General features: G+C 64.0%; 105 protein-coding genes and 1 pseudogene (2 of these 106 only partly in view). 46 read left to right on the top strand and 60 right to left on the bottom strand.

What is annotated here, in order from left to right; genetic code table 11:
* Both ACVIHF_RS08150 and ACVIHF_RS08145 read right to left on the bottom strand, forming a co-directional pair.
* A protein-coding gene (locus ACVIHF_RS08150; RefSeq protein WP_016841664.1) for a ParA family protein crosses the window boundary here: on the bottom strand, nt 1-161 show its 5' end (the start). Its footprint begins 502 nt before the window's first position; only the first 161 of its 663 coding nucleotides appear in the window; the start codon lies at nt 159-161; the stop codon falls past the left edge of the window.
* 15 nt (nt 162-176) lie between these two features.
* Nucleotides 177-1412 (bottom strand): glycosyltransferase family 4 protein, encoded by a 1236-nt coding sequence (locus ACVIHF_RS08145; RefSeq protein ID WP_057020241.1) that lies wholly within the window; start codon nt 1410-1412, stop codon nt 177-179.
* Nucleotides 1413-1605: 193 nt separating this feature from the next.
* Between ACVIHF_RS08145 and ACVIHF_RS08140 the strand changes: the two genes are divergently transcribed.
* Nucleotides 1606-2532 (top strand): hypothetical protein, encoded by a 927-nt coding sequence (locus ACVIHF_RS08140; RefSeq protein ID WP_225641897.1) that lies wholly within the window; start codon nt 1606-1608, stop codon nt 2530-2532.
* A 298-nt stretch (nt 2533-2830) separates the two neighbouring features.
* On the top strand, nt 2831-5113 hold the full coding sequence (locus ACVIHF_RS08135; RefSeq protein ID WP_309145200.1) for a glycosyltransferase family 2 protein: 2283 nt from the start codon (nt 2831-2833) through the stop codon (nt 5111-5113).
* On the opposite strand, the gene ACVIHF_RS08130 is transcribed toward ACVIHF_RS08135, so the two are convergent.
* Nucleotides 5054-7396: a glycosyltransferase family 2 protein gene (locus ACVIHF_RS08130; protein ID WP_253609492.1), complete on the bottom strand. Its 2343-nt coding sequence runs from the start codon at nt 7394-7396 to the stop codon at nt 5054-5056. The genes ACVIHF_RS08135 and ACVIHF_RS08130 overlap by 60 nt on opposite strands.
* A 232-nt stretch (nt 7397-7628) precedes the next feature.
* Here ACVIHF_RS08130 and ACVIHF_RS08125 point away from each other — a divergent pair, with 232 nt between their 5' ends.
* Nucleotides 7629-8936: a UDP-glucose dehydrogenase family protein gene (locus tag ACVIHF_RS08125; protein ID WP_057020237.1), complete on the top strand. Its 1308-nt coding sequence runs from the start codon at nt 7629-7631 to the stop codon at nt 8934-8936.
* A gap of 135 nt (nt 8937-9071) precedes the next feature.
* On the opposite strand, the gene rfbD is transcribed toward ACVIHF_RS08125, so the two are convergent.
* Together rfbD and rfbC are read right to left on the bottom strand one after the other, a co-directional pair.
* Nucleotides 9072-9983 carry a dTDP-4-dehydrorhamnose reductase gene (rfbD, locus tag ACVIHF_RS08120; protein ID WP_253609493.1) on the bottom strand — a complete coding sequence of 304 codons (912 nt, stop codon included), beginning with the start codon at nt 9981-9983 and terminating at the stop codon, nt 9072-9074.
* Complete coding sequence (rfbC, locus tag ACVIHF_RS08115) at nt 9983-10537, bottom strand: dTDP-4-dehydrorhamnose 3,5-epimerase (protein ID WP_225641889.1); 555 nt, start codon at nt 10535-10537, stop codon at nt 9983-9985. The genes rfbD and rfbC overlap by 1 nt, the downstream gene beginning before the upstream one ends.
* A gap of 109 nt (nt 10538-10646) precedes the next feature.
* Between rfbC and rfbA the strand changes: the two genes are divergently transcribed.
* The 3 genes from rfbA to ACVIHF_RS08100 all read left to right on the top strand — a co-directional run bounded on the left by rfbA (nt 10647) and on the right by ACVIHF_RS08100 (nt 13347).
* Nucleotides 10647-11558, top strand: a complete 912-nt coding sequence (gene rfbA / locus ACVIHF_RS08110; RefSeq protein WP_018270712.1) for a glucose-1-phosphate thymidylyltransferase RfbA — start codon at nt 10647-10649, stop codon at nt 11556-11558.
* Nucleotides 11548-12615 (top strand): dTDP-glucose 4,6-dehydratase, encoded by a 1068-nt coding sequence (gene rfbB / locus ACVIHF_RS08105; protein ID WP_057020236.1) that lies wholly within the window; start codon nt 11548-11550, stop codon nt 12613-12615. The genes rfbA and rfbB overlap by 11 nt, the downstream gene beginning before the upstream one ends.
* Nucleotides 12616-12780: 165 nt before the next feature.
* Nucleotides 12781-13347, top strand: a complete 567-nt coding sequence (locus ACVIHF_RS08100; protein ID WP_225161215.1) for a hypothetical protein — start codon at nt 12781-12783, stop codon at nt 13345-13347.
* Nucleotides 13348-13463: 116 nt separating this feature from the next.
* Here the strand turns inward: ACVIHF_RS08100 and ACVIHF_RS08095 are convergent, their stop codons facing one another.
* From ACVIHF_RS08095 to ACVIHF_RS08040, 12 genes are all read right to left on the bottom strand, one after another.
* On the bottom strand, nt 13464-14708 hold the full coding sequence (locus tag ACVIHF_RS08095) for a glycosyltransferase family 92 protein (protein WP_253610061.1): 1245 nt from the start codon (nt 14706-14708) through the stop codon (nt 13464-13466).
* Between the two features lie 503 nt (nt 14709-15211).
* Nucleotides 15212-16135: a glycosyltransferase family 2 protein gene (locus ACVIHF_RS08090; protein ID WP_168856486.1), complete on the bottom strand. Its 924-nt coding sequence runs from the start codon at nt 16133-16135 to the stop codon at nt 15212-15214.
* An 11-nt stretch (nt 16136-16146) separates the two neighbouring features.
* On the bottom strand, nt 16147-18351 hold the full coding sequence (locus tag ACVIHF_RS08085; protein WP_168856485.1) for a glycosyltransferase WbsX family protein: 2205 nt from the start codon (nt 18349-18351) through the stop codon (nt 16147-16149).
* Nucleotides 18352-18679: 328 nt separating this feature from the next.
* Nucleotides 18680-20716, bottom strand: coding sequence for a tetratricopeptide repeat protein (locus ACVIHF_RS08080; RefSeq protein ID WP_253609494.1), 2037 nt, complete (start codon nt 20714-20716; stop codon nt 18680-18682).
* A complete protein-coding gene (locus ACVIHF_RS08075) occupies nt 20713-22059 on the bottom strand; it encodes an HlyD family type I secretion periplasmic adaptor subunit (RefSeq protein ID WP_076833256.1) in 1347 nt (448 codons plus the stop codon). The genes ACVIHF_RS08080 and ACVIHF_RS08075 overlap by 4 nt, the downstream gene beginning before the upstream one ends.
* On the bottom strand, nt 22049-24283 hold the full coding sequence (locus tag ACVIHF_RS08070; protein ID WP_057020230.1) for a peptidase domain-containing ABC transporter: 2235 nt from the start codon (nt 24281-24283) through the stop codon (nt 22049-22051). The genes ACVIHF_RS08075 and ACVIHF_RS08070 overlap by 11 nt, the downstream gene beginning before the upstream one ends.
* A gap of 195 nt (nt 24284-24478) precedes the next feature.
* Nucleotides 24479-25093 (bottom strand): class I SAM-dependent methyltransferase, encoded by a 615-nt coding sequence (locus ACVIHF_RS08065; RefSeq protein ID WP_141340804.1) that lies wholly within the window; start codon nt 25091-25093, stop codon nt 24479-24481.
* 459 nt (nt 25094-25552) lie between these two features.
* Entirely contained in the window at nt 25553-26824 is a 1272-nt protein-coding gene (locus ACVIHF_RS08060; protein WP_253609495.1) for a calcium-binding protein, read from the bottom strand.
* Nucleotides 26825-27492: 668 nt separating this feature from the next.
* Nucleotides 27493-28647 (bottom strand): glycosyltransferase, encoded by a 1155-nt coding sequence (locus ACVIHF_RS08055; RefSeq protein ID WP_253609496.1) that lies wholly within the window; start codon nt 28645-28647, stop codon nt 27493-27495.
* Entirely contained in the window at nt 28644-30632 is a 1989-nt protein-coding gene (locus ACVIHF_RS08050) for a heparinase II/III family protein (protein WP_253609497.1), read from the bottom strand. The genes ACVIHF_RS08055 and ACVIHF_RS08050 overlap by 4 nt, the downstream gene beginning before the upstream one ends.
* A gap of 1 nt (nt 30633) precedes the next feature.
* Complete coding sequence (locus ACVIHF_RS08045) at nt 30634-32814, bottom strand: bi-domain-containing oxidoreductase (protein WP_253609498.1); 2181 nt, start codon at nt 32812-32814, stop codon at nt 30634-30636.
* 111 nt (nt 32815-32925) lie between these two features.
* Nucleotides 32926-34164, bottom strand: coding sequence for a glycosyl hydrolase (locus tag ACVIHF_RS08040; protein WP_456791890.1), 1239 nt, complete (start codon nt 34162-34164; stop codon nt 32926-32928).
* Between the two features lie 117 nt (nt 34165-34281).
* Between ACVIHF_RS08040 and ACVIHF_RS08035 the strand changes: the two genes are divergently transcribed.
* The 3 genes from ACVIHF_RS08035 (at nt 34282) to ACVIHF_RS08025 (ending at nt 37703) form a co-directional block, all read left to right on the top strand.
* On the top strand, nt 34282-35586 hold the full coding sequence (locus tag ACVIHF_RS08035; protein WP_225641875.1) for a glycosyltransferase family 4 protein: 1305 nt from the start codon (nt 34282-34284) through the stop codon (nt 35584-35586).
* 78 nt (nt 35587-35664) lie between these two features.
* Nucleotides 35665-36975 carry a nucleotide sugar dehydrogenase gene (locus ACVIHF_RS08030; RefSeq protein WP_253609500.1) on the top strand — a complete coding sequence of 437 codons (1311 nt, stop codon included), beginning with the start codon at nt 35665-35667 and terminating at the stop codon, nt 36973-36975.
* An 8-nt stretch (nt 36976-36983) separates the two neighbouring features.
* The gene (locus ACVIHF_RS08025) at nt 36984-37703 is read left to right on the top strand and encodes a class I SAM-dependent methyltransferase (protein ID WP_253609501.1); all 720 of its coding nucleotides are present in this window, start codon (nt 36984-36986) and stop codon (nt 37701-37703) included.
* Nucleotides 37704-37724: 21 nt separating this feature from the next.
* On the opposite strand, the gene ACVIHF_RS08020 is transcribed toward ACVIHF_RS08025, so the two are convergent.
* The 11 genes from ACVIHF_RS08020 to ACVIHF_RS07970 all read right to left on the bottom strand — a co-directional run bounded on the left by ACVIHF_RS08020 (nt 37725) and on the right by ACVIHF_RS07970 (nt 50263).
* Nucleotides 37725-38396 (bottom strand): class I SAM-dependent methyltransferase, encoded by a 672-nt coding sequence (locus tag ACVIHF_RS08020; protein WP_253609502.1) that lies wholly within the window; start codon nt 38394-38396, stop codon nt 37725-37727.
* An 80-nt stretch (nt 38397-38476) separates the two neighbouring features.
* Nucleotides 38477-39103, bottom strand: a complete 627-nt coding sequence (locus ACVIHF_RS08015) for a class I SAM-dependent methyltransferase (protein ID WP_253609503.1) — start codon at nt 39101-39103, stop codon at nt 38477-38479.
* Nucleotides 39100-40419, bottom strand: a complete 1320-nt coding sequence (locus ACVIHF_RS08010; protein WP_456791889.1) for a polysaccharide transporter — start codon at nt 40417-40419, stop codon at nt 39100-39102. The genes ACVIHF_RS08015 and ACVIHF_RS08010 overlap by 4 nt, the downstream gene beginning before the upstream one ends.
* Nucleotides 40416-41708, bottom strand: a complete 1293-nt coding sequence (locus ACVIHF_RS08005) for an O-antigen ligase family protein (RefSeq protein ID WP_253609505.1) — start codon at nt 41706-41708, stop codon at nt 40416-40418. The genes ACVIHF_RS08010 and ACVIHF_RS08005 overlap by 4 nt, the downstream gene beginning before the upstream one ends.
* Nucleotides 41705-42820, bottom strand: a complete 1116-nt coding sequence (locus ACVIHF_RS08000) for a glycosyltransferase family 4 protein (protein ID WP_253609506.1) — start codon at nt 42818-42820, stop codon at nt 41705-41707. Before ACVIHF_RS08000 ends, ACVIHF_RS08005 begins: the two co-directional genes overlap by 4 nt.
* A gap of 3 nt (nt 42821-42823) precedes the next feature.
* The gene (locus ACVIHF_RS07995; protein WP_253609507.1) at nt 42824-43582 is read right to left on the bottom strand and encodes a class I SAM-dependent methyltransferase; all 759 of its coding nucleotides are present in this window, start codon (nt 43580-43582) and stop codon (nt 42824-42826) included.
* A complete protein-coding gene (locus ACVIHF_RS07990; protein ID WP_253609508.1) occupies nt 43579-44391 on the bottom strand; it encodes a hypothetical protein in 813 nt (270 codons plus the stop codon). Before ACVIHF_RS07990 ends, ACVIHF_RS07995 begins: the two co-directional genes overlap by 4 nt.
* 13 nt (nt 44392-44404) lie before the next feature.
* A complete protein-coding gene (locus tag ACVIHF_RS07985) occupies nt 44405-46474 on the bottom strand; it encodes a polysaccharide biosynthesis tyrosine autokinase (RefSeq protein WP_456791888.1) in 2070 nt (689 codons plus the stop codon).
* A gap of 334 nt (nt 46475-46808) precedes the next feature.
* Nucleotides 46809-47474 (bottom strand): hypothetical protein, encoded by a 666-nt coding sequence (locus ACVIHF_RS07980; RefSeq protein WP_253609510.1) that lies wholly within the window; start codon nt 47472-47474, stop codon nt 46809-46811.
* 58 nt (nt 47475-47532) lie between these two features.
* Nucleotides 47533-49047, bottom strand: a complete 1515-nt coding sequence (locus ACVIHF_RS07975) for an O-antigen ligase family protein (RefSeq protein WP_456791887.1) — start codon at nt 49045-49047, stop codon at nt 47533-47535.
* Nucleotides 49048-49078: 31 nt separating this feature from the next.
* Nucleotides 49079-50263, bottom strand: coding sequence for a polysaccharide biosynthesis/export family protein (locus tag ACVIHF_RS07970; protein WP_253609512.1), 1185 nt, complete (start codon nt 50261-50263; stop codon nt 49079-49081).
* A gap of 225 nt (nt 50264-50488) precedes the next feature.
* Between ACVIHF_RS07970 and ACVIHF_RS07965 the strand changes: the two genes are divergently transcribed.
* The 5 genes from ACVIHF_RS07965 (at nt 50489) to ACVIHF_RS07945 (ending at nt 53968) form a co-directional block, all read left to right on the top strand.
* Nucleotides 50489-50794, top strand: coding sequence for a hypothetical protein (locus ACVIHF_RS07965; RefSeq protein WP_253609513.1), 306 nt, complete (start codon nt 50489-50491; stop codon nt 50792-50794).
* A gap of 104 nt (nt 50795-50898) precedes the next feature.
* A complete protein-coding gene (locus ACVIHF_RS07960; RefSeq protein ID WP_225161239.1) occupies nt 50899-51183 on the top strand; it encodes a hypothetical protein in 285 nt (94 codons plus the stop codon).
* A 116-nt stretch (nt 51184-51299) separates the two neighbouring features.
* Entirely contained in the window at nt 51300-52583 is a 1284-nt protein-coding gene (locus ACVIHF_RS07955; protein WP_253609514.1) for a hypothetical protein, read from the top strand.
* Nucleotides 52584-52590: 7 nt separating this feature from the next.
* Nucleotides 52591-53367 (top strand): metallophosphoesterase family protein, encoded by a 777-nt coding sequence (locus ACVIHF_RS07950; RefSeq protein WP_082654012.1) that lies wholly within the window; start codon nt 52591-52593, stop codon nt 53365-53367.
* Nucleotides 53368-53383: 16 nt separating this feature from the next.
* Entirely contained in the window at nt 53384-53968 is a 585-nt protein-coding gene (locus ACVIHF_RS07945) for a hypothetical protein (RefSeq protein WP_253609515.1), read from the top strand.
* Between the two features lie 29 nt (nt 53969-53997).
* Here the strand turns inward: ACVIHF_RS07945 and ACVIHF_RS07940 are convergent, their stop codons facing one another.
* Complete coding sequence (locus tag ACVIHF_RS07940; protein ID WP_253609516.1) at nt 53998-55416, bottom strand: undecaprenyl-phosphate glucose phosphotransferase; 1419 nt, start codon at nt 55414-55416, stop codon at nt 53998-54000.
* Between the two features lie 119 nt (nt 55417-55535).
* On the opposite strand from ACVIHF_RS07940, the gene ACVIHF_RS07935 reads away from it, so the two are divergent.
* The gene (locus ACVIHF_RS07935; protein WP_092079551.1) at nt 55536-55841 is read left to right on the top strand and encodes a hypothetical protein; all 306 of its coding nucleotides are present in this window, start codon (nt 55536-55538) and stop codon (nt 55839-55841) included.
* Between the two features lie 13 nt (nt 55842-55854).
* Here ACVIHF_RS07935 and ACVIHF_RS07930 read toward each other — a convergent pair whose 3' ends face one another.
* Nucleotides 55855-56229, bottom strand: a complete 375-nt coding sequence (locus ACVIHF_RS07930) for a helix-turn-helix domain-containing protein (RefSeq protein WP_018270679.1) — start codon at nt 56227-56229, stop codon at nt 55855-55857.
* Nucleotides 56230-56896: 667 nt separating this feature from the next.
* Here ACVIHF_RS07930 and ACVIHF_RS07925 point away from each other — a divergent pair.
* Nucleotides 56897-57085, top strand: a complete 189-nt coding sequence (locus ACVIHF_RS07925) for a hypothetical protein (protein WP_028331611.1) — start codon at nt 56897-56899, stop codon at nt 57083-57085.
* 195 nt (nt 57086-57280) lie between these two features.
* On the opposite strand, the gene ACVIHF_RS07920 is transcribed toward ACVIHF_RS07925, so the two are convergent.
* The 8 genes from ACVIHF_RS07920 to ACVIHF_RS07885 all read right to left on the bottom strand — a co-directional run bounded on the left by ACVIHF_RS07920 (nt 57281) and on the right by ACVIHF_RS07885 (nt 61826).
* A complete protein-coding gene (locus tag ACVIHF_RS07920; protein ID WP_016841790.1) occupies nt 57281-57490 on the bottom strand; it encodes a hypothetical protein in 210 nt (69 codons plus the stop codon).
* Nucleotides 57491-58259: 769 nt separating this feature from the next.
* The gene (locus tag ACVIHF_RS07915) at nt 58260-58475 is read right to left on the bottom strand and encodes a hypothetical protein (protein ID WP_038374314.1); all 216 of its coding nucleotides are present in this window, start codon (nt 58473-58475) and stop codon (nt 58260-58262) included.
* A gap of 223 nt (nt 58476-58698) precedes the next feature.
* Entirely contained in the window at nt 58699-59727 is a 1029-nt protein-coding gene (locus ACVIHF_RS07910) for an NAD-dependent epimerase (RefSeq protein WP_375166971.1), read from the bottom strand.
* A gap of 93 nt (nt 59728-59820) precedes the next feature.
* Nucleotides 59821-60237 (bottom strand): hypothetical protein, encoded by a 417-nt coding sequence (locus ACVIHF_RS07905; RefSeq protein WP_253609517.1) that lies wholly within the window; start codon nt 60235-60237, stop codon nt 59821-59823.
* 55 nt (nt 60238-60292) lie between these two features.
* Nucleotides 60293-60571, bottom strand: coding sequence for a hypothetical protein (locus ACVIHF_RS07900; protein WP_057020207.1), 279 nt, complete (start codon nt 60569-60571; stop codon nt 60293-60295).
* A gap of 169 nt (nt 60572-60740) precedes the next feature.
* The gene (locus tag ACVIHF_RS07895) at nt 60741-61055 is read right to left on the bottom strand and encodes a hypothetical protein (protein ID WP_456791886.1); all 315 of its coding nucleotides are present in this window, start codon (nt 61053-61055) and stop codon (nt 60741-60743) included.
* Between the two features lie 44 nt (nt 61056-61099).
* On the bottom strand, nt 61100-61258 hold the full coding sequence (locus tag ACVIHF_RS07890) for a hypothetical protein (RefSeq protein WP_168856472.1): 159 nt from the start codon (nt 61256-61258) through the stop codon (nt 61100-61102).
* A 415-nt stretch (nt 61259-61673) separates the two neighbouring features.
* The gene (locus ACVIHF_RS07885) at nt 61674-61826 is read right to left on the bottom strand and encodes a hypothetical protein (RefSeq protein WP_016841798.1); all 153 of its coding nucleotides are present in this window, start codon (nt 61824-61826) and stop codon (nt 61674-61676) included.
* A gap of 264 nt (nt 61827-62090) precedes the next feature.
* On the opposite strand from ACVIHF_RS07885, the gene ku reads away from it, so the two are divergent.
* Nucleotides 62091-63068, top strand: a complete 978-nt coding sequence (gene ku, locus ACVIHF_RS07880; RefSeq protein WP_253609518.1) for a non-homologous end joining protein Ku — start codon at nt 62091-62093, stop codon at nt 63066-63068.
* A 54-nt stretch (nt 63069-63122) separates the two neighbouring features.
* Nucleotides 63123-63350, top strand: coding sequence for a hypothetical protein (locus ACVIHF_RS07875; RefSeq protein WP_253609519.1), 228 nt, complete (start codon nt 63123-63125; stop codon nt 63348-63350).
* A 30-nt stretch (nt 63351-63380) separates the two neighbouring features.
* Here the strand turns inward: ACVIHF_RS07875 and ACVIHF_RS07870 are convergent, their stop codons facing one another.
* A complete protein-coding gene (locus ACVIHF_RS07870; RefSeq protein WP_016841801.1) occupies nt 63381-63545 on the bottom strand; it encodes a Flp family type IVb pilin in 165 nt (54 codons plus the stop codon).
* Nucleotides 63546-63969: 424 nt separating this feature from the next.
* Between ACVIHF_RS07870 and ACVIHF_RS07865 the strand changes: the two genes are divergently transcribed.
* Together ACVIHF_RS07865 and ACVIHF_RS07860 are read left to right on the top strand one after the other, a co-directional pair.
* Nucleotides 63970-65604: a thiamine pyrophosphate-requiring protein gene (locus ACVIHF_RS07865; protein ID WP_456791885.1), complete on the top strand. Its 1635-nt coding sequence runs from the start codon at nt 63970-63972 to the stop codon at nt 65602-65604.
* Nucleotides 65605-65687: 83 nt separating this feature from the next.
* On the top strand, nt 65688-66902 hold the full coding sequence (locus ACVIHF_RS07860) for an NAD(P)/FAD-dependent oxidoreductase (RefSeq protein WP_253609521.1): 1215 nt from the start codon (nt 65688-65690) through the stop codon (nt 66900-66902).
* Nucleotides 66903-67057: 155 nt separating this feature from the next.
* Here ACVIHF_RS07860 and ACVIHF_RS07855 read toward each other — a convergent pair whose 3' ends face one another.
* The 5 genes from ACVIHF_RS07855 to ACVIHF_RS07835 all read right to left on the bottom strand — a co-directional run bounded on the left by ACVIHF_RS07855 (nt 67058) and on the right by ACVIHF_RS07835 (nt 72944).
* Complete coding sequence (locus tag ACVIHF_RS07855; RefSeq protein ID WP_253609522.1) at nt 67058-68302, bottom strand: ABC transporter substrate-binding protein; 1245 nt, start codon at nt 68300-68302, stop codon at nt 67058-67060.
* A gap of 41 nt (nt 68303-68343) precedes the next feature.
* Nucleotides 68344-69822 carry an ATP-binding cassette domain-containing protein gene (locus ACVIHF_RS07850; protein ID WP_225164487.1) on the bottom strand — a complete coding sequence of 493 codons (1479 nt, stop codon included), beginning with the start codon at nt 69820-69822 and terminating at the stop codon, nt 68344-68346.
* Entirely contained in the window at nt 69823-70749 is a 927-nt protein-coding gene (locus tag ACVIHF_RS07845; protein WP_253609523.1) for a branched-chain amino acid ABC transporter permease, read from the bottom strand.
* Between the two features lies 1 nt (nt 70750).
* Nucleotides 70751-71626 carry a branched-chain amino acid ABC transporter permease gene (locus tag ACVIHF_RS07840; protein WP_050424320.1) on the bottom strand — a complete coding sequence of 292 codons (876 nt, stop codon included), beginning with the start codon at nt 71624-71626 and terminating at the stop codon, nt 70751-70753.
* A gap of 94 nt (nt 71627-71720) precedes the next feature.
* A complete protein-coding gene (locus tag ACVIHF_RS07835; protein WP_253609524.1) occupies nt 71721-72944 on the bottom strand; it encodes an ABC transporter substrate-binding protein in 1224 nt (407 codons plus the stop codon).
* A gap of 593 nt (nt 72945-73537) precedes the next feature.
* Here ACVIHF_RS07835 and ACVIHF_RS07830 point away from each other — a divergent pair.
* On the top strand, nt 73538-74023 hold the full coding sequence (locus ACVIHF_RS07830) for a hypothetical protein (protein ID WP_456791884.1): 486 nt from the start codon (nt 73538-73540) through the stop codon (nt 74021-74023).
* 25 nt (nt 74024-74048) lie between these two features.
* Nucleotides 74049-74792, top strand: coding sequence for an IS4 family transposase (locus tag ACVIHF_RS07825; RefSeq protein ID WP_456791883.1), 744 nt, complete (start codon nt 74049-74051; stop codon nt 74790-74792).
* 122 nt (nt 74793-74914) lie between these two features.
* On the opposite strand, the gene ACVIHF_RS07820 is transcribed toward ACVIHF_RS07825, so the two are convergent.
* The gene (locus tag ACVIHF_RS07820) at nt 74915-76510 is read right to left on the bottom strand and encodes an MDR family MFS transporter (RefSeq protein WP_253609525.1); all 1596 of its coding nucleotides are present in this window, start codon (nt 76508-76510) and stop codon (nt 74915-74917) included.
* A gap of 159 nt (nt 76511-76669) precedes the next feature.
* Nucleotides 76670-77206, bottom strand: coding sequence for a YcgN family cysteine cluster protein (locus tag ACVIHF_RS07815; RefSeq protein ID WP_092079527.1), 537 nt, complete (start codon nt 77204-77206; stop codon nt 76670-76672).
* A gap of 288 nt (nt 77207-77494) precedes the next feature.
* Here ACVIHF_RS07815 and ACVIHF_RS07810 point away from each other — a divergent pair, with 288 nt between their 5' ends.
* The 3 genes from ACVIHF_RS07810 to ACVIHF_RS07800 are packed head-to-tail and all read left to right on the top strand — an operon-like array spanning nt 77495 to nt 80965.
* Nucleotides 77495-79768: a transglycosylase domain-containing protein gene (locus tag ACVIHF_RS07810; protein ID WP_253609526.1), complete on the top strand. Its 2274-nt coding sequence runs from the start codon at nt 77495-77497 to the stop codon at nt 79766-79768.
* Nucleotide 79769: 1 nt separating this feature from the next.
* Nucleotides 79770-80348, top strand: coding sequence for a DUF1214 domain-containing protein (locus ACVIHF_RS07805; protein WP_016841830.1), 579 nt, complete (start codon nt 79770-79772; stop codon nt 80346-80348).
* Complete coding sequence (locus ACVIHF_RS07800; protein ID WP_057020197.1) at nt 80345-80965, top strand: DUF1254 domain-containing protein; 621 nt, start codon at nt 80345-80347, stop codon at nt 80963-80965. Before ACVIHF_RS07805 ends, ACVIHF_RS07800 begins: the two co-directional genes overlap by 4 nt.
* On the opposite strand, the gene ACVIHF_RS07795 is transcribed toward ACVIHF_RS07800, so the two are convergent.
* The gene (locus ACVIHF_RS07795; protein ID WP_456791882.1) at nt 80962-81804 is read right to left on the bottom strand and encodes an MBL fold metallo-hydrolase; all 843 of its coding nucleotides are present in this window, start codon (nt 81802-81804) and stop codon (nt 80962-80964) included. The genes ACVIHF_RS07800 and ACVIHF_RS07795 overlap by 4 nt on opposite strands.
* A 91-nt stretch (nt 81805-81895) precedes the next feature.
* Here ACVIHF_RS07795 and ACVIHF_RS07790 point away from each other — a divergent pair, with 91 nt between their 5' ends.
* Complete coding sequence (locus tag ACVIHF_RS07790) at nt 81896-82756, top strand: LysR family transcriptional regulator (RefSeq protein ID WP_225641820.1); 861 nt, start codon at nt 81896-81898, stop codon at nt 82754-82756.
* Nucleotide 82757: 1 nt separating this feature from the next.
* On the opposite strand, the gene ACVIHF_RS07785 is transcribed toward ACVIHF_RS07790, so the two are convergent.
* Complete coding sequence (locus ACVIHF_RS07785) at nt 82758-83525, bottom strand: hypothetical protein (RefSeq protein ID WP_038379546.1); 768 nt, start codon at nt 83523-83525, stop codon at nt 82758-82760.
* 16 nt (nt 83526-83541) lie between these two features.
* Nucleotides 83542-83736: a hypothetical protein gene (locus ACVIHF_RS07780; protein ID WP_024579523.1), complete on the bottom strand. Its 195-nt coding sequence runs from the start codon at nt 83734-83736 to the stop codon at nt 83542-83544.
* 295 nt (nt 83737-84031) lie between these two features.
* Between ACVIHF_RS07780 and ACVIHF_RS07775 the strand changes: the two genes are divergently transcribed.
* Nucleotides 84032-84964, top strand: a complete 933-nt coding sequence (locus ACVIHF_RS07775; protein ID WP_156436513.1) for a DUF2336 domain-containing protein — start codon at nt 84032-84034, stop codon at nt 84962-84964.
* Here ACVIHF_RS07775 and ACVIHF_RS07770 read toward each other — a convergent pair.
* Nucleotides 84961-85305: a DUF1491 family protein gene (locus ACVIHF_RS07770; RefSeq protein WP_456791881.1), complete on the bottom strand. Its 345-nt coding sequence runs from the start codon at nt 85303-85305 to the stop codon at nt 84961-84963. The genes ACVIHF_RS07775 and ACVIHF_RS07770 overlap by 4 nt on opposite strands.
* Before the next feature lie 225 nt (nt 85306-85530).
* Here ACVIHF_RS07770 and ACVIHF_RS07765 point away from each other — a divergent pair, with 225 nt between their 5' ends.
* Nucleotides 85531-87174 (top strand): ankyrin repeat domain-containing protein, encoded by a 1644-nt coding sequence (locus ACVIHF_RS07765; protein WP_253609528.1) that lies wholly within the window; start codon nt 85531-85533, stop codon nt 87172-87174.
* 123 nt (nt 87175-87297) lie between these two features.
* Here the strand turns inward: ACVIHF_RS07765 and ACVIHF_RS07760 are convergent, their stop codons facing one another.
* Nucleotides 87298-88062 carry a peptidoglycan-binding domain-containing protein gene (locus ACVIHF_RS07760; protein WP_253609529.1) on the bottom strand — a complete coding sequence of 255 codons (765 nt, stop codon included), beginning with the start codon at nt 88060-88062 and terminating at the stop codon, nt 87298-87300.
* Nucleotides 88055-89866: a PAS domain-containing sensor histidine kinase gene (locus ACVIHF_RS07755; RefSeq protein ID WP_253609530.1), complete on the bottom strand. Its 1812-nt coding sequence runs from the start codon at nt 89864-89866 to the stop codon at nt 88055-88057. Before ACVIHF_RS07755 ends, ACVIHF_RS07760 begins: the two co-directional genes overlap by 8 nt.
* A gap of 433 nt (nt 89867-90299) precedes the next feature.
* Between ACVIHF_RS07755 and ACVIHF_RS07750 the strand changes: the two genes are divergently transcribed.
* Nucleotides 90300-90680: a DUF5330 domain-containing protein gene (locus ACVIHF_RS07750; RefSeq protein ID WP_253609531.1), complete on the top strand. Its 381-nt coding sequence runs from the start codon at nt 90300-90302 to the stop codon at nt 90678-90680.
* 144 nt (nt 90681-90824) lie between these two features.
* Nucleotides 90825-91256, top strand: coding sequence for a SufE family protein (locus ACVIHF_RS07745; protein ID WP_141343262.1), 432 nt, complete (start codon nt 90825-90827; stop codon nt 91254-91256).
* A 4-nt stretch (nt 91257-91260) separates the two neighbouring features.
* Here ACVIHF_RS07745 and ACVIHF_RS07740 read toward each other — a convergent pair whose 3' ends face one another.
* Entirely contained in the window at nt 91261-91674 is a 414-nt protein-coding gene (locus ACVIHF_RS07740) for a MucR family transcriptional regulator (RefSeq protein ID WP_057015640.1), read from the bottom strand.
* Between the two features lie 177 nt (nt 91675-91851).
* Nucleotides 91852-92745 (bottom strand): DUF308 domain-containing protein, encoded by an 894-nt coding sequence (locus ACVIHF_RS07735; protein WP_253609532.1) that lies wholly within the window; start codon nt 92743-92745, stop codon nt 91852-91854.
* Nucleotides 92746-93084: 339 nt separating this feature from the next.
* Between ACVIHF_RS07735 and ACVIHF_RS07730 the strand changes: the two genes are divergently transcribed.
* On the top strand, nt 93085-94734 hold the full coding sequence (locus tag ACVIHF_RS07730) for a glycosyltransferase family 39 protein (protein WP_253609533.1): 1650 nt from the start codon (nt 93085-93087) through the stop codon (nt 94732-94734).
* 146 nt (nt 94735-94880) lie between these two features.
* Nucleotides 94881-95660 carry a class II aldolase/adducin family protein gene (locus ACVIHF_RS07725; protein WP_028331642.1) on the top strand — a complete coding sequence of 260 codons (780 nt, stop codon included), beginning with the start codon at nt 94881-94883 and terminating at the stop codon, nt 95658-95660.
* A gap of 153 nt (nt 95661-95813) precedes the next feature.
* Here the strand turns inward: ACVIHF_RS07725 and ACVIHF_RS07720 are convergent, their stop codons facing one another.
* The 3 genes from ACVIHF_RS07720 to ACVIHF_RS07710 all read right to left on the bottom strand — a co-directional run bounded on the left by ACVIHF_RS07720 (nt 95814) and on the right by ACVIHF_RS07710 (nt 99584).
* Complete coding sequence (locus tag ACVIHF_RS07720; RefSeq protein ID WP_253609534.1) at nt 95814-96350, bottom strand: REP-associated tyrosine transposase; 537 nt, start codon at nt 96348-96350, stop codon at nt 95814-95816.
* A 112-nt stretch (nt 96351-96462) separates the two neighbouring features.
* Entirely contained in the window at nt 96463-97863 is a 1401-nt protein-coding gene (locus tag ACVIHF_RS07715; RefSeq protein ID WP_456791880.1) for a M20/M25/M40 family metallo-hydrolase, read from the bottom strand.
* Between the two features lie 95 nt (nt 97864-97958).
* Nucleotides 97959-99584 carry a helicase HerA-like domain-containing protein gene (locus ACVIHF_RS07710; RefSeq protein WP_253609536.1) on the bottom strand — a complete coding sequence of 542 codons (1626 nt, stop codon included), beginning with the start codon at nt 99582-99584 and terminating at the stop codon, nt 97959-97961.
* A gap of 339 nt (nt 99585-99923) precedes the next feature.
* Here ACVIHF_RS07710 and ACVIHF_RS07705 point away from each other — a divergent pair, with 339 nt between their 5' ends.
* From ACVIHF_RS07705 to ACVIHF_RS07645, 13 genes and pseudogenes are all read left to right on the top strand, one after another.
* Entirely contained in the window at nt 99924-100289 is a 366-nt protein-coding gene (locus tag ACVIHF_RS07705) for a hypothetical protein (protein WP_016841849.1), read from the top strand.
* A 57-nt stretch (nt 100290-100346) separates the two neighbouring features.
* Nucleotides 100347-100754, top strand: a complete 408-nt coding sequence (locus ACVIHF_RS07700; protein ID WP_253609537.1) for a DUF4332 domain-containing protein — start codon at nt 100347-100349, stop codon at nt 100752-100754.
* Between the two features lie 87 nt (nt 100755-100841).
* On the top strand, nt 100842-101699 hold the full coding sequence (folP, locus tag ACVIHF_RS07695; protein WP_456791879.1) for a dihydropteroate synthase: 858 nt from the start codon (nt 100842-100844) through the stop codon (nt 101697-101699).
* Nucleotides 101696-102076, top strand: coding sequence for a dihydroneopterin aldolase (folB, locus tag ACVIHF_RS07690; protein ID WP_016842351.1), 381 nt, complete (start codon nt 101696-101698; stop codon nt 102074-102076). Before folP ends, folB begins: the two co-directional genes overlap by 4 nt.
* A gap of 6 nt (nt 102077-102082) precedes the next feature.
* The gene (folK, locus tag ACVIHF_RS07685; protein WP_253609539.1) at nt 102083-102574 is read left to right on the top strand and encodes a 2-amino-4-hydroxy-6-hydroxymethyldihydropteridine diphosphokinase; all 492 of its coding nucleotides are present in this window, start codon (nt 102083-102085) and stop codon (nt 102572-102574) included.
* Between the two features lie 105 nt (nt 102575-102679).
* The gene (locus ACVIHF_RS07680; RefSeq protein WP_253609540.1) at nt 102680-104554 is read left to right on the top strand and encodes a methylmalonyl-CoA mutase subunit beta; all 1875 of its coding nucleotides are present in this window, start codon (nt 102680-102682) and stop codon (nt 104552-104554) included.
* On the top strand, nt 104551-105021 hold the full coding sequence (locus ACVIHF_RS07675; RefSeq protein ID WP_253609541.1) for a GFA family protein: 471 nt from the start codon (nt 104551-104553) through the stop codon (nt 105019-105021). Before ACVIHF_RS07680 ends, ACVIHF_RS07675 begins: the two co-directional genes overlap by 4 nt.
* A gap of 55 nt (nt 105022-105076) precedes the next feature.
* Nucleotides 105077-107234: pseudogene (gene scpA, locus ACVIHF_RS07670) on the top strand (methylmalonyl-CoA mutase).
* A 34-nt stretch (nt 107235-107268) separates the two neighbouring features.
* Entirely contained in the window at nt 107269-107565 is a 297-nt protein-coding gene (locus ACVIHF_RS07665; protein WP_092079466.1) for a nucleotidyltransferase family protein, read from the top strand.
* A 1-nt stretch (nt 107566) separates the two neighbouring features.
* Nucleotides 107567-107911 (top strand): HepT-like ribonuclease domain-containing protein, encoded by a 345-nt coding sequence (locus tag ACVIHF_RS07660; RefSeq protein ID WP_092079463.1) that lies wholly within the window; start codon nt 107567-107569, stop codon nt 107909-107911.
* Complete coding sequence (locus ACVIHF_RS07655; RefSeq protein WP_256558766.1) at nt 107908-108693, top strand: RsiV family protein; 786 nt, start codon at nt 107908-107910, stop codon at nt 108691-108693. Before ACVIHF_RS07660 ends, ACVIHF_RS07655 begins: the two co-directional genes overlap by 4 nt.
* 304 nt (nt 108694-108997) lie before the next feature.
* Complete coding sequence (gene meaB / locus ACVIHF_RS07650) at nt 108998-109990, top strand: methylmalonyl Co-A mutase-associated GTPase MeaB (RefSeq protein ID WP_253609543.1); 993 nt, start codon at nt 108998-109000, stop codon at nt 109988-109990.
* Nucleotides 109987-110634 carry a pyroglutamyl-peptidase I gene (locus ACVIHF_RS07645; protein WP_253609544.1) on the top strand — a complete coding sequence of 216 codons (648 nt, stop codon included), beginning with the start codon at nt 109987-109989 and terminating at the stop codon, nt 110632-110634. The genes meaB and ACVIHF_RS07645 overlap by 4 nt, the downstream gene beginning before the upstream one ends.
* Nucleotides 110635-110666: 32 nt before the next feature.
* Here the strand turns inward: ACVIHF_RS07645 and ACVIHF_RS07640 are convergent, their stop codons facing one another.
* Entirely contained in the window at nt 110667-110957 is a 291-nt protein-coding gene (locus ACVIHF_RS07640; RefSeq protein ID WP_057015652.1) for a hypothetical protein, read from the bottom strand.
* Nucleotides 110958-111419: 462 nt separating this feature from the next.
* Between ACVIHF_RS07640 and ACVIHF_RS07635 the strand changes: the two genes are divergently transcribed.
* On the top strand, nt 111420-112793 hold the full coding sequence (locus tag ACVIHF_RS07635; RefSeq protein ID WP_253609546.1) for a TIGR03808 family TAT-translocated repetitive protein: 1374 nt from the start codon (nt 111420-111422) through the stop codon (nt 112791-112793).
* A 77-nt stretch (nt 112794-112870) separates the two neighbouring features.
* Here ACVIHF_RS07635 and ACVIHF_RS07630 read toward each other — a convergent pair whose 3' ends face one another.
* Together ACVIHF_RS07630 and ACVIHF_RS07625 are read right to left on the bottom strand one after the other, a co-directional pair.
* Nucleotides 112871-113362, bottom strand: coding sequence for a TIGR03809 family protein (locus ACVIHF_RS07630; RefSeq protein ID WP_253609547.1), 492 nt, complete (start codon nt 113360-113362; stop codon nt 112871-112873).
* Between the two features lie 551 nt (nt 113363-113913).
* Nucleotides 113914-115343 carry the 3' portion of a S8 family serine peptidase gene (locus ACVIHF_RS07625; protein WP_253609548.1) on the bottom strand. The gene runs 256 nt beyond the window's last position, so only the last 1430 of its 1686 coding nucleotides appear in the window; its start codon lies off the right edge, out of view — the gene reads right to left on this strand; the stop codon is at nt 113914-113916.

The following is a 115343-nucleotide window of genomic DNA, read 5'->3' as shown; positions in this document are numbered from 1 at the left end:
AGATTGCCGGGCTCGGCCCAGTGACACGCGGACGCCTGCGAGTCGGCGTCGACCAGTCCCACCACGCCCGTGCGCCGATCCAGTTCTGCGGCGAGCAAGACCGCAAGGGTCGTCTTTCCGACTCCGCCCTTGCGCTGGGCAACCGAGATGACAAGCGGCATCGCAAACTCCTGGCGTTATCCCCCGTACGTGCGCGGGAGGACACCTTCATCAACGAGCGTCAGCATCCGGGGCAGACAGACCCGCTTTGCGTCGTAATTGTCCCGCACGAAGCTGCGCGCCTTCATCCGCATCTTCTTGAAGGCCTTGGGCCGTGACAGCACCGACAGTACCTGATCCGACAGCGCATCAATATCAAAAAACGGCACCAGCAGGCCGTTGCCGTCCGAGATGATATCGCGAAGCGGGGCGGTGTCGGATGCCACCACCGCACATCCCGCGCTCATCGCCTCCAGCAGCGACCAGGACAGCACGAAGGGATAGGTCAGATAGACGTGCACCGAGGAAATCTGCAGCAGCTCGAGATACGGTTCCCGAGGAATCCGGCCGAGGAAATGCACCCGGCGCAGGTCGATATCCGACTTGATCTCGTCCAGGAACATCGACTTCCAGCTCGAACCCTTGGGCGGGTTCGCCCCGTAGGATGTCCCGCTGCCGCCGACGATCACAACCTGCGCATTCGGCCGCGCGGCGAGGATCCTCGGCAGGGACCGCATGAAGATATGGAATCCGCGCACCGGCTCGAGGTTGCGCGAGACGTAGGTGATCACTTCGTCGTCCGCCGACAGCGTCGCACCGTTCGGAAGCTGAAACCGCGCGACGGGATTGGGCTTCACCTCGTCGGTGTCGACGCCCTCGTGGATCACCTCGATCTTGCTCTGAAACTCGGCGGGAAAGGTCGACCTCTGCCATGGCGTCGGCGAGACGCCCGTATCGCATTCCGTGAGCGCCAGCAGCGTGGTCGCATTCTTCAGATGGAGTGCGACATTGCCATCGAGGCCCGTCATGGGAAACTCGGGATCGAAGCCGACGTCCCTGCCCTCGGCACCGTAGTAGAATTCGCAATAGAGGATGATCCGCGCGCGCGGAAACATCGTGCGCAGCGGCAGCGTCTCGCCCCAACCGGGATGCGCGAAGATCAGGTCGGGCACGAAGCCCTGCCCCGACAGCGATGACAGCGCGTACAGAACCTCTTCGGCACGCCGCGATTCGACATCGAAGCGCCGGGCAAACGGATGGACGACCGCGGAATCCGTCTTGGTCGTCGAATATTTGAGCAGCCGGATATCCGGCGTCGTGCTGGCGGTCGACGAACCGACGGCAACGACCCTGTTGCCGGGCTGCTCTGCGAGCGCGCGCGCAATGTGGCGGTACTGGGCCGGAAAGTTATTGTGGACGAACAGGACGTTCATTGGCGGGCGAGCGCGCCCCCCGGCCGCGCGGTCTTCGATTGGGGTCAGGGTCTGCATCATCACCGGCGGTATGTCATCGATTGGCGAGTAAAACTATCTTACCGGATTAACATTAAGCCCCCTTCTATCACACAGATTTTTGGGGCACACTGCGGGAGACTTATCAATCATTCCGTTAGGCTCGCAGGCGACAATGAACGAACAGATTCAGCAGAAAACCATTGATCTGGCACGGGGTCTCTTCCTGGTTCGGTACAATGGCGCAGATGATAAGGTGTCACCTCCGGTGGTGCGCGTATACGCGGATCGCGCCAGCCTTAACAATTGTAATATCATTACCGGACCGGACGTGGTCAATGGAACCCTGTTCGCGCCCGAGACCGCGCTGGTCGTGTCGGTCGCCCGGCCGAGCCGCCTGATCGTCGAGGTCACGGCAGGGCGCGTCGGCGGATCGACCGCCGCCAATATCAAGATCGAGCCGCTGACCCAGGGACAGGCGGCTGAGCAGCAGCCGGCCAGCCAGCCATTCGACATGTTCGAGCCGGAGGCCGGCCCCGGCGAGTTGAGCGACCTCAAGCTGCTCGCGCATGTCGCGGGCCTGGGCGACGTGACCGTCGGCTCGAATGTCTGGATTGCCGGACCGTCCGCGCCGGCCCGGATCGAGGGAATTTCCCTCGAATGGCCCAACAAGCCGCGGGATCTCCAGCTGCAATATGCCGTCAAGTTCGCCAGGCCGCAGCGCGGCGACAACCAGTTCGTTCCTCTCGGAACTTTTGCCGGAACCCGGGGACGCGCATTGGCCATCACGGGGTTCTCGCTGGAAGCCTCGGGTCCCGGCGCGGATCGCTACGCCATCGCGGCTGAAACCATCTTCCTGGGGGCTCCGACCCTGCGGGTCACCGGGAACCGGATTGTGGTGTCGGGTCCTTCCGGACGGGAACCGCTGGTGGGCCTCAAGCTCAATCTCGAGGAGCGCCGGGTGCAGGCAGCCCCGCTCGCGCCCCAGCAGCCGCGGCGCGTCGAACCCGCCACTCCAATGCCGCACCAGGACGGACCCCGCCTCGAGGGACGGGTGCGCGTGTTCCGGAGCCGGCAGGGCGCCGTCAAGACGGCAGGCTGACCATGCGGGCAGATAAGGGCGCCACTTGACCGCCGACGCGCGCAGGATCGCCTTTACGTCCAAAACGCTCCACCACGTCGATCTCGAGCGGGCCGCTGTCGGGGCGCTCGAGGCGCGTGATTTCCGCCTGGCGTTCGCGCTCGCCGACCGCCGCTGCCGGATCCTGCCGCATCCGGGCGCCCGCGCCCATCTGCTGCGCGCGGAAGCGCTGTTTCATCTCGATCTCAGGGATGCGGCCATCGCCGGCGTGGCGAGGGCGCTCGAGCTCGAGCCGGACGATCTGGTCGCTGCCCGGCGAATGATGGCTTGGGGCGACGACCTTCAGCAGATCGAGGCGGCGCGAAGCGTCACGCGGCGTGATGACGATCCGGATTCGGTCAGGAGCGCCCTCCTTCTGCTCGAACAGAGCGGCCAGGACAGCTGCGCCCGCATCGACTTTCTCGATGAAGAGGTGAAGGGATGGGTGACGTGGCGCGGGCCGGACGACCCGCACCTTTCGCTGGCGCAGGCGGATCAATCCAGCACGATCCAGCTTCCCGCCGATCCACGCCACAGATTCGCGCGTGACGGGCGACAGGCTGCGAGCTTCCGTCTGATCCGGCCCGCATCCGCGACCTCGCAGCGCCTGCAGATCACGCAGGCGGACCGGGTGATCGCAAGTGTTCAACTCCCGGCCAACCGCGTTCCGGATCATCGGACCGTACCACGCCGGCCGGCTCGCCTTCGAAACGGCGAACCTCCTCCGCTCACCATCATCATCCCGGTATACCGGGATCTGGCCGCAACGCGAGCCTGCATCGACAGCGCGTTGAATGCGCTCGCCTGCACGCCGGGCTCGACCATCATCGTCGTGGATGATGCGTCGCCCGAGCCCGACATCAAGCGCCTGCTCAATGAGCTCGCCGCCGAATTCCGCATCAGGCTCCTGACCAACGAGCACAATCTTGGCTTTGTCGGCGCGGTCAACCGGGCGCTCGGCGAGACCGGCGCCGGCGACGTCGTGCTGCTGAACTCGGACACGATCGTGCCGAAATACGCGCTGCAACGCCTGCGCAGCGCCGTGCAATCGACGCCGAGGGTGGGCACGGCGACCCCGCTGTCGAACAACGGCGAATACACCAGCTTTCCAATCCCGAACCGGTCAAATCCCCTGCCCGCGGTCGGCGAAATCGAATTGCTGGATGAACTTGCAGGCAGGGCAAATTCCGGGATTGCGATCGACATCCCCAACGGCATCGGGTTCTGCCTCTACATTACCCGCGAATGCCTCGACGCCGTGTGCGAGCTCTCCGACGACTTCTATCGCGGCTATCTCGAAGACGTCGACTTCTGCCTGCGCGCAGCGGAGGCCGGCTTCCGCAACGTGTGCATTCCTTCGGTTTTCGTCGGGCACGAGGGCTCGCGCTCGTTTCTGGGCGAGAAGCGTTCGCTCGTGATGCGAAATCTTCGCGTTCTCGAACACCGTTACCGGCGCTATGCGACGGACTGCGCCGCATTCCTGCTTGCCGATCCACTCCGCGATTGCCGCGCCGCGCTTGAGCTCAAGCTGCTCACGAACCAGCAGGTCGCCGCCGGCCCATCCGTCATCCTCTGCGGCTCGTTCGCCGGCCGCGCAATTGCCATCAGGCGCTGCCGGCAGTTGGCGGCAGAGGATCAGCACGGTGTGATCGTGCAGATCCGCTCCGAGGGACAACGCCAGCTGGCTGCGATGTTCGATCCGGATGGCGGAGCGCCGCAGTCGATCGTACTCGACGTTGCGACGCCTGAGGGCCGCGAAGCTCTTCTGAAGTCTCTCGCCGATCTCGGAATCCGATCGCTCGAGATCGCAGAGCCGAACCGCATTCCCGGCGCATGTCTGGCGCAGCTCACGCAACACTTTGCCTACGACCTCCTGATCACCGACACCGCGCTTGCAACGCGCGCGGCGGTTGGATCAGGCGTTCATCCGGACTGGGCAAGCCTGGTCGCCGGGGCGCGGCGCGTGACTGCGATCGATGACCACGGCGCGGCCTTTTCGGAAGGGGTTCTCGGCCTGCAAGCCGTGAGGCTGAGCGACCCGCCCGCGCCGCCGGCGCTGTATCCCGCCGTGAGCGGCCCCGCGCGTCTCGGCCTGCTGGTCCTGCACGCCAACGCCGCGGAATTTCGCTTCATACGAGCGTTGAGCGATCAACTGGCCGACGCCGACGAAGACGTCGAGATCATCGTGCTGGGAAGTACCCTCGACGATCTCAAGCTGATGCAGCGCACGAATGTCATCGTCACCGGCGATATTGTCGTCGACGACGTCGCCACGCTCATCGAAGGTCACGGCATCACGAAATTGGTTCTCGACATCGGCGAACCATCGTTTGGCCATCCGTTGGTGGACGCGCTGCTGGCAACCGGCCTGCCGATCGCCGCGACGGAATGGAGCTCGACGCCTCCGGGGCGCGGCCGAAGCACGGACCTGCAGCTGCAGCCAGGCTTTGATGCCGATGCAACGATTGCTGCCGTACGCGACTGGGCGGTCGATGACGTCCTGCTACAACCCGATCGGAGGAGCGGTCGACACCGGCGGCAGGTTGGCACGCGGCTTCCATGATCGCGGCGGCCATGCAAGCGAGGAGAACGGCGTCGAATCCAGCCCCAGCAGTGGGCTGTAATAGGGATCGTCGAGCAGCACCTCGCCCCATTTCGCGCGCAGGATCGACAGCTCGCGCCTGAAGCGTGCCCTGCGATCCGGCGCGGAATCGCGACCGCGGCTTGCCGACTCCAGATGAACGAGTTTCGCGTCCGGCGTGAACACGATCCGCTTTCCGAGCTGGCGCAGCTTCAGGCACAAATCGATATCGTTGAAGCTGATCGGAAAGCGGATCTCGTCCATGCCGCCGACGGCCACGAAATCGCGCTTGCGCATCAGGAGGCACGCCCCCGTCACCGCCGAACATTCGTGCGCCACCTGAAGCAAATCGCCATAGCCGGGATCACCATCCATCCGGTCGTTGAAGGCGTGCGCGGCCGAGAAATTGGCTCCCAGCACCACTCCGCCGTGCTGCACGACGCTGCTCGGCCAGAGCAGCTTTGCACCGACGGCTCCGACGTCGGGAGCCGCGAGCCGCCACAGCATCTCCGCCAACCAACTGTCGTCGAGCGCCTCGACGTCATTGTTGAGAAAGCAGATGTTCTCCGTATCGACGCAAGCGACGGCGGCGTTGTTGATGAATGCGAAGTTGAAGGGCCCCTCGACCGAGATCACGTCGATTTCCTGCGCGGACAGACTGTCCAGATAGTCCAGCGTTTCCGGCTCGGTCGAGCTGTTGTCGACGACAAGGATCCGGGCGTTCGTCTCATTTGCCGCCGGCATGACCGTCTCGATGCATCGCTTGAGCAGCTCGGCGCGATTTCTGGTCGGGATGATGATGGTGGTGCGCTCGCTCCAATCGACGGCGCGCTTGACCTGAACGGCCGGAAGAAGACCCGCTTTCCGAGGCTCGACATTGGCCTCGATGCCGGCTCTGGCAAAATACGCCTTGCTCGCGGCGACCAGTTCGGAGGTAGCGGCCGATGCATCAATCCGCGGCAATGCCGCAACCGATCCCGGAAGATGATAGGTTCGATCCGGCTCCGCGCAGCAAAGGAAGATGTCGTAGAGCGACGTCGCCGATAGCAGCGCTTCCACGGCAGGCTCCCGACGCACCGCAAAACAATACGCCCCATAGCCCTGCTCGAGCGCGCGTTCGAGATCGAATGCGGAGAACGCCAGCGGCCAGACAGCGCCGGCGCCTGCAGCAACTTCGACGTCGCCATAGACCATATCGCAGCCGGGTTCGGACGCGAAGAGATCGGCGAAGCGCTGCAAGGCGTCTTCCGCGAGGATCGTTCCGCTCAGACAAAACACAAAGAACGCACTGCCGGCGGCATCGCCGTCGACAAACTCGCGCGCTGCCATGGGATCGAATTGACTGAACGCTCGCGCCGGCAGGGACACCGCCGACCAGGCGGAGTGCCGTTGGGCTTCGAGGCTTTCGATGCTCTCGTCCACCCTGACATCGCCGATCAGGACGACTGCCGCCTCGGATGCAACGTCAGACTGTTCAGATTGTGTCGTCGGCGAGAAGCGCTCTTTCCAGCCGCGATAGGCGTGAAACGGCATCGAGGCCGGCAACACCCGGTCGAACAGCTCTCCACGAAGCCGCTCGCTATCCCAGCGCCCGAGATCCGCGAGCGTTTGCTCCAATCCGCGATCGAAAGCGACAAAGGAAATCGGCTCCGAGATCAGACTCCGTCCCGAAATCGTCCGCGCGGATAGTCCGCGCATGCGACCGTCCGCAAAATGCTCGGGCAGATGAAAATCGATCCGGCGGCCGACGCCGAACTCGCCGCCCCGCGCAACGTTGGTCCACCCGGTCGGCTTCACGGTCATCACCGGGCGTTGCGCGATCAGGATTTCGATGTCCTCGTCGATGTCCTGAGCAAGCCAGCCTTCGAAGCGCAGACCTCCGACCCACTCGATATCGCCGATCCGGTGCCATCGCGCTTCCGGCGCAGCGACATCGCAGCGAATCGGAGCACCGACGGGAGTGCCGATATTTGCCAACCTTGCCTCAATGATCCCAGCGTTCGCGCTGACCTGATCCTGCACGTTGAACGTAAAGCCAAATCGAGCGTCGCCGATCCCGGCGTCGGCAAGCTCTGTTACGAACTCGTCACACAATGATGACATGTATGGCTCGCCGTCGACGAGCAGGTCGACAGTGTAACGCCGGCCGAGATCGGCGCGATCATAGACAAACCCGGAAAACGTCGTGCGATCGGATCTGGAGAACCGCGTTTGCAACGACGCGTATTCAGCTCCTGAGGGCTTCTGCTTGCTAATCGTCTTCATGCTCATGTCCACCCTCAAACGGCAGCTCGAATGTCGGTCGATTTCAAGTTGAGAATGTGTCCATGGTGCGCCCGAGGTGACTAGCGGGCGCTCAGCTGCACTGGGGCGATCACCGTTTGCACAAAAAGCCGCCGACCTCCAACACAAACTATGCGTTATAAAACTTGGCGTTGTCGGCGCCAATTGTGCTAGTGCTAACTCCTCCTCTCCACACTGATCGACGAGCGGATTCATGAAGATTGCAATGGTTGGAACGGGATATGTAGGTCTCGTGTCCGGAGCGTGTTTTGCCGATTTCGGCCATCAGGTCGTTTGCGTCGACAAGGACGCCGGCAAGATCGAAGCCCTGAAGCGCGGCAAGATCCCGATCTACGAAACTGACCTCGATAAGCTCGTCGACACCAACGCCGCGGCCGGACGGCTGACCTTCACGACGGAGCTCGCGGGCGCCGTCGCGGACGCCGATGCCGTGTTCATCGCTGTCGGAACGCCCTCGCGGCGCGGCGACGGCCATGCGGACCTGAGCTACGTCTATGCTGCTGCCAAGGAGATCGGCGCGGCGCTCAAGAAGTTCACCGTGGTGGTGACCAAGTCGACCGTGCCCGTGGGCACCGGCGACGAGGTTGAACGCCTGATCCGCGAAACCAATCCCGACGCCGATTTCGCCGTTGCGTCGAACCCCGAATTCCTCCGCGAAGGCGCCGCAATCCAGGATTTCCGCCATCCCGACCGCATCGTCGTCGGCACCGAGGACGACCGGGCCAAGAGGGTGATGGGCGAAGTCTATCGTCCGCTCTATCTGAACCAGGCGCCGATCCTCTATACCGCGCGACGCACGGCGGAATTGATCAAATACGCCGCGAATGCCTTCCTTGCCACCAAGATCACCTTCATCAACGAGATCGCCGATCTCTCCGAGAGGGTCGGGGCGAACGTGCAGGAGGTCGCGCGCGGCATCGGGCTCGACAACCGGATTGGAACCAAGTTCCTGCATGCCGGCGCCGGCTATGGCGGCTCCTGCTTCCCGAAGGACACCCGTGCGCTGTTCAAGACCGCGCTCGACCACGACGTCCAGCTGAAAATCGTCGAGGCCACGCTGACCGCGAACGACAACCGCAAGCGCGCGATGGCGCGCAAGGTCGCCAACGTGCTCGGCGGCGAGCTGCGCGGCAAGACCATCGGCGTGCTCGGCCTGACCTTCAAGCCCGACACGGACGACATGCGCGAGGCGCCCTCGATCCCGCTGATCAACGGCCTGATCGACTTCGGCGCCAAGGTTCGTGCCTACGATCCCATTGGCATGGAGCAGGCGCGCAAGGAATTGCCTGAGATCGAGTACTGCAAGGATGCCTATGAATGCGCGCGCCAGGCCGATGCGCTGGTGATCGTGACCGAGTGGCGCCAGTTCCGCGCGCTCGATCTCAAGCGCATCAAGCAGGAGATGAAGCATCCGGTCGTCGTCGACCTGCGCAACATCTACCGTCCGGACGAGATGGCCGCGCACGGCTTCACCTACGACAGCATCGGTCGGCCGCGCTGAGCGCTCGCGCCCGGCGACGATAGCCGCCGGCCGGTTCAATCCTTGAGCCTTGGTTCTGATCAAATCAGAACCAAGGCTCTTTTCTTGTCTGACGCGTTTTCTTCACGCGCACCGGCATCCGCTTCCGAAGCGGCCCTAAGCGTGGGCGGGCGCGCCGAGCTGGACAAACGCATCCAGTTCGCGCGCCAGCGCTTCCTGCCAGGTCGGCATCGCCACGCCGAACTGCGCCTTCAGCCGCGACAGATCCAGCCGCGAATTGCCCGGACGCATCGCCTTGGTCGGGAATTCGGCCGCTGCGATCGGAGCGATGTTCTCGACCGCCAGCGTGACCCCGCGGGACCTCAGCCCGCCGACAATGGCGGTTGCGAAGCCATGCCAGCTGGTTTCGCCGGCGCAAACGAGATTGACGACACCTCCCCGGCGCACGAGCTGATCGTGCAACGTGGTGAGGTTCGGCAGGACGATGCCGGCGACCGCACCGGCGATCGCTGATGCCGTGGTCGGCGCACCGATCTGATCGGCCACGATCCGCAGCTCCTTACGCTCGCCGGCGAGCCGCGCGATGGTGCGCAGGAAATTCGTGCCCTTTGCGGCATAAACCCATGAGGTGCGCGCGATCAGATGCGCCCCGCCCGCCGCCTGGATCGCGACATCACCGGCAAGCTTGCTGGCGCCGTAGACCGACAGCGGTTCGGTCGGGCTGTCCTCGCGCCACGGCCTGTCGCCAGAACCATTGAAGACGTAGTCCGTGGAGAAATGCACCAGCGGCACGCCGTTCGTTGCAGCCCATTTGGCGATCGCTTCAGGTCCCTTCGCGTTGACCAGGAACGCCAGCTCACGCTCGTCCTCGGCGCGATCGACGGCGGTATAGGCCGCCGGATTGATGATGAGATCGGGCTTCAGACTCTCAAGCTGGCTCGTCAGCATCTCCGGCTTCGACAGATCGAACTCCGCGGTGGGCGGCGCGATGATCGTGCCGTGGCTCTCCAGCAAAGGCTTGAGCGCACTGCCAACCTGGCCGCGTGTTCCCGTCAACAAGATCCGCATCAGATTTGTCCATAGGTCGGAAGGTTGCTGGCGTCGGCGAGGAGCGGCGCGTCCGCATCCTTGGCCGACAGCTGTGGCTTGTCGACGCCCCACTTGATCCCGATCGCGGGATCATTCCACCGGATCGAGAGCTCGTCCTTGGGACTGTAGAAGTCATCGCATTTGTAGAAGAAGTCGGCGGTCTCCGAGAGCACCACGAAGCCGTGGGCGAAGCCGCGCGGCACCCATAATTGCCGGCGGTTCTCCTCGCTCAATTCGACCGCGACATGCTTGCCGAAATTCGGACTGCCGACGCGCACGTCGACGGCAACGTCCAGCACCTTGCCGCGCAGCACAGAGACGAGTTTGCCCTGGGTGACCGGGTTTTGCAGATGCAGCCCGCGCAGCACGCCATAGGCCGACCGGGACATGTTGTCCTGCACGAACGGACGCGTGATGCCGTGCTCGACATAACGCGGAGCCTGGTAGGTCTCGAGGAAGAAGCCGCGCTGGTCGCCGAACAGCTTCGGCTCGACGATCAGAACTTCAGGAAGCTCGGTCTTGATGACGTTCATCTAACATTTGTTCCAGTTTGACGCGCTTGAAATGTTAATTTCCTTCTCATAACAAACTTGTGCAGCGCACGCTATATGTTATGTTCTGATAGTCAAATTGTGAGGGACCATGAAAGGCATTATCCTTGCCGGTGGCACCGGCTCGCGCCTCTATCCGGTGACGACAGTCGTCTCCAAGCAACTGCTGCCCGTGTTCGACAAGCCGATGATCTACTATCCGCTGTCGACGCTGATGCTGGGCGGAATCCGCGATATCCTGATCATTTCCACGCCGCAGGACAAGCCGCTGTTCCAGCGCTTGCTTGGCGATGGCAGCGAGATGGGTGTCCGGTTCGCCTATGCCACGCAGGAGACCCCGCGGGGTCTTGCCGACGCCTTCATCGTCGGACGCGACTTCATCGGTGATGACTCCGTTGCCCTTGTGTTAGGGGATAACATTTTCTATGGCCACGGCCTGCCGAGCATGCTGTCGTCCGCCTCGATCCGCAAGAAAGGCGCCACCGTGTTCGGCTATGTCGTGAACGCGCCTGAACAGTACGGCGTGATCGAGCTGGACGGCACCGGCCGGGCGCTCTCGATCGAGGAGAAGCCGAAGCGGCCGAAATCCAACGTCGCGGTCACCGGCCTCTACTTCTACGACAATGATGTGGTCGACATCGCGGCCGGCATCAGGCCATCCCCGCGCGGCGAGATCGAGATCACCGACGTCAACAAGGCCTATCTCGAACGCGGCGACCTCTATGTCGAGGTGCTCGGCCGCGGCTTTGCCTGGCTCGACACCGGCACCCATTCCTCGCTGGTCGAGGCCAGCCATTTCGTCCAGATCCTGGAGCAGCGCCAGGGCCTGCGCATCGCCTGCCCCGAGGAGATCGCGCTGCGCCAGGGCTACATCTCGCTCGAGGCGTTCGCGAGGGTCGCACAGAAGACCGCCAAGAGCAGCTACGGCGAGTACCTGCTGTCGGTCTACCGCTCATTCCACGGCGAGCCGCGCGCGGCGGAGGTATTCAAACATGCGGTTTAAGGGATCGACGATCTTCGTCACCGGCGGCGCCGGCTTCATCGGCTCCGCCGTGGTCCGCCACCTGCTGCGCGACACCCACGCCCGCGTCGTCAACATCGACAAGCTGACCTATGCGGCAAACCTGGCCTCGCTGCCCCGTGCCGCCGAAAGCCTGAATTACACCTTCGAGAAGGCCTGCATCTGCGAGGCGCAGAACCTGCGCCGGCTGTTCGAGAAATATCAGCCCGATGCTGTGATGAACCTTGCCGCGGAAAGCCATGTCGACCGCTCGATCGACGGCCCCGGCGAATTCATCCAGACCAACATCGTCGGCACCTTCACGATCCTGCAGGAGACGCTGCGCCACTGGCGTTCGCTCTCGCCCGAGAAGCGCGACCGGTTCCGCTTCCTGCATATCTCGACCGACGAGGTGTTCGGTTCGCTCGGCGACGAAGGGCTGTTCACCGAGACCACGGCATATGCGCCGAACTCGCCCTATTCGGCCAGCAAGGCATCGTCCGATCACCTGGTGCGGGCCTGGCGCGAGACCTACGAGCTGCCGACCCTGGTGACCAACTGCTCCAACAATTACGGCCCCTATCACTTCCCCGAAAAGCTGATCCCGCACATGATCATCAAGGGGCTCGCCGGCGAGCCACTGCCGGTCTATGGCGACGGCAAGAACATCCGCGACTGGCTGTTCGTCGAGGATCACGCCAAGGCGCTGACGCTGGTGCTGGAGCGCGGCGAGGTCGGCGAGACCTACAATGTCGGCGGCCGCAACGAGCGCACCAACCTGCACGTGGTCGAGAGCATCTGCGACCTGCTCGACGAGGTCGTGCCGGCCGCGGCAGGCCCGCGCCGCCAGCTGATCAATTTCGTCGCCGACCGGCCCGGCCACGACCGCCGCTATGCCATCGACGCCACCAAGCTCGAAACCGAGCTCGGCTGGCGCGCCGAGGAGAATTTCGAGACCGGCATCGCCAAGACCGTGCGCTGGTATGTCGACGAGCAACCCTGGTGGCGCGCCATCCTGGAGGGCGGCTACAAGGTGGAGCGCGTCGGCTTGAACCAGTAGTCGCCGATCTTTCCAATCACCGGCGTGGATGGCCAACAGGACGTCGAGAAGCGCGATGACGACTCAACCAGATATCATCGCTGCTTGAAAAGCCGCGACCGCCTTCCGACGGTGGATTGGCAGCCACCCGCCAGACAACAACTCGAGAAACCACGGAATCCCGTCATGAACATCGCAATGGACGGTCAGGAACTGACACTGTTCAAAAGTTTCGTGGACCTCTCGACGCGGTATCTGGAATTTGGCTCGGGAGGAAGCACTTGGCTGGCCTGTCAAACCAAGAAGGAGTGGGTCATTTCCATTGATTCCTCCGCGGAATGGCTCGCCAACGTTGCCGACGCCACGGGCGACGCGAGCACCAAGCCTTTGCTGCTGCACGTCGATATCGGCAAGCTGCGCGAGTGGGGTTATCCCGTGGAAAAGGACAAGGAGCGCTCGTGGCCCGAGTATCACGAACGTGTCTGGGAGCGTCCGGAAAGCAAGACCGCCGACCTGTATTTCGTTGACGGCCGGTTTCGCGTGGCTTGCTTCGTACAGTGCGTGCTTCACGCCGCACCGGGAGCCTTCATCGCAATTCACGACTTCGAGAATCGTCCCCACTACCATTCGGTGCGGACGGTCGCTCGCGAAATCGCGCGCGCCAACAACATGTCGATCTTCCAAAGGCCGGCAGAGATTGATCTCGTCGCCGCACAGCAGTTGCTTGCGAAATACCGGCTGGAACCGCTGTAGCCGATCGCTGCGGCCAGAGTAGCCGATCGCGGCGATCAAGAATCACTTCAAGCACACGATCGGGCGCGCCGCCTGGCGCGCCCTCCTCCAGCGAGGACATCGCTGTTCCCTTGAATTCAGCCCTGAATCAGTTTCTTCAGCTCCGGAAGAAACCTCTGGATCGTGGCGTCTTCGACATCGTTGCGATCGCGCAACGTGAAGAATTCCATTGCGCGGATCTTTTCAGGATCTCCATCGCCGAGCGGCCTGCCCCGCTCACGCTTCTTCAGCAATTGCTGCCGCGACTTCGTGTAGTAGTGATTGATCACGAGCTTGTTCCGCTTCGGAGCAGTGCAGCGCCCGCCGATCGGGAAGACAGGCGTGCCGTCCTCGTGAACGTAGCAACCCAAGACAAGCGATTGATGGGGATGCAGATAGGACACGATGGTGTCAGGCCGCACGATTGACTTCATGATGAAATGATCCGGGAAATCGTCCGGAGCACGACGCGTGAAAGATTCGATGCACAGACCGGCCGGCCTCGCGTCGTGACCGTTCGACCCGAAGTTCAACCAATGCACCGCCACCGCCGGCGCCGGCCCGAGCTCGGTCAAGACGTCCTTGATGTTGCCGGCCTGCGTCGGAAACAGATACTCATCGGCATCGATGAAGGCGCACCATTCGGCACAATTGCGGTAGCTGTCGATCGCATGCGAGAACGCGCGCATCTGGCCGAATTCCCCTTCCACGAAATGATAGGTGATCATTTCGGGCCACGGGAAGGACTCGATCACGGCACGAGTATCATCAGTGCTGCCGTTGTCGTAGAGGTAGAAGTGATCAACGCCGACCAGTTTGTGGAAGTGTAGCCATTCCAGCAGATCGTCGCCTTCGTTCTTGATGGCGCACACCACCGCCAAGCCGTGCTTCTTGCGATCGACCCCGGCGTAGAGCTTCTTGGCCTCCATCACGCGCAGGAGGCCGGCAAACTCTCGCCGCAGATTTTCACTTTTCGGGGCCGCAATGAGCGCGGCAAGATAGACATCCTGCGCTTCATGGGCGGACCCCATATTGAGGGCCGCGATTGCCAGGCGATGCAACACCCGCGAGTCGGATGGCATCTGCTTGACGAGGTCGAGAAGGATTCCACGCGCTCCGGCGAAATCGCATGCCTGCACAAGCGCCGCCGCCTTTGCAAACTGGAATTCCTTGTAATCACCGAATTGCTGCTCCAACTGCTTGACCGATTGGATCAGCTCGTCGGGCTTCGGATTTGCGATCCGCCCGGAAAAGAAATCTCTAAGCCTTGTCTCGATCTCACTTGCTGGAAGCGTATCGAGATTCACGCCTGAGCTGAAACTAGACAATGCTGGAATTTCCATGTCCAACCTGAGCCGCTCCACGAGATCAACAAGCTATTAACATTGGTTCGCACCACGAATTCCCTATTAGCGCACATATCCTACAAGAATAAGGCTATAACACGCAGTGCTCACAATTAACTCTTGTAAGGTTATTTCGAGGAAAATCAATACAATAGAGCAAGGGGCTCGACGTCATTTGCACGAAAACCGCGTCACCGGACCGGAACGATCGGAGATCGCCGATGGACGACGGGAATGAAGCAGTCCGCCAGTCGTTCGGGCTTACAAGAACGATGCTTTTGACATCGTTATCCGCAAGCCTCCCGCCCGGCGCGTTCAGCTTTTTGAGTTCCAGCACCCTGCGGCGGCTGCGGCACGCTCCAGACCTCTCGTCGGCGCAATTCGATCGGACGCCAGGCTCCCAGCCGACGAAGCGACGAAGCAATCGCTCGGTCTCCATCCCAATCAAGGCCCCGTTCCGATTGTGTCGGAACGGACAAGACTAGCCTTGCATTGCTCGATCAGCGCCAGCGAACCGGCCGGGTCCGATCGTTCGACTCCACCGTCCGGTGTTCTACATGATAGGGCGCGTAGATCTGCTTCACCCAATAGTTGAAGTTCGGGTGCAGCTTCACGAAGTCATAGAATGAATCGCCGAAATTCGACGGACTGAGGCAGGTCTTGTTCTGAGGCCGTGACGCGATTGCATTCAGGCAATACGACATCATGCAAGCCTTTGTCTCGCTCTCTGCCACCTTGCTCAGACTTCGGAAACTGTTGGTTGAATGAAGTCGGTACAGATAGCGGTCGGTTTCGAGATAGGTCGGCTCGACCTTGGTTACCGCGCGCAACGCAAAGTCCCAGTCATGGCAGTATTTGAGATCGGCAAGCCAACCCACCTGCCGCAGCAGTTCACGGCTGAAGACAAAGTTTCCGGTCGATGCCGCGATCTGAGAATCCAGAAATGTCCATGACAACGGCGCACCTGCGATCTGGGCCCGATCGATCGCATAGCGCAGGCGCGTTGGAAACTGGAAGTTGCTGATCGACTTTCCATGTTCGTCGATTGGCTCAACCGCCGAGAAGCCGAAGAACAGCCGATCATTGGCATGCTTATCCGCGAACAGCCGAACCCGATCCTTGGAAAAGGCATCGTCCGAATTCAAAAGGAAAATCATGTCGCCGTTCGTCAGCGATAATGCCCTGTTCCAGGTGTAGTGGGCGCCAAGATTTTGAGGGTTCTTGAGCAGCTTGCAGGAAACAAAGCGCTTTCCGAACGACCTCTTCTTGAGGACCCTCTGCGCGACTTCAAAACTCTTGTCCGGCGAATTGTCGTCTACGATGACGAGCTCGATGTCGGCAAACGTCTGTTGATAGACAGTCTCAAGGCATTCCTCAAGATACTGCTCATGCTTGTAGCACGCGATGACAACACTTGCGAGCATCGGTGGCGACCTCAACGTCTCACGATGATCGAGTGGCGAGACCGCACGAGTGCACTAGTCCCGTCGCCGACCTCCAGAACCGCAAGTTGATATTCACCATCCGGCAAATCTCGAATCGAGAAGGACAGCTGGAAACCGAAATAGCAGTCCTTGCTCTCGGCCTTCATATACTCCTTCACGTCCACGCGCTCGTGCCAATCTACGATCAGGCAATAGCCGCCGTTTGCTGCGCCATCCGGAGTAAGCCCCGACAGGACCAGGAATCCCGTTCTCTGTCGGCTGGCCTCAAAGGCGTTGCCCGCGCAAATCCATCCCCGCACCAATATCTCATAGCGCGGATCGACAATCACCCGTTCGCCGGTTTGAGAATTGATGTTCTCGATCACCAGCAACGAACCTGCCGGATTACCGGACGCGCCTTCTGCCTCCACTGGCGTGCCGCTTCTTACGCGCTGCACCCCCGAATGGGTGAGGCCCGACCGGTGCAGGCTTGCGAGCACTTCGACATGCGTCGAGGCTTCTTTTACCGCCCACTCAAGCTCCTGCCTACTCAGGCAATCCAGCAAATCCGGGCTATTTCGAATCTGGGCCGAAATGGGCTCAGCCGAAGCGACCCTTCGCACGACCTCGAGAAACGCCCGTCCATGGCGCGAATCCGGCTCGAGATGCGCACCTTCCGCCCACTCGTTCCAGGAATTGATAAACACCAATGATTCGGAAAAGCTGTTGCCCTTGGCACGCAGGGTTGCATCGCGAAGCCAAACCTCAAACGCTTCCGGACTGGACCTGGTAAAGACGTGACCGCGCGGCCCCTTGCGAGGCGTATTGTCCCAACGCGGCATCACCGCAGGAAAGAACGGAAAGTCGTAGATCTTGCCGATCGACGATCGCATGGCGTCGACATAGTCGTACACCTTTCCAGCGAAGGTCGGCGGTGCATCGACTTCGGTCGGCGGCACCTCCCTTGTCGAGACCGTGTGCGGAGGAAACTCGATTGCCGCGTCGCAATTGACGTCGCGCGGATCGAACTCTCCGAACGTCATCGCATTGCAAATGAGAAGCTCGCCGATTCCGAGTTCTCTGGCTCGCTCGCGCCAAATCTCGAACAAGCGCTGCTTGTCCGGCAACAATGACGGCCTGTAGATGACGATGACCTTTCGACCGTCGACAGTTATGTAGCGCTCATCGAGCAGCAGGTCGGCCATGTCGTCGATAAAGCGGACATCGTCGTCCAGGGAGTGGTTTTGTCCCAACAGAAGCTCAGCGTCCGAGCCGTCCCACCGACGAGACCAATTCTCGTTTGCCCAGCAAATGCAGAAAGGCAGGTTCGGCTCGCCGTCCTCGAGCAGCAGCTGAAGCGGCTTTTCCAATAACCTTCGGCCCTGGAACCAATAGACGTAGTAGCAAAATCCATCGATGCCGTACTGGCGCGCCAGCTCGCCCTGCTGACGACGCGTTTCCGGCAGCCGGACGTCATAGAATCCAAGATCGGCCGGCAACCATGGGGACTCGTGTGCCGGAAACTGGGCACGCATGCGCGCGACGTTGGTCCACTCGGTAAACCCTGGCCCCCACCACCTGTCATTTTCATCAAATGAATGGAATTGCGGGAGGTAGAAGCAAATGTAGCGCACCTCCTTGGGAGGCGCGTCCGCCAGTCCAGCAACGATCCTGTTGTTGCTCGGAAACAACAGGTCGTCGTAGTCCGCGGTCGAGAACCCCAGCGCGACGATCAATTCGCCTGGCGTATAGTTCTCGAACAGGGGTATTTCGTAGTACTCGCCATCATTCAGGCTGATACGCAGATAGATCTGCGCACGCTTAGGCTCCACAAGCGCGTTTCTCAGGGCGCGCGCCAAGCGACGGCGCACTCCCGGCGCGGATAGATCGATACGAAATCCGGGACGTCCGATCACGCTCCGCGGACCTACGCGGGCCGGCATAGATCGGCCTGTCCGTCCCTCCTCGACACAGTGGGAACCGACAAAAAGTGCGATCGAAACGGTTGAAGCGGGCGACTGGGCATCGACAATCCAACCCGAAATCCCACGCCCCGAATACTCCAGTATCGCGCCGCGCAGACGCGATCCTGACTGGAGATCGCCTACGTCGGGATCCAGGAACAGGCTCTGCGGATGGTCGTCCTGCTGAACCGGACTGGCAACGGGCAACATATCCTTTGTATCCCTGACGCTCCGTTCGACCATCTTGTTCATTGCCACTCAATCTCCTGCCAACGCTCAGCGCCGGGTCCAGTTTCTCTTTCCCGGTCGCGCGGAAGTTCGATCCCGAGATCACGCTGCCTGACATGCCCGGATCGTGACCTCTTGATCCTTATCGATCACACAACCAGAGGTACAATGAACATTTCTTCCGCGAACGCAACATTAGCGCAATCTCTCTGTCGTCGATGTGAAAACCATTGTTAGTTCTGCCTAGATTGTCACGCGGACTTGCCCGCTTCCGTGCCTTCGCGCTCAAAAACAAAGCTGTCCATCATCTCTGCCGTTGCCTGCGCGCGACGCGATTCCGCCTCCAACAATCTCAGCCAACGCTCTCGCCCATTGCCTGCAGACGACGTCGCGCGCCTTCGTTGTTCTGCTGTGCCGCTTGTCGATACCAGTACAGCGCCTGATCGCGATCCTGTGCGACGCCGTTGCCGGCGCGCAGCGCATCGCCAATTGCGAGTTGGGCTTCGATCATGCCCTGCTTCGCAGCGGCCTCGAACCATTCGGCCGCCTTCGCCGGATCGGCATCGCGGCCCTGTCCCCGGCCCAGCATCACGGCAAGGTTGTATTGCGCCGTCGTATGGCCCTGGCGCGCCGCCGCCTCGTACCACGTGACGCCGTTGGCGAGGTCCTGCTCGACGCCTTGTCCGGTGCAATACATCACCGCAAGCTTGAACTGCGCCGCAGCGTTGCCGCCGTCCGCGGCCTTGACGATCCAGCCGGCGGCGGCCTGCGGATCCTTGAGGCCGCTCTTGGGATCGGAATACAGTAGCGCCAAAGTGTGCTGGGCTTCGACGTGACCGGCGCTTGCCGCACGTTTGAACCATTGGGCTGCGGCTGGAAGGTCGATGGCGCCGCCGGATCTTCCCATGTGAAGCCCGCCCAGCTGAAATGCCGCAGCCGGATGGCCCGCCTCGGCAGCGTCGGTCAGCAGCGCACGTGCTTGCGCAAGACGCTCCGCGGACGGTTCATCCTGGATAAGAAACATCGCATAGGCCGTCTTCGCATCGGCATCGCCGCCGTCGGCCGCCTTGCTGAGCCACTCCGCCGCACGCGCTTGATCGCGCGGCACGCCGTTGCCCGCCGAGTAGAGCCGGCCGAGCTGCACGCCTGCGGCGCTAATGCCTCCCTCGGACGCGCGCTCGAACCACTTGATCGCAGTGGCGACATCGCGCGCCACGCCCCTGCCATTGAGATAGAACACCGCAATGTTGTGGGCCGCCGTGGCATGGCCGCCCTCCGCCGCACGCTCGAACCATTTCGCAGCCTGGCGAATGCTGGGCGGAACGCCGGTGCCGGTGGCATAGAAGCGTCCGGTCAGGAACTGCGCCTGCGTATCGCCGCGCTCGGCCGCCTTCTCGTACCAATACGCAGCCTCGCGCAGATCCGGCTCGGCGGCAGTCCCGAGCGCATAGAACTCAGCGAGCGCCTGGATCGCCGGCAGGAAGTCCTTCCGCGCCGCCTTGCGCAATGCGGTCTCGGCCCTGTCGAGATCCTTGACAGCCCCTTTGCCGCTCAACCGCAACAGCGCAATGTTGTAGAGCGCGATCGTATCGTCATGCGCAGCGGCGCTCTGGAACAGCCGTGCGGCCTCTTCGACATTTTCGGGGAGCCCGGTACCCTTGAGGCACATGAAAGCCAGCGCAACCTGTGCGCGAACATGTCCCTGTTCCGCGGCCTTGTGATACCAGATCGCGGCCTCCGCGAAATCGACGGGAACGCCCCGCCCCTGATAATACACATCGCCAAGCGCGAACTCACCGGCCGCCGCCTTCTGCTCGGCCGCGGCCTCGTACCAGCGCAGGGCGGCAGCGTGATCTTTCGTGCAGCCTTGCCCGTTGGCGTACATATCGCCAAGGATCGCTTGCGCCTCCGCTTTGCCGGCCTCCGCCGCCACCGATAACCAGAGGAACGCGGCGTCGATATCCCTGGGCACGCCGATTCCGTTCGGGAAAACCAGATCGTGGAGGTTGACCGCCTTGTCGCCCAGACGCGCCGCAGTGGATTGCCGCCACATCTCTGGCCTGTTCGGTCCAACCGTGGCGTTGACGCCGTTGAAGTAGATCAAGCCAAGCTGGAATTGGGCTTCGGTATGTCCCTTCAGGGCGGCGCGTTCGTACCACGCGACCGCATCCGGAAGGCTGCCGATAACGCCCTCGTTCCGCGCATAGAGCAGCCCGATCCGGTAATCCGCCTCCGGATCGCCGGCTTGCGAGGCGAGCCGCCAAAACCGCAACGCCTCGAGATATTGCTGGTTCTCGTACGCCTCCAGCCCCCGTTCAAACGGCTTCGAGTCTGAACGGGACGAGCCGGGGCGCAGCAAGTCGAGAAGGGAACGCGTCGATACCGTCATGGCTCGCGCATTGCTTCTTTTGCGCTGCGCAGCATGCCGCCGAGCAGATACATCGCCACCGAGCGGGTGCCGACATTGACATCACCCTGCAGCGTCATGCCGGGGATGAGGCGGAAGGTCTTCGGAACATCCTTGAAGTTGGTCTGGTCGACCGAACACCTCGCCTTATAGAAGGCGTCGACAGGCTTTCCATCATCGTCGTTCGTGAAGGCGCCTTCGCTGATCCAGCGAATCTTGCCTTCGGCCGTACCGTGCTCCGCCGCGTTGAACGCATCGACCTTCATCGTGCAGGGGTCGTTGGGCCGGACGAAGCCGACGTCGCGAGACAGGATCTGGATCTCCGCCTCGAGCCGCGTCTTGAGCGGCATCAGCGTGATGAAGGGATCACCCGGCTTCAGCACGGACCCGACCGAGAGCTTGGCGAGGGTCAAGACGACCGATGGCTCGGCAGCCGTCCACCGCACGAGGTCCTGATGCTTGATCGCCTTGTCATACTGTGAGCGGGCCGTATCAAGGTTGTTGCGCGTCGTGACCAGATCCTGGCTCAGCTGCGCGTTCCACTGCTCGGTGAAGGCGTTGCGATCCGCCTTCAAGGAATCCAGCTGGTGCTGCGCTTCCAGCAAAGTGTTGTGCGTGTTGTCGATCTGACGCAGCAGCTCCAGGCGCGTGTCCTGCGACAGATACAGGTTCAGCTTGGACCCGCTGCCGCTTTCGGCGAGCGTCGAGCGCATGTCCTCGATCTTGCCGGCGATCTCGGCACGCTGACTGTACCGCTCGTCGTCCTTCTTCGACTTCTGGATCGTCGCTTCGGTTTGGCTGATCTTGGAATCGTAGCTGTTCACCTGTGCGTGGTACTGCGCGACGCGCTGGTCGTAGAGCGCCTTTTGCAAGGAGTTGTACCTGGTGACATCAGGATCGTTGGATTGGCCGTACGACAACGGCTTTCCGGACAATTCGGCCTCGTCCCGGGCGACCTGCGCCTCAAGGCTCGCAACCTGCAGCTTGTACTGCGTGACATCGGCCGCCGTGAACGTCGAGTCCAGAGTCGCGAGCAATTGTCCCGTCTCAACCTGCTGACCTTCCCGAACATCGATCGTCTTGATGATGGACGCGTCCAAAGCCTGCAGGACGTTGATCTGATCGACGGGAACGATCTTGCCGCCCACGCTCGTGATCACGCGATCGACGCGCGTGAAGCACATGATCGCCACGACGGCGGCGAGGAACCCCACCAGGACGAACAGCGTTGCGCGGGCCAGCAACGGCTCGGCGGCCTCGCGGATCGCATCGGTCTCGGACTGGAACTGGCGAACGGTCGCGAGCGAAGCTTGATTAGGAGACAAGGGTCGGACTCCTGAAGTTCTTTTCATTGCGGCCCGCCGGCGCAAGGTGAGTGTTCTGCTGGTACCAGAGCGAGCTGTAGATGTCGTTCCGTTCAAGAAGTTCCTCATGACGACCGATATCGTCGACGACGCCGCGGTTGAGAACGAGGATCGCGTCGGCCTTCGTCAGCGACGACAGACGGTGCGAGATGATGATCAGCGTGCGGCCATGGGCAATCCGCGAAATATTCGCGTTCACGATCGTCTCGCTCTCCGCATCGAGCGCGCTGGTCGCTTCGTCCAGGATCAGAATCGGCGGATTGACGATCAGCGCTCGCGCGATCGCGAGGCGCTGGCGCTGGCCTCCGGAAAGATTCGTGGATCCCTCGTAGATATAGGTCTCATAGCCTCGCGGCAGCTTGTCGATGAATTCCTCGGCACCGGCCAATCGCGCCGCCCTGACGATGTCATCGAAGGTCGCATCGGGCTTTGCGGCCGCAATATTCTCGCGGATCGTGCCGCTGAACAGGAAGTTCTCCTGCAGCACGACGCCGACGTTGCGCCGGAGATGGTCGACGTCGTATTCGCGGACATCGATACCGTCGACCTTGATCAGTCCGCCATAGTCGGAGTGCAGGCGTTGCAATAGCCGCGTGATCGTGGTCTTGCCCGAGCCGCTCTTGCCCATCACGCCCAGCGTCGTACCGAGCGGAATCTCGAAGGAAATATTGTTGAGCGCCGGCGACACCGCGCCCTTGTACTTGAACGTGACGCCGGAGAATTCGACCAGCCCCTTCAGCGGGACCCTCACACCATGGCCGGAGCGTCCCTCCTCGGCCGGCTGATTCACCAGCCTGCCGACGATCGTGACCGCGGTGCGCGCCTCGTCATATTGGTTGATGAGCTGGGCCATCTGCATCAGGGGGCCGGCAACGCGCTGCGACAGCATCAGAAAGGCAAACAGCGCGCCAACATAGACCGGATCGCCACTCGACACGGCCATGTAGACGCCGAACGCATAGGGAGCACTCACCGCCAGCCGCTCCAACGGCTTCACCAGCGTCTGGATGGCGGTTCCGGTCATGCCTTCCGCAAGCCGCGCCTTGGCGACGCGCGCCACCAGCACGTCCCACATGTGGCGCTGGCGCGCATCGAGCGCCAGCGATTTGATGGTCCGCATGCCGTTCAGGCTCTGGATCAGAAACGCTCCCTGTGCCCCTTCGGCCGCCAGGGTTGCCGAGGACTTCTTCCGATAGGCGGGCAGCATCACGATCAGCCAGGTCACGATCATCGCAGCAAAGGCAAGAACCATCAGCGTCATGAGCGGGCTGAAGAAGAACATGACGGGCAGGAAGAAGAACAGCGTCGTCGAATCGAGAATGGTCCCGAACAACTGCCCGGTCAGAAAGCCGCGAATTCGAAATACTTCGCGGATATCCCGGGAAATCAGGCCGACGGGATTCTGCTCGAAGTAGTCGATCGGCAGATTGAGCACCTTCTCGAACACGTAGGTCGACAGTTTGACGTCGAGGCGTGCCGTCAAACGCTGAACCAGATACTGCCGCAGGAACGAGAATGCCGCCTCGAACACGATGACCACGAGCATCGCAGTACACAGCACATAGAACGTGTTGTAGGCCTTGTAGAAGATAACCTTGTCCGAGAGCAGCCGCCAGAACATGATCGGTGCCAGGCCCATGAAGCCCAGGATCAGCGCCGCAATCGCGACGTCGCGCAGGATGCGCCGTTCGCGGAACAACAATGCGGTGACAAAGCCGAAGCTGAACGGCTGCGTCTCGTCGGAAATCTCATAGTCGCGCTTGGCCATGACGACGTCGCCCGACCAGATGTCCTCAAAGCGCGGCTGATCGATGACGAGCAGCGCGTCCTCGCTCGCGTTCGGATCCTGCAGGACCACCCGGGAGCTGTTCTCGTCGCCTTCGAGGCGCAGCAGCACCATGTGGCTGCCGTCGCGCAGCCGAACGATGGCCGGCAGCGCCCTCTTGAGATGGCTCAGACCCTTCCAGTCCAGCGTGACGGCCTTTGCCGTCATGCCCGAGGAATTCGCACACTTCAAAAGCTCGGCCAGCGTGACTTCCTGATCGCCCAGGAGGTTGTCGTGGATCAGCTGGGACGGGGTCAGATGCAAGCCATGCTGCCTTGCCACGATGACGAGACAAGCGAGGCCCGAAGGTGGCAGCGCCTCCACCGAAGGTGCGCCGACGAGCGAGAGGTGTTTGGTCATGGATGCCTCGAAGTTTCGACTGCGCAAGGTCCGGTCCCAGCGAGATATAACGTATCACTGTTAGTTCGCTAACGCAGCATTTTCAGCGCGTCACCCGAAAAAGATATGTTTCACGGCAGGCCGCGAAGCCAATTTCGAGCACGTTCTCGCGCGATTTAACCAGGGAACCTTATAACATTGTTTAACATCGGCAAATCACGAGTCGGCGGTCACCGTCTCCTGGAAGTCGAATCCGCAGGCCTCCAGCTGCGGCCTGATCCGCTCATCCCTGGCCTCCGGCATGAGTGCCAATGCACAGATCTCAAAATTCCCGCTCCGAACGGAAACCGTCGGAAAGCCGGCGCTGAGCAGCAGGTTTCCCATCCGCTCGGTCGAAAAGCCGGTCTTGTGCGCCATGTGATAGCGCCCCTGCTCGATCGCGCCGGAATGCCCGTAGATCATGTCCAATGGCCGGATCGGACCTGCCGGCGAGACGTAAGCGATCGCACCGAGACCGCGCGTCAACATGTGCTGCGCGACCGCCTCGAGGTCAGGAGACATGATCAGTGCGAATCCGTCCGGCTTGAGGACTTGGCGGAACTGGACGAACGTGGGGTGAACCTCATGGGCGTAGAGATGCTCCATGACATGAGAACACCAGATCGCGTCGAACGAGGCCGCCGGGAACAACCGGGCAAGATCGGTAATCGACCCGACGACGTCGGGGTTCACGCCGCCGTCGACGTCTAATCGAATCTCGTCCCATTCATGCGATGTCAGGAGCGGCTGGATGCGCTTGGTAACCGTCGATCCAGCGCCGGCATTCAGCATTTTTTTCTTGGCCAATTCGAGAGCTCCGCGAGTTCGTTAAGCGGCTGAGTTCTGCAGCGATCGTTCGTCTTGAACAAAGGTGCCAGGGCCGCAGATAGCCATCGGGCGCAGCTCCGTTGTGTCAAGCGAGCGGCACGGCTTTACAAAAGCTACGTGGTCCGAATGTGACGAACTAACTTATAACATCCATTGGCGGAAATGCCCCGGGCGGAACTTGTGATTGATTCGATGCATCCGACGCGAATCGGCCGACAAAGTTCCAATCGGGATGCGCGCATGCGCTTCCCCTTGAGGCGAGCCGTCGAACTCATCGCAGGTGCGTCATGATCATCAACGGCAGCGTATTCGATTGTTCAATTTCAATTACCCATTCCTGACGGCCATGCCGGCGATCAAAGAAAAAAGCGCCGCCTCAACCTCGGTTGGGGCGGCGCTTTCGCTTAGTGCAGACCTAGGATCTTACAGCTTGGTCGAGTTACCATCGTTGAAGATCAGGTATTCAATGTTGCTGATCTGGGTCACCTGACCATTGCTGAAGGTGATGTCCATAGAACCGTTCGATCCAGAGCTGATGTCGCTCACGTCGGTCGAAGCGTGATCCAGGAAGGTCAGGGAGTCCTTGTTGCCGCCACCGCCATCGATGGTGTCGCTGCTGGTGGCGTTGTTCAGGTAGAAGTAGTCCTGACCGGAGCCGCCAACCATCGAGGCCGTACCGGTGTCGGAGCCGACGAACGAGTCCTTGCCGTCGCCGCCGATCAGAGTCTGCGTGCCGGAGCCGGCGACCAGCGTATCGTTGCCGGAACCGCCATGCAGCGTGTCGTTGCCGGCGCCGCCATAGAGCGAGTCGTTGCCGGCACCGCCGTCGAGCGAGGTCGCGTGCGACGCATCGCTGCCCGAGTAGAGCACGTCCTTGCCGTTGCCGCCGAACTCAGCAGCAGTCTGGGCACCGCCGACAAGGAGATCATTGCCGTTGCCGCCATGCAGCGTGTCGACACCGGAACCGCCATACAGCGAGTCGTTGCCGGCGCCGCCGTCCAGACTGTCGTTGCCCGCACCACCGTACAGCGCATCGTTGCCCTTGCCGCCATCCAGCGTGCTGGAATTGCCGGCGGTGCTGCCGGACACCAGCACGTCCTTGCCGTCACCGCCACTCAGCTGCGACGAGCTGCCGCCGTAGAGTGTGTCGTTGCCGGAGCCACCGTTCAGGGTGTCGGCACCGGAGCCGAACAGCAAATCGTTGCCCTTGCCGCCATCCAGCGTGCTGTGACCGGAGACGTTGTCGACCAGCACGTCGTTGCCGGAGCCGGCATCGATCGAGTCGTGACCGGCACCGCCGAAGATGGTGTCGTTGCCGGAGCCGGTGAGAACCGTCGTGTCGCCGGTGTTGTTGATGAACACCTGATCGTTGCCGTGGCCGGTCGCGACCAGCACCGGGGTGCTGCCGTTCACCGTCAGCGTGACGTCCTTGTTGGTGTCCTCGATGATCGCCTTCAGGTTGGCGTCGGTGTTAACGGTGTTAATCGGGTTGGTTTCGATCAGAACATTGGCGTTCGGATCCGGGTTGGTGATCCCAGCCCCTTCCTGCACCGGAATCGTCGCGCCGTTATCCGGGCTGGTGTATCCGATCCCCGCGTTGATCAGATAGTCAAGAATCTGTTGCTGGGTCGAGTGATCGATCGTTCCGTTGATCGCGTGTTTGAGGTCCGTCTGGTCTAGATTGTAAGTCGCCATCGATGTAGCCCCTGCTTGGGATACGAGGATTCAAGCCGCTCGCCCACACATAAGCTGTTGATTCACAACTGGTTTGTTGCGACGCAACTCAAATGTGGACCCAGGTTACGAACTTGTTAAGTCCATTGTTAAGACCGTTAGGCCAGAGTGTCAATCAGCAATGCGCTGTTAACACCTGGTTCCCTGAGATTTATGTGAGACTTAGCACTACTTCCAATGCACTATAACATTGGGCGCAGGCCAATCGCCAATGTTAGCCGCGACGCAAAAAAGGGTAGCGATTATACGGGGTTTCACGGGGCCCCGGGATACCGCGGGAGCGCAGAATTTCGCTGATGCTGTGAGCGCTTCGACGCGATTTTCTGATCTGAAAAAAATATTTCTGCATCGCATGAGACGTTTTGCAAAAAAGCGTCAAACTTCGCAGCCGGCGCCCCACCGGCCAGTGTTATAGCGCCCCTTGGCAGCAGTTTGCGGGCTCGATCAAGCGAGATCCATGGAATCACCCGCAGAATCAGCGCCGTTCGACCGCAAGATCAAAAACCTGGCGCGATGCCGCTCAGACACCCTGCTGTAACAAATTAACACCAGATTTGCCGCAATATGTTAGCAACGCCGGCATGGAACCGGCGATGCCCGATCGCGGGCAGAGCGCCGACCTGCGGCGATCATCCCCCGGCGGCCCGCGCGTAGATGGCCTCGAGCAGCCGGCGGTTCTCGTCCGGCGCGTAGCGCTCGAGATAGGCGGCTCGTGCGGCCCGTCCCCATGCGGCGGTCAGTTCGGCGGCGCCGAGAACCTCACTGATCCGATTTCGGAGCGTGGCCGCGTCGCCCGGCGGCACCAGCGCGCCGGTCTTGCCGGCGCTCACCACCTCGGCAAGTCCGCCGATCTCGGAGGCGATGACCGGCGTGCCGCACGCGAAGGCCTCGACCACGACCATCGGAAATCCTTCGTACCATAGCGACGGCACCACCAATGCCCGGGCATTCGCCATTTCCCGCAGCACCTCATCGCGCGAGAGCCCGCCAAGGAACGTGACATTGCCGGACGCCCGAGCCTCCAACGCACCACGCTCCGGCCCCTTGCCCACGACGCGCAAGGGCACGCCGGTCCCCGCAACGGCCTCGAGCAGCACGCCGACGCCCTTCTCGCGGCTCAGCCGTCCAACATAGAGTAGCCCGCTGCGCGGCGTGGCTGGATCGGGCGCCCCCGGATCGACCATGAAATTCGGTTTCACGTCGATCCGGTCGGCATCGAAGCCGGCCTGCGTGAACAGGGTTTTGGCAAACTGCGTCAGCGCGATCAGGCGCAGGCCGGGACGCGTCCAGGTGCCGCGGCGCTGGTGCTGCGCGATCATGTAGGCCGACGCCATCGAGCCCGGAAGCGATCCGCGGTAGCAGCGGTGCACGACGCCCCAGAGGTGTCCGCGATCGAGGCACTTGTGGCAGATGCGGCCGTCGCGCAGCAGCATGCCGCCGGTGCAGATGCTGCGATAATTGTGCAGGGTCGCCACCGCGGGCACGCACTTTTGCCGGCAGAGATCGAACACGGCGGGCGACAGCAGCGGGAAGAAATTGTGGACGTGCACAACGTCGGGGCGAAAGCGGTCGATCGCTTCCGCCACGACCCGCTTTCCCTCCGCATTATCGGCGATCGACAGCGTGGTCGTGATGCGCGCGGGGAGCGAATTGATCGCCGCGTTGCTAACCGTGAGCGTTTCAACGCTGTGTCCTGCGGCGCGCAGCAGGTCGACTTCCGCTTCAAACACGACGTCCTCGCCGCCGCGTCCCTGATACCTGTTGTGAGCGACCAGGATCTTCATGATCCGGCCGGGTCTGAAAACCAGCGCAGCTCGGTCACCAGGTTTTGCCCGCCCGCGAGCGTACCGCAGCCGATCAAGGTCGTCGCCGGCACCTTGAGATCGAAGGACGGCGAATACCAGCCGGCCGGCATGGTCTCGTCACCCCGATACGGCACCCAGCTGAGGGCCGCCGGCAGATCGAGCTCGCCGCGCCCGCCGGGCCATGCGAGCTGCGCCCTGTGCCCTTCGAGCCTGCATTCGACCTCGGGACCGAGATGCCAGCTGAGGCTCGCCGGCACCGCAAGCCCTTCATCAGCCAGCACGGTATCGGTGACGACGAGCCGCGCCGCCCGACGCTGCAATTGCACCGAGCGGCGATGCACGACACCTGCTTCGTCGCGATATCCCGAATGCTCCGCGACCCAGTTCGCATCCGCATCGCGATCGTCCAGGCCGCTGGCTGCGACAAGCCGGCTCTGCGCATGCCTTGTCCAGAGAAACGGCCCGCCCGACCCCGACTGGTCGCGCGCGAACAGGCACAGCGTGTTGTGCGCCAGCGTGGAGCGGAAGTAGGCCCGCCATCGCGGATCGCCATGGTAGCAATAGGTGCCGGGATCGGCGAAGATCTCCGCACCGCCGATCCTGCATTCGAGCGACAGCGCGTCCGCATGGGCGTGAGCGGCAATGCGGCCGAAGCCATGCGGGCCATGGTCACAACGGCACCACACAGCCTTGTCGGAATCGATCAGAAAGGTCTGTCCCGCCCCTTCGAGCAGATGCGGGCGGCGCTTGGGCCGCCCGGCGATCGCACGGGCCTCGATGCCGTCGGTGAGCACAAAGCTGCGCAGATCGGGCTCCGGCGATGTGGGCCACCATGGCAGAGCGCCGAACAGGCGCGCGCCGCTGGCGAGCAAGCCGAGCCAGCGATTGCCGGCGTGATCGTCGAGCAACAGGCCGATGCCGTCGTCGCCATCGCCCTGCCGCGGCGGATGACCGCGATCGTCCAGCATCGCAGCAATGACGTCGCTCATGCGGCACATCGTGGTCCACACTGCATCGCCAAGCGGATGTCCGGAGGACTCGCCCTGCACTGCCGCCGCCAGCAGCAGTTCGAGAACAAAGCCATGATAATCGGTCGCGAGCTCGCTGTTGCTGCCGCAGGCAAGCGTCTGCGCAACGGCTTCGTGCGCCAGTGTGGCGGCCGATTGCTCGCGCCATCGCGCACTGTCCTGGAAGAACGGAAACACGCAAGCCGCCACGAACTGCCCGGCAGCCTCCGCGATGAGGTGGTTGTTGGCCGAGGAGCCACGGCTTGGGAACTGCGACAGCCAGTATTGATGCGCATAGAGTTGCGTCAGGAACAGTTCGTTGTCCTCGAACAGCGCGGCAGCGCCGGGCCAGTTCTGCAGCAGCTGACGTACCCAGGCCCATGAGATCAGCCGCACGCCAAGCTCGATGCCGCTGATCCAGTGCGGGCCGCGCGGGAACGGATTTTCGCGCCACCAGTTCACCAGATGCTCGGCCGCGCGCCTGGCGTAGCGCTCGTCGGAGCTCAGGTAATACGCGGCCGCGAGCACCGTGAGATGGTGGTGACGCGACGGCTCCCAGATGTATTTGATGTTTCCGACCGCGGTTTCGTCACGATAGGGAACCGCGAATGCGTGCACGCCGGCCGGCGCCCGCTTGCCGCTTCTGATATCGACGAACCAGTCGGGCCGTTCGCCGAGGGCCCCATGATCCCTGGCGAAAATCCGCCAGTGCCCGGCGAGAATCCGATCGGAGCTCTGGATCAGCCGTTCGGCGGCCTGTTGCGGAGCGCTGGCCCGCGAAGGCAGCGGCTTCAGGCGCGGCTGCCGCGGGCCGGCAGCGAGCCTGGCGCCGGCACGCCGCGCGATATCGGGCGGAGTGATCCGCCAGAGCAAATGCAGCACCTGGTCGTTCACCCGCCCCGCAAGCTCGGACGGCTCCATGCGCTGCAGCCTGCGCAGATACCAGGCCGGATTCATCTCACGCCGTCGAGGCGCGCGCGACGCGCTGCTCTGCCGCGCCGACCGTCAGATCGATCGGCATCCCGGCGGCCGCGCTTTCCTGCACGGCAAGCGTTGCGCGTGTGGTCGCCAGCAACCCGTCGAGCGCGATCGGCATCGCGGCGCCCGATGCGACCGCGGCGATGAAGGCATCCAGCATCGGCCGCTGGCCCTTGTCGAGCCGCGCTGTCTTCGCCGTGCGCTGTCCGGCGTGCCAGACCTCGAAGCCCGAGAAATTGTCGAAGGCGGCAAAACCCGTGCTTGCCGATATCTCGAGCGCTTCCTTCGGCACCCGCGGATCGCCGCCGGTGAGATAGCTGAGACTCGCGACCGAACCGTCGGCAAAATCGAAGGTGGCGACGAGATTGTCGACGTCCTTGGTCGCCGTGCTCGCGGAGACACGCACCGGCTCGGCGCCGAGCCACCAGCACAACACGTCGATGAAATGGCCGCCCTCGCCGACGAAGCGGCTGCCTTCGCTCTCGGCCTGCAGATACCAGGACGATTTCTCCAGCGGCCCGGCGATGACGCGATATTGCAGGGTCTGCGGTCCTGCCGGCGCGAACGCCGCGCGCATGCCCTGCAGCAGCGGCGAAAAGCGGCGGTTGAAGCCGACCATCAGCCGGCTGTTGCCGGTTTCCCGGATCACCTGCTCCAATCGATCGAGCGAGCTTGTATCGATCGCCAAGGGCTTCTCGACAAACACCGCCTTGCCGGCGCGCAGCGCCTGCGTCGCGAGGTCGGCATGGGAGGCATGGCGCGTTGCGATCAGCACGGCATCGATGTCGTCGGCGCCGAGCACCGAGGCCGCATCCGTCGAGGCACGCGCGAAGCCGAACTTGCGGACCGCCGTGGCGCCGCTCAGGCCGGTATTGGTGGCGACCTCGACGAGATCGACGCGCTGGTTATTCGCAAGCTGCGGCAACAGCATGCTGGAGGCATAATTGCCGGCGCCGATGACGCCGAGCCGCACCCGGCCGCTGCGCAGGGCAACCGCCGGACGATAGGTCATCTGCATCGCGCGGGGAGCGGCGTCCGGATAGGCGAACACCATGCCGAGACCGACCTCGCCACGGCTCATGCGCTCGAACGCCGACGTCGCCTGCTCCAGCGGCACCGTTTCGGAAATCAGCGAGGAAAAATCGAGCCGCCCGTCGGCGAGCAGCGCGACGATCGCCTCCATATTGCGCTTCTCGGTCCAGCGCACATGACCGATCGGATAATCGATGCCGCCCTCCTCATAGAGCGGATCGTAGCGGCCGGGGCCGTAGGAGCGCGAGAAGCGCACGTCGAGCTCCTTGTCGTAGAATTCGCTCCACGGCAGGTTCAGCGTGCATTTGCCGATATCGACAATGCGGCCGCGGTCGCGCAGCAGCGCCGCCGAACGCGACGCGAGATCGGGATCGTCGCTGCCTGCGGTGATGAACACGCAATCGACGCCGTTGCCTGCGGTCAGCTGGTCGATCCGGGCGCGGAATTCGGCCGCGGCATCATCCGATGCGACGGCACAGACCGCGGCGCCAGCAGCCTCCGCCTGCCGGCATCGCGCCTCCAGCCTGTCGAGCCCGACGACCACGACACCGGCGCTGCGCAGCAGCCGCACCATGATCTGCCCGATCAGGCCAAGGCCGATCACGCAGGCGGTCTCGCCGAAACGGATCTCCGACTGGCGCATCGCCTGCAGCGCGATCGAGGCGATCGTGGTGAATGCGGCCTGGTCCAGCGCAGCGCTGTCCGGCAGCGGCACGCAGAGGTTCACCGGCACCCAATTATATTCGGCGTGGGTTGCATATTGATTGCCGCCGCAGCAGACACGCTGTCCGACCGAGAAGCCGCCGACGCCCTCGCCCACTTCCACGACGGTGCCCGACAGCGAGTAGCCGAGCGGCGTGTAGGAATCGAGGCGGTTCATCACCTTCTGATAGGTCGCAAGCAACCCCTGCTGACGGACCGAGCTCACCACCTTGGCCACCTGGTCGGGTCGCGCGCGCGCCTTGCCGAGCAGCGACAGGCGGCCTTCGGTGAACTTCATCATCTCGGTGCCGGTCGACACCGCGGAAAACGCCGTGCGCACCAAAACCCCGCCGGGGCGGCAGCGCGGCGCCGGCACATCGATCAGCTTGAGCTCGCCGCTCTTATAGTTTTGCGCGATCTGCTTCACAGTCGGTCAATCGCCTCAAGTTAACAGCGCTCCTTGTATCGCGCCCAACGCCCGCAATGAAGCCAAGAACATCGTCATAATTGTCTCATTGCCGGGGACTTAACATTGTTATCATTCCAGCAACAGGACCGGTTTTGGCGAGATCTCGACCTCGCCGTTGGCGACAGGCCCTTCGCCGCCGTCGAGGCCCTCGTAAAGGCTGAAACGCGGGTCGGCCCGGTAAACGGACCGGCCCTTAGTGGTCCAGAGGATCAAGCCGTTACGGCCATCCGGCATGCGAAGCTCGACGCGCCAGGTCGTCGGCGACGTCCTGCCTGCGGCCACGACACTTGCACCGACCAGCCAGGACTGGATCGTGCGGTAGGCAATTCCGCTCGGAAGCAGCCCGCCCGCCGGGTCCCATAATTTTCCAAAGTCGCTGCCGCCTCCGGCAAACTCGTACCAATAGAACCGGTCGACGCCGCTGATCCATTTCAGGATGTAGGCGCGTGCCAGACACCCGTCTGGATTGTCCTCATAGGACGACCAGCCGGCCTCGGTGTCCCAGATCGGCCTCGCGGACAGGTCGTGCGCGGCAAGGATTTTCCTGAAGCGCGCAATGATTCCAATCACCGCCTCGGGTTCGCTCGTATAGCCGTGAAAGGCGAACACATCGGCATATTGTCCGCCGCCTTGCGCCATGAAGGCCTGCTGCCAGCGATATCCGTCCGGCGTGCCGTTGGACGGCGGTGTCAGCACGGTCAAGGTGGGATCGCTGGCTTTAATGATCTCGTAGGCCCGCTTCTGCAGCTGGACCATGGTCGCGATATCGCCCGAGTAATATTTGGGATCCTCGGGCTCGTTCCAGATTTCCCAGTATTTGATGCGGCCGGCGGCGCGCGCCACGGCCGCGCGCACCCAGTCGTCCCATGACGCGAGATCGGCCGGCGGTGAGCTTGCACCGGGCGTGAACGCCGGCGGCGCATCCTTCACCGACGCGGCCCAGCGCGGCGTATAGGCGAGATTGAGAACGATCTCGACGTGTTCTCGCTCGGCCGCCGCCAGGATGGCGTCGAAGCGCGCCCAATTGTAGATGCCGGGCGCCGGGTTGATCTGCGCCCAGTAGATCGCGCCCCACAGCCGAACGCCGTCGAATCTGAGCTCAGGCCATGGCTGTGACTGCCCGATCGCATTGATGGTCATGCCGAAAAGCGTCGGCGGGATCACCGCGTTCACGCGGCTCGCACTCAGCGCATCGCTTGACGTCGAACCATTCCACTGCAGCGGCCATTTGTAGGCCAGCGGCAGCAGCGCGCTCAAAACCAGCGCAATCAATGCCCTTTGGCCCCAATCCCTCACTCTGCCTGCCATGTCCCTGTCTCGTCGCCGTCACATCGGTGCCGGGATTGCATAGTGGAAGCCGCGCATGTTAATGCCGATGTTAGTCGGATTGTGACGTTGTTAGGTCAATGGTATAGATCATCTCAGATGTCGAGAGCTGAACCATCACCGCGGCGGATCCTGTTCATCGTCGAGAACCTTCCGGTTCCTTTCGATCGCAGGGTGTGGTGCGAAGCAACGTCGCTGCGCAAGGCGGGCTATGAAGTTTCTGTGATCTGCCCGAAGGGGCGGGGTCATGACGAGTCCTACGAATGCCTCGAGGGCATTCACATTTATCGCCATCCGATGCCGGTGGAAGCGCGCGGGATCGCCGCCTACCTGATCGAATATCCGGTTGCGCTGTTCTGGGAAACGCTGCTCGCGATCAAGGTGGCGTGGAAGCACGGCTTCGACGTGATCCAGGGCTGCAATCCGCCCGACCTCATCTTCCTGATCGGCCTGTTGTTCAAACTCGGCGGCAAGCGCTTCGTGTTCGATCATCACGACGTCAATCCCGAGCTCTACGAAGCAAAATTCGGCCGCAAGGACTTGTTCTGGCAGCTGCTGCGGCTGGTCGAATATCTCACCTTCAAGACGGCGAGCATCTCGATCGCGACCAACGAATCCTATCGCGAGATCGCGATCACGCGCGGCGGCATGCCGGCCAACCGGGTTTTCGTGGTGCGATCCGGCCCTAATCTCGACCGGGTGCGCTCGCGGCCGGCCGATCCGGCCTGGCGCCGTGGCCGGCGCTACAGCGTCGGCTATGTCGGCGTGATCGGCCAGTCGGAAGGCATCGATCTCTTGCTGCAGTCGATCGGCCACATCGTGCACGATCTCGGCCGCACCGACATCCAGTTCAACATCGCCGGCACCGGGCCGGAGTGGAATGCGGTGGTCAAGCTCTGCGAGGAGATGCAGCTCTCCGATTACGTGAACTTCACCGGCGCCATCGCGGATGACGCGCTGTTCACGATGCTCTCGACCGCTGACGTCTGCGTCAATCCGGACCGCGTCACGCCGATGAACGACATCTCCACCATGAACAAGATCATGGAGTACATGGCGCTCGGACGGCCGATCGTTCAGTTCGACGTTCGCGAAGGCCGCCGCTCGGCACTCGACGCCTCGCTCTATGCTGCGAAGAACGACCGGAGAGATTTCGCCAGCAAGATCATTACGTTGATCGACGATCCGGCATTGCGGCAGACGATGGGGGCATTTGGCCGTAACCGCGTCGAGCGCGCGCTGTCGTGGACGCATGAGGAGCCGAAGCTGCTCGCGGCCTATGAGGCGTTGTTCGCCGGGAAGGTCCCCGTACAAAGCCGTGCACCGCGCGCGCATGCCCCCGCCGAGCGGCCGACCTCGCAAACTTCCAGCGCGAACGCAGCCGCCGGGCGGGTATCGTCTTGAACGCGCAGCCGCCTCACTCACGTCAAACGCGACGCGGCTGCGGCCACGCGCACGTCCTGGATTGTTGAAGGTCGAAGCATGAACGTCAGCATTTTCGGCCTCGGCTATGTCGGAACGGTGTGCGCCGCCTGCTTCACCGAACTCGGCCACCAGATCATCGGCGTCGACAAGAGCGTTGCGAAGGTCGACCTGATCCGCGGAGGCAGGTCGCCGGTCGTCGAGCCGGGCATCTCGGACAAGGTGGCGCGCGCGGTGGCAACCGGTCAGCTGACCGCGACCACCGACGCCACCGAAGCGATCGTCAACAGCGACATATCGATGGTCTGCGTCGGCACGCCCTCGTCCGGCAACGGCAACCTCGACCTGACCGCGATCCGACAGGTCGCGATCGAGATCGGCCGCGGACTGCGCGCCAAGAACGCGCCGCACACCGTGACGATCCGCTCCACCGTGCTGCCTGGCACCACCCGCGGCACCGTCGGGCCGCTGATCGAGGAAGCCTCCGGCAACAGGATCGGACGCGATTTCGACCTTGCGTTCAATCCCGAGTTCCTGCGCGAGGGCAGCGCGATTGCGGATTTCAACGCGCCGTCCAAGACCGTGGTCGGCGCTTTCAATCAGGAAACCGCCGACCGCGTCATGGCGCTCTACAAGGACCTGCCGGGCGCCAAGATCACGCCGCTGGTCGAGACCGCGGAACTGGTGAAATATGTCGACAACAGCTGGCATGCGCTCAAGGTCAGCTTTGCCAACGAGATCGGCACGATTGCGAAGACGCTCGGCATCGACGGGCGCGACGTCATGAACATCTTCATGCAGGACACAAGGCTCAACATCTCGCCGGCCTATTTGCGGCCAGGCTTTGCGTTCGGCGGCTCCTGCCTGCCCAAGGACGTCAAGGCGCTGAAGCACCTTGCACACAGCCGCGGACTGTCGACGCCGGTGCTCGAGAGCATCCTGCCGAGCAATGACATGATCATGTCGCGCGGCGCCGACTGGATCCTGTCGCATGAGGGCCGCCGCATCGCGTTCCTCGGCATCAGCTTCAAGGCCGGCACCGACGACGTCCGCGACAGTCCCTTCGTGAGGCTGGTGAAGAGCCTGCGCGGCGAGCGGCGCGACATCCGGATCTACGACCCCAATGTGCAGCTCTCGCAACTGATCGGCGCCAACCGGGATTTCCTGATGCGCAATCCGGAGCTGGTCGGCTTGTTGAACGACGACGTGACGGCAACCATCGAGTGGGCCGACATTATTGTGCTGACGACGGCGGATCCGCGCTTCGTTGCGGCGCTGACGGCGACCCGTCCCGACCAGGTCGTGCTCGAACTGTCGGAGATCGGATTGCCCGAGCAGGTGCGCGCCAAAGTGAGCGGCTTTCACTGGTAGGGAATATCATGGCCACCATGGGCCAGACCCGCGAGCGACCCGAAATCCGCTTTCACGACGAGATTTCGTCGGGATGGGAGACGCTGCATCAGAGCCGCACCTTCAAGGCGCGGACGGCCGCGATGTTCGGCCTGCTCGGGAACGCGGACCTCAATGGGCAGCGCTGGCTCGACGCCGGTTGCGGCACCGGAACGCTATCCCGCCTGCTCGCCGCACGCGGTTGCGACGTCACCGGCGTCGACGCATCATCGGAGATGATTGCGGCGGCACACGGCCGCCGCGCCGGCGGCGCGCTCGCCGCGCGCCTCACATTTCAGCAGATCCCGACCATCGCAAGCCTGCCATTTCCCGATCGATCCTTCGACGGCGCGCTGTGCGCGAGCGTGTTGGAATATGTTCCCGACGCGGCGCAGTGCCTCGCCGAGATGCATCGCGTGCTCAGGCCTCGCGGGTTTTTGCTGCTCTCCATCCCCAACCGCGGATCGCTGCTGCGCCGGAGCTACAAGCTCGCGCATGCGGCCTCTTCACGCGTGTCGGCGCGGCCGCTGTTTCGCTATCTCGCGTTCTCCAAATTCGACACCTCGCCGGCGGCCATGCAGGATCTGCTGCGACAACCCGGCTTCACGATGCTGGGGAGCAGCTTTGCCGGCTCCCCGCTCCCGCCGGTGCTCGATCGCCAGGCGACGGTCGGCACGCTGATCAACGTCCTGGCCCGGCGCGACGATTGACCTGGCAGGCGGATAGCTGCCTCAGGCCTTGATCGCCATCAGCGATTTGGTCATGCCGAGATAGCGTTCGCGATAGATCTTCGCGTCCGGAAACGTTTCGGTCATCTCGCGCCAGTCGAACAGGTGCCAGTCGGGCGCGGTGCGCTTGAACCAAAAGCGGTTGAATATACTGATCAGCGCGATCTGCAGCCGCCTCGGCAGCAGGACGATGATGCCCGGCAGCCAGGTATGGCTTTCGATCGGAAAGTACCGGTACGGCGTCTGCACGTAGAAGGACTTCGCGACCCGCGAGATCTCGCCCGCAAAACGGTTCTGATGCTCGCGCGCGATGCTCTGAAACGCCGCTTCGTCCTCGATCGTCACGACATCCTGCTTCGGCCCGGTGACATGCTCGATCACCGACGAGCAGAAGCAGAAGTCGAACGCCTGATCGTCGAACGGCAGGCGCTCGGTCTCCCGCAGCAACACCGTCTTGAAGCCGAAGCGCTCGCGCGCGGCATTCAGATCGTCGGCCGATATGTCGCAAACCGTGATGTCGGTATGGCGAGGCAGGATCGCGCGAATGTGCCGGCCGGTGCCACCGCCAAGATCGAGGATTTTCGCATCGAGCGGCAGGTTCACGGTGCGGACGAGGAATTCGCCGCGCCGCTGGCGCGCCGCATTGGAAAATCGAGCTTGAATCGTACCCAGCAAGGTCAGTCTCCTGCTACCGGTCGGTCCGGTCTGGCACGGCATGCGCGATCCTTCACGCTACGACGCATCGATTTTCCTGCTCACTTGATGGCCTCGAAGAAGATCGACTCGTCCGGCCGGTTGTCGAGCCGGTCGATGTCGGGACAGACGCCCTCGCGATAGGCACGGGTGTGGGTTTCCGAACAGCCGGCGTCGCGGAACAGCGCGGCGAGCGAGGCGCGGGTAAAGCCCCAGTGATGCGCGAAGGCGGCCTCCCTGCGGCGCTCGATCTCGAACACGCTCCTGAGGAAAGCCTGCGGCGCCGCCGGATCGTAGAGCGCGACAATCCGCTCCATGTCGGGGACGACGATCCGACATACCCCGCCAGGCGCCAGCACCCGCGCGATCTCGCGCGCCAGCCGCTCGACCTCGTCGGGAAACAGGTGCTCGAAGACATGCGCGCTGAATACTGCCGAGAGGCTGCGATCCGCGAACGGCAGCGGCTTGGTGAGGTTCATGTGGCGCAGCCCGGCAAACTTGCCCTGGCGATGCTCGGCATAGCGGGTATCGCTCAGGAGGCCAGCGATATGCAGCGCTTTCGCCGCGAACGGCACCCGCGCGATCCACAGGTGCATTGTGATGTCGGTATTGATCCAGCCCGCGATGCCGCAATTGAAGGCGCCGATATGCAGCTTTTCGAGCGAGCCGCCGCGCGCGTCGTCGGTCATGTCCGCTCCCGCGCCGAATTGGTCAGCACAACCGTGATCACCGACGCCGCGCTGGAAGCCACCATCGCCGCAACCGCGCCCATCACCTGCCAGGCATCCGCCGCGAACGGCAGGACGCAGCACAGCGCGACGAGACCGGCAATCCGGCTCAGCATGAATCGCTGCGGCTTGCCGGTCGCAAACAGCGGCAGCGCGAGGCCGAGCCACACCGCGTCGAGCGCCATCGCAGCGCCCATCAAGGCGAGGCTGCCGGTGCCGATCTCGTAACTCTGTCCGTGGATGACAAGCGGCAGAATGCGCTGGCCGAGGAGCACGATCACCGCGCCGTAGGCGGCCGCGATCGATCCGAGCAGCAGGGCATTTTCGCGCGCGGCAGCGGCGACAGCGCTGCGCCGGCCGGCGCGCAGTTCGGCTGCGATTTCCGGCAGGCGAACCGAGAACATCGTCGCGCAGAACTGGCTGAGCGGTGCGAACGCCAAGAGCAGGATCCGCAGCGATGCGCTCGCGTCCAGCCCGATCAGGAAGCCGCAGACCGGGATCAGCCCGATGCTGCCGATCCAGTAGGTGAACGAGGTCGCGACGAACCAGCGCCCGTTCCGAAACAGCCGCCGCAGCGAGCCGCGGAAGATTCTGGCTTGCGGCCAGGCCAGCTCGCTGGTGTGGGCCAGCAGCAAGCTGCCGGCGAGCGCGGCCGAGATCGCGATGCACGCCATCGCCGCAGCGGCGCCGGTGAGCTTGAGGGCGATCATCAACCCGGCCGAGACGACCAGCGCCACGCAATAGGTCAGCGAGGACGCCACCGCGCGCGGCAGCCGCCCATCGAGATAGCAAATCCGGCGGAACATGCTCTGCAGCCGAACCGCCGGGATCGCAAGCCCGGTTGCGATCACGAGCCCGCCGGCCTCCCCGCCGACGGCTGTGATCACAAAGCCCGCACCCGCCAGGAGCAGACCGAGCGCACCCGAGACGAGCAGCGACGACAGATAGAGGCCGAGCCGCAGTTGCGGCCATAGCGATTTCGGGATGCGGTGCGCAGTCGCCGGCAAGCCGTCGTCGAACAGGCCGCGCAGAAACACCGCCTCGATCAGGATCGAGAGCGACCAGGCGACGCTGAACCTACCGAACGAATTGATATCGAGCACGTTGGCGAGCACGATCGTCAGCGCGAAGGCAGACCCGCTCAGCAGCGCCTGGTCGATCAGGCCGAGCGCGACATTGCCGCCGGCACGCCGCAGCCGGCGGAGCAACCCGCTCACGGCACCGGCGACCCGGGTCTGAGCCGCCACCCGGTCCAGCCTGTCGGTCAATGCACTCACGCCTCACTCACCCGCAATCTGTTGAATGTCCGCCGCGGCGCCATTTGCAGCCTGGCCTCCGGGCCGAAATAGCACCAGAACACCAGCACACAGCCGAAATAATTGTGCAGCAGCTGGCTGGAGTCATTGGCCGACGCGATCACGACGAACAGCAGCATCGCGAATGGTGCCAGCCAGTACATCCCTGTCCGCTCGAACGCAAAGACGATCGTGTTCCACAACGCGCGCGCCAGCAGCAGCATATAGAGCGCACCGCCGAGCAGGCCGAACTGGAGAAAGGCGTCAAGATAGGAGTTCTCGAACGAGCCGAACTCGGTATTCCACGGCGCCATGCTCGTCAGCTCGTTCACCGGCGAGTTCGGCAGTTCGTTGAAGAATCCCGAAAACCCGTAGCCGAGCCAGGGGTGCTGCCAGAAGAAGTGCGGCCAGACCGACCAGAGGAACGAGCGGCCGGTCAGGTTTCCGCTGCGGCCCACCAGCCCGTACAACTCGTCGCTCGGCAGGGCGAACACGACAAGCGCAACAAGAGCGAGGCCAAGCCAATAGATCGAGGCAGCCCCCCTGTGCCCGAGCACCACGAGCACGAGCCCGAAGGTCACGGCAAGCGCCGTCAACATGCTGATCAGCGGACCTGCGGCGCCGGCCGCGGCGAGCGCAAAAAGATGACATCCCATCAGCAGCAGCGTCCAGCCGAACTGGCGGCGCGGTCCTGCCAGCATGCGCACGAAGCAGATCAGCACCATGAGACCGAAGAATGCGCCCGCGAGGTTCTTGTGACCGAACACGCCGGCATAGGCCTGGGTTCCGAGCACCGTCGGCCGATGCAGCGGGTCGTAATCCCATTGCGACCCGATCACCGGAAACAGCAGGACGTGAACGATCAGCACCACGATCCCGATCCGGAACAGCGCATCGACGAGACGATCGACCGGGCAGCTGATCACGACCCACGCCGAGAACATCGTGGTCAACAGATACATCGCGAACTTGATCGACGAGCCGGCGGGGTCGGCGCTCAGCGCCAGTGATACCAGGGCGAAGGCGATGAACGTCAGATAGAGATGCGACTGCAGCATCAGCAGGCCGAAGCGCTTCCGATCGATTGCAATGTGCAGCACCAGGAGGATGTAGAGCAGCAGCCAGGCGCCGCGGAACAGCGTGGATTCCCCGGCCCTTTCCGCGAACGAGATGCCCTCGATGAAATTGAACAGGAAATAGATGCAGCCGAGCACCATCACCAGATAGGCGTGCAGAAAGACATCGGTTCGCAGCCACCATCTGCCGATCATTGCACGGCCTCCTGCCGGGCCGGAGCCCTCAAGAGATGATCGACCGCGGCCGCAAAACGCGCCGCGGCGTCGGCAAGCGCATCGCGTCGCACGCTCTGCCGGGCCTGCCGCGACATCGCCTCCCAGTGCGCGGGATGTTCGAGCAAGCCGCGCGCCGCGTCGACCCAAACCTGTTCATCGAGCGCGCAAACATAGCCGTTGTCCTGGTCACGGACCAACTCGCCGCCTGCCCCGACATGGGGCGACACCAGGCACGGAACCCCGCACTGCAGGGCCTCGTTGCACACCAGGCCCCACGGTTCCAGCAATGAGGGCAGCAGCAACAGCCGCGACTGCAGAAAAGCGTCCGATATCGCCTGCCACGGCAGATAGCGGTCGTGGCTGACATCGATGCCGGCACCGCCGAGCCGCGCCAGCATGCGCCGTTCGGCGGCGCCGGATCCGACCACACGCACCTTCAGCCCGGGCACGATCCGGCCAAGCGCGATCGCGACGTTCTCGAAGAAGATCGCATTCTTGGCGTCGTCATTGAGGCGGGCGCACCACAGCAGATGAAATGGACGGTCGTCGAATGCCGGCACAACCGCCGGCGAATCCCATGCCGGCACCAACGGCACCACGAACAGGTCGTCGGCGCGAACACCCTCGCCGCGGAAATACGCCCTACCCTTGTCGCTGCAACACACCACTGCGTCGCACTGGCGCAGCAGCCAGGGCCGCGCCAGACGGTGATAGGCGGTGTTGGGCATCGTCTCGCGCCAGCCGTCGATCGTCAGCGCGAGCGCCTTGCCGTTGGCGCGCGCCCATGCCGCGCCCGCCAGCATCGAGGGATAAAGACCGTTGACGAACAGCAGGTCGGGCGCGAGCGCGTTCAAGGCGCGCCCGATCCCGATATTGACGTGGGTGTGACGCGACCGCGACAGCGGGATCGATACACCCGGCACCGTGCGCGTGATGTAGCGCGGCGTGAACGAGCCGGCCCAGGAGCGATCGGCCTCCTGCGGTGTACAGGACAGCACGGCGAGATCCAGCCCGCGGCTGACCAGCTCGTTGTAGAGACGGTTGGTGTAAGGTGTGATCATGTTGTTGAAGACGACCACGCGCGGCGCCATGGCTTACCGGTCCCGCGGCAGCGCCTGCGCCTCGTCGCGCCGGCAGAGCGCCCCGCAATGATAGGTCGCAAGCCGGGTCGCGAACGCCTGGCCGACCGATAACAGCGACTTCCGCACAATGCTTTTGGCAAGCCCCCTCACCCGCGACGAGTGGAAGGCGTGAACCGGCAGGCTGTGGTCATAGGTGCCGAAGCCCGTGACGTGGAGCCCCGCCGTCTCCAGCACCAGGCGGAACGTGTCGGGTGTGTAGAAATTGATATGGCCGATGTCGAGCGTCGATTGCAACGCCCGGCGATTGGTCCGCGCATGCAGCTCACACGGCACCTCGACATAGACGAAGGTCCGCGCGACCCGGGCGAGCTCGTGCAGGAATGCCCGCGGTTCGGGCACGTGCTCCAGGACGTGGCTGGCATAGACGAGGTCGAACGATCCGTCGGCGAACGGGATCGTCGCGCCGTCATAGCTGGACCAGCGAAATGGGGCTGAAGCGGCGCCGTCGATCTCCAGATTGGTCGCGGGATCGATCACGTCGATGCCGGTGAAGTCGCGGCCGACGCCGATCGCCGACAGCCGCGCCAGCACGGCGCCGGTGCCGCAGCCGACCTCGAGCACATTGCCGACCTTCGCGGCGGCTGCGCCGAGCAAGCCGGCGATATGATCCGCCTTGTCGACCGCGCAGACGCGGCGCCAGTCGCGCTCCTCCGCCGAATAGACGCCCTCATAATGCGCGTTGTGCTGTCCGATGCAAAATTCCATCGTCATGGCCTAGCGCTCGCCTCCGGCGGCATTCGGGCAGACTCGTCGAGGCGGTCGTTCGATTTGTGCTCCCAATTGCGCCGCTCCGCCGGCGAGCGGCGGTCGAGATCGTATCCAATGTCAGCCATGGTGCGGGTCAGGATATCGACGTTCCGTTGCGGAACAGCTGCAAGGCCGGCGAGCAGCGTGTCACGGTGCGCCCAGCCCGGTCCCTTCAGCAGATCGATTGCCTCGGTGTACAACTCAGTCTTCACGAGACGCGCGAACTCGGCAACCACGTTGGACGAAAGATCAGGCGGCAGCGCGTCGAACATTGCGAGCGCCATCGCGCTGCGCTTGACCACGATCCAGCCCTCATTGGGTCCGAGCCGGTACGACATCCGCAGCAGGTCGAAATTGGCGTCGCTCAAGCCCTGCCGTATATTGCGAAGCCAGAACAGCACGAGCCAGAGATAGGGATCGGCCGGCGCGCAGCCGAGCGATTTGCGGACGGCTTCGTCAAGCTCGCCCATCCGGGCGTCGACCTGCGCGCCGGATGCGAGCGCGTTCTCGGCGCGCCGCAGCCGGATCACCGCCGCGCTGCGATCGATGGCCGGCATGCAATCCTTCTCCGCCACGGCGCGCGACAGCAGCGGACCGAGGTTGTCGAGCTCGGCGTCGCTGACCGGTACGTTGCGAAGGATCAGGTCCTTTGCGCCGTCGAGTCGGGTCTGGTCGATAAAGTCCGGCAAGGTGGTCGCGCCCCAGGCGACGGACGAGCACGCGACCGCGGCCAGCAAGCCGCGCGCAAGCCAGGCGGCTGCGCGCCCGGGCATCCCGCCGTGCGTCTCACTCGGTGTAGCCATATCGCCCATAGTGCGAGTTGTAATAGTAGTTCTTGCCGCCATAGCCGCTATAGCGGCTCATCGCGGCAATATCGGCCTTATTGAGCACGACGCCGAGCAGGTTCTCGTTGACCGCTCGCGCACTGCGCAGCGCGCGCTCGACCACCTGCACCTGGGTCTTGCCCCATTCCACGATGAAGACGAAGGAATCGACGAAGTGGGCGGTGATGCGGACATCGACCACCGGCGTGAGCGGCGGGAAATCGACGATCACGTAGTCATAGTGGCTGCGGGCCCCGTCGATGAAATCCCTCATCTGGTCGGAGGCAAGCACGTCGTGCGAATGGGCGATGCGCGATCGCGTGGCGCCAGGCAGGAAGGCGAGGCCGGTCTCGGGATCGCGCCAGAGCGTGTCCTGCAATGTCGCATTGTTCGACAGCACGTCGAGGATGCCGCGCTCGGCAGTCGCCGCGACCTTGCGGCTGAGCGAGGGATTGCGCAGATCGCAATCGATCAGGAGCACGCGGGCCCCGCTCTGGGCAACCAGTTGCGCAAATACGAAGGCCAGCGTCGACTTGCCCTCGTTGGGCAGCGCCGAGGTCAGCCCGAGAATCTTTGACGGCTTGGTGACGTTGAGGTCGGCATTGACCTTGATCGAGCGGATCGCTTCCGAGAACCGCGAGAATGGCGAATCGATCGCCGCCCACAGCACCGGCTCGTCGCCGCGCCGGATCGTACGCGGACCGATCGGCAGATTGGGACGACCGGCGACCGGCGCCTTGATCTGGCCCGGCGAGACGCGGGGAACGATGGCGACGCAGTCGGCCTCGAGGATCGTCTCGACCATTTCAGCGGTGCGGAACACCCGGTCATAGAGGTCGCGCAACACGCCGAGCCCGAGCCCGGCGATCAGGCCGCCGAGCGCCGAGAGCGCGAGCACGACCAAGGTCTGCGGATGGCTCTTGCTGAGCGGACGCGAGGCACGGGTGATCACCCGCGCCTCGCTGACCGGGAACGACTGCTGCTGCACGTTTTCCATGTAGCGCTGCAGGAAATTGTCGTAGAGCGAGCGATAGGTCTGCGCCGAGCTCTCGAGCTCGCGCAGCGTGACCTGCGCCTGGTTGGTCGACTGCGACTGCGACACCGAGTCGTTCACGGCGCGCTCGATCTCGTTCTGGCGCTGCAGGGCGATCGCATAGTCGCTCTTGTAGCTTTCGGCGAGCCGCTTCAGCTCGTCCACAATCGACGACTGGATCTCGCGCATCTGGTTGCGCAGGTTGACGGCGGCCAAATGATTGTAGCCGTAGCGCGACGACCAGTCGGCCTCGCGGTTGGCCAGCTCGAGATATTGCGAGCGCAGCTTGGTGATGACCTGGTTGTTCAGGGTATCGGCCACCGTCGCATCGGGGACGCCTCCCTTCACCACCGCCTCGATGCGGTCGAGCTTGGCCTTGGCGTCGGTGACCTGCGACTTCACGTGGAGCAGCTGGGTGTTGAGCTCGCCGAGCTGCTGCTCGTTGAGCAGCTTGCCGCTGGAGGTGACGATGTTGTTGGTCTTCTTGTAGTCGAGCACCGCGCGCTCGGCGTTGGATGCCTGCGTGCGCAGCTCCTGGATGCGGTCCTGCAGCCAGACACTGGCGCGGCGCGTCGCCTGATATTTGGAATCGAGCTGGTCGACGATGTAGGCGTCGGCGACGGCGTTGGCGATCTGCGCCGCGCGCTCGGGATCGAGCGAACGGAAGCTGACCTCGATCACATAAGTCATGCCGCGGCGGCGGACGTCGAGCTGCTTCTGGAACGTGCGGACCGCGCGCCGGGTCCGGTCGAATTCGGTGGGCGGCGCCCCGCCGGCGAGCAGGCCGGACACGAAATCGAGCACGGCTCCTACCGCGCCGGCCCTGGAGCCGACGAATTCCGGATCCTCGTTGAGCTTGAGGTCGCGGATCACCGCGAGCGCCACATTCTCCGACTTCAGGATTTCGACCTGGCTCTCGACCGCGGCGGAATCGACGGGGGCCTCGCTCACCGGCGATTGCTGCTGGAAGGCCTGGAATTTGCGCGTGTCGATGATCATCGTGGCAAGCGCCGTATAGCTCGGCGCCCGCCGTCGCCAGGTAGCAGATGCCGCCGAACAGGCAGAGCGCGGCGGTCCCGAGGATGACCCAGTATTGCCGGAGCAGATAGGTGACGAAGGCGTCGAAGGTTTCCGCCAGCGACGGCAATTCAGCCGGACGATTTCTCAGATCGACAGACGGCGAAATCTGGTTGCGCTGAAGCATCTCGTCCTATCGCCGCGCCGGCAGGATAGATCCTGCCCTCGCGCCCTCCAATGATCCTGGGAAGCGTCCCGCCGCCGACACCGAAGCGCGTTGCTGCAGAAAGTTCTCCATTGGCGATCGGACGTCCGCTCAGGGGGTAACTGTTGAAATGAGTGTGGTGCCGGTGCCCGTGGCCGTACCGGTCGTCGTGCTGCCCGAACTGCTGACCGACGAGGTGAAGCTGAAGATGCCGGTGTTCACGCTGTTGCCGTCGATGGCCTCGAGCGTGCCGCCGCCGGCGCCGCTGGCGCCCAGCGCGCTGGTCTGGCCGCCGGATGCGCCGGCGCTGCCCGCGCCGCCGGCGCCGGTCGCCGCGGTGCCGCTGTCACCCGATGCAGCAGCAAACGCCATCACGGTGTCGAGATCCTTGGTGTCGGCAATCGCCTGCTGGATGCGCGTCGCGTAGGGCTGGTTGCTGCGCACCACGATGCGCGCGGCCTGGGCGAGGCCGGCAGCGATCGCCGTCTTCTGGTCCTTGCTTGCCTTGGCGAGCAGCGCAATCAGCGGATCGAGCGATGTCGGATCGTTGAGGGCGAAATCGCGCGCCCGCGAGGTCAACTCCACGCCTGCATTCGGATACTGGGTCAGCAGCTGCTCGGGATTGGCCTTGAAATTGGTGACCGCCTGGGACAGCTGGATCAGCCCGCCAGGTGTCTCCGCCAGCGCCGCGCCACCGGGTGTCGCGAGCACCAACATCACCACCAACGTCGCCAGGCGCGGGGCGGAAAAGCCGCCGGATCGCTCAAATGTGAACACAGCTATCTCCCTAACGAATACTAACAGTTCGTTAGCATAGTCAGAGTTATCGCGCCAATTAAATAGCCTCGCCGGCCGCGGCCGGGCCGTGGCGCGCGAAATCAGCGTTAACCGGCCGTCCGACCGTAGCACGGGCGTCACGGTCGGAGCCGCCACCGCCGGCGCCCCGGCCGGAGCGGAAGGATTGCGACAGGCCTGCCCCGAGCAAGGCCGCGATAACAACGGCATAGCCGGTGATCTGGAGCGAGAAATCGATTATCGAATGGAGTGCGCCGGCGACCGACGCGCAGAGCGCCGCGAGCGGCACGATCACGTCGCGGCGACGGGTCCGCACGCCATGCGCGAGCACGACGAACGCCGCGAGCAGCGCGATCATAGCGGCGCCGGCCATTAACATTCCGCCGTCGGACGCCAGTTCGAGCCAGCTGTTGTGTGCCCGGTTCCAGGTCCCGCGCAGCGAGATGTCGTCGGTGCGATAGGCCGGATAAACCCATTCGAAGGTCCCGAAACCATCGCCGAGCCACGGGTGATCCCAGATCATCCGCAACGTTGCGCGATAGGTCGAGAACCGTCCCTCATCGGACAGGCCCATCGTGCTGAAGCGCGCGCCAACGCCGCCGCCGAGAAGCTGCAGCAGTGCCAGCGCGACCAGGCTGCCGACCCCGAGCACCACGATCATGCCGTAGCGGCGCGGCACCCGTTTGCGAAAGAAGATCGCGGCAGCCGCGACCGCGGCGAGCAGCGAGATCCCGACGCCGCCGCGCGAGCCGGTCAGAAACATCGCCAGCAGGCAAGTGAGCCAGCCGAACGCATGGCCGGCGAGCCGGCGCCGCGCCGGCATATCGAGGCGCCCGAGCAGCCGTGACAGGCCGGCACGGCGCGGCGGCCAATGCCGCTCGATCAGCTCGCAGCTGAACAACAGCCAGATTAGCGCACAGCAACCGTAATAGATGCCGGCAGTGTTGCGATTGACGAAGGGAGATGTCAGCCACGCCAGGTGCGCCTGCTTCTCGTGCAGCAGGTAGATCCGGGTGGGATCGATCACGAAAGTGATGATGCCGCAGATCGCATAGACCAGGCCCGCCGCGGCCACCGCCCGCAACAACCCGCGCGCCAGTCCGCGGTTGGCACCGAGCACGACGCCGATGGCGAAGCTGAGCAGGCAAACGATTCCGACGCCGATCGAATAGAACGGCTGACCGCGCGCGATCGACACGGCCGGCGGCAACTCGGCAGGCAGCAATTTGCCGGCCTCCGCCCACAACGCGTTCGGCGCCACACCCGACCAGGGGTGGAGCGCCGACTGCTCGTGCAGCACCAGCATGGCAAGCGCCGTCAACAACGCCGTCACGGCGAGGATCATGAGCTGACTGCCGCGCAGGCGCATCGGCAACACCCCGAGCAGTGCAATCCCGAGCAGGATCGACCAGATCGCGGGCGCAACAGCACCGACCGAGCCGAGCGGCAGAGGCGCCAAAGCGACGACGGCGCAGAACAGCCACGATGACCAGCGCACCGGCCACGACAACGCCGTCGCCTCGCTTGAGCCGGAAGCTAATCTTAAGCGTGTCATGAAGCCGGCCGTGCCGGCTCACGCCCCAGTATCAGGGCGCAAGCTTGATCGAATTACGAAGTAAGGTTGCGTTGTAGGCGGCTACGATCGGATCGTTCGCCGTTGCGGTCACGAGGCGGATCTGCTGCATCACCTTGGCGTCCTCGACGGATGCCGCGTTCGACGCATAGAGCACGTCCTTGTTGCGCAACTGGAAACGCGTGGCCAGGAAATAGCCGGCCGGATCGCGGAAATTGATGTTGTAGACGACCGGGATGATCGGCCCTGAATATTTGCTGACGTCGACGCCAAGCTTGGCGGCCACCTCCGGCAGTTCGCCGCGATAGACGAACACCGAGGCCGGATCGGCCGAGGAGTCGTTCAGGCCGCCCGCCTTGGCAACGGCTTCGGCGAGCGAGATGCGCCAGGCCTCGAAATTGAACTGGCCCTGCGCGCCCGACGCGCCGAAGGCGACGAAGGTCTGCGGCTCGCGGTAGACATAAATGGTGTCGCCGGGGTGGGCGTAGATATTGCTCTTGGGCTCGTAGACCAGTTGGCCGAACGGCACCGTGGTACGTTTGCCGTCGCGCTCGAGCATGACCCATGTGTCAAAGCCCTGCCCTTTCGGGCCGCCGGCGCGCGTGATGGCGTCGAGCACATGCTCACCCGCGGCATTGGCGGGGAAGCGGTTCGGCGAATTGACCTCGCCGAGCACGGAGATCAGCGAGGTGCGCTGCTCGATCAGGGCGACCACGGCCTGCGGCTCGATCGCGCGGTTCTTCAGCGCATCGACGATCGAGCGCTGCACTTCGGTCGGTGTGCGGTTCTTGGCGCGGATCGCGCCTGCATAAGGCACCGAGATGTTGCCGTCGGTATCGACGTTCTGGTTCGGCAGCGTGATGTAGTTGCCGGGACGCACGCCGGCCTCGACCGGAATGAACAGACCGCCGGCCGCGGCCTCGAAGATCGTGACGCTGACGACGTCGCCGATGCCGAAGCGGATGTCCTTCGGCGGCGGGCCCTGGATGCCACCGGCGAGTTGCGGCGCGAATGACGCCAGCACATTCTCGATCTGCGGTGTGATCTTGACCATCGCATAGGGCAGGCTTTCGGGATCGCGCTGCCCGGCCACGACATCGGAGCTCGTCGGGCCGTTGGTCGGCATGTAATGGCAACCGCTGACCCAACAGCCGGCCGCAAGCAATAACATCACCCGAATGAAATTCGCACGCGACATTCAAATACTCCGGCCGTGCCGTAACACGTCGACTATCACAATCACAAGTTTCCGCGATATATTGCGATGCAATTGATAAATAATGTTAGCGAGGTGAGGCAATTCGGCGACACCGGCGCACCGCCGTGAGACAAAGCCCCGCGCGCCGTCACTCCGGCTTTGCTTTTGTCCGATGTTCCCGTTATCTGTGAATGAGATGGTTTGAGTTAACCAATTGAGGGTTCGATGGCCCGCTTGAAGCCACTGGCGATCGCGTTGGGAATGGTCGCCTTGCTGTTGGGCGGTTCTGTTGGCAGCTCAGTTTTTGCCGCTGAATTGGGTATTTCCCCTGGGCCGCGCGCCGTGCAACGGGTCAACGGCAACTGTCAGCGGCTGCAATATTGTCGTGGCGACGTCTGCCAGTGGAAACGGGTTTGCTGGCACGGCTGTCCCGATCGCTACTCCTGCGCGCCGCTCTATGGCGCCTATGGACCGTATGGCGGCCGCGATTATTGGGCTGCCTATAGTTACGGCGATCTGCGTCCGTTCTGAATGTTAATCGACTAACAAAACCACAGGTCATCGAGGTCGGCCGGCACCGCGCCGACGGCTCTGCGACGTGCGGGTTAACCCCGGCTTAGGCCCGGCCCGATATCATGCGGGCGCAGGGTTTGGTTATGTTATTTGTTTTCCTTGGCAATTTCATCGGCGGCACCGTTCTCGGGCTGCGCCAGCACTGTCTGGTGCTGGCGCCGGTGGCGCTCGCGGAAGTCGCGCTGCTGGCCGCCATCGGGGGCGCGCGCCTGTCGTGGTCGGAAACCGCGCTGCTCATGATCGCTGCGATCGTAGCGCTGCAAGTCGGATATCTGGCAAGCACCTTCGCGTCGCTGTTCTGGTCTCGCACCTCGACGCCACGTCTCGCCCTGCGCCGTTCGCAATAGCAGGGCATAACACTGCCCCCTTTGGCGTGCCCGATTTCCGTTGACCTCGCGGCAAGCCCGGGGCATCCCGCTGCCTTGGGCGCGCGCGCCCGCCATTCTGCAGGACCTCCCCTCTCGTGTGGAACGTCACGGCCTTCATCTGCATCTTGATCGGGGCGTCGATTCCGCTCGGTCTCATCGACGCATCGCTCGCGACGGGTCTCGTCGGCGCGGCGACGTCGCTCGGGCTGCTCGCAAGCCTGCTGGCGATCCGTCCAGGTGAGCTGTCGTTCCTCAAGTCGGTCGCCGGTCCCGCTGTTGCGGCGGCGCTTCTGCCGATGCTCTGGATCATCCTGCAGATGTTTCCGCTGGCGGCCCTGGCGCATCCGGTGTGGAAGTTCGCCGGCGAAACGCTGGGAGCACAGCTCAGCGGCAGCATCACGATCGACACCGGCGCAAGCTTCGGCGCGCTGCTGATCTGGCTGTCACTCATGTCAGCCATGATCACCGCCGCCGCTGTCGCGATCGACGCCCGCCGCGCCGATATGGTGGCCCGCACCGTTGCAGCAACCGCGGCCGTCGCGGCCCTGATCCTGCTGCTATCAAGCGATCCGGTCAAAGTCTGGTCTGGCGCTGCACGCGATGAGACGGCAAACGGATTCCTGGTCGTCGTTCTCGTTGGCGTTCCGCTCGGCCTTGCGCGCGCGCTCGACGTCGGCGGACACGCCGATGGCCGCACCGCCGCCCAATTGAGACGGCTGCGCTGGCTGCTCGCTGCCGGCGCGCTGCTCTGCGCCGCCAGCGCCTGCTGGGTTGGGCGGCGCGGCGCCGCGATCGCGATTGCCGCGGGCATCGCCCTCGTCCTGATGACCTTCGCCGCGCGGAAACTTCATCTGCACCGCTGGAGCAGCGCTGCTGCTGCGGCAGCGATCGCGCTGATCGCCCTGGCGACGGCGATCGGCAACCGTCATCCCGACGTGCCGCTTGCGGTCGCCTTTGTTCATGCACCGTCCGAGTTCGTGCAATCGACCCACAATCTGCTCGCCGACCTGCCCGCGCTCGGCAGCGGCGCCGGCGCCACGGCAACGCTGGCGTCGACCTATATGGACTGGCAGGGCGCCACCACGCGCCCTGTGGTTGCGACCAGCGCGGCGGCCTTGATCGCGCAATTCGGTTCCGCCATGTTCTGGACTCTAGTTGCGGCTATCATCGTCGGCATCGCAGCGTTCACGGCCGGTGCGCGCAATCGCGGCCGCGACTGGTCCTACCCTGCATCGGCGGCAGCCGTCCTGCTGACGCTGCTGCTTGCTGGCTTCACCTTGCCGGAATTGCCGGCGCTGCCCGGAGTGATCGTGTTGGGAGCCGTGATCGGAACAGGACTGGCACAGCGGATCAGCCGTTCACGGTCGCAGGCGGGCTAGACGCCAGATGCGCAGCTTCCTCCAGCGTCTTGTCGGCCAGACCGGCGATCTCGAACATGAGGGCGACGAGACCTGCATCTACGCCGTCGGCGATATCCACGGTCATGCCGACCTGCTGCACGAGATCTGCGCCCGCATCGATGCCGACATCCGTCGGTTCCGGCCGGCGCGACCGATCCAGGTGTTCCTCGGCGACTATATCGATCGCGGACCGGATTCGCGCGATGTCATCGCCATGCTCGAACAACGCCGCCGCACCCGCAGCATGGTCTGCCTGCTCGGCAATCACGAGGCCTGCCTGCTGGAATTTCTCGTCAATCCCGACATGCTCGCGCAATGGCGGCAGTTTGGCGGCTTGCAAACGCTGATGTCCTACGGCCTGACGCCCTCGCCCAATCCCGACGCTTCCGAACGCAGGGCGCTCGCCCGGCAATTGATCCGCCAGATGCCGCCGGCCCATCTCGCCTTCCTGCGCTCGCTGCCGCTCTGTTATGTGCACAAACGCTATTTCTTCGTCCATGCCGGCGTCAGGCCCGGCGTCGCGCTCAACCAGCAGCGCAAGGAGGATCTGCTCTGGATCCGCGACGACTTCCTTATCTCGGAAGATGATTTCGGCAAGGTCGTGGTCCACGGCCATACGCCGGTGCATGAGGCCGAGCTGCTGCGCAACCGCATCAATGTCGACACCGGTGCCTATGCGACCGGCCGCCTGACCTGCGTCAAGCTTGAGGGAGCCCGGCGAACCCTGCTGATGACCGGCAACCGGGCCGCGCGCCATGGCTAATACGATGGCTAACACGATGGCTGACGCGATCGGCCGGAATGCGAGGCGTCTCTCGCCGGCCTTCGTGCCGGCCGCCGCTGCGATCGGCGCGGCGACGCTGGCCTTGTCGACCTGGTGGCTTGCCGCCGATGCATTGAGCGCCAAACCGGCGATCGCCGCAGAGGTCGGCATGGTCAGAGGCGAGCTGTGGCTGCGCGACGGCTGGAGCCAATTGCAGACGTCACCGGAGGCGGCCGAAGCCGCGTTCACGCGCGCGCTTCGCCTCTCGCCGATGGACGCCGGTGCCTGGTTCGGCCTCGCCTCGGCAACCGGACGGTTCGACTGGCTGAACCCGACCGCGTCGAAGGCGCTCAAGATGTCTTACTATACCGGCTTCAACCGCAGCGACCTGATCGCGCCGCGCCTGATCCTTTTGGCGCAGGTCGACACCACGCGCGATGTCGAATTGGTCGACCTGCTGCAGCGGCAGATCCGCCTGATCCTCACGCGGGCGCCGGAACTGAAGGGCGCGATCGGGCAGGCCTATCGCGTGGCTGGCGACGCCAACCGGCGCATCATCGAGGCGGAGTTCAAGGACGCCAACCAGAGCATTCCGCAGTAACGCGCGCCTGGCGCCCAGATGCCCAGCCGTCAGATACCCTTGTGACGCAACACCGCGCCGACCGTGCGCAGCAGGATGCGCAGGTCGAGCACGAAGCTCCAGCTCTTGATGTAGATGAGGTCATGCGCCACCCGCAGCTGCATGTCCTCGATCGCCGGCGTCGCGCCGCGCAGCCCTTGCACCTGCGCGAGACCGGTGATGCCGGGCTTGACGTGCTGGCGCTCTGCATAGCTCGCGATCAGCTTCGAATATTTGTCGTCATGCGCCAGCGCGTGCGGCCGCGGCCCGACCAGCGACATGTCGCCGCGCAATACGTTCACCAGCTGCGGCAGTTCGTCGATGCTGCGGCGGCGCAGGGTCGCGCCGATCCCGGTCAGCCGCGGATCGTTCGGGCGGGCCTGCGTGATGATATCGCCATCCTCGAGCACGTGCATCGAGCGGAATTTGAGAATGGTGAATTGCTTGCCGTCGAAGCCGTTGCGGCGCTGCCGGAACAGGACCGGCCCCCTGGAGTCGAGCTTGATCGCAATCGCCGTTCCGATCAGCAGCGGCGCGAACAGCACCAGGAGGCCGCTGGACGCCACGATGTCGAACAGTCGCTTGCCGGCGCGCTCGAGCGAAGTAAGCGGCGAGCGCTGCATTTCCAGCGTCGGGATCGGGCCGGTCGCCACCATCCGCAGTGCCAGGAACCGCTCCGCGGTCCGGTCCGGCAGCAGCCGCACCGGCAGCGGCGATGCCCGCAGCTGATCGCACACGAACTGGATGCGCGGCTCCTGCTGCCAGGGCATGGCCAGGATGATCTCGTCGGCGCCGCACTCGCGGGCTGCAAGAATGGCCGACGCGACGGCGGCCCGGTCGCCGGCGTCGTCGGACGATCCGGAGAGCTGGACCCGTCGCACCTCGCTGAGGCCGAAATCGCGCAGCAGGCTCGCTTGCCGCACCCGGGACAATTCGTCCGCCATCCCGACCACGACCGCGCGGCGCGTGGCCAGCATGCCGCGGTCGATCGCGCGTTGCAGCGGCGCCTGCAGCAGCATCCGTCCGCCGACCAGCCCGAGGCCGCCGATCAGGCCAAATGACAGCACCGACCCGCGCGAGACGCCGGAACCCACCTTCAAAAGGAAGATGATCAGGGTCATCAGCAGAACGACCAGCAGCCATCCGCCGAGCAGGCTGCTCCAGCGCCGGTCGAGACCGGCCAGCACCTGCGCATTGTAGAGGCCCTGCGACTTCGCCACGAACATGTGAAGGATGGCGGCGAGGACCCCGATCCCTAGAAAACCCTCGAAGCTGCTGCTATAAACCGTGTGGTAGTAAAAGAGGTGATAGGCCGCGCCGCCGACGATGCTGGACAGCACGACGATTATCATCTCGAACGCGACGGCAAACGCCTCGAGGGAGGCGAAAGCCAACGAGAAGGCGCCGAAGTTAACCGGTACCTTCGCCAATCGAGCGTCCGAAAGGTCGGTCATCGGGAATTAACATTCGTGTTAACAATTCATATGTGTATTATCAGGCGGGTTGTGAGCTCGCAAGACCTGCTGCGGATATCGGATAGAGAGCGCGCATGAGTTCATCGGCTGGCGAAACCGAGGCCGCGCTGGTGGCCCTCCTCCATCTCATCCGCCTGATGGGCGCCGAGCTCGTCGCGGGCCAGCACCGCGACGACGTCGAGGTGCTGGTCAAGGCGATCGAGACAAAGCTGCGCGCGGCCCGCTTCCCGGCCGACATGCCGAATCAGGACATCGTCAGGGGCTTGGACCTTGCACAGGCCAGACTGCGTCCGATCTTCGCAGAACTGCGCGCAAGGTCGGAGAAGGCACATCTGAGCGACCAGCTGCTGCTGGCTCCCAGGCCTTCACGCATCCACTAACGGATAGCTTACGTCAGCTTTGGGCTTCACCACGGCGGGGCAAGCCGCTCCCGCCGCCGGACCTGAGCGCAAGCTTTTCCTCGATCTTCATTTTCTCGAGCAGCAAGTCGGTCACGATACGGCGCAGCCGTTCATTTTCCAGCCGTAATTCATCAATACGGTTATGGACAGGGGGGATCCCATCTCTATCATCGGTGCGAGCGGCGAATTCGGTAACAGTACCATTCGCCTGGTGGCCACGTGCGGCCTCCTGCTTGCGCCAGCGATGAAATGTCATCACGCTAACGCCCAGCACCTTGCACGCTTGGGCCTGGGACTGCCCCCGCGCCATGAGTTCCTCGGCCTGTTTGACCTTGGAACTGATCTCCTCAGTAGAATGACGCCTCATTGGTCATCTCATTGCCCCCTAGATTAGCAATCATCGCATGGCCTATAAGCTATGTAAATGCAACAGGAAATTCAAATTGAGGGTTTCCCGGGGGCCTTTCGGGAGCCTCGAACTTGCCGGTCGGCAGCAACACATAGTGCGAAGAAACGCCGAAGCTGCAAGGTATTGAGCGGAATATACGGGGAATATTCCTCCGCTGAAAGGGCCCGATAAAAAAAGTTATACGACTTTCTGTGTATGAGAGTTTGATCGGGATAACTGGCGCACTGTTTGCATTCTCAAACGGGAAGCAAATGAGAATATTCAATCGGTCTCTCGACAGATTGTGAGTGCGCCATGCCTCGCCGCGATAATCGCCCCACCGGTCAAGCGCAACTTTCACAAATTTCTAACAAATTAATCCCGCGACTTTCGCGTCCGGCCGCTTGCGGGCGTACACGCCCAGCAGTAGTTACTAGGACGTTAGGTGTCATGAGGGTTTCAACATATTTGAGGATTATTTTCACGAAACCTAACGCTCATATCTCGATCCACGAATTATCAATTAAGCGCTTTCCCACCCGAGGCCATCAGGCGGAACCACGTCCGCCCGATAATCCGCGAACCATTCCGTGCTGACGCTTGTCAGAGCCAGTCTCTGATCAACATTTTTGCGAGGATCGACACCATGGCGCGTCTCAAGGTCTTCGAGGGGAACCAACCCGCGTCAAGCGAGGCGGCCGACATCCTGGAACGCCTCGTCGCGGAGAATTGCGAGCTCCGGCATACCGCGGTCGAACTGGTCTTGCAGAATTGGATCCTGCGCGAGCGTCTGTCCGATGTCGGGGCACGCAAGTCCGTGCCGCTGGAGCACTGACCGCCCCCACCCTCACGACCGCGATTATCCGCAGCAACCGCAGCAACGTCCGCCAGCTCGCCTAAACGAGCATCGGGCCAGCGCATCATTCAATTTAGAATTGAAATGTCCGCAACTGCAGGCGCGCCAGCATGCTCGCCGGATTGGCGAGGATGTGGCCGCATATTCTGCCGATGAGAAAGAGGCTGACGGACTTCAGCTGTGAACCCGGCGCAGCGCGACGCGCGGGGTGTTCTGCTCTCGAGACATGCCGAACGAACGCGACGAGCCCGGGCGTTCCTGGATTTCACGTAACTCAGCGATATCAAGCATCAGCGCAACGACTTCGTTGCGCAGCGATTGATTGGTCGCGAGCAACGCCTCTTCGATCGGCTGATGCAAATGTTGAACTTTGTGCTGCTTCATGGCGCGCCCTCGCTCTGCGGTTAAGGGTATGAGCGATGTGATTGAAGTTTCGATGACAAGGTTATTCCGCGCACATGGAAGGCGGTTAATGGGGCAGGTTTGCGACCAACATGGCTCCGAGTTAAATTTTCTCAATCAGGTTCCACAACCTGATCGCGAAGCGCTCGATCGGCGGCCTTTGATGTGTCGTACAGATGAGTTGGCAGCGGCAGCTATGAGGCGCGCGGCTGGACAACGCGGCTCAATGTGGGTCGGAAGCTCTACCAAGCGCATGATATTGCTTGGTGATCATTGATGGCTGCCGAGTTGTTTCAACCGAACGTGCATTGTCCGGCTATCACAATGTCGCCGTGTTACAGCGATCGCGCTTCAAGGGACGCGCTCAGCTGCACACAAGATATTCCACCAAAGCTGCTCCGCAGACGCAAAATCTGCTGCTGCCACGTCCATCAAGGATCGCAGAGTGTTTCGACCGGTTGCGAATATTGAAGCGGCTTACGGTGCCCTGAAGCGCTCGAGCAATCCAGCGAAATGAATTCAACGCTGAACATCGGACCAAACGCGATTTCGCCTCCGCCGGACCCAACCGCGCTAACGCTATTCTAATTAAAATGAGCGGGACCGAAGCGTCCGGCTTGAACAGTGGGAGTGAACGCCTTTCGCGCGCCTGTCGCTGCATTCGCACGCGCTTGCACAGTCCCCACGAACAGCAGCGACAGCGAAGATTCGCCATAAGCATCGCTAATTCGCCCCGCGTCGCGATCGCGCGCTATTTCGATTTAGGAGGCGTATCGTCGTCCATCTTGCCACCATTGGCGACGCACTTGTTGAAATAGTCCCGCTGGGCTTTGGCGCCTCCCCGCGCGCTCCCGGAAGCGGGATTGCCGGGCTGTAGCGGCGGAAATGCCTTCGCGACCAAGGCATCGCAGGCGCGCGCCACCTGCACGTCGATCGCATGCGCGGGAACCATTGCGCTGGAGATCATGATCACGGCTGAGGCGATCGCAAAACCAGAGATAACTCGCATTGCCACACTCCGTTCCAAACTGAATCAGTTTTTTTCTCGAGCCCGGACTCGCAAGGAGCGCACTAAAGCATGATCCGGAAAAGTGCGAAGCGGTTTTCCGTCGCAACAAAACGCGGATCGCATTTGCGCGAAGATCAAGCTCTGACTGCGAGCTGAAACACGACGACGATTCTCGCGGCGCCTAGGTCCGATCGACGTCGTGATAGGCCCGATACCAGGCGACAAACCTGGCAATGCCATCCTCGATCCGCGTCTGCGGGCGGAAGCCGATTTCACGCTCCAGGTCGGAGACGTCGGCCGACGTCTCCAGTACATCTCCCGGTTGCATCGGCAGCAACTGCTTTTCGGCCTGTCGCCCCAAGCCCTGCTCGAGCAGCGCCACCACATGCATCAGTTCTTCCGGCCTGCTGTTGCCGATATTGTAGACCCGCCACGGCGCCCGGCTCGAACCCGGATCGGGATGCGCTCCCGACCAGTTGACGTCGCCTTCCGGCGCGCGGCCGATCAACCGCACCATCGCCTCGACCACGTCGTCGACATAGGTGAAGTCGCGCCGCATGTTGCCATTGTTGAACAGCTGGATCGGCTTGCCCTTGGTGATCGCGTCGGCGAACGCATAGAGCGCCATGTCCGGCCGATACCACGTCCCATATACGGTGAAAAACCGCAGCCCGGTTGCCGGCACGCGATAGAGATGGCTATAGGAATGCGCGATCAGCTCGTTGGCCTTCTTGGTTGCGGCGTACAGGCTGACGGGATGGTCGACATTGTCGTGGACCGAAAACGGCAACTTGGTGTTGGCGCCATAGACCGACGATGAGGACGCAAACAACAGGTGCCTGCACGCAGTGTGCCGGCAGCCCTCGAGGACGTTGAGGAAACCCTCCAGATTGGAATCCGCATAGGCGTGCGGGTTCTGCAGGGAATAGCGCACGCCGGCCTGCGCGGCGAGATGCACCACGACCTCGAAGCGATAACGCTCGAACAGCGCCTTCATGCCGGCGCGGTCGGCGAGGTCGAGCTCCACGAAGGTGAAGCCACGGTGCTGCTTGAGCAGATCGAGGCGCGCGCGCTTGAGCGCCGGGTCGTAATAGTCGTTCAGATTGTCGATGCCGATGACCGGCTGCCCTGCCCTCAGCAGATGCTCCGCCAGATGGAAGCCGATGAAGCCGGCGCAGCCCGTGACGAGTAGATTGCCTGCGATCACCACGTCTTGCCTGTGCCTTTCACCTTGCGCCGGACCGTCGGATACGCCGTTACACGCGGCAACCGCGGCTGCCTTCGCGTTGCGCGCCGCCAGGCGTCAGCTGCTGGCGGCCAGAGGCTCGTAGTCCGGAAAACGGCTCAGGACCGCGGCCTTCATGAACTTGAAGTGCGCAATCTCGGTCGCCAATTCCTTCAGCCGGCGCTGGCCGTTTAAGATCTCGGCGTCAAACAGGTCTTGATGATAGTTGTCAAGCGCCTCGCGTTCCAGATATTCGTCGGTGCCGTTGCCGAGAGTCACCGCGGCGCGGGCCAGAACATCATCGACGCGGCGGCCAAGACCGGATTGCTCGCTTTCGGCCGCCTGCAACGCGGCCTCGATCGCGGCCATGATCGATCCGATCCGGGCGCGATCGGTCTCGGCATCGCGCTCAGCCGAGCGTGCCTTGAACCCTTCCTCGCCGCGCCGCGATTTGATCAGGTCGTGCGCGCGAGACCGCAAAAACAGCTGAAACATCTGTCAGTATCCGGTTCGGGCCCATTGAGGCAGCACAGGTCAAAATCGCCCGGTCTTAGTTAAAAAAGGGTGAATTGCCCTCATGCCCGGCTCTCAGGTCGGCTTTCCACTTGATCCAGGCCTTGTCGTGCTTGTCATAGAGTTCGAGCCACCGTCCCTCACCGGCTGACGGCACCAGGCCCGTCCCATTATCGTGCCCGTCCGCCAGTCCCGGCAGCGAGGAGTCCAGGTCCTCGAACTCCGACGTCTCCTCAAGCGTCAGCCCGACCAGCACACGCTTGCCACTGACATCGACGACATACCGCCTTGGCGAATGCCCCCTGAGATCACTCATGACGTGAAAGTTCCCTTGCGATCCGCGGGGCTGGCGACGAGATCAGGGGCACGCTGGCATGCAACCAACCCGCCTGCCGCAACGGACGCCGACATGATGACCGATTGCATGTTGCCAGCCAACCCCAACTCACCGCACACCGTCGCGCTACCTCGATCGAACTACTCCGCTAGAACGCGCGACGCATGTGGCCGAACGCACTGACCGGCTGTTCCCGCCTCGACGATTTCGCGGCTGATCGCGCCACATACGGTGCATAGATCCGATATTGCGCGCGGCGCTTGTGCGACCGCCACGAGCGCGCGGCGAAACCGGAGAAGAAGCCTGCGACGAACACCGCCGCGAGAATCAGAGCAGGAGAAACCATCACAACCGTCCACGTTCGCCCCGATGTTATTAACATTCGAAGTTGTGACGACATCATGATTGGACGCGCCGAAAGATTGTTCAGCCGCTGGAATTTTTGTGCAATCGAACGACGCATCAATGATCAGGCGTCGACAATAATTGTTCTCGCGAGAGAACGTCTCAGGAGAACCACCAGAGCATGAATTTCAGGAACATCGAGCTGAGAAGATAAATCCACCCCGCCATCGCCAGCACCGTCAGTCCGACGAAGACACCTGAAACGCTTTTCTCCTTGAAGCGCGCCAGCAACGAGTTTTTTTCTTCTTGCGAGTAGAACATCTCAGGCTCAAGGCGTAACTGATTCAAATCAGCTAGCAGTCAATTTCGATGATCTCGTGACGCGTCGCAGCAGCCATTCGCATCGCGCATCACAGATCACCGCTGCAAAACGCCGCCAGGCCGCACGCCATCGCGCAGTGGAAATTCCGTTCGACACGATCAGGAATTTTACGTCGGCGATCGCGGCGGCCCGCGCGCCGGAATTTCCCTTCGGATCCTCGCCCGATCGACGTCACATACGTCGATCAAGACGGTCGTGCAGCTTGACCATGCGATGTGGCCGGCATGCAGGATAGCCGCGCGCCGGAGGCCGGCGCGGCCGAACGGATTCTTCCCGGGAGCAATCTGCCCGCTTCGCCCTGCCTCTCAGTTTAACAATCAAATCCTCGCACGCGGTCAACCAATGATAATCGCCTCACACGCGGAAAAAGGCGAACCAGACAATGCCGAGGATCAGGACGGCCAGCCCTGTCGAGGCCGTGAGCAGCGCGAGAACCGAAGGTCCAGGCTCGGCCTGCCGTGCCTCGGTCGGGGTTTCGACGATTTGACCGTGTCGTTCCGTTGCCATGGCAACCTCTTTGCTTAAGTGCCTGTAATTCCGGCGTTTGCCGCGCCCCTTCGACAGCCAACGCGTGATCGGGAGCGATGTTCCGAGAGCGTTGACGGCTGGGCCGACGGCAGTCCCGCCCGCCGCGTCAAACGGGCGCAGCGCGAGGACACGGTTAACGCCGTTGCGAGATTCACCGGGCCGTGTTGTTTCAAACTGGGGTTCCCGGTGTTATCCTTGACCGTTCCGTCGGTTGCGTAATCGGAGTTTCCCTGGAGTTTCCCCATGGCCCCTCGCGCCAATTGGAAGGGCTTTTTGCGCCTTTCGCTCGTGACTTGCCCGGTTGCCCTGTACCCGGCGACATCGGATACCGAAAAGGTCTCCTTCAACCAGATCAACCGCAAGACCGGCCACCGGATCAAATACGCTAAGGTCGACGCCGAGACCGGCGAGGAAGTCTCCACCGAAGACATCATGAAGGGCTACAAGGTCGACACCGACACCTATATCGAGGTCACCAAGGAAGAGCTCGACGACATCGCGCTGGATTCGACCCGCACCATCGAGATCGACGAATTCGTGCCGCGCAGCGAGATCGACAGCCGCTATCTGATCCGTCCCTACTACCTCGTTCCCGACGGCAAGGTCGGCCACGACGCCTTTGCGGTGATCCGCGAGACCATCCGCAGCCTGAACAAGGTCGCGATCGGCCGCGTGGTGTTGACCAATCGCGAGCACATCATCGCGCTCGAGCCGCTCGACAACGGGCTGATGGGCACGCTGTTGCGCTACCCGTATGAGGTGCGCAGCGAGAAGGAGTATTTCGACGACATCCAGGATGTGAAGATCACCAAGGACATGCTCGATCTCGCCAAGCACATCGTCGAGCAGAAGTCCGCCGACTTTGATCCGGAGGAGTTCGAGGACCGCTACGAGCAGGCGCTGATCGACCTGATCAACCAGAAGCGCAACGGCATCAAGGTCGCCAAGCCCGCGGCGAAGACCAGCGGCAACGTCATCAACCTGATGGACGCGCTGAAGAAGAGCCTCGCCAACGAGAAGCAGGCCGCGCCCGCCAAGACTGAAGCAAAGGCCGCGAAGGGCAAGAAGCCGAAGGAGCGCATCGAGGGCCAGCGCGAAATGCTGCTGCCGATCTCGGGCAGCGGCAAGCGCGAGCCCAAGGAGGCCGCCAAGCCCGAGCCGAAGAAGGCCGAGAAGACAACGCGCGCCCAGGGCACCGCGGCGCGCAAGAAGGCAGGCTAGCGCAGCGACCGCAAGATGAGCCCGGTCCACAGCTCCTGAGATGTCCCGGTCGAGATGCCCTGGTCGACGCCGTTTGACGAACCGATCGCGCTGCATCGCGGCGGCACGCTGGTGACGCTGCAGCACGCTGCCGACTACATCATGAAGCTATCGGAAGACACCCAGGAGGAGACGCGCTGGCAGATCGCGGTCGAGCATTTGATCAATGCGGCGGAACAAGGTGCCGGCTGGTTGATGTTCGCGCGCATCGCGATGCTGCGCGCGTTGAATGGGGACGACTGAATCCGGAAAATGGCGAACTGCCGGCAGCGCTTACTTGAATGCCGAACTGACGGCATTGAATTGGCCGCTTACACTGGTGCCGATGCCCCTGACGCCCGCGACGATCACGATGCTGATGCCACCGGCGATGATGGCGTATTCAATGGCCGTCGCCCCGACCTCATCACGCAGAAACCTTGCCATCAACGCGCGCATGAAAAGCTCCTGTCCGACGCTCGCGGCTTTTTCTCCCGCGCCGTAGTAATATGCTTGCGAAACTAGGCCACATTGGTTGACGGCCCATTGAGGGAAAGGATGAACGATCGCTTAAAGGTTGCAGGGAATTTCCCTGCTAGTTCTGCCTGCATCAGGTTGCCGCCGGGCGAGGCACCGGGCCGCGGCCGGAGCGCTTTCCAGCGAAGTGGACACCGGCTCGCGCAAAGAAAACGCGTCAAAACAAGTACCTAGAGCTCCGTTCTGATCCTGTCTGACCGGAAACAGCTCCAGTCGTAAACGCATATCAGAACTACCTGATCCGGCCCCGGCCACGCTTTACCGGTGCCGCGGAATCCTGTTCCTTTATCGGACAGGCGACAACGAGGCCGGAACGAACCGGCCGCATGCAAAGGGAGTGACCGTCATGAAGCTCGGCACCGCGATCGCGGAAATCATGAAGCGCGAGGGGATCGAGATCCTCACGGGCTACCCGGTCAACCATTTGATAGAATACGCCGCCAATGCCGACATCCGCCCGGTGATGGTGCGCCAGGAGCGCATCGGCGTGCACATGGCGGACGCAATCTCCCGCGTCACATCGGGCGAGAAGATCGGCGCCTTCTGCATGCAGCACGGCCCCGGCGCGGAGAACGCGATGGGCGGCGTCGCGCAATGCTACGGCGAATCCGTGCCCGTCCTTGTGCTGCCGATGGGCTATGCGCGTCGACTGGCGAATATCGACCCGAACTTCAATTCCAGCCAGGCGATGAAGGCGTTCTCAAAATCGTCGGAGCCGATCAACATCGCAGCCGAGGTCTGCAACATCTTTCGGCGGGCGTTTACAAAATTGAAGAACGGCCGCGGCGGGCCGGTCATCGTCGAAATCCCCGCCGACATGTGGAACGAGGAGGTGCCGGAGCCTTTGAACTACACGCCGGTGCTGCGCACCCGCTACGGCGCCGACCCCGTCCATGTGAAGGAAGCAGCTGCCCTGCTCGTTGGCGCCAAGCGTCCGGTGATCTATGCCGGCCAGGGCGTGCACTATGCAAAGGCCTGGCCGCAGCTGAAGCGCCTCGCCGAACGGCTCGCGATCCCGGTCACCACCAGCCTCGGCGGCAAGTCGTCCTTCCCCGAGACGCACCCGCTCTCGCTCGGCTCCGGCGGCCTCGCGGTGCCGCGCGCGGTGCCGAAATTTCTTTCCGAAGCGGACGTGATCTTCGGTATCGGCTGCTCCTTCACCGAGACGTCATTCGGCATCGCGATGCCGAAGGGCAAGACCATCATCCATTCGACGCTCGATCTGAACCACATCAACAAGGATGTCGAGGCCAAGGTCGGCCTCGTCGGCGACGCCGGCCTGGTGCTCGACGCGCTGCTGGAGGAGATCGGCAAGACCGTGACCTCGGACCGCAACGCAAGCGCGGTCGCCGAGGAGATCGCCGCCTCCCACAAGGAGTGGCTCGCCAAGTGGATGCCGAAGCTGACGCACAACGACGCGCCGCTCAATCCCTACCGCGTGCTGTGGGACCTGCAGCACACCGTCGACATCCACAACACCATCATCACCCACGACGCCGGCAGCCCGCGCGACCAGCTCTCGCCGTTCTGGAAGTCGGTCGAGCCGCTGTCCTATATCGGCTGGGGCAAGACCACGCAGCTCGGCTACGGCCTTGGTCTCGCGATGGGCGCCAAGCTCGCCAAGCCCGACAAGCTCTGCATCAATGTCTGGGGCGACGCCGCGATCGGCTTCACGGGGATGGACTTCGAGACCGCGGTGCGCGAGCGGATTCCGATCATGTCGATCCTGCTCAACAATTTCTCGATGGCGATCGAACTGAAGGTGATGCCGATCTCGACCGAGAAATACCGCTCGACCGACATCTCCGGCGATTACGCCGCGATGGCCCGCGCCTTCGGCGGCTACGGCGAACGGGTGACCAAGCCCGAGGACATCATCCCCGCGATCAAGCGCGGCATCCAGAAGACCAAGGAAGGCGTGCCGGTGCTGCTGGAATTCATCACCAGCAAGGAGACCGAGGTGTCGCGGCCGGGGACGTGACGGCACCTCACACGCCGCTCTGCCACTTGATTTGACCGCGCCAGCACAGGCAAGCTCCCTCCGGTGCAACTTCGGAGGGAGAGATGGCGCGCATCCTGGTGCTGGGGGCCGGCTTTGCCGGGCTATGGGCCGCGCTCGGCGCAGCCCGCAAGCGCGACGAGATCGGTGCACGGGCAGCGGACACCGAGATCCTGGTCGTCGATCGCAACGCCTATCACAACATCCGGGTGCGCAATTACGAGGTCGATCTCGGCGATGTCGCGCTGCCGCTCAAGGACCTGCTCGATCCGGTTGGCGTCAGCCATAGGGTGGCCGAGGTCGCGGCGATCGATCCGGCGACGCGCGCCGTCACGGTCAGGACGAGCGCAGGCGCGGAGGTTGTGAGCTACGACCGGCTGGTGCTGACCACCGGCAGCGAGTTGGTCCGCCCCGCCATCTCGGGCCTTGCCGCCCACGGCTTCGATGTCGACACCTATGAAGCAGCGATGCGGCTCGACACGCATCTGGCGGCGCTCGGCAAACAACCGCCGTCAGAGGCACGCGCGAGCGTCGCGGTCGTCGGCGCAGGGTTCACCGGGATCGAGGTCGCGACCGAGATGCCGGCCAAGCTGGCGCACGCCGGCATCACCGGCGATCATCGGGTCATCCTGATCGATCCCAATCCCGTCGTCGGCGCGACCTTCGGCGCGCATGGCCGCCCGGTCATCAACGAGGCGCTGGCCGCGCTCGGCGTCGAGACGCGGCTGAATGTCCGGGTCAGTGCCATCAGCTCCGACAGCATCACGCTCAACTCCGGCGAGATTATTCCGACCAAAACCGTGGTGTGGTGCGCCGGCATGCGCGCAAGCCCCCTCGCCGCCTCGCTGCCGGCCAGGCGCGACGCGCTCGGCCGGATCAAAGTCGACCACACCATGCGCGTCGAAGGCCTTGCGGACGTCTTCGCCGCCGGCGACGTCGCCGCCTGCCTGATCGACGGCGAGCACCCGACGGTGATGTCCTGCCAGTTCGCGCGGCCGATGGGCCGCTTCGCCGGCCACAATGTGGTCGCGGACCTGTTTGGCGAGAAGCTGCTGCAGCTCAATATCGACTGGTATGTGACGGTGCTCGATCTCGGCGCCTGGGGTGCGCTCTACACCACCGGCTGGGACCGCGAGGTGCACACCACAGGCGCCGCCGCCAAGCTCACCAAGCAGACCATCAACCAGCAGCGCATCTATCCGCCACGCAACGGCGACCGCGCCGCGCTGCTCGCGGCGGCCGCGCCGACGATCCAGACGGCGCCGCCGACGCGCAAGTAGTTTGGGACTCACATTCGCCGATCGTCATTGCGAGCCACCCGGTCGGCGCGAAGCGCCGCCGGATGACAGGCTCCGCGAAGCAATCCACCCCTCCACGCCGGGATAAATGGATTGCTTCGTCGCTACGCTCCTCGCAACGACGGCGCGTACGTCTGCTACTGCGACAGCTTCACAAAGTTCGGAAACTTCATCTGGCCCTCGGCGATCGCCTTCGGCCAGACCGTGATCTGCTTGCCGCCCTGCCACTGGAACACGAGGCCGGTCACCGCGCCCGGACCGGACTTGATGCCGTGAGTGAACTCGTCGTTCTTGCCGTAGAACTGGATCTTGCCGATCGTGCCCTCGAAGTCGGTCTTCTCGAGCTCGGTCACCATCTTGTCCGGATCGGTCGAGCCGGCGCGCTGAATCGCCTCGGCGATGATGTAGACCTCGTCATAGGCGGTGTAGCCGGTATAGGCCGGCGGCGTGCCGAACTTGGCCTTGAACGCCGCCGCGAACGGCTTGGTCTTCGGCGTGACGGCAACATCAGGCGTCGCCACCGCGAGCGAGGGCACGCCCTCGGCGGCGCCGTTGGTGTCGCCCCAGAAGGTCGGGCTCAGCGCCTGCGCGCTGATGCCGAACATCGGGATCGGTACCTGCTGGTTCTTCCACTGCACGGTCGGCTGCACGCCGACATGGGAGATGCCGGTGACGATCACGTCGGGCTTGGCGGCTTCCATCTTGTTGAAGATCGGCGTGAAGTCCGTGGTGTCGGGCGAGAAGCGAATGTGCTCGACCACCTTCAGGCCGGCTTTCGGCAGGCAGGCCTCGTAGCCGACGTCGAGCGGCTTGGTCCAGGCCGCGTCCTCGCTCATGATCGCGACCGACTTGAACTTGAGCTGGTCGACCAACAGCTCCTTGGCCGCGTCGCAGACCAGCTGCGCCTGCGCGGCCGAGGTCAGGTAGCCGTGGAAGGTGTACTTGTTCTTCTCATAGTCGTTGTGGATCGCCTTGGTGATCTCGTTGGAGGCGGCGCCGGGCGTGATCAGCGGCATCTTCAGCCGCGCAGCCCACGGCTCGAGCGCCAGCACAACCTCGCTGATATAGCTCGCGATCACGGCCGAGACCTTGTCCTCGCTCACCGCGCGCTGGAAGGCGCGCACCGAGTCCGCCGACGAGCTCTTGTTGTCGTAGGTGACGATCTCGACCTTGCGGCCCATCACGCCGCCCTTGGCGTTGATCTCGTCGGCTGCGATCTGCGCGCCGCCCGGCGTCGCCGCACCCGCGATCGACTGCACTTCGGCAATGATGCCGATCTTGATCGGGTCCTTGGACTGCGCATAGGCCGGCGCCGCGAGGCAGAGCACGAGCGCCGAGGCCAACAGGCTCATGCGGGTCGCGGTTGAATATGCTGTCATCATGATCTCCCTTGTTTTGCTTTCTTCTTTTCGAACTGCGAACGTCAGAGAAAGTCCTTGCCGGCCTCCGCGGCGAACCGGCCCGGATCGCCCTCCCAGACGATCCGCGCGTGCTCCAGCACATAGACGCGGTCGGCATGCGGAAGCGCGAACGTCACGTTCTGCTCGCCCAGCAGAACCGTGATCTTGGTGGTTTGGCGCAGCTTCTCCAGCGCCTTCGACAGCAGCTCAAGGATAACAGGCGCAAGCCCCAGCGTCGGCTCGTCCAGGATCAGGATCTGCGGCTGCATCATCAGCGCGCGGCCGATCGCCAGCATCTGCTGCTCGCCGCCGGACAACGTCTGCGCCATCTGGCCCTGGCGTTCCTTCAGGATCGGGAACAGCTCGAACAGCCAGGCGAGTTGCTTGGCCCGCGCCGCGTCGTCGAGATGCTGGCCGCCGAGGTCGAGATTTTCCCGCACCGTCATCTCGCCGAATAGCTCGCGCGATTCCGGACATTGCACGAGGCCTGAGCGGGCGATCTTCGCAGGTCCCGTGCCGCGCAGCTTCTCGCCCCCGCGCAGGATCTCGCCGGTATAGGGCAGGAAACCCGAGATGGTGTTGAACAGCGTGGTCTTGCCGGCGCCGTTGAGGCCGACGACGGAGACGAACTCGCCCTCATGGACGTGGATCGAGACGTTTTCCAGTGCCTGCGCCTTGCCGTAATGCACGCTGACATTCTCGACCTGCAGCAGCGGCACCTTGTCCTTGAACGAGGTCTCGGGCCGCGCATGGGTCTGGATCGCGCCGCCGAGATAGACCCGCCGCACGGTCTCGTTCTTCATCACGTCCTCGGCGCGGCCGGTCGTGATCTCCTCGCCGAGATACATCGCGAGCACGCGGTCGACCAGCGCCGCGACGCTCTTGACGTTGTGGTCGACCAGCATCACCGCGCGACCCTCGTCGCGGAAGCTGCGGATCAATGCGGAGAAGGTGCCGACCTCGGCGCTGGTGAGACCGGCGAAGGGCTCGTCGACCAGCACGACCTTGGGGTCGCGCGCGATCGCCTTGGCCAATTCCAGCCGGCGCAGGTCGGCGAATGGCAGCGTCGGCGGGCGGCGGTCCATCACCGCCCCGAGGCCGACACGCTCGGCGATCCATTTGGCGCGCTCGGTCAGCGCCTTGTCGGGAAACAGCATGAACAGGCTGTCGGGCAACAGCGCTACCATGATGTTCTCCAGCACGGTCTGCCGGTTCAGCGGCCGTGAGTGCTGGAACACCATGCCGAAGCCCTTGCGCGCGATCTTGTGCGCAGGCAGCCCGGCGACGTTCTCGCCTTCGAACAGCACCTCGCCTGCGGTCGGGCGCTCGATGCCCATCACGCTCTTCATTGCGGTCGACTTGCCCGAGCCGTTCGGTCCGATCAGGCCGAGGATCTCGCCGGGATGCAGGTCGAACGAGAGGTTCTTCACGGCGGTCAAGCCGCCGAATCGCTTGGTCAATCCACGGACGGTGAGCGTTGCTGTGGTCACAGTCTGATCCATTTAAGAGCGCGCCTCGCGTGACAGGGCCGCTCCGAGGAAACCGCCGGGGAAGAACAGGACGACGAGCAGCGCCACCGCCGAGACGATGAAGGTCGCAAGCTCGCCGGTCGGGCGCAGGAATTCGCCGGCAACGATCAGGAAGATCGCGCCTAATGCGGCGCCGAGCACGGTGCGCCGGCCGCCGAGCACGGCGGAGACGATCACGTTCACGCCGACCGCAACGTCAACCACGGTGCCGACCGAGGCGGTGCCGAAGTAGAACACGAGCAGCGCGCCCGACAGTCCCGAGAAGAAGGCGCTGACGATGAAGGCCGCGAGCTTGTGCTTGACGATGTTGAAGCCGAGCGCGCCGGCCTGCACCGGATCCTGCCCGCTCGCCTGCAGCACGAGGCCGACCGGCGATTGCGACAGGCCGTACAGGATGGCCGCGCTCACGGTCATGAAGCCGAGCGCGATCCAGTAATTGGCGCCGGCATTGATGGTGATGACGTCAGGGATGGTGAGCCCGATCTCGCCGCCGGTGAGATCTGCGAACACCACGACGAAGTTCTGCAGCATCAAGACCGCCACCAGCGTGGTCAGGCCGAAATACGGTCCTCTCACCCGCAGCGCCGGCAGCGCCAGCACGAAGCCCGCGGCGACCGAGGCCAGCGCGCCGAGCAGGATGCAGACATAGACCGACCAGCCGAACTGGTTGTTGAGAATTCCTGCGGTGTAGGCGCCGGTGCCGATCAGGAAGGTCGGCCCGAAATTCACCTCGCCGGCGAAGCCGAACAAGAGGTCCCAGGCCATTGCGAACACGCCGAAATAGAACGCGACGGTCAGCAGCCCGAGGATGTAGCCCGAGACGTAGAACGGCAGCGTCGCGGCGATCACCACGCAGACCAGCGAAATGAAGAACAGGCGCGAGGAAAAGAAGCTGGCCATCTCAGCGCCTCCCGAGCAGGCCCTGAGGCCGGATATACATCACGAACACCAGAAGCAGCAGCGCCGGAATGGTGCGATAGGCCGGCGAGATCATGTAGGCCGTGATGGTCTCGAGATAGCCGACGACGAAGGCTGCGATCAGCGAACCCGACACGCTGCCGAGGCCGCCGAGCACGACGATCGAGAACGCGCTCGCGGTCAGCGGCCCGACGCTGTAGGAGCTGACGCCGAGGAACATGCCGAGCAGCACGCCGGCGATGCCGGCGAGAATGCCGTAGATGCCCCACACCACGATGTAGATCTGGGTGAGTTCGAGCCCGAGCAGCGTGACGCCGCGCGGGTTCATCGAGGCCGCCAGTACCGCCTTGCCGGTCCTGGTGCGGTTCACCAGGAGCCACAGCAGGCCGATCACGAGGCAGCAGACCAGCGCGGTGAAGATATTGTTGCGCGGCGTGCGGTTGCCGAAGATATCGACGACACCCTCGACGATCGGCAGCACCGTCTTGGCGTTGTTGGTGAAGAAATAGGCGATCAGTTCCTGGATCATGATGCCCCACAGCAGGGTGCCGGTGAGGACGAAGATTTCCTTCTCCTCATTGGGGATCCGCGTTGAATTCTGGATCGGCTTGACGACCGCAAAATAGGTCGCGAACGACACGATCAGCGCGACGCCGACACCGAACAGCGCGCCGGTGTAGATGTCGAGGTGCAGCACGCTGGCCGCGGCCCAGGCCGCGACCGCCGCGGCCACCATGATGGCACCGTGGGAGAGGTTGAGGACGCCGGAGACACCGAAGATCAGGGTGAAACCGGTGGCGCCGAGCGCATAGAGCGCGCTGATGGCAAAGCCATCGATCAGGATTTGTAAGGCAAGCATCTCAGATTGGCCGCGGCAGCAGGGCTGCCTGTTGTGGAGGACACAGAACCGAACAGGGATGCTCCCGGGTGGGGCCCGGGAGCATGATCATCAGTCAGTTCGTGGTGACCTTGATGAAGCTCGGGAACTTGAGGTCGCTCTTGGCGACCACCTTCGGCCAGACCGCGACCTGCTTGCCGCCCTGCCACTGCAGCATCAGTCCGGTGATCAGGCCCTTGCCGTACTTGATCGAATGGGTGAACGGATCGTCCTTGCCGTAGAACTGGACGCGTCCGATGGTGCCTTCCCAGTCAGTCTTCTCCAGCGCATCGACCAACTTGTCGGCCTCGACCGAGCCGGCGCGCTTCACCGCATCGGCGATGTAGTAGACCTCGTCATAAGCGGTATAGCCCGCGTAGGACGGATAGTTGCCGTAGCGCTTCTTGAAGCCTTCCGCGAACGGCACCGACTTCGGCGTCACCGCGACGTTCGGGCCGGACACGCCCTGATACAGCACGCCTTCCGCCGCATCGTTGGTGTCCTTGCCGAAGGTCTCGTTGGTCGCCTGCGAGGAAATGCCGAACATCGGGATCGGCACCTGCTGGTTCTTCCACTGCACCGTCGGCTGCACGCCGACATGCGAGATGCCGGTGATGATCACGTCGGGCTTGGAGCCTTCGACCTTGTTGAAGATCGGCGTGAAGTCGGTGGTGTCGGGCGAGAAGCGGATGTGGTCGACGACCTTGAGCCCGATCTTCGGCAGGCATTCCTCGTAGCCGACATCGAGCGGCTTGGTCCACGCGGCATCCTCGCTCATGATGACCGCGGTCTTCATGTGCTTCTGATCGACCAGCAGCTCCTTGGCGGCGTCGCAGACCGACAGCGCCAGCGCGGCCGAGGTCAGGTAGCCGTGGAAGGTGTACTTGTTCTTCTCGTAATCGGCGTGGACGCTCTTGCTGATCTCGTTGGAGGCGGCGCCGGGCGTGACGAACGGCGTCTTCAGGCGCGAAGCCCAGGGCTCGAGCGCCAGCACCACTTCGCTGATGTAGCTCGAAATGACGACGTTGACCTTGTCTTCGTTGACCGCGCGCTGGAACGCGCGCACCGAATCCGCCGAGGACGAGTGGTTGTCGTAGCTGACGATCTCGATCTTGCGGCCGTCGATGCCGCCCTTGGCATTGATCTCGTCGGCGGCCAGCTGCGCCGCCTGCGGGATCGATGCACCGGCAATCGCCTGCGCTTCGGCGATCACGCCGATCTTGAGGGTGTCGGCAGCCAGCGCTCCGCTCGGCGCCGCAGCCAACAGGCCCAACACGGCCGCTCCTGCAAGTTTCTGCATCGCGTGCACGGGGAGTCGCAATGTTCTTGTCACCCTGTTTCTCTCCTCTTTTTCTTCGGCTGCTTCGAGCTCTTGGGGCGCGACTATAGCCGCGACAAAATGCGCAGCAAGTGAAACTGCGCGCAGATCGCCATGCAAGGACGGCGACTAAAGTAGTGGGTCGGCGCTCACCAAATGAACAAACATGAGGCAGCGGGGGAATAAAGTGGTGGTGCACCGATCGCTCAGATCGTCATTCCCCGCTGCGCAAATTACGCGGGGCGAGCGAAGCGGAGAGAGCGGAACGAAAAGCACGGCTCGGGCAATTCATGTCGCGAGAACGCGAATTGTTGCCCGCTGGCCGTGCGACAAGCTCAGTGCCGTCCCTGCGAAAGCGCTAGCGTGTCTACACGGTTTTGGGGCGCGACAGATTGACTCGGTGCAGCAAGAAGTGGCGTCTCTGCAGCATGTTGTATGATTCTCTCACTGGCGCTTTGATTCGAAGGAGCGCCAGCGATGCAGCCGGATTTGTCTTTGGGTGAGTTCGGGGACGTTCGTCTCGACAAAAGGGGGCGACGCTTCTCCGGGCTATGCTTTGCACGCGCAGCGTCTGCTTGCGCCAGATGGCCCGGGGCGATTGGGCTGCCAATATGGCGTTCTGGCGGTTTGTGAACAACCCCCAAGTCACGATCGATAAATTGATTGAGGGCTGGAGCGCGCAGACGCGGACTGCGGTCAGCGGGCGTCATGTGCTGGCGATCCAGGATACGAGCGAGGTCAAGTTCCAGACCCCGGCGGGACGGCGGCGCGGGCTGGGCAAAGTCGGCAAGGGCAATGCTCGCGGCGTGCTGTTGCATGCGATGATGGCGGTGGATGCCGACAGCGGGGTCTGTCTTGGCCTTACTGGCGGCAACGTTTGGACGCGCAAAGGCAAGGTAAAAATCCCGCATGAGCGGCGCGCCTTGGCCGACAAGGAGTCGGCGCGCTGGGTGACGGCCGCCGAGCAAGGCCGCGACGTCCTGGCAGATGCCCGCATGATCACCGTCGTCAACGACCGCGAGGGGGATTTCTTTGCTCACTCGGGCGCTGACGCCAGCTGAGAATGTCCATCTTCTGTCGCGTGCCATGCACGACCATGCGCTGGTCGATGGCGACACACTTTATCAGGCGGTCGAGCGGAGCCGCTTCTGCGACAACGCGGTGATCGATCTGCCGCAGCGAATGGATCGGCGCGGCCGGCAGGCCCATCTCTCGATGCGCTTCGGAACCGTCGTGCTCAAGCGGCCGCAGAGGCCCGGCGTCACCGACTTGGCGGAGGGCATCAAACTCAGCTTCGTAGAAGTGGTCGAGTTGCATCCGCCGAGAGGTGCGGAGCCCATTCGCTGGCTGCTCCTGACCACTCATCCGGTCGCCACCGTTAAAGACGCCTGGCAGATCGTCTCCTGGTACCGCCAGCGCTGGATCATTGAGCAACTCTTTCGCTCGCTGAAGAGCCAGGGTTTGCGCATCGAGGATAGTCAGATCGAGAGCGCCGAAGGCCTGATCAAGCTCGTGGCGGTCGCCACCAGAGCGGCATGTATCGTCATTCAACTCGTTCAGGCCCGCAACAGTGGCGAAGAATTGCCGGCTGAATTTGTCTTCACCGCAGAAGAGATCGAGACGCTCAGGGCCATCAACAAAACCATGAAAGGTCGCACCGAGCTTCAGAAAAACCACCATCGCCCCAACACTCTTGCTTGGGCGGCATGGATCATCGCAAAACTCGGCGGATGGACCGGCTACGCCTCCCACCGTCCACCTGGACCAATCACCTTCCACACCGGAATGGCCCGCTTCCAAATCCTCGCAAATGGCCCGACAAACGCGTAGATGCACTAGTGCGAAAGCAGGGACCCATAACCACGGATGCTCATTGTTACGCGATTTGGAACGACGAGTCCGATTCACAACATCCGCCGCGGCGACGACAGCGGTGTATGAGTCGACTGCCTCTACTCCGCCATCTCCGCCGGCGGGTGGGCGGCGGGACCAGCGAGCGGGCGCTCTTCCATCGTGATCATGCAGATCGAGGCGGTGGTCAGCAGCACGGCGGCGGCGCCGAACACGTAGCGGAACGCATGGATCATGTCGGCCATCGGGATCGCGCTGACGGTGCCGGCGGAGGCGGCATGATGCTCGCCGGCGAGCGAGATGTCGGTCCCCAGCGTCATCAGCAGGATGGTAGTGAAGGCGGCGACCGTGAAGGAGGCCATCATCGCGCGGAAGAAGTTCATCGCGCCGGTCACGGTACCGACCTGCGGCCGCGCCACCGCGTTCTGCAACGACACCACGCTGATCGGGAATGTGGTGCCGAGGCCGAGCGCGAACACGCTCATCAACAGCAATAATCCCCACAGCGGCAGCGTCGTCACCGCCATGCCGACGGCACAGATCGCGGCCACCGAGGTGCCTACGATGGCGACGCGCTTGTAGTGCTTGGCCTTCGCCATGGTCCGGCCGGCGATCGCCGCACCGAAGGTCGAGATCGCCGCGAGCGGGATCAGCGCGAGGCCGGCCTCGCTGGCGGTGAGATGATAGACCACCTCGTAATAGAGCGGCAGATGCACGGTGAGGCCGACCATGGCGCCGAGCGCACAGCCGCCCGCCCCCATCGCGAACGGCACCACCGAGCCGCCGAGCAGCGACAGCGGCAGGAACGGCTCGTCGGCGCGGCGCGCGTGCCAGACGAAGGCGCCGGCGAGCGCGATCGAGGCGCCCACCATCGCGGTGATGGTCGGCGACAGCCAGGACAGACGGGTGCCGCCCCAGGTCAGCACCAGCATCAACACGACGGCCGAGGCCATCAGCAGGATGCCGCCGAGCCAGTCGACCTTGCGCTTGCGGTGGAACACCGGGATCTTGCCCATCTTCGGCAGCAGCAGCGCCAGCGCCGCCGCCGCGAGCGGCAGGTTGATCCAGAAGATCATCGACCAGTGCAGATGCTCGGCGAACACGCCGCCGACCACCGGGCCGAGAATGCCGCCGGCCATCCAGACGCTGGAGAAATAGGCCTGATAGCGGCCGCGCTCGCGCGGGCTCACCACGTCGGAGATCACGGTCTGGACCACCGGCATGATGCCGCCGCCGCCGAGCCCCTGCAGGCCGCGGGCAACGATCAGCATCGTCATGCTGGGCGCGATCGCGCACAGCACCGAGCCGACCACGAACAGGCTGAGCGAGGTGATGATCATGACGCGGCGGCCATAGATGTCGCTCAGCGTGCCGAACACCGGCGCCACCGCCGTCGAGGCCAAGAGATAGGCGGTGATCACCCAGGACAGATTGGTGACGTCGTGAAACTGGCGCCCGATCGTCGGCAGCGCGGTCGCGACGATGGTCTGGTCGAGCGCGGCCAGGAACATCGTCAACATCAGGCTGATGACGATGGTGCGGACTTCGTCCGGATTGAGCGGTACCGGCGGCGCCAGCGGCGGCGCTTCGCTGAGTTCGATCACCTCGCTCGGAAGGCGTGACAGCTCTTCGGCAATGTCGTCGGGCAATGTCGCTTGGTCGGCAGGAATCCGGCTCTGCCGTTCATACTTGTTCATTTGAGGCGTAATGCTGCTGCGCGGGCGCATCCCGCGATGGAATCATTCTCTGCTTTGCAATTTATGCAGCAATTCAATGCTGAGGCAGGCACCCCAGCGCATGGGTGCATCCCGCGGCGATGTTCTCGCGGTGACGTGATCGCGGACGCGGCGACGACGTCACGCTTTGGTCGTCTTGCCCAGCATTTTCGGCCGCTTCTTCAATTGTGCCCGTTTCGGCAGCAGCGCCGGCCATCGCACGATATGATCCTCGAGATCGGCGTCGTTGACGTCGAGCTCGGTGCCCTCCACTCGCCCGCGTACCGAAACTCCCGCTTCATGGACGGTGTTGGGATCGCCCGAGATCAGGGGATGCCACCAATAGAGGTCCCGCCCCTCGGCCACCAGCCGGTAGCCGCAGCTCGGCGGCAGCCAGTTCAGCGTCCGGACGTTTTCGGGAGTCAGGCGGACGCAATCCGGAACCTGGTCGGAACGGTTCGGGTAGTCCTTGCAGGTGCAGAGGCCGGAATCGAGCAGCTTGCAGGAGATATGGGTGAAATAGATCTTGCCGGTGTCCTCGTCCTCGAGCTTCTCCAGGCAGCACCGTGCGCAGCCGTCACACAGGCTCTCCCATTCGGCGTTGGACATCTCTTCCAACGTCTTGGTTTTCCAGAAGAATCCCTCCTGGTCCGACGGGCGCTTGGGCGATGCGGTCATGATATCCCTGAAATGGCGGTGCAACTCTTCTTGGGATGCCGGCAACGCTTGCGCAAGGGGGTGGTATTGCGGGGTCGAAAAAGCCGGTGGGCAGCGTTAGGGCTCCCATTAAATTCACAAGCCGCGCCATTGGTTTATGGCAGCCGCTCGGATAGAACAACGAACGAGTCCCCATCGACGCAAAAGCGCCTTGGGATTGCCGCAACATCGAAGCAAGACGCTGCCCTGTGCCCGGTTTGGGCGCCCGCAGCGCAGTCGAACTGATCAAGGGTCCGGTCCTTTCAGATCATGCCGTCCCATTGGAAACAGAGGGTCCGGAACTTCTTCCTGGACCTCGATGCGCGTATCGACTCGACGCTGTTCTCGTCGGGCAAGGGCCTGCGCGAGCTCTACGAGCGCTATTCCACCTTCATGGACCGCTTCTATGTCGGCCGCTGGAAGCGCTGGGTGTTCATCGAGCCGCTGTCGGAGGCCGCAACCCTTGGGCTCGGCGGCATGATCCTGATGCTGACGCTCGCGATCCCCGCCTTCCGCGAGACCGCCGACGAGGACTGGCTGAAGAAGTCCGACCTCGCGGTGACGTTCCTCGACCGCTACGGCAACCCGATCGGCAGCCGCGGCATCAAGCACAATGACTCGATCCCGCTGGAAGATTTTCCGGACAATCTGATCAAGGCGACGCTCGCGACCGAGGACCGCCGCTTCTACGACCATTTCGGCATCGACGTGCCGGGCCTTGCCCGCGCGCTGGTCACCAACGCGCAGGCCGGCGGCGTCCGCCAGGGCGGTTCGTCGATCACCCAGCAGCTCGCCAAGAACCTGTTCCTGAACAACGAGCGCACCATCGAGCGCAAGGTGAAGGAAGCCTTCCTCGCGATCTGGCTGGAGACGCGGCTCACCAAGAACGAGATCCTGAAGCTCTATCTCGACCGCGCCTATATGGGCGGCGGCACCTTCGGCGTCGACGGCGCGGCACACTTCTACTTCAACAAGTCGGTGCGCGACGTGAATCTCGCGGAGGCCGCGATGCTCGCCGGCCTGTTCAAGGCGCCGACCAAATACGCCCCGCACATCAACCTGCCCGCGGCCCGCGCCCGCGCCAATGTCGTGCTCGACAACCTCGTCGATGCCGGCTTCATGACCGAGGGCCAGGTGTTCGGTGCCCGCCGCAATCCCGCGGTCGCGGTCGACCGGCGCGACGAGAACTCGCCGAACTACTATCTCGACTATGCCTTCGACGAGATGCGCAAGCTGGTCGACACCTTCCCGAAATCCTACACCGAGCGCGTCTTCGTGGTCCGCACCGCGATCGACATGAACGTGCAGAAGGCGGCCGAGGAAGCGATCGAGAACCAGCTGCGACAGTTCGGGCGCGACTATCACGCGACGCAGGCCGCGACCGTGGTGTCCGATCTCGACGGCGGCATCCGCGCCATGGTCGGCGGACGCGACTACGGTGCGAGCCAGTTCAACCGCGCCACGGACGCCTATCGCCAGCCGGGCTCATCGTTCAAACCCTATGTGTACACCACGGCGCTGCTGAACGGCTTCACGCCGAACTCGAAGATCGTGGACGGCCCGGTCTGCATCGGCAACTGGTGCCCGCAGAACTATGGCCATTCCTATTCGGGTCAGGTCACGCTGACGCAGGCGATCACCCGCTCGATCAACGTGGTGCCGGTCAAGCTCTCGATCATGATGGGCGGCAAGGAAGGGCCGAAGGCGGGCCGCGCCAAGATCGTCGAGGTCGCGCGCCGCTTCGGCCTCAAGGCGCCGCTGCCCGATACGCCGTCGCTGCCGATCGGCTCCGACGAAGTCACGGTGCTGGAGCACGCGGTTGCCTATGCGACCTTCCCGAACCGCGGCAAGGCAGTGACGCCGCATTCCGTGCTCGAGGTGCGCACCGGCGCCGGCGACCTGGTCTGGCGCTGGGACCGCGACGGTCCGAAGCCGCGGCAAGCCATTCCGCCGAACATCGCCGCCGATATGGCGGGCATGATGAGCCACGTGGTCAGCGAAGGCACCGCGCGCCGCGCCGCGCTCGACGGCATTCCGACCGCCGGCAAGACCGGCACCACCAACGCCTATCGCGACGCCTGGTTCGTCGGCTACACCGGCAACTTCACCTGCGCGGTCTGGTACGGCAATGACGACTATTCGCCGACCAACCGCATGACCGGCGGTTCGCTGCCGGCGCAGACCTGGCACGACATCATGGTCGCGGCGCATCAGGGCGTGGAGGTCAAGGAGCTGGTCGGCGTCGGCATGGGCCAGAAGCTGCCGCCGCAGCCGGCGCAGGCCAATGCCCAGGCCAACACGGCGCCGCGCGTATTGGAGACCAAGCCGGGCCCGCCGCCGGTTTTGACCAAGCGCGGCGCGGATATCCTGGTGCGGGTCGAGAAGCTGCTCGATGACGCCGCCAGGACCGCCGGCAAGACCACGCTGAACGAGTCCTCGAAGACCGGCAAGGCCGAGTCCTCGAGCGCGCTGGCGTTCCCCGAAAACTACGTTGCCGCGGCCGGGCCGGACGGCGCGACACCGGCACCGCCACGCAAGAACTAACGTGCGGCTCCTCCTCACCACTTTGCTGGCACTCGTCATCGCCACCGCCGTCGGCCTCGGCCTGACCTACGCGACGGCGACCCGCGGCACCGATCTCGGCACGCTGAAGATCGGCGCCTGGACCGCGCGGCCGAAGAGCGGCACCTCCGACGTCGATCCCTATTCGCGCGCCACCATCGCGCGCAGCGGCGAGCTGCCGATCGGCACCGGCGACGGCATCGCGTTCTCGGCGACCACAGACGACAAGAACAAGCCGCTCGACGGCCGCTGCGACATCGTGGTCAGCGGCGTGACGCCGGCGGCGCGGTTCTGGACGCTGACGCTGTTCGACCGCAAGGGGCACCTGGTCGCCAACACGCTGCAGCGCTACGGCTTCACCAGCCAGGAGATCATGCGCGCCTCCGACGGCACGTTCGAGATCCACATCGCCTCGCGCTCGCGCGCCGGCAACTGGCTGCCGACCGGCGGCATCGAGCGCTACGCGCTGATGCTGCGCCTTTACGATACGCCGGTCGGGGTCGCGACCCGCACGCAGCGCGACGCGCCGATGCCGTCGATCGCAACGACGGGTTGCCCATGATCCGCGTGCTGCTCACCATCCTCGCAGGCGTGCTGCTCGGCGGCGTGGTGCATCTCGTCAGCGTGCTGGCGCTGCCGCGCATCGCCTCGCAGGACGCCTATTCGCGGCTGACGCCGATGACCAAGCTCAACGAGGTGACGCAGCTGCCGCTGGCCGACCCGAGCCACTCGCCGATGCCGCTGATGGATCCGGCCTTCGCGGTGGCGATCTGCCGCTACGATCTCTCGACCGGGCCGCTCAAGCTCACCGTGCCGGTCAGCCAGGCCTATACGTCGGTGTCGTTCTATACCCGCAACGAGGTCGCCTATTACGCGATCAACGACCGCTCGGCCGGCAAGAAGGTGATCGAGCTCGACCTGATGACGGAAGCGCAGCACAACGAGCTGCCGGAGGACGAGGAAATCACCGCCGCCGACCGGCTGATCATCGACTCGCCGACCTCAACCGGCCTGATCCTCCTGAAGGCGCTGGCGCCGGAGCCCGGCCTGATGCCGCAGGCGCAGGCCTCGCTCGCCGCCTCCTCCTGCAAGGTGCAGACCGAGCCGGTCGCGGCCAAGCAGGAGGCGCCGCCGCCGCTGCCTGTGCCGGCCCCGCCGCCTGCGGCACGCAAGCGCTAGCTCGCGGCGAGCGCGTGCCGGCCGCAGCGGCAGGTCTCGTAGTCGACGGGATCGTGGCTGTTGACGATCGTCACATCAGCGCCATGCGCCGCCTTCAATTGCCGTAGCCGCTCCTGGTTCTGGATGCGCATCGCGCGATCCATGTCCGCCCGGCGCTGGAACATGCCGAGCACCAGCGGGATCCGCGGCCTGGCATCGAGCTGCGCGTGGTGGAAATAGGCGTCGCCGGCGTGCAGCAGCCACCTGACCTTGTCGCGCACCGCGATCCCGCAATGGCCGAGCGTGTGGCCCGGCAACGGGATCATCAGAATGTCCGGCTCGCGGTCGCCGAGCGCGCGCACGCCCTTGAAGCCGAACCAGTCCTCGCCGCCGGCACCATAGAACGCCCAGTCCGGCCCGTGCTGCCACTGCGCCGTGATGTAGCGCCCCTGCGGCGGCGTGACCTGATGCGTTACCGCCATGTCGTACTCCTTGCGATCGACGTGCACCTTGGCCTTCGGAAAGTCCGGCACGCCGCCGGCGTGATCGCGGTCGAGATGCGTCAGCAGCACATGGCGCACATCGTCCGGCGAGAAGCCGAGCGCCTTGACCTGCCGCACCGCCGTCTCGGCCGGATCGAGCCGCGGCGTCGTCTGCCGCACCCATTTGCGTCCGAGCCGCGGCGGGTCGCCGATATCGTCGAGCCCGATCCCGGTGTCGACCAGCACGAGGCCGTCATTGCTCTCGACCAGCAGGCAGTGACAGACCATCCGCGCCCGCTGGAAGATGCTGCCGCTGCCGTTCACGAGCCGCTTTCCGATCGGGCACATCGTGCCGGTGTTGAGATGGTGGATGCGCATGACAGGTCCTCCGCTGTAACAGGCGCAGACTTGCCACTCGCGTTTCCATAGGTAAAATATTGTCTTTCTATCCCTGTGATAGGATACACCTATGGATATCCGCGAACTCCGCTACTTCGCCGCGGTCTACCGCGAGCGCAATCTGACCGCCGCGGCGAAGCGCTGCTTCATCTCGCAGCCGTCGATCTCGGCGGCGATCACCAATCTCGAGGCCGAGCTAGGCACCACGCTGTTCATCCGGCACAAGAAGGGCATGGCCCCGACCGCCTCTGCCGCGCAGTTTCACGGCATCGCCCGCAGGATCATCGACGAGGCGGACGCGGCGCGAAACCTCTTCCGCAAGCCCGCGACGCGGCAGGCGCTGACGCTCGGCCTGTTGCGGACGCTCGATCAGGCCCGGACCATCGCGCTGCTGAAGCCGCTGACCGGCAATACCGATCTTGCGCTCCGGCTGGTCGGCGCCAGCGAGAAGGCCGACGCGCGGATCGTCGCCAAGACCATGGTCGGCGCCGGCGAGCACTTCATCCCGCTGTGGAGCGAGCGCTATGTCGCGGCACTGCCGCCCTCGCATCCCCTGACGCTGAAGGAGACGCTGCGGACCACCGACTTCGCCGGCGTTCCGATGATCGATCGCTGCCATTGCGAACAGCAGGAATTCTTCAAGCGTGCCTCACCGCCGCGCAAGCCGGTGGCGATCGCGGAATCCGAGGAGTGGGCGATGGCGCTGGTGGCGGCCGGGGTCGGCGTCGCCATCGTCCCCGAGGGCGTGGCGCGCGGCAATCCTGATGTCACGATGCGCGCGATCGATATCGACGTGACTCGCCAGGTCGGCCTCGCCTATCCCTCGGCCCACCCGCCCTCCGATGCGCTGAAGGCGTTCATTGCGAGCCTGCCGCGGCAAGCCAACAGTCGCCGGGTCAAATCGACGGCGAAGAAAACGAAGCGCGCCTAGACTAGCCCTTCGTCACCACGGCCTGGCCCGTGACCGGCGCGGAGATGAGCGGCGCATTGGCTGTGAGCCGGGCGAGCTCGTTGATCTGGCGTTCGGCGTCAGCCGCCATGCCGTCGGGCGCCTGGATCACCAGCCGCTCCAGCGCCCAGCGATAGGACGAGATCCGCCGCTCCAGGGCCTGCTGGACCCATTGCACGATCAGCGTGTTCTCTTCCATCCGCGCCACCGCGTCAGCCCGCTCGCGCGGCGACACGTCGGCGATCATGTGGAGGCTGGCATTGCGCTTGCGATCGAGCTCGATCACCTGGATCGCGGTGGCGAAGAACGGCTCGAAGCGGGTGATGTCGTCGCGCACCTCGTCGATCAGCAGCGAATAGCGCGAGGCGAACGAGCGATGCGGCTCGTCGATCAAATTGCGGCCATAGGCGGTGCGATCGAACACGACCCTCTGCCGCCACGGCGAGGGCAGCGGCTGGTAGTCGCCGAATACGCTCTTCCACGCCGGACGCGACAGCGGCGGCTCGATGAACTGATAGGCGAGGTCGCGCAGCTGACGTTCGTGTTCGGTGAGCTGGAATTGCGAGGCGTTCTTGCCGATGCTGCCGGTCGCCTCGGCACCGATCCAGCGATGCATGTCGTCGTTGCGGAAATCGGCGCGGGTGCGGCCGAAATCCCCGCCGCTGCAGCCGGCGAGCGCCGAGCCTGCCAGCAGCAGGATCAGCGCCGGGAGTGACCGCCGCGCGACGGTCCGCTGCACAAGCTCCGGCATTGCCCGATGTCCGCGATCAGGAGCGGCGTCGGCGACGGCGGCCCTGCGCAGTGCCCTGCTCCGGTCCGCGACCACCGCCGGTCTCCTCCGTCGTTCGCTCGATCCGGACGACGGGAAGGATCAGTACGGTCCCCATGCCTTCGCCGGCAGCACCGGCCATGCTCGGCCGCCGTGCAGCCGCATCCGCCGGAAACTCAACGATGGTGCCCATGTTCCGTTCTCTCTGGCCCCGCACGGACATGATTTGCCCCGCGCATGCCGAGTTAAGAACGCGCATGGTTAATGACATCTTAAGCCGCCGGCACGGACGGTTACGGATATGGCGCTGTGCCTTAATAGACACGCGCAAATTCGAGCATTCACCTTCACGGCTTGTTTTCCTTAACTGCCTCTTAAAACAGCCTGCGTAGGCTCGCTGCCACAAGGCTTTCAAACCGAAGTTCACTGGCAAGTCGCGTACGCCCGAGATGAGCGCAGCTCCGCTATTTCCTGGTTTCGATGGGCTGATGACGCTCTCCCGTCGCGAGGGCGTCGACATCCGCCCGACGCTGCTGCGCGTCCTGACCGACCTCTATGTGCAGGCGAGCGCCCACTCCGCCGATGAAGAGCGCCAGTTCGTCGAGTTGACGACGCGCCTGATCGACGAGGTCGACGACGCGACGCGTGCCGCGGTCCGCGCGCGGCTTGCGATCTATCCGGCGACGCCCGCCCGGATCGTGGACAAGCTCGGGCTGCGCCGCGTCGGTCCCGACCAGCCGATGCCGGCGGCCACGCCAATTCCCGCGCCCGCCCCGTCAGCGCTGCCGGCCAAGGTCCCGACCGAAGCCGAGCTGCGGATGGCCGCGAGCCTTGCCATGCGGCCAAACGATGCCGCCGAAATCTCCGACATGTTCTTTGCCGCCAGCACGAGGGAGCGCGCGCAGATCCTGCACAATCTGCAGGAGACGCCGCTGAAGGCTGCGGCGCGGATCCCGGCCGCGCGCGCCGCGCGCGCGATCCATATCCTGGAGATGGCAGCGTTTGCCGAGGACCTCGATAACTTCACGCTCGAACTCGGCGAGGCGCTGATCCTGCCGTCGCGGATCGCCGCGGACGTCGTCAACGATCCCGGCGGCGAGCCGCTCGCCTGCGCGATGCGGGCGCTTGACGTGTCGAGCGCCGCGTTCCAGCGGATCCTGATGTTCCTCAATCCGGAAGCCGGCTCCTCGGTCAACTACGTCTATCGGCTGTCGCGGCTCTACGATCGCCTGAGCGAGCGCTCGGCGTTGGTGATGCTGGCGGCGTGGCGCGGCTCGACCATGGCGGTGGCCCGCGCCAGGTATCGCTCGTCGCTCTATGACGATGAGCGCCATCGCGTGCGCGCGACATCCTCGCAGACGCGCCCCGCGTTGCAACCCGGCAGCGCGCCCGCTGTCCGAAATCAGAAGTCTGGAAGTTAGCCCTTGGCCAGATCGAGGAAGTGCCGCCCGGCACGGTCCTCGGTCTCGACGATCCAGGCATCGGGATCGAAGCGGAGCTCCTTGGTCAAGCGCTCCTCGAGAGACGGCTCGGATACCGGCTGTGGTGCGGTCGGCACGAACAGCCGCTCGACCGGACGGCTGTCGTCATAGACCGTCTGCGGCGCCGGCGCATACAGCATCGCGTTGCCGTCCATCAGCGCCACCTTGACGAACACGGCCCCGGCTTCCTCGGCGCCCTTCTTGCGGACCGCGCCGAACACGCCCTCGGTCTGGCAGCGGCGCAGATACGCCGCGACCCAAATGCTTGTTTTCAATCGCATGCGCCGACCTATAAGCCAGCGGCGCGGTCACGTCCAATTGTCACAGATGTCGTCACGCCGCGGCGGGTTGACCGAACCAATCGTCACCCATATCCTTGCATCCGCGGTGCAAGCCGCGCCCGGGTCCACGGGAAGGGTTGAACCCACTTGCATCAATTGAGCGGCCACCCAAGCCTTTGTGCAGCCGGTTTTGTGGACCATCGGCGATGATGCACGGAGGTTTCCATGGACCGATCGCCCGCGCGATTGAATCTCGATCATCTGAAGAAGCAGGCCAAGGAACTCATTCGCCTTTATCGGCGGCAGGCGCCAGAGGCCTACGCGCGTTTCCGGCATGCGCTTCCGGCTGCGGCCGGGCGCAGCGACGCTCAAATCGCCGCGCTTGATCTGCGGCTGCACGATGCGCAGTCCTGCGTGGCGCGCGATCTCGGCTTCGCCTCCTGGCCGGACCTGCGGCGCTATGTCGACGCACAATTGCCGCTTGGTAAAAGCAAGGCCGATCGCGTGCGGCGATGGCTGCAGCTGGTCTATGCCGCGGACGTCGCCGGCACCACCGACCGCGCCAATCCGCGCGTTGCGGCGCGGATGCTCACCGAGGATTCCAGTCTTGTCGCCGACGATCCCTATCTCGCCTGCGCCATCGGTGACGAGGAGACAGTGCAACGCACCGCCAACGACGATCCCACATGGGTCAACCGTCCCGGCGGTCCGTTCAAACTGCCGCCGCTGGTCGCCGTGACGCATTCCAGCCTGCTGCAGATTCCGGAATTTGAGGCGCGGCTGCATCGCTGCGCACGCCTGCTGCTGCAGGCCGGCGCCGATCCCGACCAGCACATCAGCAGCCGCTGGCCGCCCGGAACGCTCGACGCACCCGATGACAGCAATCCGCTGTCAGCGCTGTACGGCGCCGCCGGCCGCAACCACGATCTCGAACTGACCAGACTGTTGCTCGAAGCGGGCGCCAATCCGAACGACAATGAATCGCTCTACCACTCGCTCGAAGGCTCGGTGACGACTGGCCTGCTGCTTGAGCATGGCGCACGGATCGCCGGCACCAACGCGATGTACAAGGTGCTCGATGACGAGAACGTGGCGGCGCTCGACCTGCTGCTGCGGCACGGCGGCAATCCAAACGAACCCGCCGGCAACGCGCCGCTGACCGAATGCGGCTCGCCGTTGCTGTGGGCGATCCGCCGGCGGCGGTCGCGAACCTGCATCGCGATACTGCTCGACGCCGGCGCAGATCCGCGCATCACAACACCAGGCGGGCTCAGCGCCTACCGCTACGCATTGCAGTTCGGACTGACCGATGTCGCCGAGTTGCTGCGCGAACGCACCGGCGATGAGACGCTTGCCGATGATGAGCGGTTCGTCGCGGCGTGCAGCAGTGGTGACGAGAGCGAGGCGCGGCGAATCCAGGCTGGTCGGCCCGATCTTCCGGGTTCACTTTCACCGCAGCAATTGCGGTTGCTTCCGGAGCTCGCCGCGGCAAGCGGCGACGATGCAGTGCGGCTGATGGTCGAGCTCGGCTGGCCGATCACGGTGCGTGGCGGCGACTGGGATGCGTCGGCGCTCAATCACGCGGTGTTCCGCGGCAATGCCGGCCTGACGCGATTCCTGCTCGAGCACGGCGCGGAGTGGACCGAGCAGCACGGCTTCGGCGACAACACGTCCGGCTCCTTGTCATGGGCCTCCTGCAACGAGCCGGTCAGCGGCGGCGACTGGGTGGGTTGCGCGCAGGCCCTGCTCGATCACGGGATGCCGCGCGCTATTCCGGATCGCGACGATCCGGAATGGGTGCTGGTGGCCGGACGCAGGAAGCTGTTCTCCGACGAGGTCAGGGACGTTCTGCTGGGCGATGCGCCTTAACTCGTCATGGCCGGGCTTGTCCCGGCCATCCCCGTCTTGGCTGCAACAAGTCTCAAAGACGTCAATGCCCGGGATAAGCCCGGGCATGACGAATACGCATTCAATGCCTTCGCAGAGAGACGACTACTCGATCGAATGGCCGATCATCGCGCCGAGCTCGCGTACCAGGCGATCGGACATCTGACCGGTCACCGGCAGCTTGCGGGCGCGTTCGAACTTCGCGATCGCGTGCTGGGTATCGGCGCCGATCGTGCCGGTCGGCTTGAGCTGGCCGTAGCCATACTCCGTTAGCGTACGCTGGACTGCGGCGATGCGTTTGCCGGCCGGGCTCAGATGCTGTGTCGGAATCGACGCCGGCGGACGAATGACGCTGGACGGCGCGGCGGCCGGGGACGGTGCTGCGGCCGGCGGCGCAGTGGTCGATTTCAGCACCAGATTGGCCATCGGATCGACCGGCTTGGCCTCGACCTTGGGTTCTGCCGGCTTGGCTTCGACGGACCTGGTCTCGGCCGGCCTGGTCTCCACCGGCTTCACGTCGACGGGCTTGCTCGGCTCCATGGCGGCCGGCTCAATCGATCGGGCAGCCGCCTCGGCCGGACGCGGGCGCGGTATCGGGCTGGTGGCCGCGGCAACCGGGGCCGGCGGCGGCAGCGTCACAACCGAACCGCCGAACATCGGCGACGGATGACGGCCCGCCTGCAGGAACAGCGCATTGATCAGGATCGCAACGATGGCAGACGTCGCCAGCACGCCGGCGACCAGATCCTTCGGACTGTGCAGCAGCAGGCGCAGGACGAGGCCACGTTCCTCCTCGGCCGCGATGGCCACTGCCTTGGCGCCGCGGCGACGGCGCGGCGTTTCATCGTCATCCAAAGTCTGTCTAGGCACTCTTCTTCACCTGATGGGTTTGCTCTTGTAGTCCGGAACGCAGCGCGGGCTTCAGGGTCGAGACATTGCTGGACGGCTCGACGGCGGCGGGCGGGGTGAACGCCAGCGGCAGCGCGACCGATACAATGGTGCCCTCGCCCACCTTGCTCTCCACATTGATTTCGCCGTGGTGCAGGCCGACCAGCCCCTTCACGATGGAAAGACCAAGACCGGTGCCCTCGTGGCGGCGCTGATAAGTCTTGCCGGCCTGGAAGAACGGATCGCCGATCCGCTTGAGATCATCGGCGGCGATGCCGACGCCAGTGTCCGAGACACGCAGCACCAGCCGCGATCCCTCGACGCCGGCCGACACGGTAACCTTGCCGCCGCGCTCGGTGAACTTGATGGCGTTCGAGACCAGATTGAGCACGATCTGCTTGAACGCGCGCGGATCGCCGTTCACGATCGGCAGATCGTCGGGCACCCGGGTGACGAGATCGACGCCACTCTCGCGCGCCTTCAACGCCACAAGATTGCAGCAATTGAGCAGCGCCGGCCGCGGCGCAAACGGCTCCGGCGAAATCTCGAAATTGCCGGACTCCATCTTCGACATGTCGAGGATGCCGTTGACGACCGACAGCAGATGCTGGCCGGAATCGTTGATCAGCTGCGCGTATTCCTTGCGGCGGGCCACGTCGAGGCCGAGCACGTCTTCCTGCGCGATCATCTCGGAGAAGCCGATGATGGCGTTGAGCGGGGTGCGCAGTTCGTGGCTCATGGTGGCCAGGAAGCGCGTCTTCGACGCATCGGCCTGCTCGGCCACGTTGCGCGCCTGTTCGAGCGCCTGCTCCTGCACCTTGCGATCGGTCACGTCGCGGATCACGGCGACGACCTCGGCATCGGCGGCGGCCTGATCGAGCGGGCGGCAGCGCATCTCGGCCCAGATGAATTCGGCGACGGCTTCGCCCCGCGCACCGTCACGGCGCACGCGGAACTCGACGCTGCGGGAGTCACCGCGCGCGGCGTCCGACAGCGCCGTGAGATAGGCCGGGCGATCGGCGACATGAACGCGGTCGAACAGGCCATGGCCCAACAGCCGCGATGCCGGCACGCCGAGCATGTTCTCGGCCGCGGGCGAAATGAAGCGCACCGCGCCGTTGCGGCTGTGCCGCGACAGCACGTCGCTCATGTTATGCGCGAGCAGGCGGTAGCGCTCTTCCTCGACATAGAGCAGCGCCACGCTGGTGCGCGCCAGCGACTCCGCACCGAAGGCGAGCCCGGCGGCGTAGAAGATCGCCGACACGACGCCGAAACCGACCAGCGTGCTGTTCGAAGCAACCGCGGGATCGACGACCGGCAGTACATGATAATGGCCGAGCACGCTCAGCAGCGCCGCGCAGATCATCGCCAGCGCGAACGCAAACGCCACCACACGCCGCGAGGCCGACAGCGCCGCCTCGATCGGAATCACGACGAGCCACACGGCGGCGAACGAGGCGATGCCGCCGGTCGTCGCCGCGATCATCATCACGAGACCGGCGAGCGCCAGCGACGACAGCACATGCGCGCCTTCATAGCGGCCGGTGCGCGACAGGAACCACGACAGCAGAATCGGCGCGATCAGCCAGGCGAATGCCGCGACCTCGATCGCCGTCGGCGCGCCGCGCATCGCAAGAAAGGCAGGGAACGAGGCAAGCGCCGCCAGGCTGCCGAGCAGCCGCGGCGCCATGAAGGCACGATGGCGCGCACGCGTCAGCGCATCATATTGCGCCGACGGATGCAGCAGCGCATCCAGGCAATCGCGGATCAGACTCAAACTACTCACAGCACTCGCGCTTCGGCTCAATCGTCAACACAGACGCGCCGGAACGCCTCCTTCGTGATTGCAGGTCAACGTGTCAGAGCGAACTTAAGCGAACGCTAAGGCTGGGCGGCCTGCCGCCAAACACCGTGCATTGGAGTGGGTTTGACCCGCTATTCACCGGCCATTTGTCGGGGATGGTGAACGGCTGGTTTCCGGATGCGACATTCTATGGTTTCGAAATGGTGGACGGGGCGAATCCTGCGTATCCGGCGCGCGTCGGCCGCCATCAATCGAAAATTTACGGCGAATCAATTCAGGCGAATTTTCCGCGATTTTTCGGCGGATTTACTTCAATGCAGATACTTCCGATTTATCGACCGATGCTAACTCTCAAGGCCAATAGCGGCATCGACCGCGCAAGAAGCAAGACAAGACAGACGACCGGGATCGCGCCATGTTCTTCCTGCTGCGTTTGGCATTCTGGCTCGGGCTTGTGCTCGTGCTGCTGCCGAGAGACAAAACACCCGAAGCGGACAAGGCGCCGCAGATCAGCGCGTCGGACGCGGTGTCGGCCGCGACCGCGACGATCAACGACATGGGTCAGTTCTGCAAGCGCCAGCCGTCCGCCTGCGAGGTCGGCGGCCAGGCCGCGACCGCGATCGGCCAGCGCGCGACCGACGGGGCGCGCAAGCTCTACCAGATCATCACCGACAAGAAGCCACCCGACCATACCGGCTCGATCAGCCAGGACGAGACCGATTCAGCCACCGCGTTCCGCGACACGCTGACCGCGGAGGATCAGTCGATCGAATTCCGCCTGCCGCCGACGCCGTGAGCGGAAACCAAAGCGCTGTCGAGCGAGGCAGGCACCGGTTCGCGTGAAGAAAACGCGTCAAAACAGCCGGGAACCGGTTCCATTTTCATCGCTTTCGCGGCCCGCCTTCCTATATAAGCCGGCAAGGACAGGACGCGGGCCACGATGACGACGATCGACGAAATCAGGGACAATTTTGCGCTGCTGGACGAGTGGGACGACCGTTACCGCTATGTCATCGAGCTCGGCCGCACGCTCGAACCGTTGTCGGAGGCGGAGCACTCGGCCGAGAACAAGGTGCAGGGCTGCGTCAGCCAGGTCTGGCTGTCGAAGCGGATCGAGCGCGATGCCAACGGCGAACCGCGCCTGATCTATATCGGCGACAGCGACGCCCACATCGTGCGCGGCCTGGTCGCGATCGTGCTGACGCTGTTTTCCGGGCAAACGCCCAAGGAAATCCTCGGCACCGACGCGCTCGCGCTGTTCGACGAATTCGGCTTCCGCGACCATCTGACGCCGCAGCGCTCCAACGGCCTGCGCTCGATGGTCGACCGCATCCGCAACGATGCGCGCGAGGCGCTGGCGTCCGCCGCGTAGATCTTTACTTCCGCTTCCGCGCCTGCTGACCGAGACCCATCTTCTTGGCGAGCTGCGATCGCGCCACCGCATAGTTCGGCGCCACCATCGGATAGTCGGCCGGCAGGCCCCATTTGTCGCGATACTGCTCCGGGGTCATGTTGTACTGGGTGCGCAGATGGCGCTTCAGCGACTTGAAGCGCTTGCCGTCCTCGAGGCACACCAGATATTCGGGCGTGATCGACTTCTTCATCGACACCGCAGGCTTGGCCGGCTCGCTCGGCGTGTCGTTGCGTCCGCTCGACACCCGCAGCAAAGCGGAGTGGACCTGGCTGATCAGGTTCGGAATGTCCGAGGCCGGCGTCGGATTGTTGCTGAGATAGGCCGAAACGATGTTGGCGGTCAGCTCGACCGGCGTTTTGCCTGACGTATCGGACATGGCTCAATCTTCCCCGTGCTATCGGCAGCCCGGCGCCCACCGGACAGTATCCATGCGCAGCAATACATTAATGGAATCGCGTACTACTTTGCGAATATGCACGAATTGCAGCAAATCTGACAACAACGGCCGCGTTTCCGGCTACGGGCCGGCCGCGCGCAAGTATTGGCCCGGATCTTAAGGCCGCTGCTCCAGATGCGACCTGAGCTCGTCGATCGAGGCAAATCGCATCATGCCCTCCGGCATCTGCGCCTCGATTGATCCGTCCGAATAGAGCGAATAGGCCATGCCGTCGACGACGCCGGATTTGAGCACGGTCACCGGCGGCTGCTCCTGGGGCGGCGGCGGATGGCCCGACGACGGCGAGGCGGCGGCGGCCGACTGGGCCTCGCCGAAGGTGGATGGCGTCCGGGGGCCGCGCCGCGGGGCGACGTCGACCGGCCGCGGCCGGTCGGTCTTCGGCCAGGCATCGTCGAAGGTTGCCGACGCCGGTTCGGCCGAACCACCCGGATTCGGACGCAGTTCCGGCGACAACAGATCCGGCGTGAGCGGCTCGGCGGCACGCCCCTGGCTCCGCTCGCGCTCCTTGCGCGAGGAGGAAAACAGCAGATTGCGCCGCTTGGGCGGCGCAGCGCCATCCGCGGGCGCGGCCGCCGGTGCGGGCGGCGGCACCTCGCCTGATGCGCCGCGCGAGGCGATCTCGTCGTGCCAGGGCGGCGGCGCCGCGGGAGCGGATGGCGGGAACGCTGGAGCCAGCGGCGGAGGCGCCGAGACCTTCGGCTCAGGCGGCGGGAACACCGGATCGTCGGGAGTGCCGCGCGGGGAAGTTGCAGACGGCGACCCGGACCGCAGACCCACCGCCACGACGGCATCGAGCCGGTCGCCCATGGCCTGGAGTTCGCGAAGGATGGCGGCAAGGGCCAGAACAAGCACGCCGGTACATGCGCCGGTCACGCCTGTTGCGATCAACGTGCCGCCGACGCTGAATTCCTTGTTTGGAATTCCGAGGCCGATCGCCGCCAAGCCCGCCACGACCAGGCCCGCGCCGACGACCAACAGACCAACCTTCATCGAACTAACCCCCGGGAGACCCGACCGAAAATCGGCGCGGGCCACCAACGCCACGATACCGTCATATTGCCCACACCGCCAACCGCCAATTGTAGACAGAGTTCCCTAAAATCCCGCTTAACCAAGCCGCGATGCGCTACTTCACCGCGGCCGCAGTGACTGTCGGGCAGCCAGCTCCCGTAGATTTACTGGCTACGAATTGCTGCCAATTTATTGCAACGCATCTGGGAAATTACGCCACAATTACCAATTACTCGGAAACGGAACTGCGCTATGGATGCCGGGGAATGAGGCCCTAAAGCGCCAATCTGGGCCACAGGCACGCCGGTATCACTAGCTATGTCATCGATTACGACGTCTGCCCTCGAGGCGCCTGCGCGGCGCTCGGTGGAGAAGACCTGCGACGATCTCGCTGTCCTCGTCCTCGGCGTGGTCGCCGTGGTCGCCGGTTTGACGTTCCGCGATTACGGTCTGGGCTGGGACGATTACACCCACGCTGAATATGCCGACCTCCTGCTGCGCATGTACGAGTCCGGGTTCAAGGACACCGGCGCGCTGTCGTTTGCCAATCTGTATATGTACGGCGGCGGCTTCGATATGGCCGCGGCCCTGCTGCACAAGATCATTCCGCTCGAACTGTTCGAGACGCGCCGCCTGCTCGGCGCGATCGTCGGCGTTATCGGCCTTGCGGTGACCTGGCGCCTGGCGCGCCGCGTCGGCGGCCCGCTGGCGGGACTGGCGGCGCTGCTGCTGCTGGCGCTGTGCCCGACCTTCTACGGCCACATGTTCATGAATCCGAAGGATGCGCCGTTCGCCGTGGCGATGGTGGTCCTGATCATGGGCCTGGTCCGCCTGATCGAGGAATATCCGGCGCCCTCGCCGCGCACCATCCTGATCGTCGGCCTGGGCGCCGGCCTGTCGATCGGCTGCCGCGTGCTTGGCGGGCTCGCATTGATCTACGCCGTGGTCGGCTTCGTCCCGCTCCTGATCGAGGAATTCCGCAAGCAGGGCCCGCGCGAGGCGACCCACCGCTTTGCCCATGTCGTCTATGTGCTGCTGCCGGGACTTGTGCTGGGCTATCTCGTGATGGGCCTGATCTGGCCGTGGTCGATCATGGAGCCCGGACATCCGCTCGAAGCGGTGACCTATTTCTCGCACTTCTTCGAGAAACCGTGGAAGGAGATGTTCGACGGCGCGCTGGTGTCGGTGCCGGACATGCCGTGGTCCTATCTGCCCACCTTGTTCGCGCTGCAGCTTCCCGAAGTGCTGCTGGTGCTGCTGGCAGCCGCCGTCGTCATCACCTTGATGTCGCTGTCGCGCTACGACGTCACCGCAAAGCGCAAGTCGATCATGCTGATGCTGACGCTGGCGGCGACGCTGCCGCTGGCGATCGCGATGGTGAAGCGGCCGGCGCTCTATAACGGCATCCGTCACTTCATCTTCGTGATTCCGCCGATGACGGTGCTGGCCGGCATCGCATTCGCGCGCGGCATGGACTGGCTCGGCGAGAACCGCCGGGCCTGGCAGCCCGCGGCGCTCGCCATGTTCGCGTTCGGCCTCTTGCTGCCGCTCAGCGAAATGATCCGCCTGCATCCGTATCAGTACACGCACTTCAACCACATCGCCGGCACGGTGCGTACCGCGGACAACTTCTTCATGCTGGACTATTGGGGCCTGGCGCTGAAGCAGGCATCCGACGGGCTGCGCGAGCAGCTGGCGGAGCGGCAGGAAGTGCCGCCGCAGAACCGCAAGTGGAAGGTCGCGGTGTGCGGACCGCAGCGCCCCGCGCAGGTCGCGCTCGGCCCTGATTTCACGATCGGATGGGACAGCAATGCCGCCGACTTCGCGATGACACTCGGCGAATTCTACTGCAAGGGGCTGGCCGCGCCGGTCATGGTCGAGATCAAGCGCGACGACGTCGTGTTCGCCCGCGTCTACGACATCCGCGGCCGCAGCATCTCGAGCCTGCTGGCGATCCCAGCGCCGTAACGCATCACGCTGCCCACTGACGATTGCCGTTCCGATCGTGGGCCGCATGCCGACATGACTGTCACGCCGTTACCCTGCCTTGCTGCGGTCCGGCGGCGGCGCTACGCTTGGACCAAGCAATAACGCCATCAATGGAGCAATCGGCCATGTCGCCAGCGGAAGCGCGCCTGAAGGAAGTGCCGTCGGATATGAGTGCGGCGGAATGGGAGCAGCGGATCAATCTCGCCGCCTGCTACCGGCTGGTCGCGCTCTATGGCTGGGACGATCTGGTCGATACCCACATCTCCGCGCGCGTGCCGGGGCCCGAGCATCACTTCCTGATCAACCCCTACGGGCTGATGTTCGACGAGATCACCGCGTCGAGCCTCGTCAAGGTTGACCTCGACGGCAACCAGCTTTCGAAGAGCGACTACAGCATCAACCCGGCCGGCTTCACCATCCATTCGGCGATCCACGAGGTGCGCGAGGACGCCGGCTGCGTGCTCCATCTGCACACCGTCGACGGCACCGCGGTGTCGAGCGGCCCCGACGGGCTGCTGCCGCTGAACCAGACCGCGCAGCTCGTCACCCACGACCTCGCCTATCACGACTATGAAGGCATCGCGCTCGATCATGACGAGCGCCCGCGCCTGCAGCGCGATCTCGGCAGCAAGAACCACATGCTGCTGCGCAATCACGGCACCCTGACGGTCGGCCGCTCGGTCGCATCCGCCTTCGAGCGGATGTACCATCTGGAGCGCGCCTGCTCGATGCAGGTGGCGACCCGCGCGCTCGGACCGATTGCCTATCCGGTCGACCAGCATGCGATCGACAAGAACACTGAGCTGCTCTCCAACCCGGACCGCGCCGAGCTGCGCTCGACCCAGCTGGTCTGGCCGCCGCTGCTGCGCAAGCTCGACCGGGTCAATCCCGGCTACCGTGATTGAAATTTCACAATCTTCGGGTAGAGTGCTCACCAACACCCTCTGCACTATCGGCATCAAAACGCCGCCCAATTCCGGGCGGCGTTTTTACGTTCGGGGGCCTGGCCGAGACCCGTAGGATGGGTAGAGCGCAGCGAAACCCATCACGCCTCAGCATCAAGACCGCTCACCGAACGCTCCATCCGTTCTCTCCCCGTCGCCAGCCCAATCCTCTGGGTAGACTCCGAGCCTGACCATGCGATGAAACGACGAATACGGCCAGTCCTTCACCCGCTTCACGAGGCCGTGCTTGAGTGGATTGATGTGCACGTAGTCGATGTGACGAGAGAGGTCACTTTCATCCCGGATCGTGTGCTCCCAGTATCGCCGCTGCCAGATGCCGCGTTCCGACCTGGCCGCTCGGCTACCCGAAATGAGTTCGCCGACCGGGAGGCTTCGTGAAAATGCCGATTTGATCTGCCGCCAGCGCGTCGCAAAGTCAGCATCACCTTCCGGCAAGCTCCAAACTGCATGGAGGTGATCGGGCAGAATGACAATCGCCTCGGTCGTGAAAGGATGCCGTTCGCGCGTTTCACGGAAGGCGGCGCGCAGTTGATCGATGTGGTCTGTCAGCAATCGCAGACGCCGGTCCTCTAGATTGACCGCGAAGAAGAAACTGCCTCCAGCAATGAAATTACGACGATAGGTGACCATGACTGATCGCAATGAAGAAGCGATGGGTTTCGCTTCGCTCTACCCATCCTACATCCGAATCAAAACGCCGCCCAATTCCGGGCGGCGTTTTTGCTTGCGATGCGCCTGCGCGCTATTTGGCGTCGCCGAACGCCGCCAGGATCCGCGCCCAGGAGCGGATGCCCTTGTGGTAGCTCTTGAGGTCGTACTTCTCGTTCGGCGAATGGATGTTGTCGTCGTCGAGCCCGAAGCCGATCAGCACGCTGTCGAGGCCGAGCGTGTGCTTGAAATCGGCAACGATCGGGATCGAGGCGCCGGAGCCGATCAAGAGCGCCTCCTTGCCCCATTCGTCGGTCAGCGCACGGCGCGCGGCTGCCAGCGGCTTCATGTTCCAGTCGAGCGCGATCGCCGGCGCGCTGGAATGGTCGGTGAACTCGGCCTTGCAGTCGGCCGGCAGGCGCGCCTTCACATAGTCGCGGAACGCCCTTCGGATCTTCTCGGGATCCTGTCCCTCGACTAGGCGGAACGAGACCTTCGCCGACGCCTCGGCCGCGATCACCGTCTTGGAGCCCTCGCCGGTATAGCCGCCGACGATGCCGTTGATGTCGCAGGTCGGGCGCGAGGAGACCTGCTCGATCAGGAGCCGGTCCTTTTCGCCGGCGGGCACCGAGAGGCCGATCGGCTTGAGGAAGCTCTCCGGCGTCAGATTGAGCTGCTTCCACTGGGCCAGAATATCCGGCGGCAAATCCTTCACGCCGTCATAGAAACCCGGGATGGTGATGTGGCCATTCTCGTCATGCAGGCCGCCGAGGATCCGCGTCAGCACGCGGATCGGGTTCTGCGCGCCGCCGCCGAACACGCCGGAATGCAGGTCGCGATTGGCGGCCTTGATCTTGACCTCGTCATAGACCAGGCCGCGCAACGAGGTGGTGATCGCCGGCGTATTCGGGTCCCACATGCCGGTGTCGCAGACCAGCGCGAAGTCGGCCTTGAGGTCGTCCTTGTTCGCCTCGAGGAACGGCACGAAATTCTTCGAACCGATCTCCTCTTCACCCTCGATGACGATCGTGATGTCGACCGGCAGCGATCCCGTCACCGTCTTCCAGGCACGGCACGCCTCGACGAAGGTCATCAACTGTCCCTTGTCGTCCTCGGCGCCGCGCGCGACGATGATCTTGCGCCCGTCGGCATGGTCGGTCACGACAGGCTCGAACGGCGGACGGTGCCAGAGATTCAAGGGATCGACCGGCTGCACGTCGTAGTGGCCGTAGAACAGCACGTGCGGGCGTCCGTCGGTCGAGCCGTTCAGCTTGCCGACCACGGCCGGATGGCCGGCAGTCGGCCGCACTTCGGTCTTGAAGCCGACTGTCGCGATATCCTTGGCGAGATGATCGGCAGCCGCCTTGCAGTCATCAGCGAAGGCCGGATCGGCCGAGATCGATTTGATCCGCAGCAGCGTGAACAGCCGCTCGAGACTGTTGTCGAAATCGGCGTCGATACGGTCGAGGACGGGCTGCAGCTTGGCGTTGGACATCGCGGATATCCTTTTTGTTGGACGTTGCGCCAGGTTGTAGCGCGCCCGCCGCGGGAGGCAAAGCCGGTCTCCCGCTTCAGCCGACCGGCGCTATGCTATCGGCGCAGCAATCCGCCGAGCGCGCCGCGCACCAGCGCCCGGCCGATCGAGCCGCCAACCGAACCGCCGAGCGATTTGCCGAGATCGGCGGCCACGCCACCGATCACCTTGTCGGTCACCGAGCGCGTGACGCTGCGCGCGATCACCTGTCCGGTCGACATGCGGCCGCGCTTGACGTTGGTGCCGAAGATCGTGGACGCGATCGAACCGATCTGGCCGAGGATGCCGCCCCCCTCGCCGCCAGCAGCGCTGCCGTCCGCCGGCGCCGCCGTTCCGGCGAGCCGCTTCTGGATGATCTCGTAGGCGGATTCGGCGTCGACCGCGGTGTCGTATTTGCCCTTGACCGGGCTCGCATCCATGATCGCCTTGCGCTCGTCCGGCGTGATCGGCCCGATCCGCGCCGACGGCGGGCGCACCATGACGCGCTCGACCATCGACGGCGTGCCGCCGCCCTCGAGGAACGACACCAGCGCCTCGCCCTTGCCGAGCTCCATGATCACCCGCGCGGTGTCGAGCTTCGGATTGGGCCGGAAGGTCTGTGCGGCCGCGGCAACCGCCTTCTGGTCGCGCGGCGTGAAGGCGCGCAGCGCGTGCTGCACGCGGTTGCCGAGCTGCGCCAGCACCTTGTCCGGCACGTCGATCGGATTCTGGGTGACGAAATAGACGCCGACGCCCTTGGAGCGGATCAGCCGCACCACCTGCTCGATCTTGTCCATCAGCGCCTTCGGCGCGTCGGTGAACAAGAGATGCGCCTCGTCGAAGAAGAACACCAGCTTCGGCTTCGGCAGGTCGCCGGCCTCCGGCAATTCCTCGAACAATTCCGAAAGCATCCAGAGCAGGAAGGTGGCGTAAAGCCGCGGGCTCTGCATCAGCTTGTCGGCGACCAGGATATTGACGATGCCGCGGCCGTCGCGGTCGGTGCGCATGAAATCCTTCAGCGTCAGCGCCGGCTCGCCGAAGAACTTGGCGCCGCCCTGGTTCTCGAGCACCAGGAGCTGACGCTGGATCGTTCCGACGGTCGCCTTGGATACATTGCCGTAGCCTTGCGCGGCCTTACGGATCGGCGCCAGCGGATCTTCCTCGTCCTCGGCAGCCTTCTTGCTGCCGTCCGGGGCGATCGCATCCAGCAGCGCCCGCAGGTCCTTCATGTCGATCAACGTGAGGCCGTTCTCGTCGGCGACACGGAAGGCAACATTGAGCACGCCCTCCTGCACGTCGTTCAGATCGAGCATCCGCGAGAGCAACAGCGGTCCCATCTCGGTGACGGTGGCGCGCACCGGATGGCCCTGCTCGCCGAACACGTCCCAGAATACGGTCGAGAACTGATCCGGCTGGAAGGTCAGGCCCATCTCCTTGGCGCGCTTCAGGATAAAGTCCTTGGCCTCGCCGACTTCGGAGATACCGGAAAGATCGCCCTTGATGTCGGCTGCGAAAACCGGAACGCCGGCGCGCGCAAATCCTTCAGCCATGACCTGTAGCGTGACGGTCTTGCCGGTTCCGGTCGCACCGGTCACAAGGCCGTGGCGGTTGGCCAGCGCAAGCGTCAGCCAGGCTGTTTCCTCGCCCTTGCCGATAAAGATCTTCTCATCGGTGTCGGCCAACTTGGTGTCGGACGTCGCCATCGCTTCGCCTCTTAACGCGATTTTAAATCGGCTCGATCCATTCGAACCGATGACATCATATTGCATCTTGCAGGTCGATTGAAACCATCGGCGCGCACTGATGTATATTGTCGCTCCACCAGTTCCTCATACTTTATTCCCGGCCAAGTGACGAAAGGCATTGCGCATTGCGACAAGATGGTGTGAATCCGCCGCTCAATCTTGCAGAGGTGCAACACTCCCGACGCGATCGAAAAAGAAAACGAACTGAAATGCGCGGATCGCTTGTATTTCGTGACACAGGCGCTCAAGATAAATCTTCAAGAATGATCCGGCAAAAACCGGTTGAGGCGGGGCAATATGGACGAATTGGTTGGGCAGCTGGCCGCGAAGGCCGGCATCGACGGTGCTGTCGCTGAAAAAACCATCGGCATCGTTCTGGGTTTCCTCCGTAACGAGGGACCTTCCGACAAAGTTCAGGCTCTGATCGACCAAATCCCCGGCGCCGAAGCGGCAATCGCCGCCTCCAACAACAGCGGTGGTCTATCGCGGTTGATGGGTGGCGGTCTGATGGCTGTCGGCACCCGGCTGATGGCGCTTGGATTGAGCATGAGTGAGATTCAGAACGTCGCGCGTGAACTTTTCAGGTTCGGCCGCGACAAAATCGGAGCGGATCAAATGGGCGAGATCATCTCGGGGACGCCGGGCCTCAGCCAGTTTGCCTGAAGCATTCTCCCAAAACGCCATTGCACGTGCGCTCCCTTCTACCTGCATACGAGTATCATGACATACCCCCTCTCCGAGATCGAAGGCCTGTCCGCCTATTGCGCCACCAAACTGAAATCGCACGGTATCCGCACGACCGACGCACTGCTTGAAGCCGCCCGCACCGTCAAGGGACGCAAGGCGCTCGCCGCCAAGACCGGGATCAGCGAACAACAATTGCTCGAATGGGCCAACATCTCCGACTACATGCGGATTCCCGGCATGGGCAAGGCGAAGGTCGGCCTGGTCCGCGCCGCCGGCGTCACCACCGTGCGCGAGCTCGCGCACCGCAACCCGTCGCGGCTCGCGCAGAGCATGAAGGACGCCAATGTGCGGCGTAAGCTCGTCCGCGTGATGCCGTCGGAGAAGTCGGTCGAGCTGCTGATCGAAGAGGCACGCAAGCTGCCTCCCAAGATCACCTATTAGCCTGTCTTAACGGCATTCGGCCGCGGGCCGCGTCACCCGTCAGCGCCACACCTTGACTTGCCGCCGCGGTCAGCGCAAAGCCACCGCATGATGGCGAGCAAGCCCATGGCATCGACGGTGACCGGCCCGGCCGTATCGGCGGTGCTGCCGGCGCTGTTGTCGCGGCCCTATCCGGCCGTGATGGGCATCCTGAACGTGACGCCGGACTCGTTCTCCGACGGCGGCCAGTTCGCCGCACCCGAAGAGGCGCTGGCACAGGCCCGCAAGCTGGTCACCGAGGGCGCCGATATCATCGACATCGGCGCGGAATCCACCCGTCCCTACGGCTCGCAGCCGGTCACCGCCGAGGCCGAGATGGCGCGGCTTAAACCGGTGCTGGCCGACGTGATCGCCCTTGGCGTGCCGGTCTCGATCGACAGTATGAAATCGGAGGTCGTGGCCTGGGCGCTCGACCACGGCGCGGCGATCGCCAACGACGTCTGGGGCCTGCAGCGCGATGCCGGCATGGCGCCGCTGGTCGCCGCGCGCGGCGTGCCCGTGATCATCATGCACAATCGCGAGCAGGCCGATCCGGCGATCGACATCATGCAAGACATCGCCGCCTTCTTCGAGCGCTCGCTCGCGATCGCCGCGAGCGCCGGCATTTCGCCCGACCGGATCGTGCTCGATCCCGGCATCGGCTTCGGCAAGACCCCGGAGCAGAGCATGATCGCGTTGGCGCGGCTCTCCGAGCTCGACGCGTTCCGACTGCCGCTGCTGGTCGGCGCCTCGCGCAAGCGCTTCATCGGCACGGTCGTGCCGTCGGAGCCGCAACAGCGGATCGGCGGCTCGATCGCGGCGCATCTGATCGCCGCGCGGAATGGCGCCCGCATCATCCGCGCGCATGACGTCGCCGAAACCGTTCAGGCGCTGCGCGTGGCCGCAGCAATCGAGGGACAGCAATGACCGATACGATCTTCATCACTGGGATCGTCATCCATGCCCGTCATGGCGTGATGGAACATGAGACCGAAGTCGGGCAGCGCTTCGTCATCGATCTCGAGCTCTATACCGACCTCTCGGAATCCTCGCGCACCGATCGCCTCTCCGACACCGTCTCCTATTCCAACGTGGTGGCGACCGCGACGTCGGCATTCAAGAACACCAACTACAAGCTGCTGGAGCGCGCCGCGGGTGCGGTGGCCGAGGACATCCTGGCGAGTTTTCCGCGCATCCGGGCGGTCAAGGTCACGGTGCACAAGCCGCACGCGCCGATCGCCGCGATCTTCGACGATGTCGGCGTCGTACTGACCCGCTCGCGCCATCAACCGCCCCAGGGTTGAAAGCAGATGGCTGACGTCCTGATCGCCCTCGGCGGCAATGTCGGCGACGTCCGCACCACGTTTCGCAAGGCGATCGCCAATATCTGCGGCATGACCCAGGCCGCGCTCATCGCACGCTCGTCGGATTATTCGACACCACCCTGGGGCGAGCAGCAGCAGGACAGCTTCATCAATGCCTGCATCGAGATCGAGACCAGTCTCGATCCGCATGCGCTGCTGTTCACGCTGCACAAGATCGAAGCCAAATTCGGCCGCGACCGCAAGAACGAGCAGCGCTGGGGGCCGCGCACCCTCGACCTCGACCTGATCGCCTATGACGACGTCACACTGAACAAGCCGGAACTGACGCTGCCGCACCCGCGTTTGTTCGAACGCGCCTTCGTCTTGGTGCCGCTCGCCGAGATCGTTCCCGACCGCGTCATCGCCGGGCGCCGCGTCGCCGATGCGCTGGCCAAGGTCTCTACCGACGGTATTTTCCGTCTAGCGGACCTCGATTAAAGCCAAACCACCGCAAACAACCGTTTGGCTTGGCCGCCCGCCCGTGGCAATTTCCGGCCAAATCAAGGGGCCCCGCGCGGGGCCGGTGAAGGACGATTTGGGCGGATGACGACCTCGACTGACGATTTGGCTCTGGCTTCGGATTTTCGACCTGCGACCTATGACGACTGGCGCAAGCTGGTCGACGGCGTGCTGAAGGGCGCCCCGTTCGAGAAGCTGGTCGGCAAGACCTATGACGGCCTGAAGATCGATCCGATCTACCGCCGCGCCACCAATTCAAGCCCGCTTGCCGGCCGCGCCGCCGCTGCACCCTGGCAGATCCTGCAGCGGGTCGATCATCCCGATGCCGCACAAGCCAATGCGCAGGCGCTGCAGGATCTCGAGAACGGCGCGACCGGCCTCGAATTCGAGTTCGCCGGCGGTCCCGGCGCGCGCGGCTTCGGTCTTGCCGATGCCAGCAAGAAGACGCTGGCGCGCGCCTGCGGCGGCGTCCATCTCGATGCCGGCATCATGATCGCGCTCAACCCGGTGATCGGCCGCGAGAACGCCGGCGAGACCTTTGCCGACATGGTCGAGGTCCGCAAGCTCGACCCGGCCAAGCTCGATCTGCATTTCAATTACCAGGCGCTCAGCACCATGGCCGTGCGCGGTGCTGCGGCCATCGCCTGGCCCAACTACGAAAAGTCGTTCGGCCAGGTCGTCAATGGCCTGATCAAGCGCGGCTTCAAGGGGCCGTTCGTGCTGGCCGACGGCCGGCCGGTCCATGATGCCGGCGGCTCCGAGGTGCAGGAACTCGCGTTCACGCTCGCGCTGGGCCTCGCCTATCTGCGCATGCTGGAAGGCGCCGGCATCGATCTCGATGCGGCGCGCGCGGGCATCTCGTTCCGCCTCAGCGCCGATGCCGACCAGTTCCTGACCATGGCGAAATTCCGCGCGCTGCGCCGCCTCTGGGCAAGGATCGAAGAGGCCTGCGGGCTTGCGCCAAAGCCGATCTTCGTCAACGCGCAGACCGCCTGGCGCATGCTGACCCAGCGCGATCCCAATGTGAACATGCTACGTGCGACGATCGCGACCTTTGCGGCCGGGCTCGGCGGGGCCAATGCGATCACGGTGCTGCCGCACACGCTGGCGCTCGGCCTGCCTGACGACTTCGCCCGGCGCGTGGCGCGCAACACGCAACTCGTGCTGCTCGATGAATCCAACCTGGCAAAGGTGTCCGATCCCGCGGCCGGCGCCGGCGGCATCGAGACACTGACCTCGCAGCTCTGCGAGGCGGCGTGGACGCTGTTCCAGGAGATCGAGAAGGCCGGCGGCATCTTCGCCGCGCTCGAGCAGGGGCTGCTGCAAAACAAGGTCGCCGCGACGCGATTGCTGCGCGAGACCAATGTGGCGAAGCGCCGCGACGTGCTGACCGGCGCCAGCGAATTTCCGGATCTGCGCGAGGCCGCCCCCGCAGTGCTGGATGTGAAACCATCAGCGCCGGCGTCCCTCGCCGGCGCCAAGGTGAAATTCGACGCCCTCGCGCCGACGCGGCTTGCCGAACCGTTCGAGGCGCTGCGCGACAAGTCGGATGCCGCGCTGAAGGCGCATGGCGCCCGGCCGAACATATTCCTGGCCAATCTCGGCACCGCCGCGGACTTCACAGCCCGCGCGACCTTCGCCAAGAGTTTCTTCGAAACCGGCGGGATCGAGGCTATCGACAGCGAGGGTTTTGCCGACGCGGCGGCGCTGGCCGCGGCCTACAAGGCCTCGGGCGCGGCGATGGCGTGCATTTGTTCCTCGGATAAGGTCTATGCCGCCAGCGCCAGTGAGGCCGCCAGGGCCCTTCAAGGCGCCGGTGCAAGGCATATCTATCTGGCAGGGCGGCCCGCCGACCAGGAAGCGGCGCTGCGGGCGGCCGGCATCGGCGAGTTCGTCTTCGCCGGCGGTGATGCGCTGGCGACATTGCGCGAGGCCTATCGGCGGATGGAGCAGACATGAGCGCAGAGGCACCAACGACACCTGTTCTGACCGGCGGCTGCCAATGCGGCGCCGTCCGATTTGCCGTCTCGGCGGCGCCGACCCGGATCAGCATCTGCCACTGCCGGATGTGCCAGAAGGCGTCCGGGGCGCCATTTGCCTCTTTCGCCGACATCGATCGCAACGACTTCAAATGGACCCGCGGCAAGCCCGCCGCGTTCAGGTCCTCCTCGATCGCCGAGCGCGACTTCTGCGCGGCCTGCGGAACACCCCTGAGCTTCCGCCGTATCGACGGGCCGCGGATCGAGATCATGACCGGCGCCTTCGACCGGCCCGACCGGGTGATACCGACGCAGCAATTCGGAACCGAGTCCCGCCACGGCTGGGTGGTCGGCATCGCCAACCTGCCGAGCCAGACCACGATGCAGAATTACGGACCGGACAAGATGGCGACCATCGTCAGCCATCAGCATCCGGACCATGATTGAATTAGAAGCTACAGCGATTGATCGAACGCAATCGCCAGTTTGAGGAAGCCCAGGGATGACCCGCATTCCCAATTTCGCCGATGTCGCCTTCCAGCCCGTGGCCAGTACGGCCCCGGCTGCGAGCGCCGAGCCGTGGCTGACGCCCGAGGGCATCCCGGTGAAGCCCGTCTATGGCGAGGCCGATCTCGAAGGCATCGACTTCCTCGAGACCTGGCCCGGCATCGCGCCCTATCTGCGCGGCCCCTACCCGACCATGTATGTCAACCAGCCCTGGACCATCCGGCAATATGCCGGCTTCTCCACGGCGGAGGATTCCAACGCGTTCTATCGCCGCAACCTCGCGGCCGGACAGAAGGGCCTGTCGGTCGCCTTCGACCTCGCCACCCATCGCGGCTATGACTCGGATCATCCGCGCGTCTCCGGCGACGTCGGCATGGCCGGCGTCGCGATCGATTCCATCTACGACATGCGCACGCTGTTTGCTCGGCATCCCGCTCGACCAGATGAGCGTGTCGATGACCATGAACGGCGCGGTGCTGCCGATCCTCGCGCTGTTCGTCGCGGCTGCCGAGGAACAGGGCGTGCCGCCGGAGAAACTGTCGGGCACCATTCAGAACGACATTCTGAAAGAGTTCATGGTGCGCAACACCTACATCTATCCGCCGGCGCCCTCGATGCGGATCATCTCCGACATCTTCGCCTACACCTCGCAGCGGATGCCGAAATACAATTCCATTTCCATTTCCGGCTACCACATGCAGGAGGCCGGCGCGACGCAGGACCTCGAGCTCGCCTATACGCTGGCCGATGGCGTCGAATATCTGCGCGCCGGGCTTGCCGCGGGCCTCGACGTCGACCGCTTTGCGCCGCGGCTGTCGTTCTTCTGGGCGATCGGCATGAACTTCTTCATGGAAGTCGCCAAGATGCGCGCCGCGCGGCTGTTATGGGCCAAGCTGCTCAAGCAGTTCAATCCGAAGGATCCGCGCTCGCTGTCGCTGCGCACCCATTGCCAGACCTCGGGCTGGTCGCTGACCGCGCAGGACGTGTTCAACAACGTGATGCGCACCACGATCGAGGCGATGGCGGCAACGCAAGGCCACACCCAGTCGCTGCACACCAACGCCCTGGACGAGGCCCTGGCGCTGCCGACCGACTTCTCCGCGCGTATCGCCCGCAACACCCAATTGTTCCTGCAGCAGGAGAGCGGCACCAACCGCATCATCGATCCCTGGGGCGGCTCCTACTATGTCGAGCGGCTGACCCGCGATCTCGCGCAGAAGGCCTGGGGGCACATCCAGGAGGTCGAGGCGCTCGGCGGCATGGCCAAGGCGATCGAGGCCGGCGTGCCGAAGCTCAGGATCGAGGAAGCCTCCGCCAAGACCCAGGCGCGGATCGATGCCGGCCGCCAGGCGGTGATCGGCGTCAACAAGTTCAAGCCCGAGAACGAGAAGCGGATCGACGTCTTGAAGGTGGAGAACTCCACCGTGCGTCGGCTGCAGATCGACAAGCTGGCGCGGCTCAAGAAGGAGCGCAACCAGAAGGACGTCGATGCGGCGCTCGCCGCGCTTACCCGCTCGGCGGGCGAAGGCAACGGCAATTTGCTGGCGCTGGCGATCGACGCCGCTCGCGCCAAAGCCACCGTCGGCGAAATTTCGGACGCCATGGAAAAGGTGTTCGGCCGCCACCGCGCCGAGATCAAGTCCATCACCGGCGTCTACAAGCGAGAGGCAGCGGCGATGTCCAACAAGGTCGAAAAAGTGCAGGCCCTGATCGATGCGTTCGAGGAGGCCGAGGGCCGCCGCCCGCGCATCTTGGTCGCCAAGATCGGCCAGGACGGCCATGACCGCGGCCAGAAGGTGATCGCATCCGCCTTTGCCGACGTCGGCTTCGACGTCGATATCGGACCGCTGTTCGCAACCGCCGACGAAGCTGCGCGGCAAGCGGTCGAGAACGACGTCCACATCCTCGGCGTCTCCTCGCTCGCCGCGGCGCATCTCACCGCGGTGCCGGAATTGAAGGCGGCGCTGAAGAAACACGGCCGCGACGACATCATGATCATCATCGGCGGCGTGGTGCCACCGCAGGATTACGACGCGCTCTATGCCGCCGGCGCCGAGGCGATCTTCCCGCCGGGCACCGTGATCTCGGATGCCGCCGAGGAGCTGATCCACAAGCTCAACGCCCGGCTCGGCCATAGCGCGGCGGCGGAGTAGATGATAGATTAGCGGGATTGCAAGGTCCCAAACCATGACACGCGAAGAGATCGTGGCAGCGATACGAGAGAATGCCGATGCCATCAAGGCAGAGGGCGTGTCGAAGCTTGCGATCTTTGGATCGCGCGTGCGCGGCGACTATCGGCACGACAGTGACGTCGATGTGCTGGTTGAAGTCGAGCCCGATGCCTCGTTTTCGCTACTCAACCTGATCGGCGTCGAGCATATCATTGAAGACGCGACGGGCTTGCAGGCGCAAGCAACGATGAAGCGATCCCTTCCTCCTCGCCTGGCACAACGAATTGCCGACGATATTCTCGAAGTATTCTGACGTGCAGCCAACCGTTGCAGACCGCATAGGCCACATTGCCGCAGCGATCGATAGCATTCGGGACATAACGGCCGGGCAAACCCGCGAGAGCTTCACCAGCAATCTGGTGATGCGGCTGGCCGTGGAGCGGCTGCTTGAGATGATCAGCGAAGCATCAAGGCACATTCCAACCGATTTGAAGGCCAAGGAAACAGGTATCAACTGGAGGCGATTGGCCGATCTCGGAAACTGGTTGCGCCATGCCTATCATCGGACCGACGCTGGCTTGTTATGGATCATGATTGAGGATGATCTGTTGCCATTGAAGGCGTTCGTCGATCAACTCGCCAGGGAATCGAAGCATTGACTATCATCGTGAAGTGGGCCGTTGCCCTGATATCGGGCTTCGTCTTCATTTCCCTCGCCATCGCCGCAGACCCCAAGCCTGATGCCACGATCAGGAACGCAAGCATCGAGGCCAACGTCTATCTCGACGACAAGATCAAGGCAGACAGCGCGCTGGCAGCCGGCTACCTCGCGGAAGGCAAGAAGTGGATCGAGAAGAATGCCGCCGCGGCTGCGGCCGACCGCAAGCAGGGGCCTGAGCTTTTCAAAGATCGCGGCGGCTACTCGTTCGAACGCAAATACTCCGAGCGCTCCGTCGTCGACGGCCGCTATGTGAGCGTGCTGCGCGACGACTACATGGACACCCACGGCGCGCATCCGAACTCCGACGTCAACACCATCCTGTGGGACACCACGGCGAAGAAGCGCATCAGCATCCGTCCCTTCTTCACCGAGACGACGGACAACGGCCCGACTCTGACGGCGATGCGCAAGGCCATCGTCAGCGCGCTCAACGCCGAGAGGAAGCGGCGCGGCGCCGGCGAGACCGCAACCGCCGAGTGGTACAAGGAGTTGAAGCCAACCCTGCTCAAGATCGGCGCCGTGACGCTGGCGCCGTCGACCGTGTCAGGCAAGAGTTCCGGCCTCACCTTCCACTACCCGCCCTATGCCGTCGGCCCCTACGCCGAAGGCCAGTATGTCATCTTCGTTCCGTGGGAGACGCTGAAGCCCTATCTGACGCCGGATGGCGCAGAAATCTTCGCCGGCGCGCGGCCGAAGGGCGATGCGGACGAGCAGCAATAGTTCGTAGCCCGCATGAGCGAAGCGATATGTGGGGCCGGTTTCCCCTGACATCGCGGAGCCTGTCATCGGGCGCGCGTTCGCGCGACCCGTTGGCTCACCCGGGCTACGGGTGTCTGCACGATTTCTGGATAATGGAAGAATGCCGCTGAGTTGCCCGACGTGTCAAGTAGCCTTGTCGCACGCCGGCTGCCAGCCGCCGGCTCCTTTGCAAGGGGTTGTTTTCGACATTTTGGCAGTGCGCCCCTGCGACGTGCCGATCCGCGTTCCCCTCGCCTGCCATGGCCAGCCGTTGTAAACCAACACCATGACCTCACCGAAGCCTGCCGCTCCCGACATCAGCGCCCTCGCCAAGGACCTCCGTGCTGGCCACCGCGCCGCGCTGGCGCGGGCGATCACGCTGGTCGAGAGCCGGCGCGGCGACCACCAGGCGGCGGCGCGCGAGCTGGTGCAGGCGCTATTGCCCGACACCGGCAAGGCGGTGCGGGTCGGCATCACCGGCTCGCCCGGCGTCGGCAAATCGACCACCATCGATGCGCTCGGCATGTTCTTGATCGAGCGCGGCCACAAGGTTGCAGTGCTGGCGGTCGATCCGTCCTCGGCGCGCACCGGCGGCTCGATCCTCGGCGACAAGACCCGGATGGCGCGGCTCGCCGTCTCCGACCAGGCCTTCATTCGCCCCTCGCCCTCCTCGGGCACGCTCGGCGGCGTCGCGGCGAAGACCCGCGAGGCGATGCTGCTGTGCGAGGCCGCCGGCTTCGACGTGGTGCTGGTCGAGACCGTCGGCATCGGCCAGTCCGAGACCGCGGTCTGCGATATGACCGACTTCTTCCTGGCCTTGATGCTGCCCGGCGCCGGCGACGAGCTGCAGGGCATCAAAAAGGGCCTTGTCGAGCTCGCCGACATGATCGCGATCAACAAGGCCGACGGCGACAACCTCAAGCGCGCCAACCTCGCCGCCGCCGACTATCGCAGCGCGCTGCACATCCTGGCACCACGCTCCGAGCACTGGCATCCGCCGGTGGAGACCTATTCCGCGCTGACCGGCGCCGGGCTCGACCGGCTCTGGCAGAAGATCCTCGACCACCGTACCGCGATGAACGCCTCGGGCGAGTTCGCCGGCCGCCGCAGGGAACAGCAGGTGAAGTGGATGTGGTCGATGCTGGAGAGCCGGATGATGGCGCGGCTGCGCTCGGATGCCGCGATCCGCGCCAAGGTGAAGAAGATGGAGGCCGAGGTCGCCGGCGGCCGCATCTCGCCCGCGGTCGCTGCCGAACAGATCGCGGAGATGCTGCATTGAGCGGCAGGCTGCGCATCCTCGTCACCGGCTTCGGGCCGTTCCCGGGCGCGCCGTTCAACCCGACCATGCCATTGGTGAAGCGGTTGACCGCCCTGCGCCGCCCGGCCTTCGACGACGTCGCATTGTCGAGCCACATCTTCGACGTCACCTACGCCGCCGTCGATCGCGAATTGCCGGAGCTGATCGCACAACATCGCCCGCAAGCGCTCTTGATGTTCGGCCTCGCCGGCCGCACCGGCTATCTGCGGATCGAAAGCCGCGCCCGCAACGCGGTGACGACGCGCTTCCCGGATGCCGGCCGCCAGCATGCGCGCAAGGGATCGATCGAGGGCGGCGCCGATGCGCGCTTGTTCGGGCCTCAAACTGAAAAATTGCTGCGCGCCGTGCTGGCGACCGGGATCGACGCGCGAGCCTCGCGCGACGCCGGCAGCTATCTCTGCAACTACCTGAGCTGGCGCGCGATCGAGGCCGTGAACCACGACAATGACTTGCGCCTCGCGCAATTCGTCCACGTTCCGCCGCTCGCCCATGATGGCACGGCAGCGCCCGGCAAATCATCCATCACGCTGGAAGCGCTCGTCGATGCCGGCGAGGCCATGCTGATGGAGCTGGTGAAGCTAACGCGGCAAGCCGCACGCGCGTGAGCGTGCGGATTGGGTGGTGCAAGTGCACGCCCCTAGTTGGCATCCTCCAACTCACGCGTACGCAAGCTGCGCATCATTTCAATAAATTCAGGCTCCGCAGGATCGATCTTGCGGAATCTGTAAGGTTCGAACCCAATCATCGGAGGAGGTAACGCGACGCCTGCTAGCCCGACGGTCAGACTCCCCGTCCAGGTCGTCCCGATGAAATTGACACGGTAGATGCGCCCCTTGTGCAGCAGATGATGGATGGGCACTACCGGCCCAATGGCTCCCTTCTTCGGGCCATTGTCGATGCAGACAACCAGGTCTCCTACGTCAAACACCGGTCTCTCCTCTCAAGCCAGCGGGCGAGCAATACTCCAGACGCGTCAACCGTAGACCCCGGCAAATACTAAAATTGGATCGAATGACGAGGTCTGCAACGGCCATTCAGTGTCGTCCCGGCGAAGGCCGGGACCCATAACCACGAAAGATCATTGTTGAGCGTCGCTGCAATGACGAGTCCCGTTCACAACACAAGCCGCGGCGTATGGATCCCGGCCTTCGCCGGGACGACGCCTGGGAAGGAGCCGTGGGCCCGCATCTCCCCGGTGTCGGGCCCGCGCATGCGCGCGTGATGATACCGGGGAACGCCTGTTTGACACGTGAATCGGTTGCACCCGCGATTAACCCTACCGCCAACAATCGCCCCGCTGCGTCGGCGTGTTCACCATGCCGCGCCGCCTTTCGCGCTACCACTCGACCCGCGAACGTCACCGCTCGCGAATGTTGCGAGGGCCTTGCCCATGGACGTCAACCGCCGCCATCTGATCGGAGTAACCGCCGCCGGCGCAGCTGGCGCGCTTGCGATGTCGCCGGACGCCGCGCGTGCCGCCGCGCCATCGACCGGCTCGCTCGGCCGCGACGTCACGCAATATGGCGTGCACCCCGGCAGCCCCGACGACCAGACCCGCAATTTGCAGCGCGCGATCGACGACGCCGCGCGGGCGCAGGTGCCGCTGGCGTTCCCGCCCGGCGTCTACCGGACCGGCCCGTTGCGGCTTGTGCCCGGCAGCCAGCTGATCGGCGTGCGCGGCGCCAGCCGGCTGGTGTTCAACGGCGGCGCCTCGCTGCTGGAAGGCGAAGGCGCCGGCGGCGTCGTCCTGATGGGCCTCAGCTTCGACGGCGGCAACGTCCCGCTGCCGAACCGGCGCGGCCTCGTGCACTGCCTATCGGGCCGCGACATCCGCATCACCGATTGCCGGTTCACCGGCAGCGGCGGCAACGGCATCTGGTTCGAGCAGATGTCGGGCGACGTCAGCAACAACGTCTTCACCGAGATCGCGACCACGGCGCTGGTGTCGTTCGACGCGCTGGGCCTGATGGTGTCGCGCAACACCATTAAGGGCACCAACGACAACGGCATCGAGATCCTGCGCACCGCGATCGGCGACGACGGCTCGATCGTCGCGGACAACCGCATCGAGGACATCAAGGCCGGCCCCGGCGGCTCCGGGCAGTACGGCAACGCCATCAACGCCTTCCGCGCCGGCAACGTGATCGTGCGCGGCAACCGCATCAAGAACTGCGACTTCTCGGCGGTGCGCGGCAATTCGGCCTCCAACATCCACATCACCGACAACAGCGTCAGCAATGTCCGCGAGGTCGCGCTCTATTCGGAGTTCTCGTTCGAGGCCGCTGTGATCGCCAACAACACCGTCGACGGCGCCGCGATCGGCGTCTCCGTGTGCAATTTCAACGAGGGCGGCCGCATCGCTGTGGTCCAGGGCAACATCATCCGCAACCTGCTGCCGAAGCGCCCTGCAGGCACCGACCCGAACGACGGCGCCGGCATCGGCATCTATGTCGAGGCCGACAGCACCGTGACCGGCAATGTAATCGAGAACGCGCCGACCTTCGGCATCGTCGCCGGCTGGGGCAAGTACCTGCGCGATGTCGCGATATCAGGCAACGTGGTCCGCAACGCCTTCGTCGGCATCGGCGTCTCGGTGGTGCCGGGCGCCGGCACGGCGCTGATCAACAACAACATGATCTCGGAAACCCCGCGCGGCGCGGTGGTCGGGCTCGACCATGCCCGCCCGATCACGCCGGATCTGTCGGCAGGCGGCGCCCAGCAATATGCGCAGCTCGTGGTCGGCGCGAACGCGGTGCGGCGCTAGATCCGAAAAAGGGCGAAGCGGTTTTTCCTCGCGACAAGCACGGAGATCACGCTCAAAAAATAAGCGAGAGCGGTCGCCTACAGCGTGTTGCGCAGCAGTGGATAGCGCCGCTGGATGGTGTCGAGATCGAGCACCGGCGGCGGCATGACCGGCGGCATCTCCAGCGGCGGCGCGTCGGCGACCGTGGGCGGCTGCTCCAGCACCTCGGCCGCCGTTTCCAGCGCGGCCGCGACCGCCTTAATCGCCGCCTCGGCCAGGACCGCAGCCTCCGGCCGGCGCTCGGGCGGCGGCGAGATGTGGGGCGGCGGCAGTTTCGACCTGCCGCGGCCGAGCCAGGACAGATCGATCGGCGAATTGTCGAGCGAGGCTTCGCGGGTCAGCAATTCGCGCCAGATGTCGACCGCGGCGCGGGCTTCCCTGATGTTCTCGAGAAAGGCCTGCTCGCTGTGATAGCGCCGCCAGCGCCCGGTATCGAACAGTTCGGTAAGGTGCTCCAGCCTTTGCTCGGCGAGGTTGCACCAGCGTGCAACGATCTCCTGGCCTCTGGCCACGTCGGTCCGATGTGTCATTCAACTTGCCCGCAGGAAAAGAAACGGACGCAGACGCAACCGAACCGAATCAACTGGACGTGACGCCGATATTCTGTGGAAAAGGTAAATAAAGTCTAACTAAATTCTTAATCGCAAACGGGCGATCGAAGAAGTCCGCTCTACTACGGAGTTTCTCGCGCGAACTGCCTTCAAGTCATCGACTTGCCATGGTGGCGATGCGCACCGCTCCCGGGCAACGCACGGCGGAAAGATCCACAGCAAACCGCCGCCGTCGCGCGTCGCCCATCCCGTTGCGATCGGTCGGCGCCATCGTGCCGCGCACCGTCGAGTCCGACACGCAAGGGTGCCCCCAAAATGAAAGACCCGTCCGGGGGGACAACCGGACGGGTCAAAGCCATATGGGCGCTTGGGGTGGATGGGCGCTCGCGCCTGATATAGCCGGGGAGGGTTAAACCGCTCCCACACACATAAGTCGTGAGAGGAAGGCGGACGTTCAAATCGCCGGCGATTTTTTTAACCTTCTCGCGCCGCGGTTCCATCGCACCGTTGCAGGCGTTCGGCGTCGAAAATCATCGCGCAGCACGGCGATTTGCAGCGGAATCCTCCGATGCGATCGACGGCGGGGGTTCATTCGACGTGCGGCTCACGGAAGTGTTATTGCCGTCGGCCTGCTGTGCAGGCTGCGACGGTTTGCCCGCGGCAGAGGCAACGGGAGCACTGGTCGCCGCCATCACCGCGGCAAGCGCATCCGCTTCCCCTGCACCGAACAGATCGTCACGTCCAGGTGTCCCGAGATCGCGCGCCGTGCTGGTCAGGACCCGTCGCACCTCGGCGGGCTTCAATGCCGGATTCCGTTCCAGCACCAAGGCCGCGATGCCGCTGACGAACGCGGCCGAAAACGATGTGCCCGACATCAGCTGGTATTTGCCGTCAGGCACCGGCACGAGGAGGTCGACGCCCGGGGCCGCCAACGCGATATGGCTGCCGCGGTTCGAGGCCGCCACCAGCCGGTCGTCGGCATCGGTGCCACTCACCGCGATCACGTCGGGATGAGCGGCCGGATACAGCGGCGGCGATGTCGCGCCGGCATTGCCGGCCGCGGCGACCAGCACGACGTCCCGCATCACGGCAGCGGCCACCGCGCGCTCGACCAGGGCGTCCTTCGGTCCGGCGAAGCTCATGTTCACGATCTGCGCGCCATGCGCCACCGCGTAGTCGAGGCTCCTGAGGATCACAAAGGAGGTGCTCCCGGCGCCGCCCGCGACCGCACCGAAGGCGTGGATCGCCAGGATCCGCACTTCCGGCGCGCTCCCCGTGAGCCTGACACGCGCCGCAATCGCGCCGGCAATGGCGGTGCCGTGGGCGTTTGGAGCATCCTTGCTGCCGAGCGCATCGAACGTATCGGCGACCGTGTTCGCCAATTCCGGATGGGCGGCGTCGACGCCGGAATCGATCACGGCAATGGTGACATTCATCCCGCGCGCCAGCTTGTGGGCCGCGGGCAGATGCAGCTGTGTCTGGGCATATTGCGCCGGATCGCTGCCGCCCGACGCCTTTTGATCCTGCAACGCGTAACGGTAGTTGGGCTGTACGGAGCGGACGCCGGCATCGCTTGCGAGCTCGCGGCTCGCCATTTCGGCCGAACGATTGCCCTGGATGCGGAACAGGCCGATCGTCGCACCCAGCAGCGCGACGTTCTGCGAGGCGATCCGCCTCAACCCATGACGGCGCGCGAGTGCATCGGCCTCCGCCTCCGTCAATGCACCGTCGATTTCGGCCACGAGCTCATTCGGCACGGTTCGCACGCTCGACGCATCCTGCGCACGCAAACTGCCGCCACCGCCGGCCCTGCCCTTCCGCGTTGCGCCCTTGCCGCCGCCGTTGCCGGCAACCGGCCGGTCGGAACATTGGCCGCGATCGCCGTCATCGCAGCTGGCAGAGAGACGGGGCGCGGGGCGCACGGGGGACGGCACGCGCAATCGCGGCCCATCGTCGGTCC

Source organism: Bradyrhizobium sp. USDA 4506 (assembly GCF_054058795.1).
The sequence above is the reverse complement of the archived record's forward strand: the minus strand, read 5'-3'. Positions and strand labels throughout refer to the sequence as shown.

Bases quoted from the DNA above. Each gene is read 5' to 3' on its own strand.
- ACVIHF_RS07925 (WP_028331611.1), top strand. From the start codon at position 56,897: ATGGCGCGTCTCAAGGTCTTCGAGGGGAACCAACCCGCGTCAAGCGAG.
- ACVIHF_RS07810 (WP_253609526.1), top strand. From the start codon at position 77,495: ATGCCGTCCCATTGGAAACAGAGGGTCCGGAACTTCTTCCTGGACCTC.
- ACVIHF_RS07700 (WP_253609537.1), top strand. From the start codon at position 100,347: ATGACATACCCCCTCTCCGAGATCGAAGGCCTGTCCGCCTATTGCGCC.
- ACVIHF_RS07675 (WP_253609541.1), top strand. From the start codon at position 104,551: ATGAGCGCAGAGGCACCAACGACACCTGTTCTGACCGGCGGCTGCCAA.
- ACVIHF_RS07990 (WP_253609508.1), bottom strand. From the start codon at position 44,391: ATGCCCGGGCGCGCAGCCGCCTGGCTTGCGCGCGGCTTGCTGGCCGCG.
- ACVIHF_RS07970 (WP_253609512.1), bottom strand. From the start codon at position 50,263: ATGTCGCGTGCGAATTTCATTCGGGTGATGTTATTGCTTGCGGCCGGC.
- ACVIHF_RS08000 (WP_253609506.1), bottom strand. From the start codon at position 42,820: ATGGCGCCGCGCGTGGTCGTCTTCAACAACATGATCACACCTTACACC.
- ACVIHF_RS07915 (WP_038374314.1), bottom strand. From the start codon at position 58,475: ATGATCTCCAGCGCAATGGTTCCCGCGCATGCGATCGACGTGCAGGTG.
- ACVIHF_RS08070 (WP_057020230.1), bottom strand. From the start codon at position 24,283: ATGACCAAACACCTCTCGCTCGTCGGCGCACCTTCGGTGGAGGCGCTG.
- ACVIHF_RS07870 (WP_016841801.1), bottom strand. From the start codon at position 63,545: ATGCGCGCGTTGATGGCAAGGTTTCTGCGTGATGAGGTCGGGGCGACG.
- ACVIHF_RS07775 (WP_156436513.1), top strand. From the start codon at position 84,032: ATGACGCTCTCCCGTCGCGAGGGCGTCGACATCCGCCCGACGCTGCTG.
- ACVIHF_RS07975 (WP_456791887.1), bottom strand. From the start codon at position 49,047: ATGACACGCTTAAGATTAGCTTCCGGCTCAAGCGAGGCGACGGCGTTG.
- ACVIHF_RS07790 (WP_225641820.1), top strand. From the start codon at position 81,896: ATGGATATCCGCGAACTCCGCTACTTCGCCGCGGTCTACCGCGAGCGC.
- ACVIHF_RS08130 (WP_253609492.1), bottom strand. From the start codon at position 7,396: ATGAAGACGATTAGCAAGCAGAAGCCCTCAGGAGCTGAATACGCGTCG.
- ACVIHF_RS07750 (WP_253609531.1), top strand. From the start codon at position 90,300: ATGTTCTTCCTGCTGCGTTTGGCATTCTGGCTCGGGCTTGTGCTCGTG.
- ACVIHF_RS08095 (WP_253610061.1), bottom strand. From the start codon at position 14,708: ATGGAAATTCCAGCATTGTCTAGTTTCAGCTCAGGCGTGAATCTCGAT.
- ACVIHF_RS07865 (WP_456791885.1), top strand. From the start codon at position 63,970: ATGAAGCTCGGCACCGCGATCGCGGAAATCATGAAGCGCGAGGGGATC.
- ACVIHF_RS07895 (WP_456791886.1), bottom strand. From the start codon at position 61,055: ATGCGTCGTTCGATTGCACAAAAATTCCAGCGGCTGAACAATCTTTCG.
- ACVIHF_RS07965 (WP_253609513.1), top strand. From the start codon at position 50,489: ATGGCCCGCTTGAAGCCACTGGCGATCGCGTTGGGAATGGTCGCCTTG.
- ACVIHF_RS08040 (WP_456791890.1), bottom strand. From the start codon at position 34,164: ATGGCAGGCAGAGTGAGGGATTGGGGCCAAAGGGCATTGATTGCGCTG.
- folP (WP_456791879.1), top strand. From the start codon at position 100,842: ATGATGGCGAGCAAGCCCATGGCATCGACGGTGACCGGCCCGGCCGTA.
- ACVIHF_RS07960 (WP_225161239.1), top strand. From the start codon at position 50,899: ATGCGGGCGCAGGGTTTGGTTATGTTATTTGTTTTCCTTGGCAATTTC.
- ACVIHF_RS07945 (WP_253609515.1), top strand. From the start codon at position 53,384: ATGGCTGACGCGATCGGCCGGAATGCGAGGCGTCTCTCGCCGGCCTTC.
- ACVIHF_RS07850 (WP_225164487.1), bottom strand. From the start codon at position 69,822: ATGGATCAGACTGTGACCACAGCAACGCTCACCGTCCGTGGATTGACC.
- ACVIHF_RS08015 (WP_253609503.1), bottom strand. From the start codon at position 39,103: ATGACCGACGACGCGCGCGGCGGCTCGCTCGAAAAGCTGCATATCGGC.
- ACVIHF_RS08030 (WP_253609500.1), top strand. From the start codon at position 35,665: ATGAACGTCAGCATTTTCGGCCTCGGCTATGTCGGAACGGTGTGCGCC.
- ACVIHF_RS07930 (WP_018270679.1), bottom strand. From the start codon at position 56,229: ATGAGGCGTCATTCTACTGAGGAGATCAGTTCCAAGGTCAAACAGGCC.
- ACVIHF_RS08100 (WP_225161215.1), top strand. From the start codon at position 12,781: ATGAACATCGCAATGGACGGTCAGGAACTGACACTGTTCAAAAGTTTC.
- ACVIHF_RS08085 (WP_168856485.1), bottom strand. From the start codon at position 18,351: ATGAACAAGATGGTCGAACGGAGCGTCAGGGATACAAAGGATATGTTG.
- rfbB (WP_057020236.1), top strand. From the start codon at position 11,548: ATGCGGTTTAAGGGATCGACGATCTTCGTCACCGGCGGCGCCGGCTTC.
- rfbA (WP_018270712.1), top strand. From the start codon at position 10,647: ATGAAAGGCATTATCCTTGCCGGTGGCACCGGCTCGCGCCTCTATCCG.
- ACVIHF_RS07800 (WP_057020197.1), top strand. From the start codon at position 80,345: ATGATCCGCGTGCTGCTCACCATCCTCGCAGGCGTGCTGCTCGGCGGC.
- ACVIHF_RS07920 (WP_016841790.1), bottom strand. From the start codon at position 57,490: ATGAAGCAGCACAAAGTTCAACATTTGCATCAGCCGATCGAAGAGGCG.
- ACVIHF_RS08090 (WP_168856486.1), bottom strand. From the start codon at position 16,135: ATGCTCGCAAGTGTTGTCATCGCGTGCTACAAGCATGAGCAGTATCTT.
- ACVIHF_RS07730 (WP_253609533.1), top strand. From the start codon at position 93,085: ATGTCATCGATTACGACGTCTGCCCTCGAGGCGCCTGCGCGGCGCTCG.
- ACVIHF_RS08050 (WP_253609497.1), bottom strand. From the start codon at position 30,632: ATGAATCCGGCCTGGTATCTGCGCAGGCTGCAGCGCATGGAGCCGTCC.
- ACVIHF_RS07780 (WP_024579523.1), bottom strand. From the start codon at position 83,736: ATGGGCACCATCGTTGAGTTTCCGGCGGATGCGGCTGCACGGCGGCCG.
- folK (WP_253609539.1), top strand. From the start codon at position 102,083: ATGGCTGACGTCCTGATCGCCCTCGGCGGCAATGTCGGCGACGTCCGC.
- ACVIHF_RS08135 (WP_309145200.1), top strand. From the start codon at position 2,831: ATGATGGCTTGGGGCGACGACCTTCAGCAGATCGAGGCGGCGCGAAGC.
- ACVIHF_RS07985 (WP_456791888.1), bottom strand. From the start codon at position 46,474: ATGATCATCGACACGCGCAAATTCCAGGCCTTCCAGCAGCAATCGCCG.
- ACVIHF_RS07735 (WP_253609532.1), bottom strand. From the start codon at position 92,745: ATGAAGGTTGGTCTGTTGGTCGTCGGCGCGGGCCTGGTCGTGGCGGGC.
- ACVIHF_RS07835 (WP_253609524.1), bottom strand. From the start codon at position 72,944: ATGCAGAAACTTGCAGGAGCGGCCGTGTTGGGCCTGTTGGCTGCGGCG.
- ACVIHF_RS07680 (WP_253609540.1), top strand. From the start codon at position 102,680: ATGACGACCTCGACTGACGATTTGGCTCTGGCTTCGGATTTTCGACCT.
- ACVIHF_RS07635 (WP_253609546.1), top strand. From the start codon at position 111,420: ATGGACGTCAACCGCCGCCATCTGATCGGAGTAACCGCCGCCGGCGCA.
- ACVIHF_RS07785 (WP_038379546.1), bottom strand. From the start codon at position 83,525: ATGCCGGAGCTTGTGCAGCGGACCGTCGCGCGGCGGTCACTCCCGGCG.
- ACVIHF_RS08060 (WP_253609495.1), bottom strand. From the start codon at position 26,824: ATGGCGACTTACAATCTAGACCAGACGGACCTCAAACACGCGATCAAC.
- ACVIHF_RS07885 (WP_016841798.1), bottom strand. From the start codon at position 61,826: ATGGCAACGGAACGACACGGTCAAATCGTCGAAACCCCGACCGAGGCA.
- ACVIHF_RS07840 (WP_050424320.1), bottom strand. From the start codon at position 71,626: ATGCTTGCCTTACAAATCCTGATCGATGGCTTTGCCATCAGCGCGCTC.
- ACVIHF_RS07770 (WP_456791881.1), bottom strand. From the start codon at position 85,305: ATGCGATTGAAAACAAGCATTTGGGTCGCGGCGTATCTGCGCCGCTGC.
- ACVIHF_RS07715 (WP_456791880.1), bottom strand. From the start codon at position 97,863: ATGTCCAACGCCAAGCTGCAGCCCGTCCTCGACCGTATCGACGCCGAT.
- ACVIHF_RS08065 (WP_141340804.1), bottom strand. From the start codon at position 25,093: ATGCTGAATGCCGGCGCTGGATCGACGGTTACCAAGCGCATCCAGCCG.
- ACVIHF_RS08055 (WP_253609496.1), bottom strand. From the start codon at position 28,647: ATGAAGATCCTGGTCGCTCACAACAGGTATCAGGGACGCGGCGGCGAG.
- ACVIHF_RS07720 (WP_253609534.1), bottom strand. From the start codon at position 96,350: ATGGTCACCTATCGTCGTAATTTCATTGCTGGAGGCAGTTTCTTCTTC.
- ACVIHF_RS07860 (WP_253609521.1), top strand. From the start codon at position 65,688: ATGGCGCGCATCCTGGTGCTGGGGGCCGGCTTTGCCGGGCTATGGGCC.
- ACVIHF_RS07740 (WP_057015640.1), bottom strand. From the start codon at position 91,674: ATGTCCGATACGTCAGGCAAAACGCCGGTCGAGCTGACCGCCAACATC.
- ACVIHF_RS07855 (WP_253609522.1), bottom strand. From the start codon at position 68,302: ATGATGACAGCATATTCAACCGCGACCCGCATGAGCCTGTTGGCCTCG.
- folB (WP_016842351.1), top strand. From the start codon at position 101,696: ATGACCGATACGATCTTCATCACTGGGATCGTCATCCATGCCCGTCAT.
- ACVIHF_RS08145 (WP_057020241.1), bottom strand. From the start codon at position 1,412: ATGAACGTCCTGTTCGTCCACAATAACTTTCCGGCCCAGTACCGCCAC.
- ACVIHF_RS07765 (WP_253609528.1), top strand. From the start codon at position 85,531: ATGGACCGATCGCCCGCGCGATTGAATCTCGATCATCTGAAGAAGCAG.
- ku (WP_253609518.1), top strand. From the start codon at position 62,091: ATGGCCCCTCGCGCCAATTGGAAGGGCTTTTTGCGCCTTTCGCTCGTG.
- ACVIHF_RS07820 (WP_253609525.1), bottom strand. From the start codon at position 76,510: ATGAACAAGTATGAACGGCAGAGCCGGATTCCTGCCGACCAAGCGACA.
- rfbD (WP_253609493.1), bottom strand. From the start codon at position 9,983: ATGCGGATCTTGTTGACGGGAACACGCGGCCAGGTTGGCAGTGCGCTC.
- ACVIHF_RS07935 (WP_092079551.1), top strand. From the start codon at position 55,536: ATGAGTTCATCGGCTGGCGAAACCGAGGCCGCGCTGGTGGCCCTCCTC.
- meaB (WP_253609543.1), top strand. From the start codon at position 108,998: ATGACCTCACCGAAGCCTGCCGCTCCCGACATCAGCGCCCTCGCCAAG.
- ACVIHF_RS07995 (WP_253609507.1), bottom strand. From the start codon at position 43,582: ATGACGATGGAATTTTGCATCGGACAGCACAACGCGCATTATGAGGGC.
- ACVIHF_RS07710 (WP_253609536.1), bottom strand. From the start codon at position 99,584: ATGGCGACGTCCGACACCAAGTTGGCCGACACCGATGAGAAGATCTTT.
- ACVIHF_RS07890 (WP_168856472.1), bottom strand. From the start codon at position 61,258: ATGTTCTACTCGCAAGAAGAAAAAAACTCGTTGCTGGCGCGCTTCAAG.
- ACVIHF_RS08080 (WP_253609494.1), bottom strand. From the start codon at position 20,716: ATGACGGTATCGACGCGTTCCCTTCTCGACTTGCTGCGCCCCGGCTCG.
- ACVIHF_RS07950 (WP_082654012.1), top strand. From the start codon at position 52,591: ATGCGCAGCTTCCTCCAGCGTCTTGTCGGCCAGACCGGCGATCTCGAA.
- ACVIHF_RS07630 (WP_253609547.1), bottom strand. From the start codon at position 113,362: ATGACACATCGGACCGACGTGGCCAGAGGCCAGGAGATCGTTGCACGC.
- ACVIHF_RS07745 (WP_141343262.1), top strand. From the start codon at position 90,825: ATGACGACGATCGACGAAATCAGGGACAATTTTGCGCTGCTGGACGAG.
- ACVIHF_RS08035 (WP_225641875.1), top strand. From the start codon at position 34,282: ATGTCGAGAGCTGAACCATCACCGCGGCGGATCCTGTTCATCGTCGAG.
- ACVIHF_RS07905 (WP_253609517.1), bottom strand. From the start codon at position 60,237: ATGTTTCAGCTGTTTTTGCGGTCTCGCGCGCACGACCTGATCAAATCG.
- ACVIHF_RS07725 (WP_028331642.1), top strand. From the start codon at position 94,881: ATGTCGCCAGCGGAAGCGCGCCTGAAGGAAGTGCCGTCGGATATGAGT.
- ACVIHF_RS07665 (WP_092079466.1), top strand. From the start codon at position 107,269: ATGACACGCGAAGAGATCGTGGCAGCGATACGAGAGAATGCCGATGCC.
- ACVIHF_RS08025 (WP_253609501.1), top strand. From the start codon at position 36,984: ATGGCCACCATGGGCCAGACCCGCGAGCGACCCGAAATCCGCTTTCAC.
- ACVIHF_RS07795 (WP_456791882.1), bottom strand. From the start codon at position 81,804: ATGCGCATCCACCATCTCAACACCGGCACGATGTGCCCGATCGGAAAG.
- ACVIHF_RS07900 (WP_057020207.1), bottom strand. From the start codon at position 60,571: ATGAGTGATCTCAGGGGGCATTCGCCAAGGCGGTATGTCGTCGATGTC.
- ACVIHF_RS08005 (WP_253609505.1), bottom strand. From the start codon at position 41,708: ATGATCGGCAGATGGTGGCTGCGAACCGATGTCTTTCTGCACGCCTAT.
- ACVIHF_RS07815 (WP_092079527.1), bottom strand. From the start codon at position 77,206: ATGACCGCATCGCCCAAGCGCCCGTCGGACCAGGAGGGATTCTTCTGG.
- rfbC (WP_225641889.1), bottom strand. From the start codon at position 10,537: ATGAACGTCATCAAGACCGAGCTTCCTGAAGTTCTGATCGTCGAGCCG.
- ACVIHF_RS08140 (WP_225641897.1), top strand. From the start codon at position 1,606: ATGAACGAACAGATTCAGCAGAAAACCATTGATCTGGCACGGGGTCTC.
- ACVIHF_RS07825 (WP_456791883.1), top strand. From the start codon at position 74,049: ATGCACGACCATGCGCTGGTCGATGGCGACACACTTTATCAGGCGGTC.
- ACVIHF_RS07705 (WP_016841849.1), top strand. From the start codon at position 99,924: ATGGACGAATTGGTTGGGCAGCTGGCCGCGAAGGCCGGCATCGACGGT.
- ACVIHF_RS07875 (WP_253609519.1), top strand. From the start codon at position 63,123: ATGCCCTGGTCGACGCCGTTTGACGAACCGATCGCGCTGCATCGCGGC.
- ACVIHF_RS07845 (WP_253609523.1), bottom strand. From the start codon at position 70,749: ATGGCCAGCTTCTTTTCCTCGCGCCTGTTCTTCATTTCGCTGGTCTGC.
- ACVIHF_RS08125 (WP_057020237.1), top strand. From the start codon at position 7,629: ATGAAGATTGCAATGGTTGGAACGGGATATGTAGGTCTCGTGTCCGGA.